At 72.5% G+C, this 113603-nt stretch carries 103 protein-coding genes and 5 pseudogenes (2 of these 108 running past the window's edge); 54 read left to right on the top strand and 54 right to left on the bottom strand.

The features are described 5' to 3' along the window. Positions 1–550 carry the 3' portion of a DUF2064 domain-containing protein gene (locus C593_RS0111185; RefSeq protein ID WP_018847391.1) on the top strand. Its footprint begins 68 nt before the window's first position, so 550 of the gene's 618 nt are visible here — the last part of the coding sequence; its start codon lies beyond the left edge, outside the window; the stop codon is at positions 548–550. After that, complete coding sequence (locus C593_RS0111180) at positions 547–1326, top strand: class I SAM-dependent methyltransferase (protein ID WP_018847390.1); 780 nt, start codon at positions 547–549, stop codon at positions 1324–1326. Before C593_RS0111185 ends, C593_RS0111180 begins: the two co-directional genes overlap by 4 nt. A 340-nt stretch (positions 1327–1666) precedes the next feature. Here C593_RS0111180 and C593_RS29430 read toward each other — a convergent pair whose 3' ends face one another. Continuing rightward, the gene (locus C593_RS29430) at positions 1667–3319 is read right to left on the bottom strand and encodes a molybdopterin-dependent oxidoreductase (RefSeq protein ID WP_018847389.1); all 1653 of its coding nucleotides are present in this window, start codon (positions 3317–3319) and stop codon (positions 1667–1669) included. Between the two features lie 114 nt (positions 3320–3433). On the opposite strand from C593_RS29430, the gene C593_RS0111160 reads away from it, so the two are divergent. Then, positions 3434–4795 (top strand): hypothetical protein, encoded by a 1362-nt coding sequence (locus C593_RS0111160; protein ID WP_018847388.1) that lies wholly within the window; start codon positions 3434–3436, stop codon positions 4793–4795. 167 nt (positions 4796–4962) lie between these two features. Here the strand turns inward: C593_RS0111160 and C593_RS0111155 are convergent, their stop codons facing one another. Continuing rightward, entirely contained in the window at positions 4963–5835 is an 873-nt protein-coding gene (locus C593_RS0111155; protein WP_051093676.1) for a hypothetical protein, read from the bottom strand. Positions 5836–6377: 542 nt separating this feature from the next. Here C593_RS0111155 and C593_RS0111150 point away from each other — a divergent pair. Together C593_RS0111150 and C593_RS0111145 are read left to right on the top strand one after the other, a co-directional pair. Beyond that, complete coding sequence (locus tag C593_RS0111150; protein WP_026277582.1) at positions 6378–6650, top strand: hypothetical protein; 273 nt, start codon at positions 6378–6380, stop codon at positions 6648–6650. Between the two features lie 7 nt (positions 6651–6657). Next, positions 6658–7839: a glutathionylspermidine synthase family protein gene (locus tag C593_RS0111145; RefSeq protein ID WP_018847385.1), complete on the top strand. Its 1182-nt coding sequence runs from the start codon at positions 6658–6660 to the stop codon at positions 7837–7839. Between the two features lie 180 nt (positions 7840–8019). Here C593_RS0111145 and rocD read toward each other — a convergent pair whose 3' ends face one another. Continuing rightward, complete coding sequence (gene rocD, locus C593_RS0111140) at positions 8020–9264, bottom strand: ornithine--oxo-acid transaminase (protein WP_018847384.1); 1245 nt, start codon at positions 9262–9264, stop codon at positions 8020–8022. A gap of 256 nt (positions 9265–9520) precedes the next feature. On the opposite strand from rocD, the gene trpS reads away from it, so the two are divergent. From trpS to C593_RS0111125, 3 genes are all read left to right on the top strand, one after another. Continuing rightward, the gene (trpS, locus tag C593_RS0111135) at positions 9521–10513 is read left to right on the top strand and encodes a tryptophan--tRNA ligase (protein WP_026277581.1); all 993 of its coding nucleotides are present in this window, start codon (positions 9521–9523) and stop codon (positions 10511–10513) included. Between the two features lie 215 nt (positions 10514–10728). Continuing rightward, complete coding sequence (locus C593_RS0111130) at positions 10729–11307, top strand: 2'-5' RNA ligase family protein (protein ID WP_026277580.1); 579 nt, start codon at positions 10729–10731, stop codon at positions 11305–11307. A gap of 203 nt (positions 11308–11510) precedes the next feature. Continuing rightward, a complete protein-coding gene (locus C593_RS0111125) occupies positions 11511–12515 on the top strand; it encodes a YihY/virulence factor BrkB family protein (RefSeq protein WP_018847381.1) in 1005 nt (334 codons plus the stop codon). Here C593_RS0111125 and C593_RS0111120 read toward each other — a convergent pair. Next, a complete protein-coding gene (locus C593_RS0111120; RefSeq protein ID WP_486591114.1) occupies positions 12466–14025 on the bottom strand; it encodes a D-alanyl-D-alanine carboxypeptidase in 1560 nt (519 codons plus the stop codon). The genes C593_RS0111125 and C593_RS0111120 overlap by 50 nt on opposite strands. On the opposite strand from C593_RS0111120, the gene C593_RS33700 reads away from it, so the two are divergent. After that, positions 13964–14218 carry an SCO4848 family membrane protein gene (locus C593_RS33700; RefSeq protein ID WP_018847379.1) on the top strand — a complete coding sequence of 85 codons (255 nt, stop codon included), beginning with the start codon at positions 13964–13966 and terminating at the stop codon, positions 14216–14218. The two genes, C593_RS0111120 and C593_RS33700, sit on opposite strands and share 62 nt — an antisense overlap. Positions 14219–14230: 12 nt before the next feature. Beyond that, positions 14231–15883 (top strand): metallophosphoesterase, encoded by a 1653-nt coding sequence (locus C593_RS0111110; RefSeq protein ID WP_018847378.1) that lies wholly within the window; start codon positions 14231–14233, stop codon positions 15881–15883. Between the two features lie 101 nt (positions 15884–15984). Here C593_RS0111110 and C593_RS0111105 read toward each other — a convergent pair whose 3' ends face one another. From C593_RS0111105 to C593_RS0111095, 3 genes are read right to left on the bottom strand one after another with little or no spacing between them, the layout of a single operon-like run. Continuing rightward, a complete protein-coding gene (locus C593_RS0111105) occupies positions 15985–16743 on the bottom strand; it encodes a TetR family transcriptional regulator (RefSeq protein WP_018847377.1) in 759 nt (252 codons plus the stop codon). Between the two features lie 11 nt (positions 16744–16754). Further along, positions 16755–17168 carry a DCC1-like thiol-disulfide oxidoreductase family protein gene (locus C593_RS0111100; RefSeq protein WP_018847376.1) on the bottom strand — a complete coding sequence of 138 codons (414 nt, stop codon included), beginning with the start codon at positions 17166–17168 and terminating at the stop codon, positions 16755–16757. A 3-nt stretch (positions 17169–17171) separates the two neighbouring features. Beyond that, a complete protein-coding gene (locus C593_RS0111095) occupies positions 17172–17615 on the bottom strand; it encodes a hypothetical protein (protein WP_018847375.1) in 444 nt (147 codons plus the stop codon). Between the two features lie 135 nt (positions 17616–17750). Here C593_RS0111095 and C593_RS0111090 point away from each other — a divergent pair, with 135 nt between their 5' ends. Next, positions 17751–18557 carry an alpha/beta fold hydrolase gene (locus C593_RS0111090; protein ID WP_018847374.1) on the top strand — a complete coding sequence of 269 codons (807 nt, stop codon included), beginning with the start codon at positions 17751–17753 and terminating at the stop codon, positions 18555–18557. Positions 18558–18715: 158 nt separating this feature from the next. Here the strand turns inward: C593_RS0111090 and C593_RS0111085 are convergent, their stop codons facing one another. Continuing rightward, positions 18716–19645: an SMP-30/gluconolactonase/LRE family protein gene (locus C593_RS0111085; RefSeq protein WP_018847373.1), complete on the bottom strand. Its 930-nt coding sequence runs from the start codon at positions 19643–19645 to the stop codon at positions 18716–18718. A 77-nt stretch (positions 19646–19722) separates the two neighbouring features. Here C593_RS0111085 and C593_RS0111080 point away from each other — a divergent pair. Then, a pseudogene (locus tag C593_RS0111080) lies at positions 19723–20154 on the top strand (Lrp/AsnC family transcriptional regulator); the annotation flags it as partial. Positions 20155–20236: 82 nt separating this feature from the next. On the opposite strand, the gene C593_RS0111075 reads toward C593_RS0111080, so the two are convergent. The 6 genes from C593_RS0111075 to C593_RS0111050 all read right to left on the bottom strand — a co-directional run bounded on the left by C593_RS0111075 (position 20237) and on the right by C593_RS0111050 (position 25576). Beyond that, positions 20237–20809: a hypothetical protein gene (locus C593_RS0111075; protein ID WP_018847371.1), complete on the bottom strand. Its 573-nt coding sequence runs from the start codon at positions 20807–20809 to the stop codon at positions 20237–20239. Positions 20810–21098: 289 nt separating this feature from the next. After that, entirely contained in the window at positions 21099–21857 is a 759-nt protein-coding gene (locus tag C593_RS0111070; protein ID WP_018847370.1) for a succinate dehydrogenase iron-sulfur subunit, read from the bottom strand. Further along, positions 21857–23611 (bottom strand): succinate dehydrogenase flavoprotein subunit, encoded by a 1755-nt coding sequence (gene sdhA, locus C593_RS0111065; protein WP_018847369.1) that lies wholly within the window; start codon positions 23609–23611, stop codon positions 21857–21859. Before sdhA ends, C593_RS0111070 begins: the two co-directional genes overlap by 1 nt. Before the next feature lie 23 nt (positions 23612–23634). After that, positions 23635–24111, bottom strand: a complete 477-nt coding sequence (locus C593_RS0111060; RefSeq protein ID WP_018847368.1) for a succinate dehydrogenase hydrophobic membrane anchor subunit — start codon at positions 24109–24111, stop codon at positions 23635–23637. Between the two features lie 8 nt (positions 24112–24119). Next, positions 24120–24500: a succinate dehydrogenase, cytochrome b556 subunit gene (gene sdhC, locus C593_RS0111055; RefSeq protein WP_078521393.1), complete on the bottom strand. Its 381-nt coding sequence runs from the start codon at positions 24498–24500 to the stop codon at positions 24120–24122. A 188-nt stretch (positions 24501–24688) separates the two neighbouring features. Next, entirely contained in the window at positions 24689–25576 is an 888-nt protein-coding gene (locus C593_RS0111050) for a 2-oxo-4-hydroxy-4-carboxy-5-ureidoimidazoline decarboxylase (RefSeq protein ID WP_018847366.1), read from the bottom strand. A 144-nt stretch (positions 25577–25720) separates the two neighbouring features. Between C593_RS0111050 and C593_RS0111045 the strand changes: the two genes are divergently transcribed. The 3 genes from C593_RS0111045 (at position 25721) to C593_RS0111035 (ending at position 29414) form a co-directional block, all read left to right on the top strand. Then, positions 25721–27454 carry a beta-N-acetylhexosaminidase gene (locus C593_RS0111045; protein WP_018847365.1) on the top strand — a complete coding sequence of 578 codons (1734 nt, stop codon included), beginning with the start codon at positions 25721–25723 and terminating at the stop codon, positions 27452–27454. Positions 27455–28039: 585 nt separating this feature from the next. Further along, complete coding sequence (locus C593_RS29425) at positions 28040–28720, top strand: DUF4328 domain-containing protein (protein WP_158686826.1); 681 nt, start codon at positions 28040–28042, stop codon at positions 28718–28720. Between the two features lie 163 nt (positions 28721–28883). After that, the gene (locus C593_RS0111035) at positions 28884–29414 is read left to right on the top strand and encodes a hypothetical protein (RefSeq protein ID WP_018847363.1); all 531 of its coding nucleotides are present in this window, start codon (positions 28884–28886) and stop codon (positions 29412–29414) included. Positions 29415–29722: 308 nt separating this feature from the next. On the opposite strand, the gene C593_RS33695 is transcribed toward C593_RS0111035, so the two are convergent. From C593_RS33695 to C593_RS29420, 4 genes are all read right to left on the bottom strand, one after another. Continuing rightward, complete coding sequence (locus C593_RS33695) at positions 29723–29869, bottom strand: helix-turn-helix domain-containing protein (protein ID WP_486591113.1); 147 nt, start codon at positions 29867–29869, stop codon at positions 29723–29725. Between the two features lie 412 nt (positions 29870–30281). Then, on the bottom strand, positions 30282–30794 hold the full coding sequence (locus C593_RS0111030) for a hypothetical protein (protein WP_018847362.1): 513 nt from the start codon (positions 30792–30794) through the stop codon (positions 30282–30284). A gap of 865 nt (positions 30795–31659) precedes the next feature. Then, the gene (locus C593_RS32990) at positions 31660–31998 is read right to left on the bottom strand and encodes a hypothetical protein (RefSeq protein ID WP_158686825.1); all 339 of its coding nucleotides are present in this window, start codon (positions 31996–31998) and stop codon (positions 31660–31662) included. 47 nt (positions 31999–32045) lie between these two features. Beyond that, complete coding sequence (locus C593_RS29420; protein ID WP_020610287.1) at positions 32046–35936, bottom strand: polymorphic toxin-type HINT domain-containing protein; 3891 nt, start codon at positions 35934–35936, stop codon at positions 32046–32048. A gap of 364 nt (positions 35937–36300) precedes the next feature. Here C593_RS29420 and C593_RS0111020 point away from each other — a divergent pair, with 364 nt between their 5' ends. The 3 genes from C593_RS0111020 to C593_RS0111010 all read left to right on the top strand — a co-directional run bounded on the left by C593_RS0111020 (position 36301) and on the right by C593_RS0111010 (position 39081). Further along, positions 36301–36816, top strand: a complete 516-nt coding sequence (locus tag C593_RS0111020; protein WP_026277576.1) for a hypothetical protein — start codon at positions 36301–36303, stop codon at positions 36814–36816. A gap of 184 nt (positions 36817–37000) precedes the next feature. After that, on the top strand, positions 37001–38575 hold the full coding sequence (locus tag C593_RS30975) for a S1 family peptidase (RefSeq protein WP_158686824.1): 1575 nt from the start codon (positions 37001–37003) through the stop codon (positions 38573–38575). A 197-nt stretch (positions 38576–38772) separates the two neighbouring features. Next, complete coding sequence (locus tag C593_RS0111010) at positions 38773–39081, top strand: DUF7677 family protein (RefSeq protein WP_026277575.1); 309 nt, start codon at positions 38773–38775, stop codon at positions 39079–39081. Positions 39082–39142: 61 nt separating this feature from the next. On the opposite strand, the gene C593_RS0111005 is transcribed toward C593_RS0111010, so the two are convergent. Further along, entirely contained in the window at positions 39143–39421 is a 279-nt protein-coding gene (locus C593_RS0111005; RefSeq protein WP_018847355.1) for a DUF397 domain-containing protein, read from the bottom strand. Then, positions 39408–40253 (bottom strand): Scr1 family TA system antitoxin-like transcriptional regulator, encoded by an 846-nt coding sequence (locus C593_RS0111000; protein ID WP_018847354.1) that lies wholly within the window; start codon positions 40251–40253, stop codon positions 39408–39410. The genes C593_RS0111005 and C593_RS0111000 overlap by 14 nt, the downstream gene beginning before the upstream one ends. 115 nt (positions 40254–40368) lie before the next feature. On the opposite strand from C593_RS0111000, the gene C593_RS0110995 reads away from it, so the two are divergent. The 4 genes and pseudogenes from C593_RS0110995 to C593_RS0110980 all read left to right on the top strand — a co-directional run bounded on the left by C593_RS0110995 (position 40369) and on the right by C593_RS0110980 (position 44165). Further along, on the top strand, positions 40369–40590 hold the full coding sequence (locus C593_RS0110995; RefSeq protein ID WP_018847353.1) for a hypothetical protein: 222 nt from the start codon (positions 40369–40371) through the stop codon (positions 40588–40590). After that, positions 40590–41159 (top strand): ATP-binding protein, encoded by a 570-nt coding sequence (locus C593_RS33315; protein ID WP_018847352.1) that lies wholly within the window; start codon positions 40590–40592, stop codon positions 41157–41159. Before C593_RS0110995 ends, C593_RS33315 begins: the two co-directional genes overlap by 1 nt. Positions 41160–41733: 574 nt before the next feature. After that, positions 41734–42280 (top strand): annotated as a pseudogene (locus tag C593_RS29405) (RNA polymerase sigma factor); the annotation flags it as partial. 769 nt (positions 42281–43049) lie between these two features. Further along, on the top strand, positions 43050–44165 hold the full coding sequence (locus C593_RS0110980) for a hypothetical protein (protein WP_026277574.1): 1116 nt from the start codon (positions 43050–43052) through the stop codon (positions 44163–44165). 162 nt (positions 44166–44327) lie between these two features. On the opposite strand, the gene C593_RS0110975 is transcribed toward C593_RS0110980, so the two are convergent. Next, the gene (locus C593_RS0110975) at positions 44328–45101 is read right to left on the bottom strand and encodes a methyltransferase (protein ID WP_018847350.1); all 774 of its coding nucleotides are present in this window, start codon (positions 45099–45101) and stop codon (positions 44328–44330) included. 180 nt (positions 45102–45281) lie between these two features. Then, positions 45282–46196: a L,D-transpeptidase family protein gene (locus tag C593_RS0110970; protein ID WP_018847349.1), complete on the bottom strand. Its 915-nt coding sequence runs from the start codon at positions 46194–46196 to the stop codon at positions 45282–45284. Positions 46197–46410: 214 nt separating this feature from the next. Between C593_RS0110970 and leuE the strand changes: the two genes are divergently transcribed. From leuE to C593_RS31555, 7 genes and pseudogenes are all read left to right on the top strand, one after another. Then, on the top strand, positions 46411–47076 hold the full coding sequence (gene leuE / locus C593_RS0110965; RefSeq protein ID WP_018847348.1) for a leucine efflux protein LeuE: 666 nt from the start codon (positions 46411–46413) through the stop codon (positions 47074–47076). A gap of 365 nt (positions 47077–47441) precedes the next feature. Continuing rightward, positions 47442–48824, top strand: coding sequence for an SMI1/KNR4 family protein (locus C593_RS0110960; RefSeq protein ID WP_018847347.1), 1383 nt, complete (start codon positions 47442–47444; stop codon positions 48822–48824). Between the two features lie 126 nt (positions 48825–48950). Next, complete coding sequence (locus C593_RS0110955; protein WP_018847346.1) at positions 48951–49511, top strand: SUKH-4 family immunity protein; 561 nt, start codon at positions 48951–48953, stop codon at positions 49509–49511. A 79-nt stretch (positions 49512–49590) separates the two neighbouring features. After that, positions 49591–50209 (top strand): annotated as a pseudogene (locus C593_RS29400) (transposase family protein); the annotation flags it as partial. A 202-nt stretch (positions 50210–50411) separates the two neighbouring features. Beyond that, positions 50412–50657, top strand: a pseudogene (locus tag C593_RS0110945) (transposase); the annotation flags it as partial. A gap of 62 nt (positions 50658–50719) precedes the next feature. After that, positions 50720–51115: a hypothetical protein gene (locus C593_RS32975; protein WP_158686822.1), complete on the top strand. Its 396-nt coding sequence runs from the start codon at positions 50720–50722 to the stop codon at positions 51113–51115. A 69-nt stretch (positions 51116–51184) separates the two neighbouring features. Next, positions 51185–51373: pseudogene (locus tag C593_RS31555) on the top strand (hypothetical protein); the annotation flags it as partial. A gap of 159 nt (positions 51374–51532) precedes the next feature. Here the strand turns inward: C593_RS31555 and C593_RS0110935 are convergent. Beyond that, positions 51533–52867, bottom strand: a complete 1335-nt coding sequence (locus tag C593_RS0110935) for a polysialyltransferase family glycosyltransferase (protein ID WP_018847342.1) — start codon at positions 52865–52867, stop codon at positions 51533–51535. After that, entirely contained in the window at positions 52867–53850 is a 984-nt protein-coding gene (locus C593_RS0110930; protein ID WP_018847341.1) for a glycosyltransferase family 2 protein, read from the bottom strand. Before C593_RS0110930 ends, C593_RS0110935 begins: the two co-directional genes overlap by 1 nt. Before the next feature lie 188 nt (positions 53851–54038). Between C593_RS0110930 and C593_RS0110925 the strand changes: the two genes are divergently transcribed. The 12 genes from C593_RS0110925 to C593_RS29395 all read left to right on the top strand — a co-directional run bounded on the left by C593_RS0110925 (position 54039) and on the right by C593_RS29395 (position 68873). Next, positions 54039–55463, top strand: coding sequence for a DUF6716 putative glycosyltransferase (locus C593_RS0110925; RefSeq protein WP_018847340.1), 1425 nt, complete (start codon positions 54039–54041; stop codon positions 55461–55463). 205 nt (positions 55464–55668) lie between these two features. Then, positions 55669–56895, top strand: a complete 1227-nt coding sequence (locus tag C593_RS0110920; protein ID WP_018847339.1) for an acylneuraminate cytidylyltransferase — start codon at positions 55669–55671, stop codon at positions 56893–56895. A gap of 51 nt (positions 56896–56946) precedes the next feature. Continuing rightward, a complete protein-coding gene (locus C593_RS0110915; RefSeq protein WP_018847338.1) occupies positions 56947–57870 on the top strand; it encodes an N-acetylneuraminate synthase family protein in 924 nt (307 codons plus the stop codon). Positions 57871–58176: 306 nt separating this feature from the next. Next, the gene (locus tag C593_RS0110910; protein ID WP_018847337.1) at positions 58177–59214 is read left to right on the top strand and encodes a hypothetical protein; all 1038 of its coding nucleotides are present in this window, start codon (positions 58177–58179) and stop codon (positions 59212–59214) included. 311 nt (positions 59215–59525) lie between these two features. Further along, complete coding sequence (locus C593_RS0110905) at positions 59526–60800, top strand: amidohydrolase (protein ID WP_018847336.1); 1275 nt, start codon at positions 59526–59528, stop codon at positions 60798–60800. A gap of 302 nt (positions 60801–61102) precedes the next feature. Further along, positions 61103–62155 carry a BMP family ABC transporter substrate-binding protein gene (locus C593_RS0110900; RefSeq protein WP_018847335.1) on the top strand — a complete coding sequence of 351 codons (1053 nt, stop codon included), beginning with the start codon at positions 61103–61105 and terminating at the stop codon, positions 62153–62155. Positions 62156–62407: 252 nt separating this feature from the next. Then, a complete protein-coding gene (locus tag C593_RS0110895) occupies positions 62408–64114 on the top strand; it encodes an ABC transporter ATP-binding protein (protein WP_486591120.1) in 1707 nt (568 codons plus the stop codon). Continuing rightward, on the top strand, positions 64111–65220 hold the full coding sequence (locus C593_RS0110890; RefSeq protein ID WP_018847333.1) for an ABC transporter permease: 1110 nt from the start codon (positions 64111–64113) through the stop codon (positions 65218–65220). Before C593_RS0110895 ends, C593_RS0110890 begins: the two co-directional genes overlap by 4 nt. Beyond that, the gene (locus C593_RS0110885; RefSeq protein WP_018847332.1) at positions 65217–66488 is read left to right on the top strand and encodes an ABC transporter permease; all 1272 of its coding nucleotides are present in this window, start codon (positions 65217–65219) and stop codon (positions 66486–66488) included. Before C593_RS0110890 ends, C593_RS0110885 begins: the two co-directional genes overlap by 4 nt. Continuing rightward, positions 66485–66889 carry a cytidine deaminase gene (locus C593_RS0110880; protein WP_018847331.1) on the top strand — a complete coding sequence of 135 codons (405 nt, stop codon included), beginning with the start codon at positions 66485–66487 and terminating at the stop codon, positions 66887–66889. The genes C593_RS0110885 and C593_RS0110880 overlap by 4 nt, the downstream gene beginning before the upstream one ends. Before the next feature lie 267 nt (positions 66890–67156). Next, positions 67157–68434, top strand: a complete 1278-nt coding sequence (locus tag C593_RS0110875) for a thymidine phosphorylase (protein WP_018847330.1) — start codon at positions 67157–67159, stop codon at positions 68432–68434. A gap of 34 nt (positions 68435–68468) precedes the next feature. After that, positions 68469–68873, top strand: a complete 405-nt coding sequence (locus C593_RS29395) for an STAS domain-containing protein (RefSeq protein ID WP_486591112.1) — start codon at positions 68469–68471, stop codon at positions 68871–68873. Between the two features lie 24 nt (positions 68874–68897). Here C593_RS29395 and C593_RS0110865 read toward each other — a convergent pair whose 3' ends face one another. The 14 genes from C593_RS0110865 to C593_RS0110805 all read right to left on the bottom strand — a co-directional run bounded on the left by C593_RS0110865 (position 68898) and on the right by C593_RS0110805 (position 84851). Next, complete coding sequence (locus C593_RS0110865; protein WP_018847328.1) at positions 68898–70709, bottom strand: ABC transporter ATP-binding protein; 1812 nt, start codon at positions 70707–70709, stop codon at positions 68898–68900. 90 nt (positions 70710–70799) lie between these two features. Beyond that, positions 70800–72374, bottom strand: a complete 1575-nt coding sequence (locus C593_RS0110860) for a hypothetical protein (RefSeq protein ID WP_018847327.1) — start codon at positions 72372–72374, stop codon at positions 70800–70802. After that, positions 72350–73147 carry an ABC transporter ATP-binding protein gene (locus C593_RS0110855; protein WP_037745450.1) on the bottom strand — a complete coding sequence of 266 codons (798 nt, stop codon included), beginning with the start codon at positions 73145–73147 and terminating at the stop codon, positions 72350–72352. Before C593_RS0110855 ends, C593_RS0110860 begins: the two co-directional genes overlap by 25 nt. Positions 73148–73219: 72 nt before the next feature. Then, the gene (locus C593_RS29390; protein WP_158686821.1) at positions 73220–74185 is read right to left on the bottom strand and encodes a T3SS effector HopA1 family protein; all 966 of its coding nucleotides are present in this window, start codon (positions 74183–74185) and stop codon (positions 73220–73222) included. Next, positions 74182–75372, bottom strand: coding sequence for a class V lanthionine synthetase subunit LxmK (gene lxmK, locus C593_RS0110845; RefSeq protein WP_018847324.1), 1191 nt, complete (start codon positions 75370–75372; stop codon positions 74182–74184). Before lxmK ends, C593_RS29390 begins: the two co-directional genes overlap by 4 nt. Then, entirely contained in the window at positions 75369–78029 is a 2661-nt protein-coding gene (locus tag C593_RS32420; protein ID WP_018847323.1) for a M16 family metallopeptidase, read from the bottom strand. Before C593_RS32420 ends, lxmK begins: the two co-directional genes overlap by 4 nt. Continuing rightward, positions 78026–78349 carry a hypothetical protein gene (locus C593_RS32970; protein ID WP_018847322.1) on the bottom strand — a complete coding sequence of 108 codons (324 nt, stop codon included), beginning with the start codon at positions 78347–78349 and terminating at the stop codon, positions 78026–78028. Before C593_RS32970 ends, C593_RS32420 begins: the two co-directional genes overlap by 4 nt. Before the next feature lie 668 nt (positions 78350–79017). Then, positions 79018–79692, bottom strand: coding sequence for a flavoprotein (locus C593_RS29380; protein ID WP_078521385.1), 675 nt, complete (start codon positions 79690–79692; stop codon positions 79018–79020). Positions 79693–79694: 2 nt separating this feature from the next. Further along, the gene (locus C593_RS0110825; RefSeq protein ID WP_018847320.1) at positions 79695–80660 is read right to left on the bottom strand and encodes an LLM class flavin-dependent oxidoreductase; all 966 of its coding nucleotides are present in this window, start codon (positions 80658–80660) and stop codon (positions 79695–79697) included. A 184-nt stretch (positions 80661–80844) separates the two neighbouring features. Further along, a complete protein-coding gene (locus C593_RS29375; protein WP_018847319.1) occupies positions 80845–81030 on the bottom strand; it encodes an LxmA leader domain family RiPP in 186 nt (61 codons plus the stop codon). A 78-nt stretch (positions 81031–81108) separates the two neighbouring features. After that, on the bottom strand, positions 81109–81450 hold the full coding sequence (locus C593_RS31545) for a helix-turn-helix domain-containing protein (RefSeq protein ID WP_486591111.1): 342 nt from the start codon (positions 81448–81450) through the stop codon (positions 81109–81111). 145 nt (positions 81451–81595) lie between these two features. Then, a complete protein-coding gene (locus tag C593_RS0110815; protein ID WP_018847318.1) occupies positions 81596–82597 on the bottom strand; it encodes a sigma-70 family RNA polymerase sigma factor in 1002 nt (333 codons plus the stop codon). A gap of 78 nt (positions 82598–82675) precedes the next feature. Further along, positions 82676–83371 (bottom strand): L,D-transpeptidase family protein, encoded by a 696-nt coding sequence (locus C593_RS0110810; protein ID WP_037745448.1) that lies wholly within the window; start codon positions 83369–83371, stop codon positions 82676–82678. A gap of 166 nt (positions 83372–83537) precedes the next feature. Further along, entirely contained in the window at positions 83538–84851 is a 1314-nt protein-coding gene (locus C593_RS0110805) for an MFS transporter (protein ID WP_018847316.1), read from the bottom strand. Between the two features lie 62 nt (positions 84852–84913). On the opposite strand from C593_RS0110805, the gene C593_RS0110800 reads away from it, so the two are divergent. Continuing rightward, positions 84914–85861, top strand: coding sequence for a LysR family transcriptional regulator (locus C593_RS0110800; RefSeq protein ID WP_026277567.1), 948 nt, complete (start codon positions 84914–84916; stop codon positions 85859–85861). Positions 85862–86124: 263 nt separating this feature from the next. Here C593_RS0110800 and C593_RS0110795 read toward each other — a convergent pair whose 3' ends face one another. Beyond that, positions 86125–86952, bottom strand: coding sequence for an alpha/beta hydrolase (locus C593_RS0110795; RefSeq protein WP_486591110.1), 828 nt, complete (start codon positions 86950–86952; stop codon positions 86125–86127). A gap of 103 nt (positions 86953–87055) precedes the next feature. Here C593_RS0110795 and C593_RS0110790 point away from each other — a divergent pair, with 103 nt between their 5' ends. From C593_RS0110790 to C593_RS32965, 3 genes are all read left to right on the top strand, one after another. Next, positions 87056–88171 carry an adenosine deaminase gene (locus C593_RS0110790; protein WP_018847313.1) on the top strand — a complete coding sequence of 372 codons (1116 nt, stop codon included), beginning with the start codon at positions 87056–87058 and terminating at the stop codon, positions 88169–88171. 155 nt (positions 88172–88326) lie between these two features. Next, positions 88327–88689, top strand: a complete 363-nt coding sequence (locus tag C593_RS0110785) for a hypothetical protein (RefSeq protein ID WP_018847312.1) — start codon at positions 88327–88329, stop codon at positions 88687–88689. Between the two features lie 230 nt (positions 88690–88919). Next, positions 88920–89645, top strand: coding sequence for a hypothetical protein (locus tag C593_RS32965; protein WP_018847311.1), 726 nt, complete (start codon positions 88920–88922; stop codon positions 89643–89645). Positions 89646–89675: 30 nt separating this feature from the next. On the opposite strand, the gene C593_RS0110775 is transcribed toward C593_RS32965, so the two are convergent. The 5 genes from C593_RS0110775 to afsQ1 form a co-directional block, all read right to left on the bottom strand. Then, on the bottom strand, positions 89676–89888 hold the full coding sequence (locus C593_RS0110775; RefSeq protein WP_018847310.1) for a PspC domain-containing protein: 213 nt from the start codon (positions 89886–89888) through the stop codon (positions 89676–89678). Positions 89889–89977: 89 nt separating this feature from the next. Further along, entirely contained in the window at positions 89978–90565 is a 588-nt protein-coding gene (locus C593_RS0110770; RefSeq protein ID WP_018847309.1) for a VanZ family protein, read from the bottom strand. 157 nt (positions 90566–90722) lie between these two features. Further along, positions 90723–91406, bottom strand: a complete 684-nt coding sequence (locus C593_RS0110765; protein WP_020610286.1) for a hypothetical protein — start codon at positions 91404–91406, stop codon at positions 90723–90725. Next, positions 91403–93019: a sensor histidine kinase gene (locus C593_RS29365; RefSeq protein WP_018847307.1), complete on the bottom strand. Its 1617-nt coding sequence runs from the start codon at positions 93017–93019 to the stop codon at positions 91403–91405. Before C593_RS29365 ends, C593_RS0110765 begins: the two co-directional genes overlap by 4 nt. 52 nt (positions 93020–93071) lie before the next feature. Then, a complete protein-coding gene (gene afsQ1, locus C593_RS0110755; protein ID WP_199790018.1) occupies positions 93072–93749 on the bottom strand; it encodes a two-component system response regulator AfsQ1 in 678 nt (225 codons plus the stop codon). Between the two features lie 169 nt (positions 93750–93918). Here afsQ1 and C593_RS0110750 point away from each other — a divergent pair, with 169 nt between their 5' ends. Beyond that, positions 93919–94653: a SigE family RNA polymerase sigma factor gene (locus C593_RS0110750; protein ID WP_018847305.1), complete on the top strand. Its 735-nt coding sequence runs from the start codon at positions 93919–93921 to the stop codon at positions 94651–94653. A 385-nt stretch (positions 94654–95038) separates the two neighbouring features. Here the strand turns inward: C593_RS0110750 and C593_RS29360 are convergent, their stop codons facing one another. Continuing rightward, complete coding sequence (locus C593_RS29360; RefSeq protein WP_486591109.1) at positions 95039–95734, bottom strand: uridine kinase family protein; 696 nt, start codon at positions 95732–95734, stop codon at positions 95039–95041. Between the two features lie 153 nt (positions 95735–95887). Between C593_RS29360 and C593_RS0110740 the strand changes: the two genes are divergently transcribed. Beyond that, positions 95888–96298, top strand: coding sequence for a hypothetical protein (locus C593_RS0110740; RefSeq protein ID WP_018847303.1), 411 nt, complete (start codon positions 95888–95890; stop codon positions 96296–96298). A gap of 124 nt (positions 96299–96422) precedes the next feature. Here the strand turns inward: C593_RS0110740 and C593_RS0110735 are convergent, their stop codons facing one another. Genes C593_RS0110735 through deoC form a run of 3 tightly spaced genes read right to left on the bottom strand, consistent with a single transcriptional unit; the run spans position 96423 to position 99707 of the window. Next, on the bottom strand, positions 96423–97310 hold the full coding sequence (locus C593_RS0110735; RefSeq protein ID WP_018847302.1) for an aldehyde dehydrogenase family protein: 888 nt from the start codon (positions 97308–97310) through the stop codon (positions 96423–96425). After that, a complete protein-coding gene (locus C593_RS0110730) occupies positions 97303–98751 on the bottom strand; it encodes an aldehyde dehydrogenase family protein (RefSeq protein WP_018847301.1) in 1449 nt (482 codons plus the stop codon). Before C593_RS0110730 ends, C593_RS0110735 begins: the two co-directional genes overlap by 8 nt. Positions 98752–98756: 5 nt before the next feature. Then, the gene (gene deoC / locus C593_RS0110725) at positions 98757–99707 is read right to left on the bottom strand and encodes a deoxyribose-phosphate aldolase (RefSeq protein WP_026277565.1); all 951 of its coding nucleotides are present in this window, start codon (positions 99705–99707) and stop codon (positions 98757–98759) included. A 99-nt stretch (positions 99708–99806) separates the two neighbouring features. Here deoC and C593_RS0110720 point away from each other — a divergent pair, with 99 nt between their 5' ends. From C593_RS0110720 to C593_RS0110705, 4 genes are all read left to right on the top strand, one after another. Next, positions 99807–100460, top strand: coding sequence for a PH domain-containing protein (locus C593_RS0110720; RefSeq protein WP_018847299.1), 654 nt, complete (start codon positions 99807–99809; stop codon positions 100458–100460). Between the two features lie 395 nt (positions 100461–100855). Next, positions 100856–102019: a non-hydrolyzing UDP-N-acetylglucosamine 2-epimerase gene (gene wecB, locus C593_RS0110715; protein WP_020610285.1), complete on the top strand. Its 1164-nt coding sequence runs from the start codon at positions 100856–100858 to the stop codon at positions 102017–102019. A gap of 92 nt (positions 102020–102111) precedes the next feature. Next, positions 102112–102285, top strand: coding sequence for a hypothetical protein (locus C593_RS32960; RefSeq protein WP_158686819.1), 174 nt, complete (start codon positions 102112–102114; stop codon positions 102283–102285). Between the two features lie 135 nt (positions 102286–102420). Further along, the gene (locus C593_RS0110705; RefSeq protein WP_018847296.1) at positions 102421–103803 is read left to right on the top strand and encodes an XrtP-associated glycosyltransferase; all 1383 of its coding nucleotides are present in this window, start codon (positions 102421–102423) and stop codon (positions 103801–103803) included. 123 nt (positions 103804–103926) lie between these two features. Here C593_RS0110705 and C593_RS0110700 read toward each other — a convergent pair whose 3' ends face one another. The 3 genes from C593_RS0110700 to C593_RS0110690 all read right to left on the bottom strand — a co-directional run bounded on the left by C593_RS0110700 (position 103927) and on the right by C593_RS0110690 (position 107214). After that, positions 103927–105585, bottom strand: coding sequence for a phospho-sugar mutase (locus tag C593_RS0110700; RefSeq protein ID WP_018847295.1), 1659 nt, complete (start codon positions 105583–105585; stop codon positions 103927–103929). A 134-nt stretch (positions 105586–105719) separates the two neighbouring features. Continuing rightward, positions 105720–106553, bottom strand: a complete 834-nt coding sequence (locus tag C593_RS0110695) for a purine-nucleoside phosphorylase (RefSeq protein ID WP_026277563.1) — start codon at positions 106551–106553, stop codon at positions 105720–105722. 223 nt (positions 106554–106776) lie between these two features. Further along, the gene (locus tag C593_RS0110690) at positions 106777–107214 is read right to left on the bottom strand and encodes a gamma-glutamylcyclotransferase family protein (protein ID WP_018847293.1); all 438 of its coding nucleotides are present in this window, start codon (positions 107212–107214) and stop codon (positions 106777–106779) included. Positions 107215–107426: 212 nt separating this feature from the next. Here C593_RS0110690 and C593_RS0110685 point away from each other — a divergent pair, with 212 nt between their 5' ends. After that, on the top strand, positions 107427–108866 hold the full coding sequence (locus C593_RS0110685) for an NAD(P)H-quinone dehydrogenase (protein ID WP_018847292.1): 1440 nt from the start codon (positions 107427–107429) through the stop codon (positions 108864–108866). A 184-nt stretch (positions 108867–109050) separates the two neighbouring features. Beyond that, positions 109051–109986 carry a DeoR/GlpR family DNA-binding transcription regulator gene (locus C593_RS0110680; RefSeq protein WP_078521379.1) on the top strand — a complete coding sequence of 312 codons (936 nt, stop codon included), beginning with the start codon at positions 109051–109053 and terminating at the stop codon, positions 109984–109986. A 133-nt stretch (positions 109987–110119) separates the two neighbouring features. On the opposite strand, the gene C593_RS0110675 is transcribed toward C593_RS0110680, so the two are convergent. Together C593_RS0110675 and C593_RS0110670 are read right to left on the bottom strand one after the other, a co-directional pair. Continuing rightward, positions 110120–110674 (bottom strand): TetR/AcrR family transcriptional regulator, encoded by a 555-nt coding sequence (locus tag C593_RS0110675; RefSeq protein WP_037745521.1) that lies wholly within the window; start codon positions 110672–110674, stop codon positions 110120–110122. 153 nt (positions 110675–110827) lie between these two features. Further along, entirely contained in the window at positions 110828–112579 is a 1752-nt protein-coding gene (locus C593_RS0110670; RefSeq protein ID WP_018847289.1) for an ATP-binding protein, read from the bottom strand. A 381-nt stretch (positions 112580–112960) separates the two neighbouring features. Here C593_RS0110670 and C593_RS0110665 point away from each other — a divergent pair, with 381 nt between their 5' ends. After that, a complete protein-coding gene (locus C593_RS0110665; RefSeq protein WP_018847288.1) occupies positions 112961–113407 on the top strand; it encodes a hypothetical protein in 447 nt (148 codons plus the stop codon). Positions 113408–113532: 125 nt separating this feature from the next. On the opposite strand, the gene C593_RS0110660 is transcribed toward C593_RS0110665, so the two are convergent. Beyond that, on the bottom strand, positions 113533–113603 hold the end of the coding sequence (locus C593_RS0110660) for a Maf family nucleotide pyrophosphatase (protein WP_018847287.1). It continues 520 nt past the right edge of the window; 71 of the gene's 591 nt are visible here — the last part of the coding sequence; the start codon falls outside the window, past its right edge — the gene reads right to left on this strand; its stop codon occupies positions 113533–113535.

Raw genomic sequence — 113603 nt, 5'->3', positions numbered from 1 at the left:
CTGGACCCCCGCCCAGGCCGCGGACCTCGCGGCCGCCTGCCTCGCGGACACCCTCGGGGCCGTCGCCCGCACACCGGCCGACCGGCGCGTCCTGGTTCTCGACGGCCGCCCCGGCCCCTGGCTCCCCCCGGGGGTCGACGTCGTGCCGCAGTGCGCCGGCGGGCTCGACGAGCGGCTGGCCGCCGCGTTCGGCCTCTGCGCGGGCCCCGCGCTCCTCATCGGCATGGACACCCCGCAGGTCACCCCCGAGCTGCTGACGCTCCGGCTGGCGAGCGGGGAGGCGTGCCTCGGGCTCGCCGAGGACGGCGGCTTCTGGGCCCTGGGCCTCGCCGAGCCCGATCCCGCCCTGCTGCGCGGCGTCCCGATGTCGACCGGCCACACGGGCGCGGCCCAGCGTTCCCGGCTCGTCGAGGCCGGACTGACGGTCCGCAAACTTCCCTGCCTGCGGGACGTGGACACGGCCGAGGACGCGTTCGCGGTGGCGGCACGGGCGCCGCACGGCGCGTTCGCCGCGGCTCTGGCCGCGCTGACCGGGGAGGGCGGACGATGACCTCCGCGACCAGCAGGCCGGCCTGTGCGGCGGCGTCGGCCTCGTGGAACGCCGAGCCGTACGCGGACGCGCTGCGCACCGGACACGGTCCGCTGTTCCTGCGCCGCGGGGACGGCTGGCTGCTGCCCCTGGAGGTCGAACGCTGGTGCTCCGGACCCGACGAGGCCGATCTGACGGTCCTCGCACGCTGCAGGGGCACGGTCCTCGACGTCGGCTGCGGCCCGGGCCGGCTGGTCGGGGAACTGGCGGCCCGTGGACGTACCGTCCTCGGCATCGACGTCAGCCCGGAGGCCGTCGCCCGGACGGCGGCCACGGGCGGCCAGGCGCTGCGGCGTTCGGTCTTCGAGCCCCTGCCGGGCGAGGGCCGCTGGGGCACCGTGCTGCTGCTCGACGGGAACCTCGGCATCGGCGGCGAGCCCCAGGCGCTGCTGCGACGGCTGGCGGCCGTCCTCGCGCCGGACGGAGTCCTGATCGCCGAGACCGCGCCCGTGGACGTGGACGAGAGCGCGCACGTACGCCTCGTCCGTGATGCGCGGCCGGGAGCGCCGGCGGGTACGGCGTTCCCGTGGGCCCGGCTCGGCACACCGGCGCTGCTCCGGCACGCCACGCGTCTCGGCTGGCTGCCGGCCGGTCAGTGGTCGGTGGGCGGCCGGTGCTTCGCCGCCCTGCGCAACCGCAGCGCCAGCAGGGCCGCCGACCCCGCGAACAGCGCGGCCGTCACCAGCAGCCAGCGTTCCGCGAAGCCGTCGCCCGGCAGTCCCGTCGCCGTCTCGTAGCGTTCGGCCACCCGCCCGCTGATCAGCGGGAACCAGAGCAGCAGCAGCAGCGCGGAGAGCGCCGCCGGGACACGGACGTATCCGACCGCCTCCCGGTGCCCGAGGGCCCGCGCCCCGCCCACCAGGGCGCGGTCCGCCAGGGAGTACAGGGGCAGCAGCACGAGGTCGTGGAGCACGACCGCCCCCACGAACCAGAGCACCACCAGACCCGGTTCGTCCCCTGCCACCATGCGCACACCCGCGTACCCGGCGAGGGCGAACGACGCCGCGAACAGGAGCAGGAGCAGGAGCGGGAGCAGCGGACCGCGAAGGGCCGGGCGCGGACGTCCCGGAAGGCGGCTCACGAGCGGCCCCCGTCGCGCAGCGCCGCGTCGCCGAACGAGAGCGCCGTCACCCACTTGGTGTTGAGCACCCCCGGTGCGGCCGGGACGATCACCCGGGCCGGATAGCCGTGGTCGGCGGTGAGCGGGGCCCCGTTGACCTCCAGCGCGAGCAGGGACAGGGGGTCGAGCACCTGGTTGTCGCGCAGGGCCGCCTGCCGGAACGCGCCGCGCCGCTGGAGGGAGGTGACCAGGACCCCCGGCGGGTCGTCCGGATCGTGTCCGGCGAGCGCGGCAAGGTCCCGCAGCCGCACACCGCGCCAGTCCTGGTCGGAGGTCGACCACCCCTCGACGCAGGCGATCGGCAGGGAGGCGCGGTGCAGCGGGAGTTCCAGCAGGTCCGTCCGGCGCAGCCGGACGGTGCCCGCGGGGCCGGTGACCGACAGCCGCCACATTTCGTCCCGGACCTCGGCGGGACGGATTTCGGCATAGGCGGCCGTCTTGTTGATCTGGAACGCTCCCGGTCCCCGACCCGGCTCCGGACCGCCGTGCGGCGCCAGGACGGCCGTGGCGCGCAGGGCGTCGGAGTTCCGGCCCACGGTCGTCACGAACAGCAGCAGGGACGCGCCGCCGACGAACGCGAGCGCCCCGCGCCGTGACACGGTCGGCGCGTCCCGGTCCGGTTTCGGGTCCGGTTCGGGGGGCGGAGCCGCCTCCGCCTCGGCCGGCGGCGGTCCGGCCGGTCCCGGCCCAGCCTTGGGCGGCGGGGCCGTCTCCGCCTGGGCTGCCGGCGGTCCGGCCGGTTCCGGTTCCGGTTCCGGAGGCGCTGCCGGCCCCCGTGGTCCCGGTCCCGGTCCCGGTTCTCGGGGTGTGGCCGGTTCCGGCCCGGCTTCCCCTGGTGCCGCCGGACTCCGCTCGTCCCCCTTACCGGGTCCCGGAACCGGACCCGGCGCCGCCTCCTGCCCCGGCTCGTCCTCCTTCTCGGGGCCCGGAACCTGCCCCGGCGCGTCCTCCTTCCCGGGTCCCGGAACCGGTCCCGGTCCCGGTCCGGCCTCCGGCCCCGCCGCCTCCTCCCGCCACGTCCCCCGGCGCTGCGGCCGTTCCGCGCGCAGCTCCCGCAGTGTCCGCAGCGCGACAGGCGCCCGGAGCACCACATGGGCCGCCAGGCCCGCCAGGAAGACCCACGCACCGTAGAAGTGGAGCCGGTAGAACGAACCCGGGAACACGTAGTCCAGCTGGATGTTGAGCAGCCCGGTGGCGAACTGGAACAGCGCCCCGCCGACCAGGAGGAGCAGCGAGAGCCGCTCCAGGCCGTGCGTGAGGGAGCGCACCGGCGGCAGCGCGAACAGCTTCGGCACCACCGACCACAGTTTGGCGAGCAGCACGGGCACCAGCGTGATCCCCAGCGTGACGTGGACGCCCTGGTTCAGCCGGTACAGCCACGGCGGGTCGGTGGGCCAGGAGAAGAGGTAGAAGCCCAGCAGTCCCTTGTCGGGGGTCTTGTCGTTGACCGCCGCCAGGTCCGGGTTGTAGGCGGCGTACGAGAGGAGCCCGGTGAGGAAGAGGACGGGCATGCCGACGAGCAGGACGGCACCGAGCACGGACGTGAGGACGGGCCCGCGCAGGGGACTGCGCCAGAAGGCCGGAGAGGTGGGGAGCCGGAGGTCGCGCATGCGCCGACCGTAGGCCGCCCACACCCCTTGCGGGCGGGTCCGACTCGTGACGAAACGCTGACGTCGGCTCCGCCGCTGCCTCCTGAGGGCCCGTCCGCGCCTAGCGTTCCCCTCGTGACCCGCCCCGTCCTGCGTGACCTCCTCGCCGCCCTCGCCGCCGGCCTCCTCCTGCTGGTGGCCGTACTCGTCGGCCACCACCTCCAGAACTCCGACGGCACGCTCTTCGTCGACTGGCCTCCGCTGCTCGCCGACTGGGACCCCCATACCGGGCCGGGCACCGTGCCCGCCGTCGCGATCGCGGTCGCCGGCGTGGCGTACGGCCCCGGGCTCGCCGCCCGGCTGCCCTGGCGCATCATGCCGTGGGCCGTGTGGGGGACGGCGACCGCGTGGACCTTCTCCCTGGCCCTCGTCGACGGCTGGCAGCGCGGGGTCGCGGCGAAGCTGACCACCCGCCACGAGTACCTCCAGGTGATCGACCGTTTCGCCGACATCCCGGCGGCCCTGCGCGGCTTCAACGGGCACATCCTGATCGACGCCCCCGACAACTGGCCCGCCCATGTCGCCGGTCATCCCCCCGCCGCACCGCTGACGTTCGTGCTGCTCGACCGGGTCGGTCTGGGCGGGGGCGCATGGGCCGGGGTCTGGTGCATCCTCCTCGGCGCGTCGGCGGCGGCGGCCGTCCTCGTCACCGTGCGCCTCGCGGCCGGTGAGGAACTCGCCCGCCGGGCCGCCCCGTTCCTCGCCCTGGCGCCCGCCGCGGTCTGGGTCGGGACGTCTGCGGACGGCTGGTTCGCCGCGGTCGCCTGCTGGACCGTCGCCCTTTTGATGATCGCCGTCACCCGGCGGGCCGTACTCCCCGCCGCGGCCGCGGGCCTGCTGTTCGGACTGACCTGCTATCTCTCCTACGGGCTCACCCTGTTCGCCCTGATCGCGGGAGCGGTGCTGCTGCTCGGACGGCGGGCGGTGCGCGAACGGCCGGTCCTCCTGGCCTGGTTCGCCGCCGGTGCGGCCGTGGTCCCCGCCGCGTTCACGGCTGCCGGATTCGACTGGTGGGAGGCGTACCGCCTGCTGGTCGAGCGATACCACCAGGGGGCGGGCGGTATCCGGCCGTACGGCTACTGGGTGTGGGCCAACCTCGCCTGCACGGTGGTCATCACCGGCTTCGCGACGGCAGCCGGCCTGCGCCGCACCGCCTGCGTGCTGGCGGCGGAACGCGGCCGGGCGCTCACCCCGCCCGGGACGGGCGGTCCTGCCGCGTCCGCCGCCCGTCTGGCCGTGCTCGTGGCCGCCGCGCTGCTGGCCGTCGTCGTGGCCGACCTTTCCGGGATGAGCAAGGCGGAGACCGAGCGGATCTGGCTGCCGTTCGCCCTGTGGCTGCTGCCCGCCTGCGCCTACCTGCCCGGCGCGCGGGCGTGGCTCGGCGCACAGGTGGTGCTCGCTCTGCTGGTCAACCACCTGCTGCGCACGGGCTGGTGAGGCTCCTTCGCCGGCCGGGCCGGGCGTGAGGACGACCGGGTGCGCCGCCGGTGCGCCGCCGGGCCCGGGCCGGACGCGCCGCCGCGTGCGGGCCGGACACATCGCCGGGAGCGCCACCGGGTGCTGTCCGGGCCCTGCCGGCTCCTGGTCGCGGGCGCGCCGTGTGCTCACCCGGCTGACGGGGCTCCGTCGTTCCGGGCGTCGTCCCTCCCGCCGTCCGGCTGGGCCGGGGGTTCGCCGAAGCGGGCCAGGGCGAGGGCGCCCGCGACCGCGATGGTGAAGCCCGCGACGGCCAGCGGGGCCAGGCCCTCGCGGGTGCGGTCGCCCAGCCAGACGACGCCGATCAGAGCGGGGCCGATCGTCTCGCCGATGACCATGCCCGCCGTTGCGGTGGTCACCGAACCGCGTTGCAGCGCCGAGGTCAGCAGCAGGAACGCCGCCCCGCCGCCGAGCAGCAGCGCGTACAGGGCCGGGTTGGCGAACAGCCCGGGCAGTGCGACCGAGTCGACGAGCCGCACCGACACCTCCACCACACCGAACCCGAAGCCCGACCCCAGGCCCAGCACCAGGGCCCGCGGCTTGGCCGGGAGCCGTCCCGCGAACGCGCCCAGGACGAGGACGCCCACCGCCGCGCCGAGCATCGACCAGCGCAGCGCGTCCGAGCCCGCCCGGTCGCCCTCGTGGCCGGCGGCGAGGCCGAGGAGCGCCAGGCCGACGCAGACCCCGGCGACCGCCGCCCACTCGGCGCGCTTCAGCCGGATGCGCATCAGCCGCGCCGCGACCACGGCCGTGACCGCGAGGCTCGCGGCGAGCGCCGCCCCGACCGCGTAGATCGGCAGCGCGCGCAGGGCGACGACCTGGAGCACGAACCCCGCGCCGTCCAGCGACAGTCCGACGAGGTAGCGCCACTGGCGCAGCGCCCGCAGCAGCAGCGCCGCGTCGACGCCCGAGCCGGTGCCGGGGGCGGCGCTGCGCGCGGCCATGGCCTGGAGGACGGAGGCCGTGCCGTAGCAGACGGCCGAGGCGAGCGCGCAGATCATCCCGAGGAGCACGAGGGGACTCTAGGCAGCGGGGCCGGGCCACCGGGGGACCGCCGCACCTCGGCCCCGGCGTCCCGCACCGGCCCCGGCGTCCCGTACCGGCCTTGGCGTCCCGCACCGGCCCCCGCGCCCCGTACCGGCCCGGCGCACTGCCGGTCGTGAGCAGCGGCCGGGCGGCGAAGACTGCCGGGGCCGGGCACTGGCCGGAGCGGGGGCGTCCGGCAGAATTCGGTACGCCCGGGCCGCGACGGCGCCGTCCCGTACGGACGGCGGGGGAGGGCGCGCACCCGCGCCCCCGTCCCGCCCGGCACGGCATCAGCAAGGCCCGTGAGCACGGCGCTCCACACGCGCCGCGCCACGCACGGGCGGGACGAACGGGACGGGGGAGTTCCGGTATGACCAGCACGAACAGCACGAACAGCACGACCCGCGCACAGGGGCGCGCGGACAGCGGTGTGCCCGCCGGACCCGGCGCGCACGCCGGGCACGACACACGCACCGCACGCCCGCCGCGGCGCCGCAGGCTCCGCTCCGGCACGGTCGTGCTCGGCGGGGTGGGCCTGCTCGCGGCCACCCTCGCCGCCTGCGGCTCCGACCCGGACAAGCGCTGCGTCGACCCGGTGTCGTACGACGTGCTGCCCGACTCCAAGTGCCGCAGCGGCGGCTCGACCGGCACCGGCGGTGCCGGAGGGGGTGGCGGCGGTAAGTACTACTACGGCGGCACCGTCAGCGACGGCAAGGTCAACGGCGGCAGCTTCGACAAGTCGGCCGTCAGCCGCGGCGGCTTCGGCAAGTCCGGCTCGGGCGGGGGCTGATCGCGCCGTGCGACGCCGTACCACCGAGCCCCGCCCCGGCTGGCAGCAGACCGTCGAGGCACAGGGCTGCATCTATCCGCTCACCCGCCACCCGGACGGCTCCCTGCGTCCCTACTGGGACGAGAGCGCCTACTACGAGTTCAGCCTCCCGGAGGTCGAGGCGCTGGAGGAGGTCGTCGAGGAGCTGCACGCCATGTCGCTGGCGGCCGCGGCGCACATCGTCGAGAAGAACCGATTCGCCGAGCTGGGCATCACCGACCCGCGCGTCGTCGCCCACATCACCGAGTCCTGGCGGCGGCGCGACGAACTGCCGTCCCTCTACGGCCGGTTCGACCTGCACTACGACGGCACCGGGCCCGCCCGGATGCTGGAGTACAACGCCGACACCCCGACCTCGCTCGTCGAGGCGGCGAGCCCGCAGTGGTTCTGGATGGAGGAACGGTTCCCTGGTGCCGACCAGTGGAACTCCCTCCATGAACGCCTCGTCGCGGCCTGGCGGCGCCAGGCCCCGCTGCTCCCTCCCGGCCCGGTGCACTTCGCGCACACCGACGGGGACGAGTGCGGCGAGGACCTGATGACCGTCGCGTATCTGCGCGAGACCGCCGAGCAGGCGGGCATCGAGACCGAGGCGCTGTCCGTCGAACGCATCGGCTGGGACCGGATCTCCGGGCGCTTCGTCGACGAGCGGCTGCGGTTCATCCGGAGCTGCTTCAAGCTCTACCCGTGGGAGTGGCTGGTCACCGACGACTTCGGCCCGCACGTCCTGGACACCCTGGACAACGGCGGCGGCACCGGCACCACCTGCTGGATCGAGCCCGCCTGGAAGATGCTGCTGTCCAACAAGGCGCTGCTCGCGATCCTGTGGGACCTGTACCCGGGGCACCCGAACCTTCTCGCCGCCTATCTCGACGGGCCGCGTGAACTGGCCGACGGGCCCGGCTGGGCGGCCAAACCGCTGCTCGGCCGGGAGGGCGCCGGGGTCACGCTGCACCAGCCCGGCGAGGTGCCGGCGCGGCCCGGCGAGCCGTCCTGCTACCAGGAGCTGGCGCCGCTGCCCGACTTCGACGGCAACCGGGTGGTCCTCGGCGCGTGGGTGGTCGAGAACGAGGCGGCCGGCCTCGGCATCCGAGAGTCCGCGGGCCCGGTCACCGACGGCTACGCCCGCTTCCTCCCGCACGTCATCCTCTAGCGCGTCCGGGCCCGGGGTGGTCCCGGGCCTGGCCCGGACGCCACGCCCGGCCCAGGCCCGGGACCACCCCGCGCCCGGGCCCGGACGCCACACCCGGCCCGGGTCCTGGGCCCACCCGACCCCGGGCCCCGCCCGCGCCGGGCTCCCGCCCGCGCGGGGCGCCCCCGGGCCCCGCCCCCCTCACCTCTCCGCCAGCACCGCCCGCAACTGCGCCAGCCCCCAGTCCAGGTCCTCCCGGGAGATCACCAGCGGGGGCGCGAGGCGGATCGTCGCGCCGTGGGTGTCCTTCACCAGCACACCCCGGTCCATCAGCCGCTCCGACACCTCCCGCCCGGTGCCCACCGCCGCCGGGACGTCGATCCCCGCCCACAGCCCGCGGCCGCGCACCGCGTCCACCAGCCCCTCGTCGTGCCAGGTGCGCAGCTCACGGTGCAGATGGCCGCCGAGATCGGCCGCCCGTCGCTGGTACTCGCCGGTGCGCAGCATCGCGATCACCTCCAGGGCCACCGCGCACGCCAGCGGGTTCCCGCCGAAGGTCGACCCGTGCTCGCCCGGCCGGAACACGCCGAGCACCTCCCGCGAGGAGACCACCGCCGAGACCGGTACCACCCCGCCGCCCAGCGCCTTGCCGAGCACGTACACGTCCGGGGCGACGCCCTCGTGCTCGCACGCGAAGGTCCGGCCGGTGCGCCCCAGACCGGACTGGACCTCGTCGGCGACGAAGAGCACCCCGCGCTCGCGCGTGAGCCGCCGCACGGCGGGCAGGTAGCCGGCCGGCGGCACGACCACCCCGGCCTCGCCCTGTACCGGCTCCAGCAGCACGGCCACCGTGTTCGCCGACACGGCCGCCTCCATCGCGGTCAGGTCCCCGTACGGCACGATCTCGAAGCCCGGGGTGTACGGACCGAAGTCCGCGCGGGCCTCGTGGTCGGTGGAGAAGCTGATCAGGGTCGTCGTCCGGCCGTGGAAGTTGTTGCCCGCGACCACGATCTTCGCCTGGCCGTCCGGGACGCCCTTGACCTGGCGGCCCCACTTCCGGGCGGTCTTCACGGCCGTCTCCACCGCCTCCGCGCCGGTGTTCATGGGCAGCACCGTGTCCATGCCGCACAGTTCGGCGAGCTGCTCGCAGAAGTCCCCGAAGCGGTCGTGCTGGAAGGCGCGCGAGGTGAGCGTCAGCCGGTCGAGCTGCGCCCTCGCCGCGTCGATCAGCCGGTGGTTGCCGTGCCCGAAGTTCAGCGCCGAGTACCCGGCCAGCAGGTCCAGGTACCGCCGCCCCTCGACGTCGGTCATCCACGCGCCCTCGGCCGAGGCGACGACGACCGGCAGGGGCTGGTACGTGTGCGCGCAGTGGGCCTCGGCATGCGCGAAGGCGTCCCGGGACGTGCCCCCGGACGCCGCTGACGCGGAAGACGTGGTGGTCGACACAGGCTGCTCCGATCGTCGGTGCGTACCGTCCCTCCGTTCCATCGTCGCTCGCCGCCCGTGGGGGGACACCCCGTACGCGCCCGGCGCCCGCCCGCAGCCCCCGCCCGAAGGGCAACGCCCCCGCCCCGCCCGTCCCGGGGCGCGCGGCGCACCTGAGAGAATGATGTGCATGGCCTCGTCTGACCTTCCGCCCTTCGCCGCCGAGCAGCACCACCCCCAGCGGGGTGGCGGCTCCGCCGCCGCGCGGCGTCCCCGTGTGCTCTCCGGGATCCAGCCCACCGCGGGCTCCTTCCACCTCGGCAACTACCTCGGCGCGGTCCGCCAGTGGGTGGCGCTCCAGGAGACGCACGACGCGTTCTACATGGTCGTGGACCTGCACGCGATCACGGTCCCGCAGGACCCCGCCGAGCTGCGCGCCAACACCCGGCTCGCGGTCGCCCAGCTGCTCGCCGCCGGACTCGACCCCGAGCGCTGCACCCTGTTCGTGCAGAGCCACGTGCCCGAGCACGCGCAGCTCGCCTGGGTGATGAACTGCCTCACCGGCTTCGGCGAGGCGTCCCGGATGACGCAGTTCAAGGACAAGGCGGCCAGGCAGGGCGCGGACCGCGCGTCCGTCGGGCTGTTCACGTACCCGATCCTGCAGATCGCGGACATCCTGCTGTACCAGGCGAACGAGGTGCCGGTCGGTGAGGACCAGCGCCAGCACATCGAGCTCACCCGGGACCTCGCCGAGCGCTTCAACGGCCGTTTCGGCGCCACCTTCACCGTCCCGAGGCCGCACATCCTCAAGGAGGTCGCCAAGATCTACGACCTCCAGGACCCGGCGATCAAGATGAGCAAGTCCGCCTCCACGCCCAAGGGCCTGATCAACCTGCTCGACGAGCCCAAGGCCACGGCGAAGAAGGTCAGGAGCGCGGTCACCGACACCGACACCGTGATCCGCTTCGACCCGGAGGCCAAGCCCGGCGTCAGCAACCTCCTCTCCATCCTGTCCACCCTCACGGGTACACCCGTCCCGGTTCTGGAGCAGAACTACGAGGGCAAGGGCTACGGTGCGCTCAAGACCGACCTCGCCGAGGTGATGGTCGACTTCGTCACACCGTTCAGGACCCGCACCCAGGAATACCTGGACGACACCGAGACGCTGGACTCCATCCTGGCCAAGGGAGCGGAGAAGGCCCGCGCGGTCGCCGCCGAGACCCTGGCCAGCACATACGAGAGGGTGGGATTCCTCCCCGCGAAGCACTGAGCACCCGTGCGGCGGCCGTCCGGGCCGCCGCACCGCCCCCGCCGGCGCAGCGCCCCGTCACCGGGCCGTCACGGAACCGGCACGTCCGTGCGGGGGCCGCCCGGGCCGTGACCAAGGACTCTGGCCACGACGCGGGTGCACCCGCCACACTGGCGCTGCACCACCACAACCGACCCGGTACCGGACCTTCCGGCACGAAGACCAAGGAGAACGACGTGGGGACCGTAACGCTCGGCGTTTCGATCGCGGTCCCGGAGCCACACGGCAGCCTGCTCCAGGAGCGCCGCGCGGGCTTCGGCGACCCCGCTGCCTACGGCATCCCGACACACGTCACCCTGCTGCCGCCGACCGAGGTCGACGCCCTGCTGCTGCCCGCCGTCGAGGCGCATCTCGCGGCCGTGGCCGCGGCCGGCCGTCCGTTCCGGATGCGGCTCTCCGGCACGGGCACCTTCCGCCCGCTGTCGCCCGTCGTCTTCGTCCAGGTCGTCGAGGGCGGCTCCGCCTGCTCCTGGCTCCAGAAGCGGGTCCGGGACGCCTCGGGGCCCCTGGTGCGCGAGCTCCAGTTCCCGTACCACCCGCACGTCACCGTCGCCCACGGCATCTCCGAGGAGGCGATGGACCGGGCGTACGAGGAGCTGTCCGAGTACGCGGCCCAGTGGACGTGCGCCTCCTTCGCCCTCTACGAGCAGGGCCCGGACGCGGTCTGGCGCAAGCTGCGCACCTTCGCCTTCGGCGGCGGGATCGCCGGGGTGCCCGCCCAGGGCTCACCGGTCGACGAGCACGCGACCACCTGAGCCCGCCGCCCCGGGCGCCGGGCCCCCGCGGGCCCTTGTCCCCGGCGGGCCCTTGTCCCGGGGTCCCGGCGGGTCCCGTATCCCGTGTCCCGGGGCTCCGGCGGGTCCTTCGTCCCGGGCCCCGGCGGGTCCCTTTGTTCGAGGGGGCGGCCCCCGGCGGGTCGGGGGCGCTGGAGCGGCCGTCTGCGGGTAGGCGTAGCCGTATGGACTGGCTGATCAAGCTCCCCGTCGTCGGCCCGCTCGTCGAACGGCTGATGCGCACGCACGCGTGGCGCAGCTACGAGACCCTCGACCGGGTCCACTGGACGCGCCTCGCCGCGGCCATCACCTTCCTCAGCTTCCTCGCGCTCTTCCCGCTGATCACCGTCGCCGCGGCGATCGTCGCCGCCGCCCTCGACCAGGACGCGCTGGACACCCTGGACGACAAGCTGTCCGAGCAGGTCCCCGGGATCTCCGACCAGCTCGACATCAACGCGCTGGTGGACAACGCGGGCACCGTCGGGATCGTCGCCGGCGCGCTGCTGCTGCTGACCGGCGTCGGCTGGATCGGCTCCATGCGGGACTGCCTGCGGGCGGTGTGGGAGCGGGACGACGAGGACGAGGGGAACCCGATCGTCCGCAAGGGCAAGGACGTCGGGGTGCTCGCCGGGCTCGGCGGCATCGGCCTCGCCTCCTTCGCCGCGTCCACCCTGGGCTCCTCCGCGGTCGGCTGGGTCGCCGACCGGATCGGCCTGGAGCAGGGCGGCGCCGGCGGGATCCTGCTGAGGATCGCCGCCATCGCCGTCGCGGTGATCGCGAACTTCCTGATCCTGCTCTACGTGCTGACCCTGCTGCCCGGGGTCCATCCGCCGCGCCGCCGTCTGCTGGTCGCGGCGCTGATCGGCGCGGTCGGCTTCGAGCTGCTGAAGCTGCTGCTCAGCGGCTACATCAGCGGGGTGGCGGCGAAGAGCATGTACGGCGCGTTCGGTGTCCCGATCGCGCTGCTGCTGTGGATCAACTTCACCGCCAAGCTGCTGCTGTTCTGCTCGGCGTGGACGGCCACGCCGAGCAAGGACGAACAGCCGGCCGAGGACGAACAGCCGACCGAGGACGACCGGCCGGCCGAGGACGACCGGACGTCCGGAGACGAGGAGCCGGCCGAGGGGAAGGGGGCGGCCGTCAGGGACGCGGACGGGAAGCCCGGTCCGGCAGCGGCCAGCGGCGCCTGACCAGGTAGGCGCCCGCGCCCAGCACCACCAGCGCCCCGCCCCCGACGGCCAGCCCCGTGCCCATCCCGCTCGAACCGCCCTGGGCCGCGGCGACCGGCGTGGCGGGGGAGCCCTTGCCGGCGCCGTCCCGCACGAGTTCGGTGTCGGGCTCCTTCTCCTCGGCCGAGCGCGGCGGGACCAGCTCGCCGACCGGTGTCACCTTGCCGTGCGCGGCGAAGCCCCAGTCGAAGAGCCGGGCGGTCTCCTTGTAGACCGCCTGGCTCTCGTCCGATGACGGGTTCATCACCGTCACCAGCAGGACCCGCCCGTTGCGTTCGGCGACGCCGGTGAAGGTGGCCCCGGCGTGCGTGGTGTTGCCGTTCTTGACGCCCGCCGCGCCCTGGTACGGCGTCACGCCGTTGGCGCCGGTCAGCAGCCGGTTGGTGTTCTGGATGGTGAACTTCTCGCGCTTCTTGCCGGGCTTCTGCTCCCCGGGGAACTCCGCGGTCACCGTGGAGCAGTACTCCCGGAAGTCCTTCTTCTGGAGCCCGCTGCGCGCGATCAGGGTGAGGTCGTACGCGGAGGAGACCTGACCGGGCTCGTCGTAGCCGTCGGGGGAGACGACCTTGGTGTCCAGGGCCTGGAGCTCCTCGGCGTGGGCCTGCATGTCCGCGACGGACTTCTCGATACCGCCGTTCATCGCCGCGAGGGCGTGCACGGCGTCGTTGCCCGACTGGAGGAACACCCCGAGCCACAGGTCGTGGACCGAGTAGGTGTGGTCCTCCTTCACCCCGACCAGGCTGCTGCCCTCGCCGACCCCGGAGAGCTCGGCCGTGGTCACCTTGTGCTCGGTGCTCTTGGGCAGCCTGGGCAGCAGGGTGTCGGCGAACAGCATCTTCATCGTCGACGCGGGAGGCAGCCGCCAGTGGGCGTTGTGCGCGGCGAGCACCTCGCCGCTCTCGGCGTCGGCGACGATCCAGGAGCGGCCGCTGACCTCCTTCGGCAGCACCGGCGCGCCGGGGCGCAGATTGACCTGGGTGCCCGGCTTGCCGAGCTGGACGCCGCCGACCGTGGACATCCCGGCCGGGGGCTGCGGCTGTTTCTTCTCGGTGCCCGGCTTGTCGTCGTGGACCGCGGCGACGGCGGGCGCGGCGGTCAGGGCGGGCAGCAGGGCGACGGCGGCGAGAGCGGGCACGGCGCGGCGCGCGGCGGACCTGAGCGCGGAGCTCCGCGCGGCGGACCTGAAGGCGGCGGGCAGGGCGGCAGACAGTGCAGACACGGACGAGAACGTACCGGGCGTCGCGAAAAATATGGAGATCGCACAGGAGACCCGCCGAGGGGACCGCCGGGACAGCCCATGCCGGGCACCCTCCCGGGGGCTTCGGGCGTCCTCACGGGGAGTTCGGGCCTCGTCCCGGGAGAGGCCACCCCGGGCGTCCGCCGCGCGGGGCGCCCGCGATACTTGACGCATGAAGCTCAGCCGCCCCGTCTCCTGGTTCCTGCTCGCCTTCGGGGTGTGGAGCTGGTTCATCTGGGTCACTTTCGTCAAAAACCTGTGGCAGGACGGGAGCGGCCTCGCCTTCGACGACGCGGGCGACCCGACGGGGTACTTCTGGGTCCATCTGCTGCTCGCCATCACGTCCTTTGTCCTGGGGACGGTCGTGGGGGCCATCGGGTTGCGCGGGGTGCGCGCATTGCGCCGTGAGCGCACGCACAAGGGGTAGGGGAAACCGACCATGGTGGCTGTCGCCGTCCTCGTGATCATTCTGGTCCTCGCGGTACTCGTGGGGGCGCACCGGTACGTGTGGCGGCGGCTGGTGGGTGACACGACCGCGCCCGGGTCGGCCCTGCGGCGGGCGGGCACCATCGCGGTCTTCGCCCTGCCGCTGGTGACCTTCGGCGCGTTCCTCTCCTCGCGGTCGGGGGTGCCGTTCTGGGCGAAGCAGGTCCTGGCGTGGCCGGGGTACCTGTGGCTGCCGGTCCTGCTCTACCTGGTCCTCGCCCTCCTGGTGGGCGAGGCCGTCCGCCCCCTCCTGATGCGCGCCCTCGCCCGCCGCGACGCGAATCGCGCGGGGGCCGCGCGGGGCGCGGCGGGGGCGACGGGCCCGGCGGGGCCCGGGACGGCCGGCGAGCAGGCGACGGCCACCGCCTCCGGCGGGGAGCCGGTCGCGGGTGGCGCCGGGCCGTCGGGCCAGCCCGGCCAGGCCGCCACCTCCGGCGCGGAACCGGCCGCCGTGGGGGCCGTTGCTCCGCCGGCCCCGGAGCGCGGGGGCGAGGGCGCGACGGACGCGGGCGACGCCCCGTCAGCGGCCGTGCCCGGCCGGGTCCGGTCCGACGCGGCCCCGGAGCGCGGGGGCGAGGGCGCGACGGACGCGGGCGACGCCCCGTCAGCCGCCGTGCCCGGCCAGGCCCGGTCCGACGCGGGCCCGGAGACGGCCGCGCCCGGTCCGGCCGGGGACGAGGCCGCCGCGGAGACGGCCCCGCCCGGCCCGGTCCCCTCCGGCACGGAGCCGGTCGCCGAGACGCCCGCCGTCCCCACCACCGCACCCCCGCCTGCGGGCCCCTCCCGCCGTCTCTTCGTCTCGCGGATCGTCGGCGGCGCCGCGGCCGCCGCCGCGCTGGGGACCGTCGGGTACGGCACGTACGGCGTCCTGCGCGGCCCCCGCGTCAAGAACGTCACCGTGCCCCTCGCCAAGCTGCCCCGCGCCGCGCACGGCTACCGGATCGCGGTCGTCAGCGACATCCACATCGGCCCGATCCTCGGACGGGCCCACACCCAGCGGATCGTCGACTCGATCAACGCCGCGCAGCCCGACCTGGTGGCGGTCGTCGGCGACCTCGTCGACGGGACGGTGGCCGACCTCGGCCCGGCGGCCGAGCCCCTCGCGCAGCTCCGCGCCCGGCACGGCTCGTACTTCGTGACCGGCAACCACGAGTACTTCTCCGGCGCGGACGCGTGGGTGGACCACGTCCGCGACCTGGGGCTGCGGCCCCTGCGCAACGAACGCGTCGAGATCGCGGGCGGGTTCGACCTCGCCGGCGTCGACGACGTCGCGGGCGAGGAGACGGGCCAGGGACCGGACTTCGCCCGCGCCCTCGGCGACCGCGACCGGGCCCGCGCCTCGGTGCTCCTCGCCCACCAGCCCGTGGTCATCCACGACGCGGTGGACCACGGCGTCGACCTCCAGCTCTCCGGCCACACCCACGGCGGCCAGCTCTGGCCCGGCAACTACCTCGCCGAACTGGCCAATCCGACCGTCGCCGGTCTGGAGCGCTACGGCGACACCCAGCTCTACGTCTCCCGGGGCGCGGGCGCCTGGGGCCCGCCGGTGCGCGTCGGCGCGGAGTCCGACATCACCATCGTCCGCCTGGCCTCCCTCCGGGCCTGAGCCGGCACCCCGGCCCCGCCCCGGCGCCCCGGCCCCGCCCCGTCACCACCCCCGTGGACGACGGGCCAGGGCCCGGGCGTACCCCCGCTCAGTCCCCCCGCTCAGTCCGCCGCGCCGGCGGCCCCCGTGCTCCCGCCCGCCGACGTCTGGCGCGCCGCGACCCCCTGCGCCATCCCCGGCAGGAAGTCCGTGAACAGCTCGTGCACCTCGCGCACCAGGGGCCGCAGGACCCGGAAGCGAGCCAGGGCGACGCCCCGCCCGGTGAGGCGGGCGCCCCGGACCGCGAGGCGGCGGCTGCGCTCGCTGCCCGGCGAGCGGTCGAACACCCAGTACAGGACCAGGCCCATCTGGGAGAGCCACATCAGCTCCGGGAGGATGTCCCGCAGTTCCTCCGGAACCTTGGACTTCGCCCCGGCGAGCACCTCGCGGTGCACGTCGATGGCCGCCTCCCGCGCGTGCTCCGACTCGGGCGAGAAGGGGCTGAGCGGACTGTCCGGGTCCGCCGCGTTCTTGAAGAACTGCGCGGCGAACTCGTGGTACGGCGCGGCGATGTCCAGCCAGGCGCTCAGCACACCGGCCATCCGCGCCTCGAAATCGGTCTCCTTCGCCAGCACCGGCCGGACCGCCGCGCGGTGCTCCTCGGCGATCCGGTCGTAGAAGCCCTGGACCAGGTGCTCCTTGGAGCCGAAGTAGTAGTACGCGTTCCCGACCGAGACGCCGGCCTCCTTGGCGATGGCCCGCATGGTGGTCTTGTCGTAACCGCGCTCCTGGAACAGTCGGAGCGCGGTCTCCAGGATCAGCGTGCGGGTCTGCTCGCTCTTGGACGCCTTCGCGTCGGTGGGGGCCTTCGCATCTGTCACGGTCGACGAGCCTAACGGGGTGTCGCGCACCGGTCGTCACAGGCCGCCGGGGCGTCCCCGCGCTGCACGAGCGTCTCCCGGTACCTGGCCGCGGCGAGCATCGAGACCCGGACGAAGGGCGCCCCCGCCGGGGTGGCCAGCCAGTGGGCCCGCGGCCGGTGTTCGGTCAGGGCCCAGAGGCAGACCACCCACGCGGCCTGCCCGGTCCACACCTGGCCCCGGTCGCCGATCACGGTGATCTCGCTCAGGGTGCGGGTGTGGTCGAGTTCCGGGTAGCGGGCGCGGGCCGCCTCGGAGCCTGCGGCGACCGCGCGCAGCGGCACCAGCCGCGGCTGCCGGAGCAGCCAGTTTCGGAGGTGCACGCAGAGCGGGCAGCCGGCGTCGTAGAGGACGGTCAGCTCGCGGACCGGGGTGCTGGTCAGCACGGCTCAGCCCTGTGCCGGGCCGGTGGCGGGCGGGGCCCACGGCCCGGTCGCGGCCTGCTTGGTCCACCCGTGCGGGCCGACCGGCGGGGTCTGCTCCCGCTCCATCACCCCGCGCCGGCGGATCTTGTTGAGGACGTAGACGTTCGCCAGGTGCATCACACCGAGGACGAGCAGCACCACGCCGATCTTCACCGACAGGGCCTCGAAGAGGCCGCGGGCGTCGGCGACGGCGTCGGCCGCCTTGAGGTAGAGGGCCACGAACCCCAGGTTGACGAGGTAGAAGCCCACCACCAGCAGGTGGTTGACGGCGTCGGCGAGCTTCTCGTTCCCCTTGAGCACATCGGCGAGGAAGACCTTCCCGTTCCGGCTGAGGGTGCGGGCCACCCAGACGGTGAGCGCCACGCTGATCAGCAGGTAGACGACATACGCCACGACAGTGAGGTCCATGCCCCACCCTCCCTTGAACGTGTTCAAAAGTTGGTGACCCTGACTGTAGACCTCCTTTTGAACATGTTCAAGCGGCTGGGGCGGGTCCGGGGAAGCGCGTGACGCCCGGCCGGGCCCCCGCGTAAGGTCGGCCGGATGACGATCAGTTGTGACATCGCCGGCGAGGGTCCCGCCGTCGTGCTGCTGCACGCGGGTGTGTGCGACCGGCGGATGTGGGACGCGCAGTTCTCCGCGATCGTGGCGGCCGGCCACCGGGTGCTCCGGTGCGACTTCCGCGGCTACGGCGAGACGCCCGTGGCCGAGGCCCCGTACACCGACACCGGGGACGTGCTCGACCTGATGGACGCCCACGGCGTGGAGCGCGCCGCCCTGGTCGGCGCCTCCTGGGGCGGGCGCGTCGCGCTGCTCGCCGCCGCCCGCGCCCCGCACCGGGTGACCGGGCTGGCCCTGCTCGACTCGGTCCTCCCGGGGCTCCCCGGCGAGGACGGGAAGAGCCCGGAACTGGCCGCGTTCGACGAGGCCGAGGACGCGTTCTTCGAGGCCGGCGACCTGGACGGCGCGACGGAACTCAACGTGCGCACCTGGCTGGGCCCCGAGGCCGGGCCGGAGGCGCGCGCGGCCGTGCGCCGGATGCAGCGGCACGCCTTCGCGGTGCAGTCCGCGGCCGAGGAGGCGGTCGAGCGGGACGGCGCCGCCTATGTCCTCGACCAGGACGAGGAGGTCTGGCCGCCCGACCTCGGGGGGCTTCGGGAGGTGCCCGTCCTGGCCGTGACCGGGGCGGACGACCTGCCGGACTTCCGGGGCCCCGCCGCCGCGCTGTCCGCGCTGCTGCCGCGCGCCCGGCATGTGGAACTGCCCGGCACGGGCCACCTCCCCGCGCTGGAGCGCCCGGCGGAGACGACGGCCCTGCTCACCGGATTCCTGGCCGGGCTCCCGGCCTGAGGGCCCCGTCGGGCGCGCGGCCCGAGGGGCCCGCCGAGCTCACGGCCGAGGGACCCGCCGGTGCCAGGCCCGAGAGCCCGCGCCGCCCCCGCCGGGGCCCGGACCGAGGGACTCGCCGGGGCCCGGTGGGCGGGCGCCCCGCCGGGCCCCGCAACGCGTCAGGCGCACCGTCCGATCCGGGGCGCGCCCGTCACCGACACCACCAGCGAGTAGAGGGAACTGCTCGCGGTGAGGAACATGCGGTTGTTCTTCGGCCCGCCGAACGCGACGTTGGACACCGCCTCCGGCACCCGCAGCCGTCCGATCAGGGTGCCGTCCGGGTCGTAGCACTGCACGCCCCCGTGCATGGCGGCGACCCACAGCCGGCCGCCGTCGTCGAAGCGGATGTTGTCGAAGCGGGCCTCGCCCCGGGCCTCGGCGAAGACGGTCCCCTCGTCGAGGGTGCCGTCCTCCCGGACCAGGAACCTCCGGATGTGCCCGGCCACCGTGTCCGAGACGTACAGGTACCGCTCGTCGGGGGAGAAGACCAGCCCGTTCGGGCCGCCGAAGCCGTCGGCGGCCAGCCGTACCGCGCCCGTCGCCGGGTCCACACGGTAGACGTTGCGGCCCTCGATCTCCGGCTCGGCGCGGTGGCCCTCGTAGTCGCTGGTGATGCCGAAGGTCGGGTCCGAGAACCAGACCGAGCCGTCCGAGTGGACCACCGCGTCGTTGGGGCTGTTGAGGCGCCGGCCCTCGAAGCGGTCCGCGAGGACGGTCACCGAGCCGTCCGCCTCGGTGCGTGTGACCCGGCGGTTGCCCTGCTCACAGGTGATCAACCGGCCCTCGCGGTCGAGGGTGTTGCCGTTGCTGTGCCCGGCGGGCGCCCGGAACAGGCCCGTGGCGCCCGTGTGTTCGTCCCAGCGGAGCATCCGGTCGTTGGGTATGTCGCTCCACACCAGCTGCCGCCACGCGGGCAGATAGACCGGCCCCTCGGCCCACCGGCAGTCGTCGTGCAGGACCTCCAGCTTCTCGTCGCCGCTGGTGCAGCGTCCGCTGCGGAAGCGCTCGTCCAGGATCTCGTACAGCGACTGGGTGGCAGTGGTGGACATCGTCAGATTCTCCCGCCGTGGACCTGAACCTCATTCGGTGACACATGAGTACAGCAGGATGAGGTACGGTCGCAACCATGGATGACATCGACCGGGAACTCGTCGCCCTGCTCCAGCAGGACGCGACGCTGGCGTACGCGGCGCTCGGCCGGGCGGTCGGCCTGTCGGCCGGGGCGGCGCACGAGCGCGTGCGGAAACTGCGCGAGCGCGGGGTCATCCGGCGCACCACCGTGGACGTGGACCCGGCGGCCCTCGGCCGGGGCGTGCTCGCCTTCGTGATGGTGGACTCGTCGGCGTGGATGGGCGATTCGGCCGCCGACTTCGCCGCGATCCCGGAGATCCAGGAGGCGCACGTCATCGCCGGCAGCGCCTCCGTCCTGGTGAAGGTGCGCACCGCCACGACGGTCCAGCTGCAGGACGTGCTGCGGCGGCTCTACGCGATCGAGGGCGTCAGCGGCACGAGTGCGACGGTCGCCCTGGAGACCTTCTTCGAACGCCCGGTGTCCGCCGCCGCCGCGCCGGTCCCGGCCGCCGCCCCGCCGGCCTCGGGGGCCGCTCCGCCCGATTCCGCCGCCGCCTCGCCCGGCGGGGTCACAGACTGATCGAACGGGCGTAGTTGATCTGGCCCATGACCTGCTGGAAGGTCTCCGGGCCCCGCGCCGGGATCATCGTCGAGTGGTGCCGGCCGCCGCTGGTGACGGTCACCTGGATGAAGCCGGTGGTCTTGCGCTCCTTGATCAGCAGGAACAGCAGCCCCAGCAGGCAGGCCAGGACGAAGACCACCGCGAGGACGATCGCATAGGCCGGGATCGTCTCCTCGGTGCGCGACATGTCCGTCGCGTTCCACACCGCGCCCTTCAGGGGCAGCGCCCCGGCCGGGGTGACGATCGAGTCCGGCAGGACGGTGATGTCCCCGATGGACACCAGCGGCTGACCGCCCGTCGGCACCGGCGACACGCCCGGGTGGGGCACGGGGACTCCGGCCGGCTGGGTCATCGCGTACGGCGGGGTGTGGCCGGCGGCGCCGTCCGCCAGGGTCGGGTGCTGCGGACAGCCGTAGCCCGGCGCGGAGTTGGGATAGCCGTAACCGGAGGTCCCCTGGGTCTGGTCCGGCCCCCAGGTGTACTCCGGCTCCCCTTCCCGGTACGGATTGGGCTCGGTCATCGCTGCTCCCCGTTGGTGGCCGACGCGTCGGGTGAGACGTCCTCCCCGATCCTGCCAGTTCCCGCCCCACCGGGTGAAGTCCGTCCGCGACACGTCCGCCACACGTCCGCGGCCCGCCCCCCGCGCCTTTCCCGCCCGTCCCCGGTACGGCCCGAGGGCCCCGGCTCCACGAAAGGAGCCGGGGCCCTCGGCACGCACCCGGCGCGCACTCCGGCGCACGCCCGGCGCGTCAGCGCCCGTCGGCAGCGGCGGTCCCGTCTCCGAAGGGGTCCGCGGCCGCCGGAAGCGGTCAGAAGCGGCGCGTGATCAGCGCCCGCTTGACCTCCTGGATCGCCTTGGTGACCTCGATACCGCGAGGGCAGGCGTCCGTGCAGTTGAACGTGGTGCGGCAACGCCACACACCGTCCTTGTCGTTGAGGATCTCCAGGCGCTGCTCGCCCGCCTCGTCCCGCGAGTCGAAGATGAAGCGGTGCGCGTTGACGATCGCCGCCGGGCCGAAGTACTGGCCGTCGTTCCAGAACACCGGGCACGAGGAGGTGCACGCGGCGCACAGGATGCACTTGGTGGTGTCGTCGAAGCGCTCGCGGTCCTCGGCGGACTGCAGACGCTCACGCGTCGGCTCGTTGCCCTTGGTGACCAGGAACGGCATCACGTCGCGGTACGCCTGGAAGAACGGCTCCATGTCCACGACCAGGTCCTTGAGGACCGTCAGGCCCTTTATGGCCTCGACCGTGATGGGCTTCTCCGGGTTGATGTCCTTGATCAGCGTCTTGCAGGCGAGCCTGTTCTTGCCGTTGATCCGCATCGCGTCGGAGCCGCAGATGCCGTGCGCGCACGAGCGGCGGAAGGTGAGCGTGCCGTCCATGTCCCACTTGATCTTGTGGAGACCGTCGAGCACACGCTCCTTCGGGTCGATCTCGACCTGGAAGTCCTCCCAGACCGCCGCGTCCGACAGCTCCGGGTTGAAGCGGCGGATGCGGAAGGTGACCGTGATGTACGGAGAGGCTGCCTGCGTCTCGGCGGTCTTCTCCAGAACGGGGGTAGCCATCAGTACTTACGCTCCATCGGCTGGTAGCGGGTCTGGACGACCGGCTTGTAGTCGAGACGGACGGTCTCGGAGCCGTCGGCGCCCACCTCGCGGTACGCCATGGTGTGGCGCATGAAGTTGACGTCGTCGCGGTTCGGGAAGTCCTCGCGGTAGTGGCCGCCGCGGGACTCCTTGCGGGCCAGCGCGGAGACGGCCATGACCTCGGCCAGGTCGAGCAGGTTGCCCAGCTCGATGGCCTCCAGCAGGTCCGTGTTGAACCGCTTGCCCTTGTCCTGGACGGACACGTTCTTGTAGCGCTCGCGCAGCTCGGCGATCTTCTCGACCGCGGTCTTGATCGTCTGCTCGGTGCGGAACACCATCACGTTGGCGTCCATCGTCTCCTGCAGCTCCAGGCGCAGGGCGGCGACCCGCTCGCTGCCCGTGGAGTTGCGCAGCCGCTCGACCTGCTCCTCGACCAGCGAGGCCGGGTTCTCGGGCAGCTCGACGAAGTCGTGCTTGGCCGCGTACTCGGCGGCGGCGATGCCGGAGCGCTTGCCGAAGACGTTGATGTCCAGGAGCGAGTTGGTGCCCAGGCGGTTGGCGCCGTGCACCGACACGCAGGCGACCTCGCCGGCGGCGTAGAGGCCCGGGACGACGGTGGTGTTGTCCGCGAGCACCTCGCCCTCGACGTTGGTCGGGATGCCGCCCATGGCGTAGTGCGCGGTGGGCTGGATCGGGATCGGGTCCGTGTAGGGCTCGATGCCGAGGTAGGTCCGCGCGAACTCGGTGATGTCCGGGAGCTTGGCGTCCAGCTGCTCCGGCGGCAGGTGCGTGAGGTCGAGGAAGACGTGGTCGCCCTCGGGACCGCAGCCGCGGCCCTCGCGGATCTCCGTGTAGATGGAGCGCGAGACGACGTCACGCGAGGCGAGGTCCTTCATGACGGGCGCGTACTTCTCCATGAAGCGCTCGCCGTCCTTGTTGCGCAGGATGCCGCCCTCACCGCGGGCGCCCTCCGTGAGCAGGATGCCCATGCGCCAGATGCCCGTCGGGTGGAACTGGAAGAACTCCATGTCCTCCAGCGGCAGACCGCGGCGGAAGCAGGCGGCCTGGCCGTCACCGGTCAGGGTGTGCGCGTTGGAGGTCACCTTGAAGAACTTGCCGGTGCCGCCGGACGCGTAGATCACGGCCTTCGCCTGGAAGACGTGGATCTCACCGGTGGCCAGCTCGTAGGCGACCACACCGGCGGAGTGCTTGACGCCGTCCACCTCGGTGATGAGCTGGTCCAGGACGTAGAACTCGTTGAAGAACTCCACGCCCTCCTTGACGCAGTTCTGGTACAGCGTCTGGAGGATCATGTGGCCGGTGCGGTCCGCCGCGTAGCAGGACCGGCGGACCGGGGCCTCGCCGTGGTTGCGGGAGTGGCCGCCGAAGCGGCGCTGGTCGATGGTGCCGTTCGGGGTCCGGTTGAACGGCAGGCCCATCTTCTCCAGGTCGAGGACGGCGTCGATGGCCTCCTTCGCCAGGATCTCGGCGGCGTCCTGGTCGACCAGGTAGTCACCGCCCTTGACCGTGTCGAAGGTGTGCCACTCCCAGTTGTCCTCCTCCACGTTGGCCAGCGCGGCGGCCATGCCGCCCTGCGCGGCGCCCGTGTGGGAGCGGGTGGGGTAGAGCTTGGTCAGCACGGCGGTGCGGCTGCGCTTCGTCGACTCGATGGCGGCGCGCATGCCCGCGCCGCCGGCGCCGACGATGACGGTGTCGTACTTGTGGATCTTCATCAGTGGTTGCCTCAGCCCCGTGCCTAGCGGATGTTCGGGTCGAAGGTGAAGATCACCAGCGTGCCCAGAAGGATGGTGAACACCGTGGCGGTGTACAGCAGGCCCTTGAGCCACAGGCGCGTGTTCGGGCGCTCCGCGTAGTCGTTGATGACCGTACGGAGGCCGTTGGCGCCGTGCAGCATGGCGAGCCACAGCATCAGCAGGTCCCAGGTCTGCCAGAACGGGGACGCCCAGCGGCCCGCCACGAAGGCGAAGCCGATCTTGGAGACGCCGCCGTCGAGCACGAGCTGGATCAGCAGGTGGCCGATGACCAGGACGACGAGCACCACGCCGGAGAGCCGCATGAAGAGCCATGCGGCCATCTCGAAGTTGCCGCGGGTCGACCGCGGGGTCTTCCCGGTGCGCTTGCGCGGCGGCTCGATGTAGGGGGCCGGGTTGTCGACGTCGTAGACGGGCGCGCCCTCGACCTGGCCGATCCCGGAAGTCGTGTCAGTGGACATCTCTCGCCTCAGCTCCCGAAGACTTCACGGACGGCGTGGCCGAGCACGGGGTACAGGGCACCCGCCATCAGCACGATCCAGATGCCCATGACGGTCCAGAGCATCTGCTTCTGGTAGCGCGGGCCCTTGGACCAGAAGTCCACGGCGATGACGCGCAGGCCGTTCAGCGCGTGGAAGAGGATCGCGGCGACGAGGCCGTATTCCAGCAGCGCCACGATCGGCGTCTTGTAGGTGGCGACCACCTGGTCGTACGCCTCTGGCGAGACGCGGACGAGAGCGGTGTCCAGCACATGCACGAACAGGAAGAAGAAGATGAGGACGCCGGTGACTCGGTGAGCCACCCAGCTCCACATTCCTTCCCGGCCGCGGTACAGCGTTCCAGCCGGCACGGAAGAACCCTCCGGGAGCGGGGACTGGGGCCTGCCGGCTTGTGGGTGTCGGTCGGCCCGGCCGGGTACGGTCCACCGGCCCCGGCCATCGTAGCGACGTGTTGTCGGTTCGTTCGCCCGGGGTGTACCGGTGTGATCAAACAGGCAATCAAACAGCCTCGTACGGGCTACTCGCGGGCGGGCCCGTGCTACCGGCGGGCGTGCTCGCGCGGCTGCTCCGGCGCTGGTCCGGCCTGCGTGTGTCCGGTGAGCGCGTGGGCGAGCCGGCAGCGGGCGAGGGCGCGCAGCTCGTCGGCGGAGACCGAGCGCTCCTCGTCCGGCTCATGGGCGAGTCGCCGCCGGATGCCCGCCAGAACCTGGTCCAGGTACTCGTCCGCGCGGTGGCCGTCGAGGCAGATCACGAAGGCGTGCCCGAAGCGGCTCTCGTAGGCGGCGTGCGCGGCGGCGAGGGCGGTCTGCGCGGCCGGCGGGGCGTCCGGGCAGATGCCGGTCGAGGACTCCAGGGCAAGGGCCTCGTGGACATCGGCCGGGGAGAGGTCGTAGGCGGCCTCGTCGCAGGCGGCGAGGAGGGCGTCCAGATCGGGGTAGGGGCGGTGGGCGGCCACCCGCAGGGACCAGCGGTGGCTCCCGTAGCAGTCCAGCAGCAGCGCCTCGGCCGCCGGGGCGGGGAGGCGGTTGAACCAGGTGAGACCGGGCAGGGTGCGCCGCGGGGACGGTATGGCCGCGGGGGCGCGCGAGGGCGCCTCGGCCCGGGCCGGGGGCGCCTCGGCCGCCCGGGACTCCTCGGCCCGGGCCGGGTCCGGTGCGGGCGCTCCGGCCCGGACACGCCCGGGCGCGCCGGTCGGCGGGACCGCCCGGGTCGGCTTTCCGGCCGCCGCGGTCGGCTGCCTGCCCGCCGCGGTCGGCTCCCCGGCCGCCGGGGGCGTCTCGGCCGGGGCCGTTCTGGTCGCCGGGGCGGCCGTGGGAGGGGCCGTCGGCGGTCGTTCCGGCAGGGCGGCGGGCGTGTCGCTGGACAGCGGGGACTCCTCGTGGGGCCCGGCGGGACAGCCGGGAAGAGAGGTGCGGATGAGTTGCAACGCTATCGATCTGTGTCGAAAGCTGTCCGAAGGATGCGCGAATTTCACCCGGACGGGAGAGTTTGAACTCCTGGAATGGACGCGAAGGGTGGACGCTGAAGGGGGCACGACTGGCGGCTTTCGCCGCCTTTGGGAGGTCACGTCATGATCTGGGGCTCACGGAACGACGACCGGGGCGCGGAGCAGGGTGCCGACGGGCCCATACCCGGGCGGCGCGGGCGGGACGGTGTCTGCCGGCGCGGGTGGCTCGGTGTCCGCCGGCGCGGATCGGCCGGTGTCCGCCGCCACCCGTGGGTGCGTACGGGCGGCCCGGCGGTCGCCCTCCTCGCCGCCTTCTCCCTCACCCTCACCGGCTGCTCCGACGCGGACGACTCCGGCGGCCCCGGGAGCGCCGCCGCCCCGGACGAGGCCGCGCCCACCCCGTCCCCGACGCCCAGCCCCACCCGCAGCTACCCCCTCTCCCAGGCACCCGCCACCGTCCCCGCCGTCCGCGAGCACGAGGCGGCGCGCGGGCCCGGCTGGAAGAAGGCGGCGGGCTCCGCCGTCGTCGTCGCCAAGGGCAGCGAGCAGCTCGCCGACGAGGGACGGCTGATCGCCCAGGAGCTGGACCTCGGCTACCGGGGCGTGAACGCGGCCCGCGCCGGTGACGTGGAGCTGGCCCTCGCCGGAAGCGGCCCGGCCGAGTCGTACACCGTCACCACCCGCGACGGCCGGGTCCGGATCACCGGCCCCGACCAGGCCGGCGTCTTCTACGGCACCCGCACCCTGAAGCAGGCGGTCCGCACCGGCGGCGCGATGCCCGAGGGCGTGGTCCGCGACCGGCCCGACCGGCCGCAGCGCGGACTCAACCTGGACATCGCGCGCAAGCACTTCACGGCCGAGTGGATCGAGGACCGGATGCGCGAGATGGCCGACCTGAAGCTCAACCAGCTCGGTCTGCACTTCTCCGACGACCAGGCGTGGCGCATCGAGTCCGACACCCACCCCGAGATCGTCACCGACCCCCATCTGACCAAGGCCGAGATCCGCCGCATCCTGGCCCTCGGGGAGCGGCTGCACATCGACGTCTTCGGCGAGATCGACTCGCCCGGACACCTCGGCGCGGTGCTGCGGGCGTATCCGCAACTCCAGCTGCGCAACGTCCAGGGCGTGCCGCGACAGGGCGCGATCGACATCTCCAAGCCGCAGTCCGCGGAGCTGATCGACGAGCTGCTGCGCGAGTACACGGCCCTGTTCGGCGGGCGGTGGTTCCACGTCGGCGCCGACGAGTACCAGGCGCTGACGGTGAGCGACCCGGCCGCCTCCTACCCGCAGCTCGCCACCGCCGCCCGCGAGAAGTACGGCGCGGGCGCGGACATCCAGGACCTGGCCGAGGGCTGGCTGAACGACCGCGCGGCCGTGGTCCGCGACGCGGGCCAGATCCCCAAGGCGTGGAACGACGGCTTCTTCAGCGGGGGCACCGTCAGCCCGGACAAGAGCATCGAGGTCGAGTACTGGACGGGCAAGGAGTTCGGCGCCCGCCCGCCCGTGGAGTACCTGGCGGAGGGCCGCAAGGTGGTCAACCTCAACGACGAGTACCTGTACTACGTCCTCGGTGAGCCCAACCAGTTCGTCTACCCGACCGGCGAGCGCATCTACGAGGAGTGGACCCCCCTGGTCCTGCGCGGCAGCGACCCGGTCCCGGCCCGCTACTCGGACCAGATCCTCGGCGGCCGCTTCGCCGTCTGGTGCGACCTGGCCAACTCCCAGACCCAGGCCCAGGTCGCGGCCGGCATCCGCCGGCCTCTCCAGGCGACCGCGCAGAAGCTGTGGGACCCGCGGCAGCCGCAGCAGACCTGGGCGCAGTTCACGGCGACGGCGGACCGCGCGACGGGGTGAGGGGCGGTGGGTGGGCCGGGGCCGGCCCTGGACCGGGTCGGTCGGGCCCGGGTCGGTCGGGCCCGGGTCGGTCGGGCCCGGGTCGGTCGGGCCCGGGTCGGTCGGGTCTGACCACGACCCGGGCCCGGCGCCGTAGCGGGGCGGGCTGCGGCCCCTTCGCTGCGGCCCGGCCCCTCCGGGTCGGGGTTTGACCTGGGCCGCAGCCGTCCCTACCGGCCGGTAACGGAGTGGACGGGGACGGCCGCTCGGGCATATGTTCCGCTGGCGGCCGTGCCGGAGTGCGCGGCCGCTTTCCGTGCCGCGCACCGCTTGGGGAGAGCGGGAGTGCAGCGCCTTGCCACGTCCTCAGGGGGTACGCCCATGTCCACACCCACGCCCGCGCCTGATTCCGGCGCGCCGGGGCCCGACTCCGACAGCCTGTCGAAGTCCGTCCCCGAAGCGGCGCCTGTCCCCGCAGCGGCGCCTGTCCCCGCAGCGGCGCCCGTTCCCCGGCAGCCGCCCGTGCCCGCGCCGGGCCTGACTCCCACGCCCGCGTCCTCCGCCCCTTACCGGCCGCTCGCCTCACCCGTGGGCCTCGGCCGGGCGGTGGTGATCCTGCTTGCGCTGGTCGCCGTCACCGACGTGCTCGTGCTCGGAGCCACGTACAACATCCGGCGGCTGATGTCGGCCCTCGTGGACCGGCCGTTCGCCGACGTCACGGATCAGGACGCCGAACGGGCCGACAGCCTGTTCCTGATGGCGACGGTGGCCGAGATCCTGGTGTACATCGCGTCCGTCGTCCTCTTCATCGTGTGGTTCCACCGGGTGCGCAGCAACGGCGACGGGTTCGCCCCGGACCTGTTCACCCGCGGGCGCGGCTGGGCGATCGGCGGCTGGTTCATCCCGATCGCCGCACTCTGGATCCCCAGGGGCGTGGCCGCGCAGACCTGGACCGCCAGCCGCACCCACCCCTACGCGGGCGACGAGCACGAGCCCCGCACCCTGCTCAACCTGTGGTGGGCGTCCTTCGTCATCTCCTGGCTGGCATCCCGCTACGCCAGCCGCACCTGGGACAGGGCGGAGTCCCCCGAGGAGATCGTCTCCGCGTCCAACGCGGTCATGACCGCCTCCGCGATCGACGTCCTCGCCGCGGTCGTGGCGATCCTCTTCGTCCGCCGCCTGACGCGGATGCAGCACACCAAGGCGCTGGCGCTGGCGCTGGCGGGCGCGAGGGCCCCTGCGACGGCGACCGCGCCGGCTCCGGGGGCACCGGGGGCGACCGGCTGAGCCGGTTCCCGGCCAGCTCTCCGTGGTGAGAACGTGACGCGGAGGTATGGCGGAATCCCACCGCACTCCCGTAGGGTCAGGGCGGAGTTTCAGCCAGCGACTGACGAAATTGAGCCAGCGGGCGCGGGGTTGGCTTGCCCCGTCCGTGAGGGGAGGCGTCCGCATGACGTCGAGCAGCCTGTCGGAACTGATCGCCTCGGCGGACGAGCGCGCGCTCGCGGTGAGCGGCCTGGCCTGTCTGGAACGCTGCTTCCCACTGCTCGCGGACGACTCCGAGCCCTTGCGCCCCCTCTGGTCCGGCATCGCGGAAGGCGGCGACGGCTGGGCGGAACGTATCTCCGCCGCCCGTACCGCCCTCCCGGACGCCCCCGAGGGCGACCAACTCGCCACCCTGGTACGCCGCATGCTCGACGAGGCCCCGTCCGACTGGGCGGCCGGCCCCCTCGCCGAATGGGCCGCCCTCTGCGCCGCCCTCGCCACCGACGTCCACCGCGAGGTGGACCCGCTCGGCGCGACCGGCCCCCTGGTCGACGGCGAACTCCGCCGCCAGCTCGGTGTCCTGGACCTCACGGCCCAGGACCCGACCGGCGCGAGCCTGCGCCGCGCCCTCGACCTCTCCACCGAGGGCAACCGCGTCCTCCGCGCGGCGCTCTCGCGCAGGGCGCGGGCGGTGGGGCAGGCGGTGGGGGGCTGAGAGTGCACCCAGGGAGTGCATCCGCGAACTCGCGTGCCTGGCATCCCTTCTTCTCGCCGGTAAGGCCCCGGTACGTCTGCGTCCGGTATATCAGCTTCGTTTTCCCGGTCTGGTCTGACGCAGACGGTCCAGGCCATCAGCACCCGGCCTGACCCCTTGCCCGTCACCCTGACCAGCAGCGTCCTGTCCCCGCCGCGACCGGGTGTGGGTACCCATGTCCTGCCCGACCTCGTCCTCGAAGACGATCCACGCGCCCAGGAGCTAGGCCGACCTGTTACCCCGTGACCACTGCTCAGTCCTCCAACTGGTCACGGCCGTCTCATCGCGCTCGACGGCCGGTGGGCAGGGACTTGGGGCGACAGGCCAAGCCGGTGCAGCAGGTACGACACCCGCGCGGGGTGTACCGGTAGCCCAAACAGGCGGTGGATCAGTTTTGAGCCTCCGGCCAGGTCCACCTCTGGTCCTCGCACTAGCCGTGCGCGACAGGGTCGGCCTCCAAGCTCGGCCTGCACGTGCTCCGCCTGGGCATCGCTGAGCTGACAGGGAAAGCCGTGCCTTTGGAGGCCAGGGCCGCTCTGCCGTCGTCCCGCCAGGCCACGTGCCAGGCGTAGGCCGACCTCCGCGATACCCGTAACCTGCGAGCCCCCTCTGGCGGCCGCACCCCTTGCTCGAACATCCCTGCGGCCGCGAAGCTCGCTGCTTCGCGCTTTGCCCGCCCCACAGCGGTCAAGCAGCTGCCATCCGCGTACCTCATGGCGAGGATGCAACACCGCCAGCGCCCGCTGCCCCACCCTTTCAGCCTCAGCGTTGCCGCCAAGATGGCCCGGTGCCCCACCAAGAACCCTGGTGGGGCACCGACTCAAACGCTCAGAAGAGCTTCCGCCGCCCGCTGCGCCAAGCGCGAAAGGGATCTAGCGAGGGAATCTCCGAAGAAGCAGCTTCCAGGCCGGACAAGAATTCGTAAATCAATTCCGTAAGCATGATTTCCATCCTGGCGGAATCGATGTATTCAACTTCAGGAGATGGTTGCCAGTTGGTCCTCGAGTGACAGCGAAGTGCGTATGCTTCCCCCGCTAGCTCGAAGGTGACGGTCCGTTCTACGCCCTGCGAGTAGAAGTCGATCTCGCCGCGTCCATCCGATGCCAGCCCTTCCAGCAACTCCGGCAGCTGCTCCATCAGGGTTGACATGTCGTACGACACATCGAACCCCCAATCTTCACTGCCAAACCCTGCAATGTGGAACGTGCAGCCAATCTCTGACAAGATTCCACATGCCCGCATCACAAGGTACTCGTACTCATCGCTGTCTTCCAGGGGCTCGGAGGCCAGGGTTGACGTAGTGATTTCAGACGGTCGAGACAAGCTGAATTCGAAAGTCATTCCACTTCGCCTTCAAATTTCGCCAGTTTCACTCGCTTCCAGCTACGACGCTGGACCGAACACTGGATAGGCTGGCTTGTACAGGCCATTCCTGCTTGGAACGAGTAGAGCGGCCCGGGCGATAGCAGTTGTTCCATCCTCGAACACAACCTGACCCAACCCCTCCGGTATTCGCACAGTGCGAGCTCCTGCCCCATCAACCCAAACACTCTGCAGGAACTTAGCCGCTGCTTCATTGTCAGTCCAACGCCCCTGCGGCTCGCCCTTCTTTCGAGCGCGGTCCGCAAGCTGCGCCACGCTCTTTCCGTGATCGCTAAACGTGTGCCCAAAGGTCTTGACACTCTTGAATGACCAGTTGACGTTGCAGGGGAACCCGTCAGAATTGTGAACGAGTGCCGGAGTGGTGCCCGCCATCACATAGTACGTGTGCAGGCCAGGCCGTTCCTACTTGCTTCTTCGCAGGTCAGCGCGTAATTTGCGTTCCGCTGGTGTCCGTGGATGTGTGGGGAAATCCGTGGCTGTTGCCGTCGCTACTGCCATCAGAGCCTACGGGCGGCGGGGCCCGCTACTGCCATGCCCCGGGTTCGGCGCGGAGGGGGGGCGCGGGTGGTGCAGTGGCAAAAGTCGTGGCCCATCTCGGCGCAGTGCTCGGCAACCCGGAGAGCACTGAGCCGGCAAACGGCGACGGTGGCGAACCGCCGCTCCGCGCCGTCTCCGTCCGCTGACGTTGCCGCTGCGTCAACTACTGCCGTCACCCCACACAGAAGCCCCGCCAGGACATGCCTGACGGGGCTTCATATTCGCGCTTGCATGCCGTCACAAGCCCCAAGTGACCCCCGGAACTACATAAAGGCATAGCCCCCGGTTAAGCGCTCCCGGGAGGCTCTCCAGTCCAGTCAGGTGCTTCCCCGATGGCGCTCACCAACCCGCCAGCCAATGCAAGTGCCTGCTCCCGAAAGAAGCCGATCCTTTCATAGAACACCTCCTCAGATGGCATCATGGCTGGAGTAGAAACCAATGCCGCAAACAGTACGTGAATCTCATTTAGCTGGAACTCTGAATTCTGCCCGGCAGCCTTCTTTATTAGCTGTGCAGCGCTTACGCGATCGACACCGATGCGCACAATCGAAGGGCGATCCCCATCGGGGCGATCCGCGTGGAACATGAGCGTCTCGCAGATCAACTGCTTCTGCACTTCCGTCAACCGCAAGAGGACTCCATTGCGAGTCTCCGTGGCTGAAACCTTTACCCTCATGGCGTCACATACCTCCCACTTTCAAAGGCGTCCTGACTGTACCTAAAACCGTGGATGTTACGGCCAGTCGTTACAATCAGCACGCCTCGACTGGAGTCGTATGCCACACGCGATCCAGTCCTAGTATCCGTATGCGTCATCTTGCCTCGCCATGACGCAAAGTAGGAAGCCAACCCATCAGGGTCATGCCCGATACCAGGAAGATCGTGATCCGCGGCAGTAGAGGACCCGTCATGCATCCTCTGCACCTGGTAATCGACACCGTCGGCTACATCCGGGCCGTGCGCACTGTCTATTCGGTTATAGGTTTCGTCATCGAGCCCACCATTGACGGGATCCCTTCCATTGCAGTTATGGACGAGTACCGGCGTCGCCCCCGCCAGCACATAGTACGTGTGGAATCCATTGACGGTGAGGTCGTAGGCGTCCTGTGAGCTCTTCCAGTGGCTGACCTTCTCGATCGGAACGGCCGAACCGTCGGGCTGCCGCAGGGTGTCGTTGGGCTTCAGGTCTGCGGCGTCGACCCACTTCCCCTTGTTCTCCGACCAGAAGGGGTGGTGGTCGGTTGCAGTGATGCTGCCGCGCTCCCCGGCGAGTTCGACGTCTGTGAAGTTCCGGTCGTCCGGGGTGTGTATTGTTGCGTCTACTGGGCGCGGTTGAGTGACTCCAGTCTTGGGATCAGTGGAGATTACTTGATCGCCCAGAGCGATTTTTTCGATCGAGCGGGTTGTGCTGTCCCCCAGGACGACTTGCGTTCCGGCCGGGAAGCTGTGCTTCTTCTTGGTGGGGCAGTTCGACGGCGTTTCGTGTCGCCTCTTTCGTGCTCCCTTGGCTATTTCTTCGATCTTGTCGATTGCTTTGCCCAGCAGCTTAACTTTGCCGAGTGGCAAGAGTTGCCCGAGAGCCATTGCGCATCCAGCAAGCGCTGGGTCCTCTATACACTTCTGGATGTCCTCGGCGCCGATCAGTGCCCATGCTATAGGGAGTCCTACTTCGTAGATCTTCCCTACCTGCTGATTGCGTGCCGACACTTCCGCGCAGTCATCCCATCGGTGCGACCTGGGTATCAGGACGACGCACTTGTCGTCGGCGGCCTTTCGGCCCGGCGCGCGAGCAGCATCCTGCTTCGCCTTCTCGTCGGCGGCCTTCTTCAGTTCTTGCGCGATCTCCTTTTCGAGTTCGCGCTTGACTTCCTCCCAGGCCTTGCCTGCCATTGCTGTGGCGTCTTCGGCGTTCTTGCCGGCATCGAGGGCGGCGAATCTCGCTTCATCGGCGGCGTCGCCCGCATGTTCTGCTGAAGTCCGGGCGTATGCTGCGGAGGCTTCCGCCTGTGCGGCTGCGTTCTCTGCCGCGTCTGCCTCTCGGTTGGCGCGGTCTGCGGCGCTGCGAGCCTTGCTGGCGGATTGCTTGGCCTGCGCGGCGCTGCTTTCTGCGGCGTTGGCGGCCTTGTCGGCGTCGTCGGCGTACTTGTCGGCCTTCTTGGCGGATGCGCTGGCTGCTTCGGAAGCATCCTGTGCGGCAGCGGCTGCGTTGTTGGCGCGTGCTGCGGCAGCCGCAGCGAGCCAGCGGTCCTGGTGGGCCTTCTCGGCGACGAGGGAGGCTTCAGCGATGAGGCGAGAGACCTGGGCCGTGTGCTGCTGGGTGAGTTTGTCCTTGCGGTCCGCCGTGTATTGCCCGACCGTGACGAAGTGGTGGACTTCGTCGGGGGTGCCGGCCAGGGCTATCTGAGCCGCCGCCTTGACCTCCGGACCGCTGTCGGCGTTGCCGTAGAGCTGGGTGGCGGTGACGGACTCGTCTGCGAATCGTGCCGAGTACTGGCCAACCTCAAGGAATCGGGCCAGCGCGATGCCGCTGCCGTCGTCGAGTGCGGCAAGGGCTGCTTCCTTGACCCCTGGACCGCCGGAGTTGTAGAGAGCGGTGGCAGCGACGGCCAGGTCGGTCTTGCCGGCGGTGTACTGGCCGGTGTTCCGGAACGTTCCGATGTCGGTGAGGCTGCCCTTGAGTGCGTCGGTGGCGGCCTTCCGGACGGAGGGATAGGGGCTCAGGTGCTGTAGTTCGACGACCTGTTCACGGACGTCGCGCTGCTGTGCTTCCGGCCAGCCGGTGCTGAGGTAATCGAGGACGTCCTGGTCCCTTCCTGCCAGTGCTCTGGCTGCGGCGTCCTTGCTCACGGGGCCGAGGATCTTGAGGGCCTGGAGTGCGAGCTTGCGACCCTTGTCGGCAAGGGCTGCCTTGTCCGTGTCGGGTTCGTCCGCTTCGGCTGCGAGAGCCCGTGCTGTCGTGTCGAGGGAACGCCGGTCGGCCTCCTGTTCGGCACTGTGGCTGACGGCGCCGTACAGAAGCCCCTGTCGGCTGCGTGCGCGCTCGACGGCCGCCTCGGTCCGTGTGGTGAGGTCGTTGGCCTCGGCCTTGCGGGCGATGTCGAAGGTCTTCTTGGCCGTGGTCACCGCGTTGGCGGCGGTTTCGTATGCCTTCTTGGCAGCACTCGCGTGCTCGTTCGCCTTGCCTGCCTGGTTGGCCGCCTCGCCGGCGTGTTCTGCGGCGAGGTTCGCCGCCGCGGCCGCGTTGCGCGCATGGGTGGCGGCATTCTTCGCGGCTGTGCGGGCCTCAGCCGCGGCTGCGGCCGCGACGTCGGCCAGATCGGCGGCCCTGGCGGCCGCGGCGTTGGCGGCCTTGGCGTGGCGGCGCGCTTCGGCCGCGGCGGCCCTGGCGTCGGCGGAGTGCCCGCCTGCTGCAGCGGCGTGGTCCGCGGCCGTGCTCGCCGCGTCAGCGGCGGCGTTCGCGTTGGCGCCGGCGCTGCCTGCGGCCCGGACTGCGGTCGCCGCGGCGGCTGAAGCCTTGCTCGCCATGTCGGCTGCTGCCGCGGACCCCTCGGCCAGCGTCGCGGCCATGAGGGCGGTCGCGGCGGCGGTCTTCGCCGCCGCAGACTTCGAGGCGTCCTTGCCTGCGGCGATCGCCGCGTTGTACGCCTTGTTGGCGGCGTTGGCCGCCGCGGTAGCGGCCGACGCGGTCTGGGCGGCGGCGAAGGCTGCCGTGCGCGCCGCCCGGTTGGCTGCGTCCGCCGAGCCGATGGCCTGCTGCGCGGCACTTCCTGCAGCGCGGGCGGCGTCGGCGGCCTGCTGCGCCTTGACAGAGGCGGTCCTGGCGTCGTTCTTGGCGCCCTCCGTTTCGCGGGCTGCGGTTTCGGCGGCCTTCTTCGCGAGCGCGGACGCCGCAACCGCGCGCTTCGAGGCCTCTTCCGCAGCCTTCTTCGCGTCCTCGGCCTCCTTGCCGGCCTGCTTGGCCTGCTTGGCCAGCTGGGCGATGGTCGTGTGTTCCTGGTCGCGGTTGCGGGCCACGTGCTGGCCGACCGCGAGGAACTCGGCGATGTCCGCCGGTGTGCCGTCCAGGGCGAGAAGGGCCGCAGCCTTCACGTTGGGCCCACCCGAGGCGTAGAGCTGGGTGGCCTCGACCTGGTCGTCGGCGCGCTGGGCGGTGTACTGGCCTTCGTTGAGGAACTTCTCGCGATCGGCCGCCGTACCGTCGAGCGCGGCAACGCCTGCTTCCCTCGTACCGGCCCCGCCGGTGGCGATGAGGCGCGTGATCTCGACCTGACGGTCCGCGTCGAGCGGCCCCTGCCACCCGGAGACGAGGAACGTCTCCAGTTGCTTCGGAGTTCCACCCAGGGCCTCGATCGCGGCTTCGCGCACACCCGGGCCGCCGACGGCGACCATACGGGTCGCGGCGACGGAGTCGTCAGCGAACCGCACTGCCTCGACTGTCGCGAAGAAGTCGCGGATGTCCTGGTCTGAACCGAGGAGAGCTCTCTCGGCCGCTTCCCTGACGCCGGCTCCGCCGTCTTCCCAGTGGTTGACCACCGCCATCCGGGCCCAGTAGTCGACGACCATCTCCGCTGGATCTTCGGCGGCTGACACCGATGCAGATCCGACCAGGCCGACGGTCAGTGCGGTGGGCAGGAGCAGGGCGACGTTGAGTCGTCGTAGTAGCGATCTTCCGCCTATTTTGGCGAATTTTCGCCCTATCGGGGGGCGTGATCTCATTGGGAACTTGTCTCCGTCATCAGGATTTCGGGCGGGACTCCAGCACCGGTGCAGGGTTCACGTACTGCAGGTGGGCCGGTCAACAGGGCGCTGTCGTGGCGCATATGACGGCCACACACCAGAGCTTTCCATGATCCTTACATATGCTTTACTGCGCAGACATCATCCACTCGCACATCAGTGCGTATTGCGCTGCCTCCAGAAGGAACCAGTGGCCTCAACCCGTGCCCGCAAGGCACTCCTCGCCTGTCTCACCGCAGTTGCCGCCGTCGTAGCGGGCCTGACCGTGCATGCCGCACCTCCACCGGCTGAGCCGGCGCTCGCTACGGCGGCCTCGGCTGCTGACGAGCTGCCCCTGTCCTCCGCGGTGGAGGACGGCGCCTACCCCGACGCGGAACGCATCCACCAGGAGCAAAAGATCCTGCTCAAGAACGGTGACGGGAACATCGTCTTCGTTGCCTGTGACGGATCCAACGACATCATCGTCAAGAACCGCGTGGCGGAGAACGTCGACTTCTGCTTCGACGTCCGGGCAAGGCCCGGCTTCCTCACGCTGGAGCTGCCCAAGGCGTTCGCCCTTCGCACCCACGGCTTCCCCGTGACCGCCACCATCACGGCCGGCGGCAAGGAGACCGTGATCAACGCGGGTGCCAATGACTTCCAGCCTTTCGGCGAAGGTCTCGCCAACCCGAGCGCCACAGTCGTCGAGCTTCGCGTACCGCGCTGACGCCCCAGCTTGCACAGCGCGACACCGCTCGTGGATGCCCTCCTTCCGCACCCGGTGCCGCACCTGCTGAGCGGCCACGCGGCCTCCCTCGAAACCTCCGACAGAATCCGAGAACACCATGTCGACTTTCCGCACACGCACCACGTGGGCGGCTGTCCTGGCCTCCGCTCTGGCTGCGGGCACCATGAGTGCCCCCACGGGACATGCGCTCGCAGGGGCGGCCACGGCCGACCCCGCGCACAGCTTCACCGCCAAGATCAGCGTTGCTGACGGTCCTTCGTGTTCGGGCACGCTCGTCAACAACACCTGGCTCCTGACCGCCGCCAGTTGCTTCGCCGATCCCGCGTCCGGATCCGTGCCCACCGGCGCGCCCAAGCGGAAGTCCACCGCGATCATCGGGCGGTTCGACCTCAGGAGCACGCAGGGGGAGGAGCGTCAGATCATTCACCTCGTCCCGCGACAGGACCGTGACCTTGTCCTCGCCCGGCTGTCGGCGCCGGTCTACGGCATCGGCCGGCTGCGCCCCGCGACTGCTGCGCCGAGCGCCGGTGAGTCCCTGCGGATCACCGGCTTCGGACGCACCAGGACCACCTGGGTGCCCAACGCGCCGCGCACCGGTACGTCGACCGTCACCCAGGTTCAGCCGACCTCCGTCCAGGTCAGCGGTGCGACGGTGTGCAAGGGAGACGCGGGCGCCCCCGCCGTCCGGTCCACCGACGGCCGCCTGGAGCTTGCCGGGATCGTCACCCGCTCCACCCACGCGGGGTGCCTCGGCTCGGAGGAGACGCGCACCGGCGCCGAGGCCGTCCGAGTGGACGACCTCGGGCAGTGGATCAAGGAGTCCACCGCGGCCACGCTCACCAAGTGGAAGACCCAGATGGTCACCAAGACCGACACCGGGCTCTTCCACACGATGCGCGACAGCAACGGCGACTGGTCGAACTTCGGGGACGTCCAGAAGGTCGCCGGCGGTATCGAGGACCTCGCCTACACGGCCAACGCCGCGAACTACGGCAAGAACTACGTCTTCGCGGTCGGCGGCAACGGACGCCTCTACGAGGCCAACCGACGCCCGACCGGAGGCTGGGCACCCTTCCGGGACATCACCGACGAACTCGGCAACAAGCCCGGCCTCACCACCGTCGCCGTCACCTCCATGGGACGCAGCCTCGGCCTGATCGGCCTCGCCAACGGCAGGGTCTACCACGCCATCCAGGACCCCGACGAGAAGTGGTCCAAGTGGGGTGACGTGACCGCCAAGCTCGGCATGCTCGGCAACGCCAAGCAGCTCACCATCGCCCGCACCTCCGACGGCCGCACCCACGTCGGCGTCGTCGCCGACAAGAAGGCGTACCACGCCATCCGCGAGGCGGACGGATCCTGGACGAAGTGGGGCGGCATCGCCTCCCTGCCCACCGGCCTGACCGAGTTCTCCGCGATGACCTACGCAGGTATCGGCAACGAGCTGCAGGTCGTCGTCGCCGGCCCGGCGGGAGAGCTGCGGCACGCCACGCGCAGGGAGAACGGAAGCTGGACCAGCTTCGGCAACCTCGGATCGAAGGTGGGCGTCACCAAGCCGCTCGCCAGCCTGGACGCAACCGGCGTCGCGGGTGAGTTCCAGGTCGCCTTCGCCACCGTGGAGGGGCGCATCCTGCACACCACCCGGCACGAAGACGGCTCCTGGGACGACGTCGAGGACCTGCACAACCTCCCCGGCAAGCCGGAGGTCGTCGCACTGACCGGAAGCGTCGACGACTGACGACCACTGCCGTGCAGCGGTTCGCCCGAGGGCCGCTGCGCGCAACGCCGTCGAGTGCCGCCCCGCAGGCAGCCTGCGGGGCGGCACTCGACGGAGCGTGGGAACCTTTCTCCGCCCGCCGCACCCTCCGTACCCCTCCTTGCCGCACGGCCAGAGCTACGGGTCCGGCGTACCGTGGCTGCGGCTAGATTCCTCGCATGCCGTCACATATGAGCCATGGTGCGTCGGGAGCCCTCCGTCGGTTCGCTGGGCGGGTCGCTCAGGGAACGGTGGGCTATCCGATGCTGGAAGGGATCGACTACTGGGAGGAACTGCGCGAGTCTCCCTCCCAGATGGAGATCTGCTTTGCGATCTTCGCCAACGTCCTGGAGCTGGACGGGCATGGCGAGCCGGTCAACGAAAGGTACGCGGAGCGCCGCGCGGCGACGTGGCTCCACCGCTACTGCACCGGTCGCCTTCCCCAGGGACAACCGGCCATCGAATCGTGGGAGCAGCAGCTCTACTGACCCCGGCGCGCGATACCCGGACAGCGTCGGGGTGGTGGGGGGAGAGTGCCGGCTGAAGCGTTCAGCCGCGAGACACCAGGTGCCCGACGAACGCGGTCCAGGCCGGGGCCGTGACGGTGAGGACGGGGCCGTCGGGGACCTTGGAGTCGCGGACCGGGACGATGCCGGGGTGGGCATCGCAGACCTCGACGCAGTTGCCGCCGTCGCCGTTGCTGTACGACGACTTGCGCCACCGCGCGGAACCGGCGAAGCTTTCGCCGACTTCGAGGCAGTCGCCGCCGTCGCCGTTGCTGTAGGTGGACTTGCGCCACGTGGCGGCGCTCAAGTCAATGCGCGGCATTTCGGTAGTCCTCGGCTGTGGTCTCGATCAGGGCCAGGGACGCCTCCGGAGACAGCGCGGCGGCCCTCAGCCGATCGTATGCCTTGTGGTACTGACGCACAGCGGTCGGATCGTCGAAGGTCTGGCCGTGGTAGGGGCCTTCGGTGTACATCAGCGGCGGTTGATCCAGGAACTTCAGAAACATCAAAGAGAGTTGCATGAACGGCTGGGTGGCCGCGTTCCACGGGAGGATCTGTGGAACGATGCGCCGGTGCGCGGCCAGCTCGGTGATGCGATCCAACTGCTCGGCCATGAGAGCCGGGGGTAGCAAGGAGCCCCGGAGCAGGGACTCGTGCATGATCACCCAGTATTCCGGCTTCTTGGGGTCGTCGAACAGTTCCGCTCGTTCCACCCGGCTGCGGATCTTGAAATCGACCTGGTGGGGTAGGTCCAGCGGGTGGGTCGAGTGGATGACTGCCCGAGCGTAGTCCTCGGTCTGCAACAGGCCGGGGATCAGGGCGTTGGCCCACTCCTCGATGGTCTCCGCACGCTTCTCCGACTCCGCGATGGGCGCGAAGTACTCCGCGTGCGCGTCCTGTTTGGCGTTGCGCACATCCTCGCAACGCCGCTCGAAGAAGCCGTCCGTGTTCAGGCGGCGGTCCATGTGCTGGGCCAGGTCCGCCGGCATGCGGCGGGTCGCGCGTTCGATCTCGCTCAGGTAGCTCGCGCCGTAGAAGCTGCCGTCGACCGCCTGTTGGAGCGTCAGGCCCGCCTGTTCGCGGCGGTAGCGCAGCTCCTTGCCGTAGAAGGCCGGGACGCTCGCCGAGCCGTCGATCTCCTTGCGTGCGGCCATGAGTGCCCGCCCTCCACACTTCGCGCCGTGTTGCCGAAACCCCTTTCACGGTAGCCAGGCCGACGCCACTGTGTGAGTAGTTCGTCACGGAAAGCACAGGAAGGCTGACCCCCACATGCACGACGCCACCGCCACCGCCCCTGATCCCGACCCCGACGTCTGCGCGGGCGAGTTGCGGGACGCGCTCGCCGCACACGGCATCACGCTGCCGTCGCTCCGCGTCGACCTGCCGAGTTACGCGGGCCCGTACCCCGTCCGCCCGCTGCTCGCGCTCGGCAACTGCAACCTCGCGACCGCCCGCGCGCTGACCGCCGCCCTGCGCAGGGGAGTCGCGTGATGCGCAAACCGCTGACGATGGCGCTGCTCGCGACCCCTGAAGCCGTCGCCCAGGTGCGGCGGACCGTGCGGGCGTACGCGGGCGGGCCCTGCGACGACCTCCAGTTGTGCGTGAGCGAGCTGGTGACGAACGTGCTGCGGCACGTCGGCGAGGGCGTGCCCGTCGCGGTCCGGGTGGTCCCCGGCGAGAGGCGGACACGGCTGGAGGTGACGGACCCCGACCCTCGCGTGCTCCCCGTCCTCCGCGCGGGCCCGGCCGTGGACGAGGAGGGCGGCCGGGGGCTTGCGCTGCTCGACGCGGTCGCCCTGCGCTGGGGCGTGGACCAGGGGCCCGCCGACAAGACCGTCTGGTGCGAGCTGGCCGAGGGGCTGCCGGACGGGTGTGCCCCGTCCGCGCCGACGCACGCGCTCGTGCTCGGCGGCACGGCCTACCGGGTCCGGCGCGAGGCTGAGGAGGAATCGGAGGAGGCGCCGCTGGAGGTGCAGGCGCAGGCTCAGTACAGCCACTCCCCGTCCAGCGCCTCGCGGACCCGGTCCAGCGCCGCCGTGTCGCGGGACCTGGCCCAGTAGCCGACGCCCGACTCGTCGCGGATCAGCACCTCGTCGTAGAGGAACCAGCGGGCGTCGGGGTCGGATGTCATGGCGCGAACGCAGCCCCCGCCTCGCGCACCCGGCTGCCGGTCGCGGAGCCGTGCCCCGGCACCGGGTGTCCGGGGGCGCCTGCCACCGGACACCCGCCTCGGGACGCCCCGCGCCCGGCGCGGCGGGCGCCGCGTGCGACCATGGTCCGACTGATCCGTCGGTCAGCAACGAACTGCGGATCCCGGTATCGAATGCATTACGGATTCGGGCCCGGCGGGACACCGCGGGGCGGTGGCGAGAACACTCACCCTGTCGATCATGAAGGACGACCGGGGCCGCCACCCCCCACAGGAGAGGCCCCGGTCGTCGCTCGCAACGGGGTCGCAGTGGCACCCCGTACTCCCTTCAGCGCCGAGCATGCGTTTTCTGTCACACAGGACCGCGTTGTTAGGTTGTTGCGGGTTGTACTAGGCATGGACGGGCACCCGGAAAAGGACGTAGCGTGCTGGTTCGCGCAGGGTGGCGCGGCGGTGACCAGCCGCGATTGAGACAGGTTGAGGTAGTGCTGGGGGACGACGCGGAGCTGACCGCCGCGGTGCTCGCGGCTCAGGGCGGGGACGAGGACGCGTTCCGCACCGTGTACCGCGCCGTGCATCCGCGGCTCATCGGCTATGTGCGCACGCTCGTCGGCGAGACCGACGCGGAGGACGTGGCCTCCGAGGCGTGGCTCCAGATCGCGCGCGACCTCGACCGCTTCAGCGGCGACGCGGACCGCTTCCGCGGCTGGGCCGCCCGGATCGCCCGCAACCGGGCCCTCGACCACATCCGGATGCGCGGGCGCAGGCCCGCCGTCGGCGGCGACGAGACCGAGCTGACCGGCCGCCCCGCCGACTCGGACACCGCCGTCGAGGCGATGGAGTCCCTCAGCACCGGTTCGACCATGGCCCTGATAGCCCAGCTCCCGCAGGACCAGGCCGAGGCCGTCGTCCTGCGGGTGGTCGTGGGGCTCGACGCGAAGAGCGCCGCGCAGACCCTCGGCAAGCGGCCCGGCGCGGTGCGCACCGCCGCGCACCGGGGGCTCAAGCGGCTCGCGGAACTGCTGGACGAGACCGGGACGGGGACGGCCGGGGCGCAGACGGACGTGGTCCCGGCGTCCCTCGCCGCCCGTGCCCGGGACCGCGACGGCGACGACCGCCACGGCCCCGACCAGGACCGGGGCGACGGCCACGGCCCGTCCGGCGGCCAGGGCCCCGCCACCGACCCCGGCCCCGGCCCCCGCCCCGGCGGCACCGGCGCCGACGCGCCCGGCGTCCCCCGCCAGACCCGCGGCCCGGCCGGGCCCGCGAGCCCCAGCGGTCCCGCTACGGCGACGCGTCCCGCCGCGACCGGTCCCGCGCCCGAAGCCCCCGCGCCCGCCGCACCGGCACCCCCTGCCCCCGGGCCCACCACCCCCGTGCCCGGCGCCACCCCCGTGCCCGACGCCTCCGTCGGCGCGCACACCCCCGCCCGCCCGCGTGACGCCGCGCCACTGGACCCCGCACCCCCGGGCGACCCCGCGCTCCCGAGTGACGCCACACTCTCGAGCTCCGTTCGCCCGCGTGACGCCGCGTCCCCGCCCCCGGAGCGGACACCCGGTCCGGCTCAGCGGACACCCGGTCCGGCTCAGCGGACACCCGGTCCGGCTCAGCGGACACCCGGCGGGCCCGCCTTCCCCGTCGGGATGAAACACCAGGTCAGCGGCTACCTCGGGAGCGGAACCCGGGGCGATCCGTCGGGCCGGGACCTGGACGGACTGCCTGCGCAACGCGCCCGGAGCGGCGGAGCCGCCGCTTCCGCCGGTGTGACGCATTCGCGTGCGCGTACGCAGAAGGACATGTGATGGCGGACGAGCGCTACGAGTGGCTTGACGGGGACGCGGCGGAGCACCTGCTGCGCGGCGAACCGGTCGAGGCCGCCGACGAGCACGCCCGTCTGGAGGCCGCCCGTCTGCTCGCCGCCCTGGACAGTGCTGCTCGGGAGAGCGCCGCTGAGCCGGCGTACCGGCTCGACGACGGTGAACTCCCCGGCGAGGCCGCCGCCCTGGCCGCGTTCCGCAAGACCCGGGCGGATGCCGCCGCTCCCGCGGGCGACTCCCTCGGCACGGTGACCGTCACCCGCCCCGCGCCCGGCGTGCGCCGGGTGCGTTTCGGCAGACCTCTGCGCTTCGGGCTCGCCGCCGCCCTCGCGGGCTGCGCCCTCGGCGGGGTCGCCGTCGCGGCGGGCACCGGCGTGCTGCCGTCCCCGTTCCGGGGCGACGACCACCCCCTCCCGGCCTCCTCGATCTCCGCCGCCACGCCCGAACCGCTCAGCTCGCGGTCCGCCGACGGCGAGGCCGGGAGCGGTGTCACCGCACCCCCCGAGGCCGTGACCACGTCGCCCGCGCCGCCGCCGGACACCCGTCGCCCCGACGAGGAGACGCCGCGGCCGGGCGCCACGACGCCGCCCGAGCGCGAGGACGAGCGCGGTCGCGCCACCCCCTCCTCGCCCGGGACCGATCAGGGCGCGGCCCGGTGGCGCAAGGCGGTCGAGGCGTGCCAGGACTACCGCAGCGGACGCCTGGCCCCCGAGCACAAGCAGCGCCTGGAGGACTGGGCCAAGGGCCCGGAGCGGATCAAACGGTTCTGCGACCGCCTGCTCGCGGGCGGTTCCGACGCCTCCGGCGGCGGATTCGGCACCGGTGGCAACAGCGGCGGCGACGGCGGCTCGGGCGACCGTGACGGCGACGACGGCCGTGACGACGACGAGGGCCGCGACGACAAGGGCCGCGACCAGGACGGACGCGGCGACGTGGGCGACTCCGGCGACGCGAGCCGGCCGGGCGGGATCCTCGGCCTGCCGCGTCTCTCCCTGCCGCAGGCGGCCCCGGCGCAGGCGGCCCTGCCGCGGACGGCCCTGGCGCCGCTGCCGCAGACAGCCCTGACGCAAGCCTCTGACCTGCGACTTCTTCCGGTGTGACGCGGCTGCTCCGCCGGGTGTGACGTTTTTCGGGGCTACGGCGCAGTAAGAAGTGAGCCGACTGGTCATCGGCCGCGCGATAGAGCCGGGGTTCCCCCCGTACCTACGGCTCAGCGCACACGGCGCGGGCGGGACACGTTCCCCCGGTCCCGCCCGCGCCTCTCACCCTCTCCTCGTTTCCCGAGCCGCCCGCCCGGCCGGTCGGTCCGCGCGCCGCAGCACCAGGAAGACGAAGCCGAACGCGTCCCGGTACCCGCGCAGCCACTGAGTGCGCCGGGTGGCGGCCGTCTCCAGCACCTCCGCGCTCTCCGGGTCCCCGGGGTGGTCCAGAGCCCACGCGGCCAGCGACCCCCAGCAGGCCCACTCGTAGGCGTCCAGCTCGGCGCGGGTGCTGATGTGCCCCTGGACGGGGACCCAGCCGGCCCCGGCCACCTGCTCCACCGTGCCCGCCAGGTCGCTCAGCGGGCCGAGCATCTCCACCGCCTCCGGGGTGGGTTCGCGTTCCCAGTAGCCCTCGCCGACCAGGACGCGGCCGCCGGGGGCCAGATGCGCGCGAGCGGCCTCCAGGGTCGGGAGCAGCCCGCCGAAGGCGTGCGAGGCCGCGACGCTGACGACCGTGTCGAAGGGCTCGGGGGAGGAGAAGTCACCGGCGGCGCGGTGGTGGAGGGTGAGCCGGTCGGCGAGGCCCCGCTCGGCGGCCGCCCGCCGCGCCCCGTCGAGGGCGTCGGCGGAGAGGTCGACGCCCTCGGCCCGGAGGTCCGGATACGCGGCCAGGGCGCGGAGCAGCCATTCGGCACCGCCGCAGCCCAGGTCGAGGACCCGTTCACCGCCGGACGGCAGCGCGTGGCCGAGCAGACGGGCGACGGCCGGATCGTCGACGGGCGCCTTGACGGGGTGGCCGGTGTGGGCGATACGGGAGAGGCGTTCACGGTTCATCCGGCGCAGCCTGGCAGCCGGGGCCCGCCGCCCGCACCCGGATTACCGGCGCCGCCCCGGCCGCACCCCCGGCGCTCCGGCAGCACCCCCGGCGGCCCCCTGGCGCGCCGCCGCCCCGCCCGCGCCCCCTGCTCACCGGCCGCGCGGGCCGGGGCCGGGGCCCGGGCCCCGGCCCCGGGATCACCAGTAGACGACGACCTTGTCGCCCGTGCTCACCTGGTCGAACAGGGCCGCGATCCCGGCCTTGTCCCGGACGTTCACACAGCCGTGCGAGGCGCCGTTGTAGCCGCGGGCGGCGAAGTCGGAGGAGTAGTGGACGGCCTGGCCGCCGCTGAAGAACATCGCGTACGGCATCGGGGTGTCGTACAGCGTCGACACATGGTCCCGGGACTTCCAGCCGACCTTGAACTCCCCCTCGCGGGTGGGGGTGTACTGCGAGCCGAAGCGGACGTCCATCGTCGACAGCACCTTGCCGTCGATCATCCAGGACAGGGTGCGGGTGGTCTTGCTGATGCACATCACCCGGCCCTTCATGCAGCGCGGGTCCAGCTTCGGCTCGGGCTTCTCGACGTCCTTGCCGTCCAGTTCCGCGCGGGTCGGCTTCGTCGTCATACCGAGCAGCTTCTGCCAGGTGACCTCGTCCGTGCTGCCGGTGGCGGGCAGGCCGCGCTTGCCCTGGAAGCCCTTGACGGCGGCGGCGGTGACCGGGCCGTACGAGCCCGTCGGCTTGTCGTCGAACCAGCCGATCTGGGCCAGCCGGGCCTGGAGTTCGCGCACCTGCTCGCCCTCCGCGCCCGGCGCCATGACGATCTTCGGCGGGGGTGTGGAGGCGGTCGCGGACGGGGTCGGGGAGGCCGAGGCGCTCGGGGAACCGGAGGGCTCGCCGGCGGCCGAGGGGGAGGAGGACGCGGAAGGAGACGCGGTCGCCTCCGACGCGGACGCCTCCGGCGCGGTGGCCGACGCGCTGGGCTTGCCGTCGTCCGCGGAGGCCGTGTTCTGCGCCGTGCCGCCCGCGCAGCCGGCCGTCACCGCGGCCACGGTCAGCGCGGCCGCCGCGGCCAGCGTCCGGACCGCGAGGTTCCCTCTGAGCATCATGCCCCCCTGTCGTACCTGTACCCGTAGAGACAGACAGCCGCCCGGCCGGGTTGCACGGCCCCCGGCATCATGGGGGTAACGGTTGGGGGACGAGCACGACACGGCCCTGCCCGCACCCGGGCGCGACGGCCGGGTGCGGGGGCGGTCCGGGGGTGACCGCCCACCCTCCGAAACATCCGGGCGACGGGTCGCACCCCTGTGCGACACTCCGCCCATGCTGGGTGTCACCGATCTGCCGACCTACCTCGTGGGCCTCGTCCTCATCATCCTTCTGCCGGGGCCGAACTCCCTCTACGTGCTGTCCGTCGCCGCCCGCAAGGGCGCCCGCACGGGCTACCGGGCCGCCGCCGGGGTCTTCACCGGCGACGCGATCCTGATGACCCTGGCCGCCCTCGGCGCCGCGTCCCTGCTCCAGACCACGCCGCTGCTCTTCACGATCGTCAAGTACGCGGGCGCCGGCTATCTGACCTGGATGGCCGTCGGGATGCTCCGCTCGGCGGTCGCGATGTGGCGCACCCGCGGCGAGACGCCCATCGAGCCGGACGCGCAGGAGGCCCCGGGCGCCGTGGCCGGGCCGCGGGAGAACCCGTACCGCCGGGCGCTGGTGATCAGCCTGTTCAACCCGAAGGCGATCCTCTTCCTGATCTCCTTCTTCGTGCAGTTCGTCGACCCGTCGTATGCGTACCCGGCGCTGTCGTTCGTGGTCCTCGGCGGGCTGCTCCAGCTCGGCAGCTTCCTCTACCTGACCATGCTGATCTTCAGCGGCAGCCGCCTCGCCGCCGCGTTCCGCCGCCGCCGTCGCCTCTCGGCGGGGGCGACGTCGGCCGCGGGCGCGCTGTTCCTCGGCTTCGCGGTGAAGCTCTCCCTCAGCAGCGCCTAAGGGCTGTCCCGCAAGTGCGGCCGTGCCTTTGTGACTGAGTGCTTCAGTTGGCGAGTGAGCGCGACACCTGGCGAGCTGAGCGTTCGGTGTTGATCTTTGCTGCAAGGCGGTCGGCGCCCTCGACTTCTGCGGGGTCAGCGCAGAAGTCGGCGGTGTGAGCGTCGACGTCGAGGAGAGTCGCGCTCCGATGGGGCCCCGGCACTTTCCTTGCCTCACCAGGAGCGCCGCCCCGATAGCCGGACAGATCCAACTGATCGCCAGCTGCATTTCTCGCTGCCGGACAACACCGGACGGCTGACGGGATTGTCGGCGGCGGACGACATAATCTCCACCGTCATGATCACCGAACCGGCCGGAGGCCGCTGTTGTCCTCGCTGCATGATTTCGCCACCTGGGAGCCCCTGCTGCGGCTCCTGCGGACAGCCCACACGGAGACCCTCGCTGCGCCGGGCGGCAACGTGGCGGGGAGTATCGGCCAGGGCTCGTGGAGCGTGCCCGTGCAGCAGCGGCGCTCGCTGGCCGGACGCGCCCTGCTGATGTCGGACATGCAGGAGGAGTTCGACGCGATCGAGCGGGTGCGGAACGCGCTCATAGCGGCAGAAGTTGCCCACATCGCGTTCACCGTAGAGATCCCGCCGAGCGGGAAGGCCGTGCTTCATCTGTTCGATCCCAGTTCCGCTGCGGATCCCGGCCTCGGGAACGCTCACCCGGGGGCGCTGCTCCTGGTCGAGGGGGCGGTGCCCGAGCCCTGGCGCCGCCTGCCCGAGGCCGTGCCTGGAGCGCGGCCAGCTCCGTCCGTGGATCTGGCGCTGCTGGAACGGACGCTGCGCGAGCGGATACCCGCGGCGATCGGCGCCACCGAGGCGGAGATCGCCGCCGCGGAGGCCCGCCTGGGAGTGGCACTGCCCGAGGAGATCAAGGTGCTCTACCGGGTGACTCGTGCGCAGTGGGCGGACTGGGGTGAGGACCACGAGGCTGCGCAGCGCGTCTTCGACGCGGTTGGCTTCGAGCTGGGCTCCCTGGACGACGTCTCCATCGCCGACAGATCGTGCCGTCCGTTCCGTTGGGAGCATGCGGCGATGGAGGCGGCTGTCACCGGGCCGGACGCCGCCGTGCAAGACCTGGTCGGCTCGCCCGGATGGATCGTCATCGGCGACACCGGCGGCGGGGATCAGGTCGCCGTCGACCTGACGCCAGGCCCGTGCGGCCACGTCGGGCAGATCATCGTGCTGGACCATGAGCAGAGCGTCGGTGCCGAGTTGTTCGCCGAGTCCCTCACCGCCCTGGTCCAGGATCCGGAACGGGACTGGTACTCCGGGCGCCGCCGGGGCGACCTTCCCCACGTGGCGTGGGTCAACCACCGGAGCGTCAGGAGCATTGAGGCCGCGGCCCACCCCGACCTGGAGGCGCTGAGCCTCGGCGTCTGGGATGGCGAACCGTTCAGCCTGGCACCCGTCGTCGGGCTGCCACGCCTGCGCACCCTCTCCTGCTACCCCGGGACGCTCGCCGCCCCACTGGAGATCGCCGGGCTGACAGGGCTGGAGTTCCTGGAACTCGCACCGGAGGACTGGCGTGTCCTGGTCGACGCCGGTGCTGTCCCGCGCAGTCTGTCGGCCGCCGCTGTCAAGGCGTACGGCGACCGGGATCCGCGCGCGATCGTCGCCCTGGCGAACGAGATCCTTGCTCTCTGGGACCGCCCCCCGATCCCCGAGACCATTGTCGACGGCGACCTCGGGCCCCTGCCGTAGCGACTGTGACAGTAGTGCTGAGCGCTTCAGCCGACGAAACTCGCCAACTGAAGTGCTCCGTCACAGCCTTGACCTGAGACTGGCTCGATAGGGTCAGCGCCACAGCCAACGAAAGAGGATCGTTCGATGGCGACGTACGACCAACTGACCGAGTGGGCGGGTCTGGGGCACGTCACGCGAGCTGGACGGGACGTTGTGGCCGGCTGGCGGATCCCCGGCTTCATGAAGGCACAGCTCGTCGAGGTGGGCATCCCGGTAGCTCCACGCCTCATCGAACGAGTCGCGACCCAGAGCGAGGCTGAGCCGGCCCTGCTCACGTCCCGCGGCTCGCTCTACCGCCTCACCGAGCAGGCGGACCCCGTTGACCAGGCCGAGTGGTCATCATTCGGCGTCGAGCCGGAGACCGGGACGGTCCACTTCGTCATGCCGGACGGGGAGGCATGGTTCGCCAACTCGGGTGTCGGCGTGTGGCTCGACGCCCTTCACCACTACGGCAGCCGCGTCACCTCCTCAGAGCTTCTCCGCGAGCCGGAGGGCTCCGAGAAGTACCTCTCCGAAGGGGAGGAAGAGCGGGCATTCGCCGAGCTGAACCGGCTGGCCGAGGAGCTGAAGGAGATCGACCCGGCGGCCTTCGACGGCTACGAGGGGTTTCTCTGGCCAGGGCTCCTGGACCGTTGGCTCTACTGACCTCGGCCCGCAGAGCCGGGGCCGTATGTCTCCGGGCCTGCGGGGAAGCCAAGCCGCCCACGGCTGAGATGGTCTTCATGTGGAGGCTGTGATCACGGCGTCGGAGCCGTCATGGATAGCGCCGTACTCCGGGGCTCAGTCCGAAACAGTTCGGGAAGCTGATCACCGTGCTGCGGCGCGGAGGCCCGCCCCTCAAGCGCAGGGGCCGTCCGTGGAGCCTGCCGCTCGAAGACCGGGTTCTGCTGGTTGCCGCGTACTGGCGGACCAACCTGACCCTGCGGCAGCTGGCTCCCCTCTTCGGGATCTCGAAGTCTGCCGCGGGCCGGATCGTGAGCCAGCTCGGGCCCCTCCTCGCTCTGCGGCCACGGAGCCGCTTCCGCAAAGACACAGTGCTGATCGTGGACGGCACCCTCGTGCCGACACGGGACCACAGCGTGGCGGAGCAGTCCAAGAACTACCGCTACTCGACCAACCACCAGGTCGTCATCGACGCCGACTCACGCCTTGTCGTCTCCGTCGGCCGGCCCCTGCCCGGCAACCGCAACGACTGCAAGGAATGGGAACTGTCCGGAGCCAAGAGCTCGGTCGGCAACACCACCGTCATCGCCGATGGCGGCTACCGCGGCACCGGTCTGATCATCCCGCACCGCCGAGAACCCGGCCAGACCGAACTACCGGCCTGGAAGGAAGCCCACAACCTCGCCCTGACCGGATAGCGGATCTATGCCGACGACCGATGAGGAGTACGTCCGAGATCACTTGCGGGACAGCCCTTAGCAGCGCTGGTCAGGTGCCGTTCGCGGGGGCATGTCTCCTTGATCGGTCGTGTCGTTGACGCGGTTGTGGAAATTGGGGACTTGGCTTTTGGTCCGGTGTGATCTGGAGGACTTTGCGGCGGAGATGTTCGAGCCGTTCGCACGAGCGGATCAGCGACGGTGGGGCGGGGTCATTCTGCGAGCCTTGCTGCTGGACGGCGGGCGCAAGTCGGTGGAGCCGATGGCCGCTCGCCTGGGTGAGGACGGAGACCGGCAGGCCCTGGCCCACTTCGTCACCCCCAGCCCATGGGATGCGGCGCATGTACGGACCCGGCTGGCCTGGCGCATGCAGCCGGTCATCAAACCCACTGCGCTTGTCATCGATGACACGCACCAGAGCACTCTGTCTAGAGGGCCTTGACTTTTCGATCTATACCGGGTTAACGTATCTGCATGGCAGATGAATGTGTGAACAGAAAGATTCATCGTGTCCGTGTGAAACGCCAGCGAGACGGATGGATCCTGCAGATCGTCGGCGCAGATCAGGTGTGGGTTCGCCGACTCACAGAGGCAGCTGCGGCCGCTCGGAGTCGAATCTCCGAGGTCGAAGGCATCGCGGCGTGTGAGGTCAATGTCCAGGTTGATATCGAACTGGATGAGCCTCTGCAGAGCAGGAAGAGAGAAGCCGTGCAGGCCATTTTGGATGCCCGCAGTGCTCAGGAGAAAGCGGCTCGAGTCTATCGGGATGTGGCCAAGAGCCTTCAGCGATCCGGAGTGTCTGGGGCTGAAATTGCCTTGATCCTGGACGTATCCCGGCAGCGCGTGTCCCAACTGCTGGCCGACAAGTAGGGTTCGCTGGACTCCTGGACCGGTGTATCGCTACCGCATTTCCACCTGCACGCGCTCGATGTTGTACGTACGGGCGCGGACCTGATCGCCTTCGGCCGCCCCTTCCTGGCCAACCCGGACCTGGTGGAGCGCCTGCGCCTCGGCGCCCCCGTCAACCAGGTGCGGGACCACTATCTGATGTACGTGAGCGGTGAGACGGGAGACGCGGACTACCCGGCGCTGGCGGACGCCACCTCGACCGCCGCAGCCGCCCGCTGACCGGCCCGGGCCCGGCGACTGCCCCCTACCCCGGCGCTCCGGTTCCGCCCCCGGCCCCGCCCACCCGCGAGCCCCCGCCCCGCCCCGTCGACGGCCGGGCCCGGGACGCCGACCCGGCGCCGGACCCCGCCCCGGTCCCGCGCGCCTCGGGCCCCCGCGTCACCCCCGCGTCCCCCGCAGCTTCCGCGCCCGCCGCACCACACCCCGCACCGCCGCGTTCCGGGGCAGCGGCACGCCGCCCGGGAGGCCGAGGACGGTGAGACGGCGGCGGGTGGTGTGCCCCGCGAGGTCAGCCGGGCGCGCGGTGCGCAGGAACCGCTGCGCCGACGGGCGCAGATCCCGTCGCACCTGCGGCTGCATCATGAACGCCACCGCGTCGAGCAGCCCGGTCAGCCGATCGTCCGCCGCCGCGACGGTCCCGGGCCCGTCCGCCGTCAGGTCCGGGACCAGCGCCCCGGTCAGCAGCAGGGGCACCCGGTTGCTGTTCCGGTACGGGGTCAGCCGCGCGAGCACCTGCTCCGTGCCGACCCGCGCCACCGGGACGCCGTGGAAGGCGGCGGCCGTGAACAGCCCGGTGGAGAAGCAGCTCACCACCAGCGACGGCCGCAGCCTGCGCAGCAGCACCTCCGCGAGCACCGGCTCACCGGCGACGGTCAGCTCGACGTCCAGGGCGCGGGCCTCCGCCTCCAGGGCCCGGTGCCAGGCGGGCGGGGCCGTCGGATGCGGCTTGAGCACCACCCGCCGATGGCCCAGGGCGGCCACTCCGCGCAGCATCCGCAGATGCAGCTCCTCTTCCTCCGCGGGCGTCAGAATGCCGAGTGCGGCCAGGTACTGGCCCAGCAGGAGTGCCGGTCCCGGTTCCCCGTCCCCGGACGCGTCCGCCACGGTGCCTGCGGCGGCCGGCGCGTCCGACAGCTCGGCGACCGCCTTCAGGAACGCCCCACCCGGCACGACCTCCGGGACCACACCGAACTCGCCCAGCAGCAGCGGCCGCAGCCCCGGTACCAGGTCGAGGTGGAGCAGCCGCCGGACCCGTTCGCCGACCAGCGGGTCGATCTTGTTCCGGGTGGGGCCGTAGCTCATCAGCCCGTCCGCGTAGACGTCGATCGACGCGTCCGGGAAGAGCTGTCCCACCGTCAGCGCCGGGGCGACCTGGAGGGATTCCAGGACCAGATGGATCCGGTCGTCCCCCAGGTCCCACAGCCGGCGCAGATGGCGCTCCCACAGCGGGACGTCGTCGGCGCGCGGGGCCCAGGCGGCGGGGTGGAAGGGGGAGACGGCCTCGTTCCAGGAGACCACCCCGTCGAACCGCTCCCGCAGCGGCCCGAAGCCGGGGGCCGTGTCGAGGGAGGGCACGGTCTCGGGGACGGCCGCGTTGTTGGTGACCAGCAGCAGCCGCCGGTCCGCGTCCTCGAAGCAGCCGCTGTCGATCGCGGCGGCGACCGTGGCCGCGCCGAAGAGGGAGGACGCGAGGAAGATCTGGGTCGTGGGCATCAGGCCGCGGCCTCCGTGGTGCGGGCGGACGGGCGGCGGCGCACCCGCCGCAACCGGGCGGCGCGGTCCGCGTCCATCGAGGCCAGGGCCTCGCGCAGGGCGGGCTGCGGCATCGAGCGCAGCGCGGCGGCGCTGAGGGTGCGGAGCTTTCGGGCGACCGCCGGTTCGAACCGCCCGATACCGCCGAGATGATGGGCGATGACGGCGCAATAGGTGCGCACCGCTTTCGGCAACAGCCTTTCCGCTTCCGGGTCCTGCGCTGTTTCCGCCAGAACCTGATCGAATGCGCGGAGGAAATCGAGCTGGCGGACGTCACCGATCTGAGTGAGTGAGGACGCGACCCCGCGCCGGTAGAAAATACCCAGCCGGCCGACGACCGCGAAGGATTCCGCGTCCCGGTGCAACCGCCAGATCCACGGCCGGTCCTCCGCCGTGCGCAGCCCGTCCGTGAAATGCAGCAACCCCCGGTCCACCAGCCGCCGGTGGTACATCCCGGCCCAGGCGTACGGGTAGTCCACACCGGTCGAGCGGTCCGCCGGGAGGATCCAGTCGCGCGGGCGCAGCACCTCGCCGCGCGGGCCGACCGGCACGCGGTGCACCGTGCGGGCCCGCGCCGTGCACTGCACATGGTCGGTGCGCACGAAGTCGCAGCCCAGGTCCTCCATGGCGGCCAGCAGACCGGCGAAGTGCCCCGGGGCCAGCCAGTCGTCGCCGTCCAGGAAGGCCAGGTACTCGCCGCGGGCCGCGTCCAGACCGGTGTTGCGCGCGGTGGCCAGGCCGCCGTTCCGTTCGTGTCTGATCAGGACCGCGCCCGGGACCTCCCGTTCCGCCTGGCGCAGGATCTCCGGGGTCCCGTCCGTCGAGCAGTCGTCGACCAGCAGGAACTCGAAGTCGTCCCGGGCGTTGGCCCGCAGGCTTCGCAGGGTGTCGGGCGCGTATGTCTGCACGTTGTAGAACGGCACGATGACGGAGAGCTTGACCACCCGGCCGACGCTAGGACGCCCGCCCGTCATGCGCGCTGAATCCCGGCGGGACGGAATGTGAACGGACGGCATCGAACCTGTTAACCCGCCGGGCAATTGCCCTGGTGCTCCTTCCGTAGGCGCTCTGTTAACCCTTTGTTGCGGTCGAGTTGGGCCGTGAAACGGAATGCCTTCCTAGCGTCCTGGACGTGCCAACACGCAATCGCGAGGCCGTACGGATCGCCGTACTCGCCGACTCCGACACCCGGTGGAAATGGGGGGCCCTCACCGCCCGCCGGATCGCCCCCAGCACCTCCGTGGAGCTGAGCGGCTTCCTGCTGCGCGGCCGGGCCACCCCGACCGCCCGCCAGCTCGCCGAGGTCGGTGTCCGAGCGGACGAGCTGCGCGAGGTCACCGGAGCGGAGTTCCTGCGCGCCGTACGGGACGGCGGGTACGACGTGGTCGTCCTCGCCCTCGTCGGCGGCGGGGTGCAGGCGATGCTGCACGGCCTCGCGGCCCTCGGCCCGACCGGTGACGCCCCCGCGGCCCGCGCCGCCGCTCGCGGTGACGGTCCCGCGGCCCCGGGCACGCCCGGGAACGGCCCCGCGGCCCCCGGCACTTCCGGAAACGGTGCCGCCCGGCGGCCCGTGGTCGTCACCGGCTACGTCGGCGTCGTCTACGAGAAGCTCGCCGACGGCCTGCTGCTGCGGCACGGCGCGGACGTGGTCCTCGCCAACTCCCGCCACGACGCGGAGCGTTTCCGCGCCGTGTACGAGGGGGTCGGCGCCGACGCGGGCGCGGTCACCGAGGCCGCGCTGCCCTTCCTCGGCGGCGCGCCCTACGCCTCCGAGGAGGGCCGGGACACCGTCGTCTTCGCCGCCCAGCCCTCCGTGCCCGAGACCCGTGCCGACCGCGGCTATCTGCTGCGCCGCCTGGTCGAGCACGCCCGGCTGCACCCGCACCGCGAGGTGCTGCTCAAGCTGCGCTCCCGGCCCGGCGAGCACACCACCCACCTGGAGGAGCTGCCCTACCAGCGCCTCGCCGAACGCCTCCCCGGCGGCACCCCGCCCAACTTCCGCCTGGTGTACGGGAACATGGGCGAGGTCCTGGACCGGACCGACCTGCTCGTCACCGTCTCGTCCACGGCCGCCCTCGAAGCCCTGCACCGGCGCATCCCGACCGCCGTCCTCACCGACCTCGGGGTCCGCGAGGTCCTCGGCAACCACCACTTCCTCGGCTCGGGCCTGCTCGCCTCCTGGGACCAGCTCGACGGCGGGCACCGCCCGGAGCCCGACCCCGCCTGGCTCGCCCGGCAGGGCGTCGCGGCCGACGGCGGGTACGAGCACGCCTTCGACGCGGCCCGGACCCGGGTCGCCGAACTGCTGCTCGCGCCCCGGCTGCCGGCCCTCGCGCCCTGGTACACCCCGGCCACCGCCCCCGGCTACCTCCCCGCCCTGCTCGCCCGCCACCACCTGGCCCCCGACGGCACCCCGCTGTCCGGCGCCGCGCCGAAGACGGAGCCGACGGGCGTCCGCCGGGTGGTGCGGGACGCGGTCCGCGAGGCGGCCCGGGGCGCCTACCGGCACGGCGTCCAGCGGGTGGCCCCGGTGATCCGCCGTATGGGGGAGCTGTGACCCGCCGCCATCCGGCCCCCGGCGGCCACGCGACCCACCCCGCCGCCGTGACCGCCCGCCCCGTGACCGCCCGTCCCGCGACCGCCCGTCCCGGCGACCGCGCCGCGCGGCACGCCCCCGGACCCCGACCCGTCCCCGCGCCTCCGCACCCGCGCCCCCGCACCCTCTCCGCCGCCCGGACCCACCCCGCCCCTACGGAGCCCCGATGAACGTCCTCGCCGTGATCCCCGCCCGGGGCGGCTCCAAGGGGGTGCCCGCCAAGAACCTCGCCCCCGTCGCCGGACGCCCCCTCGTCGCCCGCGCCGTACGCGCCTGCCTGGACGCCCCCCTGGTCACCCATGTCGCCGTCTCCACCGACGACCCCGGCATCGCCGCCGCCGCCCGCGCGGCCGGTGCCGAAGTGGTCACGCGGCCCCCGGCCATCGCCGGGGACACCGCCACCAGCGAGTCCGCCGTGCTGCACGCCCTGGACGCCCACGAGGCCGCGCACGGCGATCCCGTCGACGTGGTCCTCCTCGTCCAGTGCACCAGCCCCTTCCTCACCCCCGAGGACGTGCAGGGCGTGGCCGCCGCCGTCGCCCGGGACGGCGCGGACAGCGCGGTGACCGTCGCCCCCTTCCACGGCTTCGTCTGGCGCGAGGACACGGATTCCGCGTCGGGCGCCGGGGTCAACCACGACTCCGCGCACCGCCCCCGCCGCCAGGACCGCCCCCAGGACTTCCTGGAGACCGGCGCCGCCTACGCCATGGCCGCGGCCGGCTTCCGCGCCGCCGGGCACCGCTTCTTCGGCCGCACCGCCCTGGTGCGCACCGACCCGGCCCGGGTCCTGGAGGTCGACGACCCGCACGACCTCGCCCGGGCCCGCGCCCTCGCCCCGCTGCTGGACGCGGCCCCGCTGCCGACCCGGGCCGACGTGGACGCCGTCGTCCTCGACTTCGACGGCACCCAGACCGACGACCGGGTCCTGATCGACGCCGAGGGACGCGAGTTCGTCGGCGTCCACCGCGGCGACGGCCTCGGCGTGGCCCGGCTGCGCGCCGCCGGGCTGAAGCTGCTGATCCTCTCCACCGAGGAGAACCCCGTCGTCGCCGCCCGCGCCCGCAAGCTGCGCATCCCCGTCCTGCACGGCATCGACCGCAAGGACGCCGCGCTCAAGCAGTGGTGCGACGAACAGGGCCTCGCCCCCGAGCGGGTCCTCTACGCCGGCAACGACGTCAACGACCTCCCGTGCTTCCACCTCGTCGGCTGGCCCGTGGCCGTCGCGAGCGCGCACGGGTCCGTCCGGGCCGCCGCACGCGCGGTCACGGCCACCCCCGGCGGCGAGGGAGCGGTCCGCGAGATCGCCGGCTGGCTCCTCGGCCCGCACCTCGACACCGCCCCCGACACGACCCCCGGCACCGCCTCCCCGGACGCCCTCCCGGCCGTCCCCTGATCCACCCCCCGGTCCCTCCGGACGTCCCCTCACAGGTAAGGAACCATCCCCATGAGCACGACCCGCCTGCGCACCCTCGGCACCCGCACCGCCGGCCCGGGCAACCCCGTCTACGTGACCGGCGAGATCGGCATCAACCACAACGGCGACCTGGACAACGCCATCAAGCTGATCGACGCCGCCGCCGACGCCGGCTGCGACGCGGTCAAGTTCCAGAAGCGCACCCCGGAGATCTGCACCCCGCGCGACCAGTGGGACATCGAGCGCGACACCCCCTGGGGCCGGATGACCTACATCGACTACCGCCACCGGGTGGAGTTCGGCGAGGACGAGTACCGCGCGATCGACGCCCACTGCCGCGAGCGGGGCATCGACTGGTTCGCCTCCCCGTGGGACACCGAGGCCGTCGCCTTCCTGGAGAAGTTCGACGTCCCCGCCCACAAGGTCGCCTCCGCCTCCCTCACCGACGACGAGCTGCTGCGCGCCCTGCGCGCGACCGGCCGCACGATCATCCTCTCCACCGGCATGTCGACGCCGAAGCAGATCCGGCACGCGGTCGAGGTCCTGGGCAGCGACAACATCCTGCTCTGCCACGCCACCTCCACCTACCCGGCGAAGGCGCAGGAGCTGAACCTGCGGGTCATCCACACCCTCCAGGCCGAGTACCCGAACGTGCCCATCGGCTACTCCGGCCACGAGACCGGCCTCCAGACCACCCTGGCCGCCGTCGCCCTCGGCGCCGCCTTCGTGGAGCGCCACATCACCCTGGACCGCGCCATGTGGGGTTCCGACCAGGCCGCGTCCGTCGAGCCGCAGGGCCTCGCCCGCCTCGTCCGCGACATCCGCGTGGTGGAGGAGTCCCTCGGCGACGGGGTCAAGAAGGTCTACGAGAGCGAGCTGGGCCCGATGAAGAAGCTCCGCCGGGTCGCGGGCGTCGTCGCCGAGGCGGGCGACCGTGAGCCGGCCGCGGTCTGACGGCCTGCGCCGCGCGGGCGGACCCGCCGGGTCCGCACCCGGGTGCGGACCCGCCCCCTGCTGGTCCGCACCCGGGAGCGGTCCGCGGCCGGCTGGTCCGCACCCCGGGGTCGGCACACCGCGGGTCGGCACACCGCGTGTCCGCGCGCGGCGGGTCCGCGCCCGGCACCCCGTCCCGGACGGTCCCGGCCCGGCTCCGACCCCCGGGGCCTGCCCGGACTCCGTCCCGCTCAGCCCGCCCAGCCTCCGCCCCCGCCCCCTCCCGGGCCCTCCGGGACCCGGCACGCACCAGCCAGGAACCACGAGGTGACTGACGTGAATCTCGCCTTCGTCGAGAGCCCGGTCCAGCTCCTGAACACCCTGGAGTGGGCCCATGCCGAAGGGGCGTCCCCCGACGCCCTGACCGTGGTCGTGCTGTCGCCCACCGACCCCATGTCGCGCGGCCAGCTCCGCCGGACCGCCGAACTGGCCCGCGACGAGGGGTTCACCGTGCGCTGGCAGGAGGCCCGCGGCGGCGCGTCCGCCCCGCTGCGGACGGTCCGCGACCTCGGCCCGCTGCTGCGCCGCGCCGACCGGATCGTCATAGGGGACCCGTTCTCCCGCTACGTCCAGCTGCTGCTCTCCCTCACCGGCGGCCGGGAGCTGACGGTCGTGGACGACGGCACGGCCACCATGGAGTTCGTCGAGCAGGCCGTCCGCGGCGAGCGGCTGGTGCGCTGGCACCGGCGCGGCGGGCGGCGCGGGCCGCGCGAGCTGGCGCTCGCGCCCGTCACCCGGGCGGCCCGCCGCCGCCTCGGCCCCTCCACCGACCGCCCGGTGGAGGTGTTCACCTCCATGCCGGTCGACCCGGCGCCCGGGATCACCGTCCGGGCCAACGACTACGCCTGGACCCGCTCCCGGTTCGGGCCGCCCCGGATCACCCGGGGAGCCGACCTGGTCGGCACCTCCCTCGTGGAGACGGGCGTGGTGGAGCCCGAGCGGTACCTCGACGCGGTCGTGTCACTCACCCGGGCGCACGGGGCGGCCCGGTATTTCGCGCACCGCCGGGAGAGCCCCGACAAGCTGCGCCGGCTGGCCGTCGCGACCGGCCTCGAGGTGGTCCGCCCGGACCTGCCGCTGGAGCTGATCGCCCGCCGGGGGCCGATCGGGGAGGCCGTGCTGAGCTTCCCCTCGACGGTTCTGCACACCCTGCCCCTGGCCCTCGCGGGCACCGGCGTCACGGTCTCCGTCTGCGACATCGCCCCCGAGTGGCTGCGCGCCTCCGCCTCGCCCCGCGCCGAGGGCTTCCTCTCCGTCGTCACCGGATCGGCCCGGGGGGTGCACCGGCTCGCCGCGCCCGCTTGAAGAGCGGACCGGCCGCACTGAGCGGGGCGTCGCCAGCCGCCACCCCGCGACGCTGCCGTCCGTACACGCGCCGCGCTGCCGTCCGTACACGCGCCGCGCTGCCGTCCGTACCCTGAGACGGTGAGACGCCGTCCGATCCCCTGCCTGGCCGAAAAGTGTCCACCTGGTGAGACGAACCGGTGAGTTTACCCACCGGGTGTCGCGAGTATGCCGTTCTGACCGGCCTTTCTTCCCCTATGAGGCTGATCTTTTGTTGATCGCACGGCAGTTGGCGCCCAAGGGGGCATAACCTTCACTGGGTGAACCAGTTGATGTCCCGCGAGTCCGAAGAAGCCGAACGACCCGGCCCCGGCGCCCCGGCCCTCCCGGGCGCGGCACCGGGTGACGCCGTCCTGCCCGGCCGGCTGTCCGAGCCGCTGCGCGCGGAGCTCATCGCGTTCCGCCGCGATCTCCATATGCACCCCGAGCTGGGCAACCAGGAGTTCCGCACCACCGCGGCGATCAAGGCCCGCCTGGAGCAGGCCGGGCTGAGGCCACGGGTGCTCGCGATGGGCACCGGACTCGTCTGTGACATCGGCACCGACTCGCCCGAGGGGCGGGACCGCCCCCTGTTCGCGCTGCGCGCCGACATCGACGCCCTGCCGATTCCGGACACCAAGACGGGGGTGCCCTACCGCTCCACCGTCCCCGACCGGGCGCACGCATGCGGCCACGACGTCCACACCACCACCGTGCTCGGCGCCGGTCTGGTCCTCGCCGACCTGGACCGGCAGGGGCTGCTGACCCAGCCGGTGCGGCTGATCTTCCAGCCCGCCGAGGAAGTGCTGCCGGGCGGCGCCGCCGACGCGGTCGACTGCGGTGTGCTCGACGGCGTCGGCAAGATCGTCGCCGTGCACTGCGACCCCAAGGTCGACGCGGGCTCCATCGGACTGCGGCCCGGCCCGATCACCTCCGCCTGCGACCGTCTGGAAGTCACCCTCGACGGCCCCGGCGGCCACACCGCCCGCCCGCATCTGACCACCGACCTGGTCACCGCCGCTGCGAAGGTCGCCACCGAGGTCCCGGCCCTGCTGGCCCGCCGCGTCGACGCCCGCTCCGGGCTCGCCGTCACCTGGGGCCGGATCTCCTCCGGCCACGCGCCCAACGTCATCCCCCAGCACGCGGAGCTGTCCGGCACCGTGCGCTGCCTGGACCTGGCGGCCTGGCGCGAGGCCCCGGACCTGGTGCACGCGGCGATCGACGAGATCGCCACCCTGCACCGGGCCAAGTCCCAGATCGACTACATCCGCGGTGTCCCGCCGGTCGTCAACGACCCCGGCGTCACCGAACTGCTGCGCGACGCGCACGCCGCCCGGCGCGGACCGTATGCGATCGAGGACACCGAGCAGAGCCTCGGCGGCGAGGACTTCTCCTGGTACCTGGAGCACGTCCCGGGCGCCATGGCCCGGCTCGGCGTCCGCGTCCCGGGCGACACCGTCCGCCGCGATCTGCACCGGGGGGACTTCGACGTGGACGAGGAGTCCATCACCGCGGGCGTCGAACTCTTCACCGCCGCCGCCCTGCTGGACGGCATGGCGGGCGACTGAACACCCCCGGCGGGGCCCGGCCCCGGGCCCCGCGCGGGTACGGCCCGGGGCGCCCGCCGGACACAGGACGCCCGCCACCGTCCCACCCGCCGCCCGCTCTCTCCGCGTAGCGCCCCGGCGACACACCGGAGCCGTACGGGAAGCGGCGCGGGCCCGGCACGCCGTGCCGGGCCCGTGGCCTGTTCGCGACGATCCGATAACGACTGATGAACGGGTCTTTAACTGACATCTACGCGCGTTACGATCGCCGCGAACCCAGCGCCGGAAGTGGCGCTTTCGGTCAGGTTTAAAGGAGCCTCCCAGTGCGCCGGATCACCAGGATCGCCACCGTGGGCATCGCCTCCACGGCTCTCGCACTGTCTGTCACCGCGTGTGGCAGCGACTCGTCCTCCGGCTCGTCGAGCTCGGACGACAACGGCGGCAAGGCCGCCATCGCCTACGACATCGGCGGACGCGGCGACCAGTCGTTCAACGACGCCGCCTACGCCGGTCTCGAGAAGGCCGAGAAGGAACTCGACGTCGACGGCACCGAGGCGGAGCCCAGCGAAGGCGAGGGCGACCCGGACAAGGTCCAGCGCCTGACCTCGCTCGCCCGAGCCGGCAACAACCCGGTGATCGGTGTCGGCTTCGCCTACGCCCCGGCCATCGCCGAGGTCGCCCCGAAGTTCAAGGACACCACCTTCGGCCTCATCGACGACACGTCGAAGACCGGCCCGAACATCGCCAACCTGGTGTTCAACGAGGAGCAGGGCTCCTACCTCGCCGGCGTCGCCGCCGCCAAGGTGACCAAGACCGACACGGTCGGCTTCATCGGCGGTGTCGAGACCCCGCTGATCAAGAAGTTCGAGGCGGGCTTCGTCCAGGGCGTCAAGGACACCAACAAGAACGTCAACGTCAAGGTCCAGTACCTGACGCAGCCGCCGGACTTCGGTGGCTTCTCCAAGCCCGACCTCGGCAAGGCCGCCGCGCAGGGCCAGCTCGACGCCGGCGCCGACGTGATCTACGCCGCCGCCGGTCTCGCGGGCGCGGGTGCCATCGAGGCGACCTCCAAGGCCGGCAAGTGGGCCATCGGCGTCGACTCCGACCAGTACAACCAGAAGGGTCTGGCCGCCTACAAGGACCAGATCCTGACCTCGGTGACCAAGAACATCTCGGGCGCCGTGTTCAACCTGATCAAGTCGGTCCAGGACGGCAAGCCGCAGACCGGTGAGATCCGCTACGGGCTGGAGGACGACGGTGTCGCCCTGTCCCGCTCGAACCCGGCCTTCACCGAGATGACCGACGTCATCGCCGCCGTCGACAAGGCCAAGGCCGACATCATCGCCGGCACGATCACGGTCAAGACGGCTCCGTAACCGCCGAGGCCCGCTCGTCGGATCCGTCCGGCCCCTCCCGGGCCGGACGGTCCGGTACCCGGGGCCCGCGGGGCGGCCGGCCGCCCCGCGGGCCCCGGACCAGAGCCATGGCCATCGGTTTTTGCTATTCGGCATCGCTACGCGCGTAGAACCCTCTCCGGCGCGATAACTTCGCCCCGCCCCCTGCCCGCCCAGCCCGCTTTGCCGTCCCCCCACCGCCCGCAGGCGCCCGCCCTGCCCTCCCGCCCGGCCCTGTCCCGCCAAGGAGAGTGCGTCATCAACGCGTCCAGTCCGTCAACGTCGCCGGCTGCTGCCGCCGTCGAACTGCACGGCATCACCAAGCGATTCCCCGGCGTCGTCGCCAACCACGACATCGACATCACCATCCACAAGGGCACCGTGCACGCCCTGGTGGGGGAGAACGGTGCCGGCAAGTCGACCCTGATGAAGATCCTCTACGGCATGCAGAAGCCGGACGAGGGCACCATCACCGTCGACGGTGAGCAGGTCACCTTCTCCAGCCCGTCCGACGCCATCGCGCGCGGGATCGGCATGGTCCACCAGCACTTCATGCTGGCCGACAACCTCACCGTGCTGGAGAACGTCGTCCTCGGCGGCGAGAAGCTGTACGGCATCGGCGCCGGAGCCCGTAAGAAGATCAAGGAGATCTCCGACGCCTACGGGCTGGGCGTCCGCCCCGACGCCATGGTGGAGAGCCTCGGCGTCGCCGACCGCCAGCGCGTGGAGATCCTCAAGGTCCTCTACCGCGGCGCCCGCACCCTGATCCTCGACGAGCCCACCGCGGTCCTCGTCCCGCAGGAGGTCGACGCCCTCTTCGCCAACCTGCGCGAGCTCAAGGCCGAGGGCCTGACCGTCATCTTCATCTCGCACAAGCTGGGCGAGGTCCTGTCGGTCGCCGACGAGATCACCGTCATCCGGCGCGGCACCACCGTGGGCACCGCGGACCCGGCGACCACCACCACCAAGCAGCTCGCCGAGCTGATGGTCGGCAGCGAACTCCCCTCGCCCGAGACCCGCGAGTCCACGGTCACCGACGTCGCGATGCTCGGCGTCAGGGGCCTCACCCTCACCGAGACCGACCCCGACGGCATCGTCCGCGACGTCCTCGCCGGGATCGACTTCACCATCCACAAGGGCGAGGTCATGGGCATCGCCGGTGTCGAGGGCAACGGCCAGACCGAGCTGATCGAGGCCCTGATCGGCCTGCGCGACCCCGACGGCGGCACCATCACCCTCGACGGCGCCGACATCTCGCACGCGCCCACCCGCAAGCGGCGCGAGAGCGGCATCGGCTACATCCCCGAGGACCGCCACCGCCACGGACTCCTGCTGGAGTCCCCGCTGTGGGAGAACCGCATCCTCGGCCATGTCACCGAAGCCCCCAACAGCCGCAGGGGCGTCCTCGATCCCAAGGCCGCCCGCAAGGACACCGAGCGCATCGTCCGCGAGTACGACGTGCGCACGCCCGGCATCGAGGTCACCGCGGCCTCCCTCTCCGGCGGCAACCAGCAGAAGCTGATCGTCGGCCGCGAGATGAGCCACGCGCCCAAGCTCCTCATCGCCGCCCACCCCACCCGCGGTGTGGACGTCGGCGCGCAGGCGCAGATCTGGGACCAGATCCGCGAGGCCCGCCACGAGGGCCTGGCCGTGCTGCTGATCTCCGCCGACCTGGACGAGCTCATCGGGCTCTCCGACACCCTGCGGGTGATGTACCGCGGCCGCCTGGTCGCCGACGCCGACCCCGCCACCATCACCCCCGAGGAGCTGGGCTCCGCCATGACCGGCGCCGCCACCGGACACCTCGAAGCACCCGAGACGCCGCAGGACGGCACCACGCCGGAGGGCGGCACAGCGCCGCAGGACGGCAGCACGCCGCGGAAGAACGGCACGACGACGCCGCAGGACGGCACGACGCCCAGGAACGGTGAGGGCCGATGAAGAAGTTCGACAAGGACCGGCTGATTCTGGGCCTCGCCGGCCCGGTGCTCGCCCTGGTCGTGGCCTTCCTGCTCACCTCGGTGGTGCTGGTCCTCTCCGACCTCAGCGCCTTCGAGCCGTACCGGCTCATGATCGAGCAGGTCGAGTTCACCGACGTGCAGGTCCTCATCCTGAACCAGACCGGCATCTACTACCTCGCCGCTCTCGCCGTCGCCATCGGCTTCCGGATGAACCTCTTCAACATCGGCGTCGACGGGCAGTACCGCCTCGCGGTCATGCTCGCCGCCGTCGTGGGCGCCTCCGTGGACCTGCCGGGTCCGCTGCACATCCTGCTGATCGTGCTCACCGCCATGTTCGTCGGCGCCATGTGGGCCGGCATCGCGGGCATCCTCAAGACCACCCGCGGGGTGAGCGAGGTCGTCTCCACGATCATGCTGAACGCCATCGCGACCAGCCTGATCGCCTGGATGATCCTCCCCGCCAACCTCGGCGAGCAGGTCGCCGGCTCCAACGAGCTGACCACCGGCGAGATCCCCGAGTCCGGCTGGTTCCCCGGCCTCGAACTCGACGGCGGCACGATCTACGGCTTCACCTTCGTCGCCTTCGGGCTCGGCCTCGTCTACTGGTTCGTCCTCAACCGCACCCGCTTCGGCTTCGACCTGCGTGCCACCGGCGCCAGCCAGTCCGCCGCCCAGGCGAGCGGCGTCGACGCCAAGAAGATGGTGCTCACCGCCATGCTGATCTCGGGCGCCGTCGCGGGCCTGGCCGGCATGCCGATGCTGCTCGGCCAGACCCACACCTACAGCCTGAGCTTCCCGACCGGTGTCGGCTTCACCGCCATCACCATCGCGCTGCTCGGCCGCAACAACCCGGTCGGCATCTTCTTCGCCGCCCTCCTCATCGCCTTCCTGGACAAGACGGCGGAGGGCCTCGGCATCGCCGGCTACCCCCGGGAGATCGCCCTCATCATGCAGGGCCTCATCGTGATCTCGGTCGTCGTGTCCTACGAACTCGTACGCCAGTACGGGCTCCGCCGCCAGCAGCAGAAGGTCGGCGAGGAGCTCGCCGCGCAGGCCCGCAAGAACAAGGAGGTGGCAGCGGCATGACGGAGAGCACGAGCACGGTCTCGACGGCGAGCACCGCGCCCAAGAAGGGCGGCCGCCGCCGCAAGCTGTCCCTGCCCGTCATCCTGCTGATCATCGCCGCGGGGCTGCTGCTGTTCTCGCTGGTCCGCATGATCAGCGGCGCCGAGGACCTCACGTCGACCGGCCAGGTCTCCGGCGCCCTCCAGCTCGCGGTCCCGATCGGCCTCGCCGGTCTCGGCGGCCTCTGGGCCGAGCGCGCGGGCGTCATCAACATCGGCCTCGAAGGCATGATGATCCTCGGCACCTGGTTCGGTGCCTGGGCGGGCTACCAGTGGGGCCCCTGGACCGGTGTCCTCGTCGGCATCGCCGGCGGCGCGCTCGGCGGTCTGCTGCACGCGGTGATGACGGTGACCTTCAACGTCAACCACATCGTCTCGGGTGTGGCCGTCACCATCCTGGCCACCGGCCTGACCCGGTACATGTCCAACTTCACCTTCGCCGAGGCGGCCGGCGGCTCCTCCAAGCAGTCCCCGCGCATCGATCCGATCGACCGGATCACGATTCCGGGTCTCTCCGAATGGCTGGCCGACCTCCAGAGCAAGCACTGGTTCTTCGTCTCCGACCTGGCCGGTGTGCTCGGCGGTCTGGTGACCAACCTGTCCCTGCTGACCGTGGTGGCCCTGCTGCTGATCCCCGGCACCTGGTGGGTGCTGTGGCGGACCTCCTTCGGTCTGCGCCTGCGCTCCTGCGGCGAGAACCCGATCGCCGCCGAGTCCCTGGGCGTCAACGTCTACAAGTACAAGTACATCGCCGTGATCGTCTCCGGCGCCCTGGCCGGCCTCGGCGGCGCGTTCCTCGCGATCGTCTCCACCGGCATCTACCAGGAGGGCCAGACCGGCGGCCGCGGATACATCGGTCTCGCCGCGATGATCTTCGGTAACTGGATGCCTGGCGGCATGGCGCTGGGTGCGGGCCTCTTCGGCTTCACCGACAGTCTCAAGCTGCGCGGCGGCGCGGAGAACGTCCACGCGATGCTGCTGCTCCTCGCGATCCTGCTGGTGATCGCGGTCGTCTGGCAGCTCTACAAGAAGAAGTACCTCTCCGCCGTGATCGCGGGCGTCTTCTCGGCCCTGCTGTTCACCTGGTACGCGCTCACCGACGTGCTGCCCAGCCAGTTCGTGGACGCCGCGCCGTACGTCACCACGCTGCTGGTCCTCGCGCTCTCCGCGCAACGGCTGCGCATGCCCAAGGCGAACGGCATGCCGTACCGCAAGGGCCAGGGCAAATGACGGCTCGGGCCGTCGAGGCCGCCGACTGGGAGGCCCTGCGGGAGCGGGCGCGCGAGGCCATGTCCCGCGCGTACGCGCCGTACTCGGGCTACCCGGTCGGGGTCGCCGCCCTCGTCGACGACGGCCGGGTGGTCACCGGCTGCAACGTCGAGAACGCGTCGTACGGGCTGAGCCTGTGCGCCGAGTGCGGGCTGGTCTCGCAGCTCCAGGCGACGGGCGGCGGGCGGCTGACGCACTTTGTCTGCGTGGACGGCCGGGGCGAGGCCCTGGTGCCGTGCGGACGGTGCCGGCAGCTGCTGCACGAGTTCGGCGGGCCGGACCTGCTCCTGGACACCCCGGCGGGGATCCTGCCGCTGTCCGCGATGCTGCCGCAGGCCTTCGGCCCGGGGCACCTGGGCTGAGGCCACATGGGCCTGGCCCTATGTGCCCGGGCCACACGGCTTCGGGCCCTATGTGCCCGGGCCACACGGCTTCGGGCCACATAGCTTCCGGCCACACGGCTCCCGGCCATATGTGCCCGGAGCCGAGGGGCTCCGCCCCGGACGCGGCCCGGACCTTCCGGGCCACCCCGCGGCCCTTCCGCTCCGGCGGGAGGGCCGCTCCCATACCCTTGCTCTATGCGCGTAGAGCCTCCCTCTGCGCGGTGAGCCACCACTGGAGGACATGCCATGGACGTCATCTCCGTCATCCGCACCAAGCGGGACCGCGGCGAACTGAGCGGCGAGCAGATCGACTGGGTCATCGACGCCTACACCCGCGGTGCGGTCGCCGACGAGCAGATGTCCGCCCTCGCGATGGCGATCCTGCTCAACGGCATGAACCGCACGGAGATCGCCCGCTGGACCGCCGCCATGATCGCCTCCGGCGAGCGCATGGACTTCTCCTCGCTCTCCCGCCCGACCGCCGACAAGCACTCCACCGGCGGCGTCGGCGACAAGATCACCCTGCCGCTCGCCCCGCTGGTCGCCGCCTGCGGCGCCGCCGTCCCGCAGCTCTCCGGCCGCGGCCTCGGCCACACCGGCGGCACCCTCGACAAGCTGGAGTCCATCCCCGGCTGGCGCGCCCTTCTCTCCAACGAGGAGATGCTGAACGTCCTCGACACCACCGGCGCCGTCATCTGCGCCGCCGGTGACGGCCTGGCCCCCGCCGACAAGAAGCTCTACGCCCTGCGCGACGTCACCGGCACCGTCGAGGCCATCCCGCTGATCGCCTCCTCGATCATGTCCAAGAAGATCGCCGAGGGCACCGGCTCCCTCGTCCTCGACGTCAAGGTCGGCACCGGCGCCTTCATGAAGAACATCGAGGACGCCCGCGAACTGGCCGCCACCATGGTCGGCCTCGGCACCGACAGCGGAGTGCGCACCGTCGCCCTGCTCACCGACATGTCCACCCCGCTCGGCCTCACCGCGGGCAACGCCCTGGAGGTCCGCGAGTCGGTCGAGGTCCTGGCCGGCGGCGGCCCCGCCGACGTCGTCGAGCTGACCCTCGCCCTCGCCCGCGAGATGCTCGACGCGGCCGGCATCAAGGACGCCGACCCCGCCAAGGCGCTCGCCGACGGCTCCGCCATGGACGTCTGGCGCCGGATGATCGCGGCCCAGGGCGGCGACCCGGACGCGGCCCTGCCCGTCGCCCGCGAGCAGCACGTCGTCACCGCGCCGTCCTCCGGTGTGCTGACCCGCCTCGACGCCTACGGCGTCGGCATCGCCGCCTGGCGCCTCGGTGCGGGCCGCGCCCGCAAGGAGGACCCGGTGCAGGCCGGCGCGGGCGTCGAGATCCACGCCAAGCCGGGCGACACCGTCACCGAGGGCCAGCCCCTGCTGACCCTGCACACGGACACCCCGGAGAAGTTCGGCTACGCCCTCGACGCCCTGGGCTCCGCGTACGACATCGCCCCGGCGGGCACGGCGCACGAGGCGGGCCCGGTCGTGCTGGAGCGCATCGCCTGACCGCGGGGACGCCCCCTCGGGTGACCGGTCGCCGATGACTTCTCGTCCGGCGGCCGGTCACCCCCATGTGGACGCCGAGCAGCCGATCGTCATGCGCATCACCGGGGGACCGGCCCCGGGCGATGCGCCACGCCTGTGCGAGGAACTGAGCGAGAGGATCCGCGCACGCCTGCGGGACGCCGGGCCCGCCGGTCCTCCGGGCGCGGCGGGGAAGCCGGCGCCCGGGCCCGCGCCGGTCCTGGTCGACGTCGCCGGGCTGACCGGCGCCGACCTCGCGGTCGTCGAGGTGCTCACCCGGCTCCAGCTCACCGCCCGCCGCCACGGCACCCGCGTCCACCTCACCGGCGCCGGGGCCGAACTCCGCCTTCTGCTGGGCCTCATGGGCCTCTCCGGCCCGGCGGGCCTCGGTGGCTCAGCCCACGCGGGGCCCTCGGAGTGATGCCGGCCGGGCCGGGCGTGTTCCTCAGCCCCCGCCCCGACCCGCCAGCCCCTGCGTCGTCGCCAAGCGCCTGTACAACTCGTCGTTCCGTAGGAGTTCGTCATGTGAACCTGCCGCGCGGACACGGCCGTTCTCCATCACGAGTATGCGGCGGGCGTCGACGACCGTGGAGAGCCGGTGCGCGACCACCAGGACGGTCACTGTCCGGGCGATTCGTGCCACGACGTCCCGCAACTCGCCCTCGCTCAGGGCGTCCAGCTGGGACGTCGCCTCGTCGAGCAGCAGCAGCCGCGGACGGCGCAGCAGCGCGCGGGCGATGGCAACCCGCTGGCGCTGTCCACCCGAGAGGGCCGTCCCCCGGTGCCCGACCTGAGTGTCCAGGCCCTCCGGCAGACTGTCGACCAGGTACGTCAGCCGGACCTGTTCGAGCACACGGGCGAGATCCTCCTCGGTGCGGTGATCCGCCCCGAACAGGAGGTTGTCGCGCAGCGTGCCCGCCAGCGCTGGCGCGTCCTGCTCGACGTATCCGATGGTTCGCCGCAGCGAGTCGAGGTCCCAACGGCGCAGCTCGCGCCCGTCGATCCGGATGTGGCCACTCTCCGGGTCGTGGAAACGTTCCAGCAGCGCGAAGAGAGTGCTCTTGCCGGCGCCGGACGGCCCTACCACCGCCGTCAGGCCGCCGGGCGGCACATCGAAACAGGCCCCGTCCAACACGGTGGGACCGCCCTCGCGGTAGCGGAAGACGACATCGCGGAAGGAGACCGCCGCGCCCGCCGGGTGGGCGTTTTCCGCAATCACCGCGTCGCTCCCCCCGCTCGGCCGCCCTGCCGCCGACCCGCCGCCGGACCCGAGCGGGCCCCCACGCGCATGTGCCTCGTTCTCCGTCTCCAGGTCGAGCACCTCGTGGATGCGTCGTACGGCCGCGAGGCCTACCTGAAGGCCGCCGATTCCGCTCGCGAGCTGCGCCACCGGCCCGATCAGATAGAAGAGATACAGCAGAAATCCGATCAGAGCCGCGACGCTCATCGCGCCGCTCGCCACCCGTGCACCGCCGAGCCCCAGCACGGCGAGGAAGGCGAGCTGTACCACCAGCCCGCTGGAGGTGCCCGCCACCGCTGTCCACCGCGCCGCCCCGACACCCGCGCTCCACGCCTGGTCCGCGGACCTGTGGAGTGCGGCGACCTCGCGGTCCTCGGCACCGTTCGCCTTCACCGTGCGAATCGCGCCGAGGAGGCGTTCCAAACCGGAGCCCAGCTCCCCGAGGGCCGCCTGGACCTGCTGGCTGGCGCGGCCGATACGGGGCATGACCAGCGCCGCGCAGCCGCCGACGGTGAGCACGACGCACAGCACTGCCAGGAAGAGCACCGTGTCGAGCCACGCCATCAGGCACACCATGCCGACCAGGGTGACCGCCCCGACGACCGTGTCGACCAGATTGTTCGTCGCAGCCTCCCGCAGCAGGGTGGAGTCTGCCGTCACCCGGGATATCAGATCGCCGGGGGGCCGCCGGTCCAACTGCGCGACAGGCAGCCGCGGCAGCCGCCCGATCATCCGTCGCCGAGCACTCAGCACCACGCTTTCCGCCGACCGTTCGACGACGAACATGCCGAAGGCGGACGCCACCGTCCCGCCGAGCACCAGCAGGCCGAGCAGCAGTACCTGCCGGGCCACCGGGGCCTCGGCGGCAAGCGATTCGACGAACGACTTGGCCACCAGCGGCTGGGCCAGCCCGGCGACCGCCCCGGCCGAACCGAGCAACGCCCCGACGACCAATCCCTGGCGGTGCGGGCGGGCATGGCGCAGGAGGGTGCGGAAGGCGGAGTCGGTGCGGGTCATGCAGATCCTCAACGATGTGATGGATGGGGCCGGCCTGCTCCCCGAGTGGCAGGCCGAGGGGGCGGAACCGAGGCAGCAGGGGGCTCTCGGTCAGGACGCGCGGAGCGCGGTGAGCACCTCGGGCGCTCGGTCGTGCAGCCGACGGGCCATGACCCGCAGCGTGAGGGCCACCGCGAGCACGCCGTACACCGTGCCCAGCGGCAGCAGCAGCCACAGCCGAGGGGAGCCCTCCAGCACGAACGCGCCGATGACGAGCGGGGAGACCGCCAGCAGACCGATCAGCGTGCCCACCAAATTGGCCGAGTGATAGCCGCCGTTCTGCCCCGGGGCGCTCACCTCGAAGGGATTCTCCGGGTACGGGTACGGCCAGTGCACGCTGATGACCATGCCGATCGCGAACGTCACCCCCAGCAGCGCGAACGTCAGCCCGACAGCGGCCGCCAACTGGTCGGTGCGGCCCGTGATCAGGGCAGTGACCAGCGCGACCGCCGTCATCCAGGGCACGATCAGCGCCATCTGCGGCAGCATCCGGCCCAGCAGTTCGGCGCGGGCGTGCGCGCGGGTGCGCAGGGTCGCCACGTTGGTCCAGATCGCTGACCCGTCCAACGCGAACAGCACACCGGGCGCGGTCAGCCCGAACACCCATGCGCCGCCGATGGCCACGTACGGACTCTTCGCTCCGACCGGCACGATGACCACGGGGAACAGCAAGGCGTACGCCAGCGCGGCGATCAGCGTCATCCGGTGCCGGGGCGCCCGCAGAAATGCAGTGAGCTGGTGGTGCGCGACCAGCAGCGTCCGACTCGCCGAGAGCAGTCGTGCCGTGGTGCCCGAGCCCCCGCCGCGTTCGGTCACTGCCTGCGCGGTCGAGGCGTCCGCTGTCGTCATCAGCCGGGTCAGGGACCGGTGCCACCAGAGCATCAGCAGTACCGTCAGCGTCGTGGCCGCAGCGAGCTCGGCGGCCACGACGGCGCCTCGGCCGTCCGCGGCCGCTCGGACCGTGTCCGCCGCCCACCCGGGTGGCGCCCAGCGCAGCCCCCGCACGACCGACGGCGGCAGCTCGGGGCCCGAACCGGCGGTGCCGAGCAGCAGATACGCCCCGTATCCGCCGACCGCGGTCAGCACACCGCCGAGCGCCGCCGCATCCTTGCCGCGCCGCCCGGTCAGGGCCCGCGCGAAGGCCGCCGTCACCGCACGCGAGCCGACCACGCACAGCAGGACCGTGACAACGGCCGCCGCTGCGGCGCCCGCCACCGCCGTCCCTCCTCCACCGGCACCGCGCGCCGCGCCTGTTGCCGCACCTGCGACGAGGATCAGGGTGCACAACGGGGCGGGACCTATCAGCGCGGCGGCCGTGGCCCCGGTGATGAGAGCGCGCGGGCGGACCGGGAGTACCACGAGGCGGGTCGGATCGGCGCTTTCGTCGGCGCCCGCCCCCAACGAGAGCGGGAGTGCCAGCCAGGCGATGGCCAGACCCGTGAACGTGAGCACCGCGAGGTCGGCCGCCTCGGCCGCGGGCCGGGCCGCGGCCAGGTTGACGGCCGCCCAGAAGGAGCCGGCGACACCCACCGACGTGCCGACGACGAAACCGGCCGCCCGCACGCGGCTGCGCCGCAGACTGCCGCGCAGCAGTGCGAGTTTCAAGCCGACGAAGACCCCAACCATGCGAGGCTGCCTCCCTTCGCCTTCGCGGCGGGGGCGCCCACCAGCTCCATGAACCGCTCGCCCAGCGTCCGCCCGTCGCGCACCTCGTCCAGCGTCCCGGCTGCGACGACCCGTCCGGCGGCCATCACGGCAACATGGCTGCAGAGCGCCTCGACGAGCTCCATCACATGGCTGGAGAACACCACCGTCGAACCGGAGCCCGTGTACTGGCGCAGCACCCCCCGGATTGTTTCGGCGGAGACCGGGTCCACGCTCTCGAACGGCTCGTCGAGAAAGAGCACGGGCGGATTGTGCAGCAGGGCCGCTGCCAGGCCGATCTTCTTGCGCATACCCGTCGAATAGTCCACGACCAGCTTGTCCGCGGCGTCGGCCAGCCCGAGGACGTCGAGCAGTTCCTCTGCCCGTGCCTCGGTGTCCGCGGGCGGCAGCTCGCGCAGCCGCCCCGTGTAACGCAGCAGCTCACGCCCCGACAGCCGCTCGAAGAGTCGCAGCCCGTCGGGCAGGATGCCGATGCGGTGCTTCGCCTCGTACGGGTCCCGCCACACGTCGTGTCCCGCGACGGTCACCGACCCCGCGTCCGGACGCAGCAGACCGGTGATCATCGACAGGCTCGTCGTCTTCCCGGCTCCGTTGGGCCCGACGATTCCGTAGAAGCTCCCCACAGGGACGGCCAGGTCGACTCCGTCGACAGCCGCCTTGCCGTCGAACTTCTTTCTCAACTGCCGCACGTCCACGGCAGTCAGGGCGGTCGCTTCCGCCGTAGGTTGGTGCATGGTGTGCCTTCCGCTGTGGTGCGTGGGGTGTGGTGCCTGATGCGCCGGGAGGCCCGTAGCGGCCGGGGGGACTCAGAGCCCTGGGAGCCCCGGCGAATGGGTGTTCCGGTACGGAGCCAGCGGGTCGGCGCCCGCTTCCGTGAACGCGGCCGCCGCGGCCGCCTCGCCGTCCGGCAGCCTGGTCACCGCCTCTGCGAGCGCCGCCGCTCGGTGCTGGCCGAAGCTGAGCCCGCCCGCCCCGGGCCGGGGGTCGTCCGGTTCCCATGCGACGGCGGTGGCGGGGCCGAGCCGGTGGGCGAAGGCCGACACGTCCGGACCTGTACCGGGCAGAGCCCGCACTGCGTCCGCGACCGCGTGGCAGAACCCCAGGGACTCGCCGCCCAGATAGACCACCAGGGCGTCCCGCCGCGGGTACTCCTCACGGCTCGACAGCACCTTGGCGTGGTATCCGGCTCCGCCGTTCTCCAGCGCACCGAGCACCGCTCTCCAGATGGCGGGGGCGTGCCCTGGGTCGGTGATGTGGACGTAGACCCGCAGCAGTGCGCTGTCCAGTCGCACCTCGCGGCTCCCCGTCACATAGAGGAAGCCGGGCGAAAGCGCGGGCCGGACGGGGGAGACGCGGTGGCGGACCGTGGCCCCCGGGACGAGCGGGCCCTGGCCGCGTAGCGACCACGCCGGGACGCGTACACGGACCCCGTCCCACGAGACCAGGGCCTCCTCCGTGCGGGCCGCGGGGGCACGGAGCAAGAGACCGCTGCGTACGACTTCTCGGTGCGGTACCGCGTCGCTGAGCAGGCGCTCGAAGCCAGGGTCTCGCAGGACCAGTCGACGCGGACGCGCGTCCGGTTCGGCACGTCCTGTGTGGAACACCTCGTACAACGCCGCACCCAGCCGCTGTTGCAACTCGCGCGGCGAGTCGCCGCTCAGCGAGCGGGGACCGACGGTCGCCGAGCAGCCGTCGCCCGACAGCCGGATAGCGGCGAGGGCGCTGGACAGCGGGGGAGCGAGCACCGGGGCGGGCGGGGATGTAACAGTCATGAGTGGTCTCCCAGGCCGATGACAGAGGCGAATCGGGCGGGGTGCAGAAGTGCGGTGCGGCCGATACCGGCTGCCGCGCGCTCGATACCGAGCAGCCGGTTGCCTCGCGCAGCACCGGCGAGCAGTCGGTCCAGCAGATGCCAGCCCGCAAAGGCGGTGGCGCGCTCCGCGAGCCTCGGGTCGGCGGATACGGGACGCGCCTCCCGGTAACCGCGCCAGAACTCCTGGACGATGGGGCGGAGCCGGGCGATCCGCTCTGCGCCGCGCGTGACGACGGACTCGCGTGTCATCGCCAGGTCCGCGAACGCGGCGCGGTCTTCGTCGCCCCGTGAGGTGACGATGTCGTGTACGGCGCGGTGCAGCCACTCGCCCGCGAAGCTGCCGATGTCGCGGGCGGGGTCGGCGAGCCGGAACTCCTCCCAGTCGGCGACACGGACGTCCGGTCCGGCGTCCAAATCCGCCCCGGCACCGGATCCGACCAGGATCTGATCCAGACGCAGATCACAGTGCGCCGGTACCCGGGGTGCCGAGCGTTCTGCGCCCAGCAGCCGGGCAACGCCGGCGACCAACTCGTCGTCCCCCTGCAGCAGACGCCAGGTCTCCAGTTCCGCACCGCTCAGCTCCTCGAACACCGCGGCCGGAAGTGCCTCCAGCAACGCGGCGGACGGCAGGGCCGGCACGCCCGTCTCCAGCGGCCTGCCGTCACCACTGGCAGTCGCACCACTGGCGTGCAGCACACCGGTGGCCCTGCCAGTCAGGTATCCGAGCCTGGGTGAGAACTGCTGGTCCGCCATCAACTCGGCTCCGCTACGGGTGCCATGGAGATAACGGAAGGCCAGCAGCCGGGCCTCCTCGTCGCTGCCGAGGAGTTCGGGCCCGCGCAGTGCACCAGCTGGGGCACCGGCCGCGACCTGCTCGAAGGCGAGGGCTCGCCCGAACCGGGCGCCGGTGTCCGCGCGGTCTCCGGTCAGCCGCTTGACGAAGACCTGCTCGCCCGAGGCGGTGGGCCCGGCCCAGGTGTCGTTCCGCCCCGGCAACGCGGTCACCCCGGCACGGTAGAACGGCCCGGCGCCGATACGGTTCAGCAGGGCGTCGACCTCGGGAACGGTGGCCAGGTCGACCGCGCCGAAGCGCAGTTCGGTCGGGGTGGCCTCCGAAGTCGCGGGGCTGGTGGTGGTTGGTGTCACGGTGAGTCCTCGGCCGGGTCGGCCGCCGCACCGGCGAGTGCACCGGTGTAGGCGGGCTGGGCGAACAGTGCTGCGCATGCGCGGGCGACCTCGGTGGTCGCGACATCGTGCAGCGCGTCGGGGAATCCTTCGAGCTCGGTAGCCGGGTGGCCGACTGCCGTCCAGGCCGCGAGCTGGTCCGCGAGGCCGCTCTGGGTGGCCCGTACAAGGATGAGCTGACCGGAGCAGTAGCGGCGTGCGGCGTCCACCTCGGTGCCCCCGGGTGGTTCCTCCCCGGCTCGACGTATCGCGTCTCGCACCAGCGAGGCGCCCATGACAGCGTCGTCCGGCAGTAGTTGGGCACCGACTTGGACGAGCGGGCCGGACGGTCCGGGGAACCGGCCCGCGTACGCGGTGAAGCCGAAGGGCGCTCCGGGAGTGCGAAGACCGGCCAGCCGGGCGCCCGGCTGGCCACCGCCGAGCACGGCGACGGCCAGCCAGCGCGCGGCCCGTGGCCCGGCGTCCCGCGGCTCGGGCGTGGCCCACACGACATGGGCGGCGGGCGCTGGACGTCCGGCCGGCAGCCTAATGTGCGCCAGACGTTCGGCGGCGGAGGCCACCGCCACGCCCTGGGACGAGGGTCTGGACAGAGCAGCACGCAGGGCAGCTTCCGCCGAGGCTGCCCAGGACTCGGGGTCGAGGTCGCCGACGGCGGTGAGGAGTGCGTCCGCCAAGGCGGGGGCGGTCCCGATGCTCGTCCTGGGCGCAGGCGCCAGCCATCGCCTTACGGCCTGATCCGCCAGCCACCAGGTATCGGCCGAGTGCGCAGTCAGCCGGGCGCGTACGCGGGGACCGACGCGCGCCCACTCCGCAGCGGTGGGAGGGGCGGCCAGCAACTCGGTGAAGAGAACGGGGTCGGCGGCTGCGGCGGGCAGCCATGCGTCCAGGAGGACGGCACCTGTCTCAACCCGGACCGCACGCTCCCCGGGGGGGCCACTCTCACCCCACAGCAGGTCCCAGCGGTCGGAGACGATCCGGCACAGGCCCTCCTGGTCCGCCGGAGCGGAACCGGCGGGTGTGACCAGGCGCAGGCGCAGCTCGACCACGGGCGCGCGCCCGTCCCGCACTGCGACCACCCTCGGGCCCTCGGGCCCGCCGGCTTCGACAAGTCCGGCCAGCCGCAACGAACCGGGCGACCGCAGGGAGCGGTTGCCCTGGGTGCGGCCAGGGACGCGCACGGAGCCGGGAGCCGTGTCTGCGACGGAGGTTCGCGTCGGGTCCGTGGCCGGAAGCAGTGAGTGTTCCGCGTCCTGTGCGGGGTGCACGGCGGTGATGGGCCGGGCTGAGGCGCCGTGCCGGTCGGGCCCGGGGCCCGATCGCAAAAACGCCCGGAAGCGGACGGCTTCGGGGTGGGCACAGCGCGTCGTGGCGGGTATTACTGCCAGCACCGCACGGTGGGACGACAGGAGGCCCTCAGCAGCCGCGCGCGCCGCCTGCCCGCGCACCTCCCGGATACGGGCGGGAAGGTCGTTCACGAGGCCTGCGGCACCGAAGAGCAACTCCCACCTGCCCAGCGCCGACGCGCGGGTGGCCGGGCCGTGGTGGGCACGCAGATGCTCGGTGGCGAGCCCTGCGGCCGTGGTCCGCACGAGGCCCTGACCGGCCTGCCCCCGTGCCCCCTCGGCGATCCGAAGCAGTGCGGTGTCCACCCCTGTGAGGGCGTCCTCCAGAGTGTCCCGGCCCTGCGCCGACGGCGTGTCGACGGGCACCGTGACGAGCAGGGTGTCCGGATCGACGGCGTCGAGTGGCCGGAAGAAGCCGCAACCTGCCCGGCGTCGCGCTGTGGTGAGCAGCCGGGCGAGGATCATGTGCGCGAGATAGCCGTCGAGATCGGTCGACGGATCGGGGAGCCGGTAGCCGAGCGTCAGCGCGCCGCTGCCCCGCGTGGGCCGTACGACCACACGGTCCGCAGAGAGCGGGGGCTCGGCGAGCGGGGGGCGGGCCGGCACTGCGCGTGCCGGGATTGTGCCGAAGTAGCGGGAGACGAGGCCGGCAACCCGTTCCGGCTCACCCCCGCCGGAAACGGTGACCACGGCATTGCCCGGTGCGTAGTGGTCGTGGAAGAAGGCGGCGCAGTCAGAGGGCGTGACGTCTGCCAGTGCGGGGAATGTCCCGTAACCGTCATGCGCGTTGGCCCATCGGGTGTACATCACTGCAGGCAGCAGCTGCCAGGGCAACGCGCCCAGCGGCGTGTCGTTTACGGCCTCGGCGATCTCGGACGCGACGCCGGTGAGCTGCGCGTCGAGCCCGTCCGCCGTGAACAGCGGGGCCCGCATACGGTCCGCCTCGGCCGCCAGGGCGTCCTCCAGCAGGTCGGCGGGCACCATGTGCACATAGTCCGTGTAGTCCTGATGCGTGCTACCCGTGGCGGAGCCGCCCGCGGCCAGCAACTCGGCGAAGTACGAGCGGCGGGGATGGTGCTCACTGCCTTCGAACATCATGTGCTCAACAAGGTGGGCCAGCCCGGACCGCCCCTCGGGCTCGGAACGGAAGCCGACGCGGTAGTGCACGGCAACGGCTGTCAGGGGTTCCGCCGGTACCGTGTCGATGACAACCCGGAGCCCATTGGCCAGGACCTGTGTCCATGGTGCGGCCCGGTGGGCCGGTTGCCGCTTCATGCTCCCGCCTCCTCGGCCAATCGGGCGGCGAGCACGCCGTATAGCGCCGCAGGGCCGCTGCCTCCGGCCACGTACGCAGCGGAGTCGTGCGCGTGCAGGGCCACCCGTAGTGCAATGCCGCGCGCCAGGCAGGCACGGGAGACCGATGCACCGGTGGCATTCTCCATATAGCCGTCGAGGACTGCGTCGACCAGCCGCTGCCAGGCCTCCGGAACAGCAGCCCGGCCCAGCAGCCAGCGCAGTTCGACGAGTTCGCCCACCAGGTGGCCGAGATCCATATGGCGCGGCGCGGCGCACACGTCCTCTCCCGTCAGCAGCACCGCGTCCTCGCCGGGGAGGGACGACGGGACCAGAGACCCGAGCCCCGGCGCACCGTGGGACAGGACCCCGGCGCAGGGAGCGACAGTTTCCGCCGCCCATGCGGCCAGAGGTGCGGTGGCGGCTGCCCCCAGCAGGGCAGCTGGGTCGGCTCCGCCGGCTGTGGTTGCCCCTGAGAGCCAGGCATGCAGACGTAAGGCTCCACGTGCCGGCCGTGCCGCCTCTGCCGGTACGGCCAGACCGTGCAGGCGAGCAAGCAGAGCGCCGGCCCCACGCAGGGCCTCCGCCACTGCGCCCGTTCCTCCGGGCACGGCCGTGTTCGGGCCGCCGCCGACCATGAGGAGGTGGGCCAGGGAGTGCCGGCCAGGCACGGGGTACGAGCGTCCGCCGTCGGCCGTCGCCTCCCCGACGACGGCCCGGGCACCGCACGACGGGTCGCCGGTCTGTGACCGCAGTGCATCGGTGAGTGAGTTCGTCAGAGGGTGGAACGGGGCTGGGCACATGCGCCCTGGTCTGCGGTGCCAGCGATGACCGCCGGGCACAGCCGTGACCTTCGTAAGAAGCAGCCCGCTGCCGTACTCGTCGACGACGTCGGAGGCGGCGTGGTGCGATGTCGTGTCGGCGGCCTCTTCGCCTGTCGAACCGCCGACGAGCTGGGTGACGTTCATCCCTACCCGCCTGTTCCCTGGCCGGTGGTCGTTCCGACGTCCCCGGGGCGGGCGAGGGTGCGGTGCAGGTCGGCGACGCTGTGGAGCAGGCCGGTGAGGTCTGCGGGCGCCCAGCTGTCCATCCGCCCGGTTGTCAGGCTGAGTGCAGGCTCCGGGGGAGCGACGACGTAGTTGGGCCGTACCGCCAGCGCCGCGGTGTGTGTGCGGTAGGCGTGGCTTTCGACACCACCCGGCGGCAGCGCGGGGGCGACGCCCACGGGCGCCGCGGTGCACTGAGCCGTCAGCAGGGAGGGGCTGTCCGCGAGCCCGAGTGCCAGCCGGGCCGTGTAGGAGAAGGTCGCCGGAAATACGACGACCGCTTCCGCCCATGAGGTCAGATCCACATGGGGCGCCCGCAGAACGGGCTCGTCGGGCCAGGCGTCGACCATGGTTCGGCGTCCGGTCAGGAGGTTGAGGGCCTCCCGGGTGACGAAGCGCAGGGCGCTGCGGGTCACGACTATCTGGATATCCAGCGCTGGGTACGTCGCGCGCAGCCGGGCGATCTGCTCCGGCAGTGATGTAACACAAACTGCGCCCGTCCCTACGAGAAGCAACCGGGTGAACCCAAAGACATCCCAGCCCGCCGTGTTGTGATCACTCCCGAGGGTTGCGCCTTCCGTGAAGGTGTGCGCGTCCACCTCTACTGTCCCGCCCCGTCGAAGAGCGCTTCCAGGTCGTTCAGTACTGCGCGCGGCCCCTCCACCATGGCAACACCGGCGCCGTTGACGACGACCTCGTCGGCCCCGGCCTCGTGATATGCCGCGATCCCCGCGCGCAGGTCGTCTGCGTCACCCGTCAGCACCCCGCCGGCGGCGATCAGCGACCGGGCCGTTTCGACCGGGCTGTCCGCCATCACGCGGACGCCCGCGCGGGCCAGCATGTCCGCGTAGTGCGGCAGGGCGAAATGACCGGCGCTCCCGGTGCCCACGGCTTCCTCTACCACCCGGGACTTGGCTGTCGCGGCCATGGGGACGACCGAGACAATCCGGGGCACGGGGCGGCCCGTCTCACGAGCGCCCTCGGTCAGCGCGGGCACGACGACGTCGCGCACGTACGAGGGCGGGGTCAGCCAGGTGACCGCCACGTCGGCGACTTCGCCGGCGAGCCGGGCCATCCGTGGGCGCAGTACCCCGAGCCCGACCTCCACCCGCGGAGCGGGTGCGGGTGGCAGAGAACCGCTGTAGGAGAAATAGTCGCCGCGAAGGGCGATTTCCGAACCATCGAGAAGAGAGCGGACGATGGTGAGGTATTCACGGCAGGCAGTGATCGGGCTCGCATAGGGAAGGCCGAGCGCCATGCGCTGGAACACACTCGCACCGGGCCCGAATCCGGCCGTCACGGGGTGCCCCGAGGCAGCCGCGAGTGTACGCGCCTCGATGGCTGCTTGCGCGGGATGGCGCAGGGGCATCAGTGACACACCAATACCGAACGGAACTCGCAGTCCCATCCCGCTCAATTGCGCCATGATCTGGTGCTGTTCGTTCAGCAGTACCTGGCCTTGCCAGAGGGCTCGGGCGCCGCGCCATTGCACAAACGCGGCGAAGGGAGCCGCCTGTTCGGCGCGGGTCGGGACGATGGGCAGAAGGACAGAGACACTCCGGCTCATCGCCGTACCTCCTAATGCGCGGGATAGGATGCAGTTGCTTGCTGCGCAGGCCTGCACGGGGCGGACTGAGGTCCGCCCCGTGCAGGGATTTCCCTGTGGTCGTCGGCAATGGTGGTCCTGGGCGCCTTGCCCGCGCCCAGGACCGTCCGCGATCAGCCGTTGTGACGATCAGTCAGGAAATAGGTCAGCAGCCCACCTTGATCGACGCCGAGACGCTGGCGACGCTCACCTTGGTGTAGGCGATGGTGGTGAGGGTCGGCGTGATGGCAGGGGCATCGGCAGAGGCCTCGAAGTTGAGCTCGGCGGCTTCGGCGTAGGCCTCGAAGCCACCGACGAGCTCCATGATGTCGACGGTGTCGTTCTTCTGCACTGTGTTCTCCGCTCTCGGATGTGCCCGTCGGCTCTCCGGCGGGCACATCCGAGTCAACAACCAGCAGTAGTGCGCCAGCTATTGGCCCTTGGGGAGGTGCCCGTCAGGACAAGGCTTTTCCGGACACAGTAGGTCGTGGTGCAGATGGGCCATCAATGCAGCCTCCAGTCTTGAACTGACGCCCAGTTTGTCGACGATGCTCGCCACATGGGCCTTCGCTGTACGTTCGACGATGCCGAGCCGCCGGGCAATCAGCCGATTGGGAAGCCCTTGGCCGAGCAGGGTCAGTACTTGCCTTTCGCGATCGGTCAGTTTCGCAATCCCCCGTGCGTCGTGCACGGCGCCCCGGAACAGGGCGCACCCGCAGCTTTCGGCCGCGTGCGACATCATGTCCATCCGCGTGGAGCGCTGGTCAGGCACTCTGGTAGCGGTGGATCCGTGCTGCGCGTTATTGCGCATTGGCTGTCACCCCCGAATCAACAGTCCTGGAATTGATCCTAAGTGATCGGCCCGTGCTCCCGGTGGGCACGGGAGCACGGGCCGTCGAGCAGCGGAGGACAGAGAGCTACACGGGGGCCGGCGACCCGTCCCCGTCCAGCGCGGCCGGGAGGTCGAAGAGGGGGAACCAGCGCTTGGTGTCGAGGAAGAAGTCCATCCCTCCGACCTTGCCGTCCCGCAGCTCCAGGACGATCAGGGCCCACGGCTCGTACCCCTCGCCGTCCTGGCGGGGGTGGTACTGGGCGAAGGCCGGGACGCCGTTGGCGACGGTGGTGACCAGGCGGGAGCCGCGGCAGACCTCGCCGACGCCCAGCATCCAGCCGGTGATGTCGTCGTGGCCGCGCAGCCAGAGGTCGTACGGCGGCATGGACATGGTGGCGTCCTCGTGGAGGAGCGCGGTGAGGGCCTTCATGTCGTAGCCCTCGAACGCGGCCACATAGCGGTTGAGCAGCTCCTGCTGCTCCTCGTCGAGCGGATCGGCCGCGTCCGCCGTGCCCGGCCGGTGGTCGGCGAGGGTGGCCCGGGCCCGCTGGAGGGCGCTGTTGACCGAGGCGACCGTGGTGTCCAGCAGTTCGGCGACCTCGCTCGCCTTCCAGGCCAGCACCTCCCGCAGGATCAGCACCGCCCGCTGCTTCGGCGGCAGGTGCTGGAGGGCGGCCATGAAGGCCAGCCGGATCGACTCCCGCTCCACGGCCGTCTCCGCCGGGTCCGCCACCGACGGCAGCACCCGCCCGTCCGGCACCGGCTCCAGCCAGGTGATCTCCGGACGGGCGTTGAGCTGGGCCTGCGCGACCGGGGTGGGGCCGGACAGGTCCATCGGGCGGGCCCGCCGGCCCGCCGCGTTCAGCATATCGAGGCAGACGTTGGTCGCGATGCGGTAGAGCCAGGAGCGCAGCGAGGACCGGCCCTCGAAGGTGTCGATACGGCGCCAGGCGCGGACCATGGTGTCCTGCACGGCGTCCTCGGCCTCGAAGGACGAACCCAGCATCCGGTAGCAGTAGCCGGTCAGCTCCCGGCGGTGCTGCTCCAGCCTGGAATCCAGGTCCTGCGTCGTCGCGAGGTCACTCATCGGTCCACCCCTGTCACCCGTCTGTCACCGATCGGCACCGGTCCCGGGGAACCTACCGGAGGGCACTGACAGAGCGGGTCAGGTTCCGGGCTTGCGCCCGTACACGTACACGTCGTCGCCGTTCTTCAACAGGTTCCAGTATGCCTTCGCGTCGGCGGGCCGCATATTGACGCAGCCTCCGGAGCCCGGCGGGTTCCACATGGACTTGGTGGTGGAGTGGAACGCCTGTCCGCCGTCGAAGAACTGGGAGTAGGGCATCCGCACGTTGTAGAGCGTCGACCAGTGGTTGATGTTGCGCCAGTAGATCTTCTTGGCGCCGGTACGGGTCTCCGTGCCGTCCTTGCCGGTGCGCACCGGGACCGGGCCGTACTTCAGCGTCTTGCCGTCCTGGATCCAGCTCAGCTGCCGCGTGAGGTCGACGCAGGCGATCCGGCCCTTGTTCGTCGGGCACTTGCCGGCCCTGTTCGGGTTCTTCCCGGCCGCCTTCTGCTCGTTCATCGTGTTCATCGTGCGCCAGGTCAGCGGGCCCGCGTAGCCGATGGTCGGCGTGATGCCGTGCTTGGCCTGGAAGGCGCGGACGGCCTTGCAGTCGGCAGACGACTGCTTGCCGTCGACCGGACGGCCGAGGAACTTCTCCACCTGCTTCTGGTGCGGTCCCGTCGACGTCGTACAGGACGCCGCCTGGGCCGTCCCGCTGCCGAGGACGGCGGTCAGCGGTACCAGCAGCCCCGTGAGCCCCAGCGCCACACCCGTACGTCCCGATATGCCCCTCATGCTCCCCAACTCCCCTTTGACTGACTTCCGGTTGGGAGGTCCTGCCGGTTGAGACACCTTAGAGGCGGTATCAGTTGCACGGACAGAAGACGAATCGGGCACGTGCCGAACCGTTACGCGCGGGGGGAGGCGCGGGGGCGGGCCCGGAGGAGCCCCGCGACGGGGTTCACGCCGTCGCGAGCCGGCGGTCCCGGGCGCGGGCGGCGTGCGTCCCGTAGAGGGTGACCGAGACGACGCCCAGCACCGCGAGCAGCCCCAGCGCCACCGTCCCGGCCCAGCCGCCCGCGTGGAAGGCCACCGCGCCGAGCGTGCCGCCCGCGCTGCTGCCCAGGTAGTACGCGGACTGGTACAGCGCCGACGCCTGCGCCCGGCCCGTCTTCGCCGTCCGGCTCACCGAGGAGGAGGCGACCGCGTGGCCCGCGAAGAAGCCCGCCGTGATCAGCACCAGACCGGCGAGGACCGAGGGGAGGGAGTCCGCCAGGGAGAGCAGCAGCCCGGCGGCCGTCGTCGTCACCGCGAGGTAGAGCGCGCCACGCCGCCCGAGCCGGCCGACCAGCCGGCCGGCCGCCGCCGAGGAGACCGTGCCCACCAGGTACACCAGGAACACAGAGCCGATCACACCCTGCGGCAGGCTGAACGGCGCCTCCGCCAGCCGGTAGCCGATCACCGTGTAGACCGCCCCGAACACCGTCATGAACAGCGCGCCGATCGCGTACAGCCGCAGCAGCAGGGGGTCGGCGAGGTGGCCGCGGACCGTGCGGGCCAGCGCCCGCGGGTTCAGCGTGCCGGGAGTGAAGTGCCGTGCCTTCGGCAGCAGGACGCGGAAGAGGATCGCGCAGACCAGGGCCAGCACGCCGACCGCCGCCAGCGCCCAGCGCCAGCCGCCGAGCTGCGCGACCCAGCCGGTCACGATGCGGCCGCTCATCCCGCCGATGCTGTTGCCCGCCACGAACAGGCCGATCGCCGCGACCAGCGCCTTCGGGCGCACCTCCTCCGCGAGGTACGCCATCGCGGAGGCGGGCAGCCCGGCGAGGGCCGCGCCCTGCACGGCGCGCAGCGCCACCAGCGACTCCAGGTTCGGCGCGAAGGGCACCAGCAGGCCGACCGCCACGGCCACGGCGAGGGAGACGTGCATCATCCGCGTCCGGCCGACGCGCTCGGAGAGGGCGCTCATCGGGAGGACGAAGAGGGCAAGGGCGCCGGTCGCCGCCGAGACCGTCCAGCTCGCCGCGGACGCGGTCACGCCGAAACCGGCGGAGACGGCGGGCAGCAGGGCCTGCGTGGAGTAGAGGAGGGCGAAGGTCGCCAGGCCGGCGGCGAACAGCGCCAGGTTGAGGCGCCGGTAGGCCGGGGTGCCGGGGGCGAGGCGCGTGTCGGCGGGGCCGGCGGGGTCCGCGGGGTCGGCGGGGAGCTGAGGTGCGGAAGGGGACGGCGGGGCGGCGTCCACGGTGGTGGACGCCTTGGTACTGGCGGAAGGCATACCCCGAAGGTAGGCACGGTCTTTTCATGCGTCCAATGCATGGAATGGCCATAATCGTTCCCATGGTGCATGAGCGCAGTTCAGGGCCACGGCTGTCACCGGGCAGTTACGAAGAAGACATCGCGATGCAGCTCGCGCCGAGGCTCGCGTACTTCGTGGGCGTCGCCCGGCAGGAGCACGTGACCCGCGCCGCACAGGAGATGGGCGTCCCGCAGTCGACGCTCTCGCGCGCGATGGTCCGGCTGGAGGAGGACCTCGGGGTGACGCTCTTCGCGCGCCGGGGGCGCACGGTCTCGCTGACCCCTGCGGGGCGGGCCTTCCTCTCCTCGGCGGAGCGGGCCCTCGCGGAGGTGGAACGCGCGGCGGAGTCCGTCCGGGCGGACGCGGACCCGGCGGCGGGGAAGGTCGCGTTCGGGTTCCTGCACACGATGGGGTCGGAGACGGTGCCGTCGCTGATCCGGGCGTTCCGGGCCGACCATCCGCGGATCCGGTTCACGCTGGTGCAGAACTACGGTGAGGCGATGATCGAGCGGCTGCGGGCGGGGGACCTGGACCTGTGCCTCACCTCGCCGGTGCCGGACGCGCCGGACCTGATGGCGCGGCGCCTGGACGAGCAGCGCCTGCGGCTGGTGGTACCCGACGACCACCGGCTGGCCTCGCGCAAGCGGGTGCGGCTGGCGGAGGCGGCGGAGGAGACCTTCGTGACCCTGGAGCCGGGGTACGGGCTGCGGCGGATCACGGACGACCTGTGCGCGCAGGCGGGGTTCGTGCCGCGCGTCGCCTTCGAGGGGGAGGAGGCGGAGACGCTGCGGGGGCTGGTGGCGGCGGGGCTGGGGGTGGCGCTGCTGCCGCCGCCGGCGGTGGCGCGGCCGGGGGTGGTGGAGCTGACGGTCACGGCGCCGAGGGCGGTTCGGGAGATCGGGGTGGCGTGGCTGGACGGGCACCCGGACACGCCGCCGGTGGCGGCGTTCAAGCGGTTTCTGCTCTCGCGGCGGGGGGCGTTGCTGTAGCCCGTGCGGGCTTTGCTCCCGGTGGGGCGTAGTCCGTGCGGATCGTTCGTGGTCGCGGTGGGGGCGTAGTCCGTTCGGATCGTTGGTGGTCGCGGTGGGGGCGTAGTCCGTTCGGATCGTTGGTGGTCGCGGTGGGGGCGTTGCCCGTGCGGGGCGTTGGTGGTCGCGGTGGGGACGATCCCCCGTCCGGAGTCCACACCCCCCCTCACCCGTCACCGGCCCCGGGCTCGCCCGGCCCTTGGCCCGCCCCCGCCCCCGGCGGGCTAGCGGCGGCGGCCGAAGCCCGCCGAGAGCGGCATGCGCAGCCCCAGTGGCGGCGGGGCGGCCAGCGCGTCGGCTACCGGGCGGGCGTAGCGGCGGGTGAAGAGGGAGCCGATGACGAAGTCGGCGGAGAGAGCCAGGACTTCGTCCTGGTACTGCCGCAACCCGTGGCCGTCCGCGTGGACTTCGAAGCGGCACACGTCCCGGCTGGTCTTCTTGGCGCGTGCGGCGAGGCGGTAGGAGAGTTCCGGGTCGGTCGTGCGGTCGTTGGTGCCGTGGACGATCAGGACCAGGCGGCCCACGAGTTGGGCCACCGGTTCCGGTGCGGTCGAGGGGCCCTCGGCCGGCAGCCAGGGAGCCAGGGCCAGGACGGAGGCCACCGCCGGGTGCCCTGCCGCGCGCAGTGCCGCCCGGCCGCCCATGCCGTGCCCCGCCAGGCAGACCGGCACATCGCCGTAGCGGCGGCCCACCTCCTCCGCCGCCCAGCTCGCGTCCGCGGCGAGCCGGGCCTCGGTTCCGTTCCAGCCCCGGCTGCGGTAGCGCACGCGGTGCACCAGCAGCCCCTCCGCCCGCCCCGCACGGGCGAGGGTGCGGCCGAGCGGGAGGACCGACGCGGAGGAGAAGGCCGAGGGGCGCCGCTCGGACTCGGCCTCGCCGTCGGGGAGGAGGAGGACGACACCGCCCACCGGGGTCTGCTCCGGGAGGCCGGCGGCCACGTCACCGAGGCGGGCCTGCGCCGGGACGCGGCCGCTGCCCGGGGATTCGTCGACTGCTCTGTCACTGCGGGGTGTTGCCTGTCCCCACCACCGGGGCAGTGCGCGGTGTGCCATGGGCCAACAGTCTCAGAAGGCCAGGTGTACGCCACCCGTACGCGCGGTCACTGTTACGTATCGACCCTGCGTGATCTACGCGCGTAGGCGTTAGAGTGCGGAGATGACGAGCCAGAGCCCCGAATCACCCACCGGAGACCAGATCCGCCGCGCGCCGAAGGTGCTCCTCCACGACCATCTGGACGGCGGTCTGCGCCCGGGCACGATCGTCGACCTCGCCCGGGAGACCGGCTACGAGGCACTGCCCGAGACCGAGCCCGACAAACTGGGCATCTGGTTCCGCGAGGCGGCCGACTCCGGTTCCCTGGAACGCTATCTGGAGACCTTCGCCCACACCTGCGCCGTCATGCAGACCCGCGACGCACTGTTCCGGGTGGCCGCCGAGTGCGCGCAGGACCTGGCCGAGGACGGCGTCGTCTACGCCGAGGTCCGCTACGCCCCCGAGCAGCACCTGGAGGCCGGGCTGACCCTGGAGGAGGTCGTCGAGGCGGTCAACGAGGGCTTCCGGGAGGGCGAGCGGCGCGCGAAGGAGAGCGGCCACCGCATCCGCGTCGGCGCGCTGCTCACCGCGATGCGGCACGCGGCCCGGGCGCTCGAGATCGCCGAACTGGCGAACCGCTACCGGGACTCGGGCGTCGTCGGCTTCGACATCGCGGGCGCGGAGGCGGGCTTCCCGCCCACCCGCCACCTGGACGCCTTCGAATACCTCAAGCGCGAGAACAACCACTTCACCATCCACGCGGGCGAGGCCTTCGGCCTGCCGTCCATCTGGCAGGCCCTCCAGTGGTGCGGCGCCGACCGCCTGGGCCACGGGGTGCGGATCATCGACGACATCGAGGTCGCCGAGGACGGCTCCGTCACCCTCGGCCGGCTCGCCTCCTACGTCCGCGACAAGCGCATCCCGCTGGAGATGTGCCCGACGTCCAACCTCCAGACCGGGGCGGCCGACTCGTACGCGGACCATCCCATCGGCCTGCTGCGCAGGCTGCACTTCCGGACCACGGTGAACACCGACAACCGGCTGATGAGCGGCACCAGCATGAGCCGCGAATTCGAGTTGCTGTGTGAGACGTTCGGATACACGCTCGACGACATGCAGTGGTTCACCGTCAATGCGATGAAGTCCGCGTTCATTCCTTTCGATGAACGACTGGCGATGATCAATGACGTGATCAAGCCCGGTTACGCCGAATTGAAGGCGGCGTGGCTGTTCCGATAGGCCCTGGTCAGGGGGTTGGCGACGTCCCTGAGCGATGGTGGCGAAACGGCCGCGGAGTTCGATCCGCGGCCGTTTCGCGGTGTTTGCGGGTCCTGTGGGACGCTGACTAGCTTGCGGAGCCGCTCATATTTCCGTCCCCAAGGGATACGTCTGTGATGAAGCAGTCCGCAAAGACCCTCGGCGCCGCCGCTCTCGGTGCCGCGTTCGCCGCTGCCGCCGCCGGAACCGCCTCGGCCGCCCCCGCCCTCCCCGACGCCACGGGCCTGCTGGGCACCGTGGGCCAGGTCGCACCGGTCCAGGAGGCCGCGTCCAAGCTGCCCGCCGGCGCTCCCCAGGCCCTGGCCGGCGGCCAGAACGCGCTCACCGGTGCCGTCACCACGCTGCCCGGCACCCTCCAGGAGACGGCCGGTGAGACGCTGTCCAGCGAGGACGCCGCGGCTCCCGTGCACGGCCTGATCGGCGGGCTGAAGACCGGCGAGCTGGGCAGCGGCGTGGTCCCCGGCGGTCTGGCCAACTGACCCGAGCCGCCGTGCGGTACACCCGTGGGGCGCGCACCCGGTCCGGGTGCGCGCCCCACGGCAGCGCGAACGCCCTCGTGTCCGGGCCGCGTCCGGAACGTGTGTCCGGGCCGCGTCCGGAACGTTTCCGCGGACAGCCGGACAGCCGGACAGCCGGACAGCCGGACAGCCGGACAGCCGGACAGCCGGACAGCCGGACAGCCGGACAGCCGCTGTGTCAGGATCCCGGCATGCGTGCCCCGACCGCCGCCGCGCCGCCGCTGCTCGCCGCCTGCCTGCTGCTGACCCTCCCGGGCTGCACGAGCGGGGCGAACGGGCCCGCGGCGGCACGGGAGAGCGCGGACGCCGAGCCCCCGGCCCGGGGCGTCGCGGCGCCGCTCGGCGCGGTGCACCTGGAGAAGGCGGCCCTGGCCGCCGACGACCTCCCCGGCTTCCAGGTCTCCGCCGACACCGCCCTCACCCCGGACGACCGGCGGCCCCGGGCGGACCGCGCGGCCTGCCGCCCGCTGGCGGAGGCGATGGGGGGCCGGCCCGGCGACCGGGCCCGGCACACCGTCCACCGCGGCCTCGGCTCCCTGGACCACCTCGGCCTCGCCGTCTCGGTGTCCCTCAGTTCGTACGGGCCGTCCGACGCGGCCGGGCTCACCCGCGGCATCCGGAGCGCCCTGGACGCCTGTGCCGGCGGTTTCGAGGTGTCGTCGGACGGCCGGACGGCCGCGTACGGCCCGGTGCGGCGCACCGCGTACACCGTGCCCGGCGCCGACGAGACGGTCTCCTGGACCGCGCTCGCCCGGACCGGCGGCACCGAGACCGCGCTCCATCTTGTGGTGGTGCGGGAGGGGGCGGCCGTCGCCCGGTTCATGGCGCTCGACCTCGCGGGCCGGACCCCGCCGCGCGTCCCGCAGGAGGTCGCCGACGCGCAGCTGGCGAAGCTCCTGCGGACCGTTCCCTCCTGAGCCCGCGCCGGCCGGGCGGGCCGGTGCGGGTCACCAGGCGGTGGCGGTGGAGCGGTCGGCCTTCCGCTCCGAGGGCAGCAGGATCCACAGCGCCGCGTAGAGCAGGAACTGCGGGCCGGGCAGCAGGCAGGACGCCAGGAAGATCACGCGCATCGTGGTCGCGGAGGTGCCGAAGCGCCGGGCGAGCCCCGCACACACCCCGCCGATGACGCGTCCCTGATCGGGGCGGACTATCGCGGCCATGGTGAACTCCTTCGAGTCGTGGTGCCGGAAGCCTCCGTGTGCTCCCGGTATCTCCATGGTGGCCGCGCGAACGGGGAGCAAACGTCGCTCTACGGGGCGATCCCGACCCTGGGAATCGTCGGGGTCGGACTCAGGGGCCGCTCGTCCCTGAGCAGGGCCCCGCGCTCCGCCCCGCGACCCTCCCCGCGGGGGGCGGGCGCGAGGGAGCGGCCGGTGGTCCTGCGGCGCAGCCGGGCCCGGCCCGCGGGGACCACGGCCAGATGCGCCAGGGCGACGCCGGTGGTGTTCAGCAGCAGCGAGTCGATGTCCACGACCTGCCCGGGCACCCCGGTCTGCAGCAGCTCGATGCCCAGCGACAGCAGTGCGCCCGCCGCCACCGTCCGGGTCAGGGACCCCCAGGGGGAGACGCTGATCCGGCCGCCGGCGAGGGGCAGCAGCACCCCGAGCGGAGCGAGGAGGAGCAGCCCGCCGCCGATGTGCCGGGCGCCCGCCACGAGCCCCAGCTCCAGGGAGGCCCGGATTCCGGCGAGCGGCTCCAGGTTCGCCGCGGTCACCCACAGCACGTCGCGCGGACGCAGAGTCAGCCAGGCGACGAGCAGCAGATGGGAGAGGAGGAGCACGAGCCCCGCCGTGCGGAAGCGGATGGCGGCACTGCCGCCGGGACCTTGACGCTGCACGCCCCCCAAGACGCGCACTCCTCGTGAAACGGTTCCGCACATTCCGCGGTGACCGTGCCCACACCGCTCGGGGGGCGTGCGCACGGGGGCGGCCGGTCCGGGGAGGGGCCGGGAGCGGGTGGGGCGGCACGGGGGCGGGTGCCCCGGGGCGCGCGGGTCAGGAGGCGCCCGGGGCCGGGGAGGGGAGCGGGCTGCGGGTCGGGACCACGTCCTCCGGACGCTCCTTGACCGAGGGCGGGCAGAGGTACGCGCGCGGCGCCCAGTCGCCCGGCCCGCCCAGGAGCAGTGCGCCGTCCCGGCCCGACCGGGTCTCCACCAGGGTGCACACGAGCTGCGCCAGCCCCTCGGCCGGCAGGTCCTCGGGCGGGCGGCTGAGCCGCAGGGTGCCCTCCGGGTCCCCGTCCCGGCCGCCGCTGAGCACCAGCGGGCCGCGCAGATAGGTCATCAGGCCCGCCTCGTGCTCGGCCGTCGACGGGTCCTGCTGGAGCGCGTCCAGCAGGGTCTGCGCCGCGTGCAGCCGACTGGAGGCCGCCTTGTCGTCCGGTGTCGCCGCCGTGCGCTCCACCGGCACCAGCTGGGTGGCGCACACCAGATAGACGCGCAGCGGGACGCCGGTCCGCCCCGACCGCGGGGTCATGTCGTCGGCCGACACCTCGCAGGGCACCCGGGAGGGGGCCGGGCCCGCCTCCACGGGCACCTGGGTCGGCCGGATGCCGCAGCCCGCGAGGGCCAGCGCCCCGGCCAGGCCGAGCAGCGCCGCGGCGCGGGTGCGCCGCGCCCGGCCCGCCGGTCCGGTCCGTCCCCGGGGCACCGGGCGGTCGCGACTGACAGGGGGCGTCACCGTGCGTCGTCCTCTCCGTGTCCGCCGCCGCGGCCGCCGTGGCCGTCGCCGCCGCGGGGGTCGTGGGCGTGGGCGTGGTCGTGGTCCGGGCCGGCGGGCGGGGTGGTGTCCCCGTCGCCGTTCGCCTCCGGGTCGTCGAGGGCGTCGGTGCCGTGCGGGAGGCGCAGCACGAAGACGGCGCCGTCGCCGTCGGGCGAGTTGGCGGCGGTGATGTCGCCGCCGTGGATGTGGGCGTTCTCCATGGCGATCGACAGGCCCAGGCCGCTGCCCTCGGACCGGGGACGGGAGGCGCTCGCCTTGTAGAAGCGGTCGAAGACGTGCGGCAGCACCTCCTCGGGGATGCCGGGGCCGTGGTCGCGCACCTCGATCACCAGCTCGTCCTCCTCCGGGCGGACCGAGACCCGCACCGGGGAGCCGCCGTGCTTCAGGGCGTTGCCGATCAGGTTGGCCAGGATCACGTCGAGCCGCCGCGGGTCCAGGCGCGCCATGATCCCGCGCTCGGCGTCCAGTTCGACGGCGTCCAGCCAGGCCCGGGCGTCGATGCAGGCGGTGACCTGGTCGGCCACGTCGACCGTGTCGAGGACCAGCCGGGCGGTGCCCGCGTCGAAGCGGGTGACCTCCATCAGGTTCTCCACCAGGTCGTAGAGCCGGCGGGTCTCGCTCACCACCAGGTTCACCGCCGGGGCGATCATCGGGTCGAGCGCGTCCGCCTCGTCCTCCAGCACCTCGGTGACGGCGGTCAGCGCGGTCAGCGGAGTGCGCAGCTCATGGGACATGTCGGCCACGAAACGCCGGCTCGACTCCTCCCGGGCGCTCATGTCGGCGACCTTCTTCTCCAGCGAGGCCGCCGTCTTGTTGAACGTCCGCGACAGCTCGGCCAGTTCGTCCGTGCCGGAGACCCGCAGCCGGGTGTCGAGCTTCCCCTCGCCGAGCCGCCGGGCCGCCTCGCCGAGCCGGTGGACGGGCTTGAGGACGGTGGTGGCGGCGGCCTGCGCGAGGAGGGCGGAACCTATCAGCGCGAGCAGCGTCGCGATCGCCAGCGACCAGGCGAGCGAGGCGAGGTCCTCGCGCTCCTGGTCCAGGGACTTCAGCAGGTAGCCGGTCGGCCCGCCGCCCACGATCCGGGTCCCGCCGACCAGATAGGGCGCGCCGTCCCGCTCGATCCGCTGCCAGTACAGGTGGTACGGGGCCGCGTTGCCCGACCCCGCCTCCTGCCGGTCGTCCACCGCGTCCTTCAGGGACTGCGGGACGTCGTCCACGGTGAACGCGTCCGGTTCGGACACCCCGGTGATGGGCTTGCCCGCCGCCCGCTCGCCGATCAGGACCACGCTGTAGTCGCCGCCGGACGCCATCTGCTCGGCGGTGCGCTGCAGTTCGTCCTGCGTGGGCACGGGCGGCAGGGTCGCGGCCCGGTTCTGCATCTCGCGCCGGAAGTCGTCGAGCGCCGCCTCCTGCGTACGGGTCAGCACCGCCTCGCGGTTCAGCCAGTACGCGATACCGGACGCGGAGACGGCGGCGGTCAGCGCGACCAGGGCGAAGACGACGACCAGCCGCAGCCGCAGACTGGTCAGCCGGAGCCGGGCGAGTATGCCGCGCCGGGCGCCCGCGCTCACCGCGGACCCCCGGCCGTCGCGCGCAGCGCCCGGCCGGACGGGTACGTGTGGGTCACTGCGGGACGTCCAGCCGGTAGCCGACCCCGCGCACCGTGCGGATCAGCGTCGGCGAGGACGGCACGTCCTCCACCTTCGCCCGCAGCCGCTGCACACAGGCGTCCACCAGCCGGGAGTCGCCGAGGTAGTCGTGCTCCCAGACCAGGCGCAGCAACTGCTGCCGGGACAGCGCCTGCCCGGGCCGCCGGCTCAGCTCCAGCAGCAGTCGCAGCTCGGTCGGGGTGAGCTGCAGGTCGTCGCCGTTCTTGGTGACCGTCATCGCGGAGCGGTCGATGACCAGGGAGCCGAAGGTCGCCGAGTCGGTCGACTCGCGCTCGCCGCGGCGCAGCACGGCGCGGATGCGCGCGTCCAGCACCCGGCCCTGGACCGGCTTGACGACGTAGTCGTCGGCACCGGACTCCAGGCCGACGACGACGTCGATGTCGTCGCTGCGCGCGGTCAGCAGGATGATCGGCAGCTGATCGGTGCGCCTGATGCGGCGGCACACCTCGAAGCCGTCGATCCCGGGCAGCATCACATCCAGCACGATCAGGTCCGGTCGCTGCTCGCGCAGCAGTTGGAGGCCGTCCTCGCCCGTCGCCGCGGTGGCCACACGGTGGCCCTGGCGGGTCAGGGAGAGTTCGAGGGCCGTGCGGATGGCGTCGTCGTCCTCGATCAGCAACAGGAAAGGCACGGGCCCATTCTGGCCCATGGGCAGCGAGGGTTCGACTCCCGTGGAGCATCACCGGTTGCGGGGGCCTCTGTGACGTGCCTGTGACAGTCGGCGGACACCGCGATGAAAGTGGCCGGGCAAGCTTCTTGTCACACCGAACGAACGGACTCCACTCGACGGGGGGCGCGAGATGAACGCACTGCACAGCACCACCTCCAGCGCGGTTGTCACGCGTCTCCACGACGTCGCGCGGAGCACCGAGAAGTCCGGCGCCGTGACCGGACGGGGGTGCGTTCGCGGCGCCGGGCGCCAGCACACGCCGCCGTTCATGGCGGTCGTGGACGCCGCCGCGGGGGGCGGCAGGGGTGCGTACGGAGAGGCCACGGGGGAGCGGACGCCTTCGCCGGAGGTGGAGTTCACCACCTACGTGCGGGAACGCCGCGCCTCTCTGTACGCGACCGCCTACCACCTGACCGGTGACCGCCACGAGGCCGAGGACCTGCTCCAGAGCGCGCTGTTCTCGACCTACCGGGCGTGGGACCGGATCAGCGACAAGGCGGCGGTCGGCGGATACGTCCGCCGCACGATGACCAACCTGCACATCAGCGCCTGGCGCCGGCGCAAGCTCAACGAGTACCCCACGGAGGAGCTGCCGGAGACGGCGGGCGACACCGACGCGATGCGGGGCACCGAGCTGCGCGCGGTCCTGTGGCAGGCGCTGGCCAGGCTCCCCGAACTCCAGCGGACGATGCTGGTCCTGCGCTACTACGAGGGCCGCACCGATCCGGAGATCGCGGACATCCTGGACATCAGCGTCGGCACGGTGAAGTCCAGCATCTGGCGCTCGCTCCGCCGGCTGCGCGAGGACGAGGTCCTCAGCTTCGGCCGTGACGAGGAGGAGTCCTTCGGCGAGCTGGTGGCCTGAGGGACGGGAAGAGACGTCCGCCGTCCCGGGGGGGAGACGGCGGCAGCGGGGTCCCACGGGGGACACGGGGACACCGCGCCACGGGGGGAACGGGGGATCACGGGGGAAGCACGGCCCGCTGCTTCGGGGGAAGCGGCGGGAGGGATCCACGGGGGAACCGCGGATCCACGGGGGAGAAGCGGGGTCGGACGGACCAGGGGGTTCCGTCCGACCCCGCTTCCTTGTGCGCGGCCCACATATGCGCGGCCCACATGTGGGCTGCACATATGGGGGTGTGGGGCCACGGGTCGAAGGCACACATCTGCGCCCCGCCTCTGTACGGGCCGGATGTGTAGATCCCGCACGTGTGCAGGGCGTCTATGTGCGGGTCTCTGGGTGCGGGCACCTATGTGCGCGGCACCCGTCGCGTCGGGCGTATGGGTGCGCCCGCACCGTCAGGCCGTGAGCTCCGGCTTCGGCGGGGCGGGGTGCGGCAGCGGCCGGCCGCCGCGTCCGCGAGGCGGCCCAGCGCCTCGTCCCGTCCGCAGGGGTGCGCGCCCAGACCCGTCTGGCGCGCGACGATGCCCCGCTCCGCGCGCATCAGCCGCCAGCCGCGCCGCAGCAGGAACGGGACCGACTTGCGGCCCTCCCGCAGATCCCGGGCGAGCCGACGGCGGAAGGTCGTCGACGGGCGGCCGCGCAGGCACAGCGCGTCGGCGAGGAAGCCGAGTTCCTGGCAGCGGCGGACGATCTCCGCGGCGAAGATGCCCTCCGCGACGAACAGCGGGGTGCGCGCGATGTCGAAGGTCTCCCGGCCCGTGCGGGAACTGGAAGCGAGGTCGTACACGGGGATCTCGGTACGGCCCGTGGCGCACAGTTCGGTGATCGCGGCGACGGCCGCGTCCGCGTCCCAGGACGCGGGCGAGTCCCAGTCGATGTCGGCGCTGCCCGTCACCAGGGGCAGCGTCGGGTCGTTGCCCTCTTTGTAGAAGTCGTCCAGGCGCAGCACCGGCAGTCCGGTCCGGGCGGCGAGGGACGACTTTCCGGAGCCGGAGGGGCCCGCGAGCAGCACGACGCGGGTCGGTATGGGTTGGGAACTCACGGGAGACAAGTCTGACGCATCCCACCGGGCGGGCAACCCCCCGAGCACGTGATCGGTAACCAGTCTCACACCGCGATCCCGCCGCGACTACGGTCCGCAGACCGCCCGTCACCCGGCACCACCACCCGCGTACCCCCTAGACAAGGAACGACCATGGCTCGTCACGCAGCTCCCTCCCACCGCCGCGGCGCCCTGCTGCGCGCCGGACTGACCGTCGCCGCGGCGGGTGCCGCCCTCGGCGCGGGCGCGGCGGGCGCGCAGGCCGCCCCCGCCCCGGCGGCCTCCGCCGCGCCCGTCGGCCTGGACACCGCCTCGGCCGCGGCCCCCCTCCAGACCCTGACGGGCGTGGCGACCCGCTCCGTGGAGGGTGTGAGCGAGCTCAAGAGCCTCCAGCTCCACCCGTTGGCGAACACCGGCGTCGACCCGCTGGACAACGCGGTGGGCACCCAGGTCGCCGACTTCCAGCCGGTGAGCACCGCCCTGGTGACCGACAACGTCACCCGAGGCCAGGCCCTGGAGGACCTGCCCGCCGTCGGCCCGGTCGTCGGCGGCCTCCTCCCGTAACGCGCCCCGTCCCCGCCCCCGCCCCGTCCCCGCGCCGGGACCCGGGCACGGAGAAGCCCCCGGCGCGGACGGACGCCGGGGGCTTCGGACCGGTCGGGCCCTCAGGGGCCCGAGAGGGAGCGGCTCAGTACGCCGAGCCGGACGCGCCCAGCGAACCCGTGGGGTGCCAGACCGTCTTGGTCTCCAGGAACGCGGTCAGCCGGGACGTGCCCGGGTCCGCGGAGAAATCCACAGCCTGTGGGCGCAGCACGCGCTTCAGGTTGTCCGCCGCCGCGACCTCCAGCTCCTTCGCCAGCTCCTCGCCGGCGCCGGTCAGGTCGATCCCGTTGACGTCCTGGTGGGCGGCGAGCGGGGCCGCGATCTCCGCCGTGCGGCCGGAGAGGATGTTGACCACCCCGCCCGGCACGTCGGAGGTGGCCAGCACCTCGGCCAGCGAGAGGGCGGGCAGCGGTGCGTCCTCGGAGGCGACCACGACCACCGTGTTGCCGGTGGCGATCACCGGGGCGATCACCGACACCAGGCCCAGGAACGAGGACTTCTGCGGCGCGAGGACCGTCACCACACCCGTGGGCTCCGGCGTCGACAGGTTGAAGAACGGGCCCGCGACCGGGTTGGCCCCGCCCACGACCTGGGCGATCTTGTCCGTCCAGCCCGCGTACCAGACCCAGCGGTCGATCGCCGCGTCCACGACCGCGGCCGCCTTCGACTTGGACAGGCCCTCCGCGTCCGCCACCTCGCGCACGAACTGGTCCCGGCGGCCCTCCAGCATCTCGGCGACGCGGTAGAGGACCTGGCCGCGGTTGTACGCCGTCGCGCCGGACCAGCCGCCGAACGCCTTGCGGGCCGCGACCACCGCGTCCCGGGCGTCCTTGCGGGAGGAGAGCGGGGCGTTCGCCAGCCACTTGCCCTTCGAGTCCGTCACCTCGTACACCCGGCCGCTCTCGGAGCGGGGGAACTTGCCCCCGACGTACAGCTTGTAGGTCTTGAAGACGTTCAGTCGCCCGTCAGACATCGAGGTAGGCCTCCAGACCGTGGCGGCCGCCCTCGCGGCCGAAGCCCGACTCCTTGTAGCCGCCGAAGGGCGAGGTCGGGTCGAACTTGTTGAACGTGTTGGCCCACACCACACCCGCGCGGAGCTTGTTCGCGACCGCCAGGATGCGCGAGCCCTTCTCCGTCCAGATGCCCGCCGACAGGCCGTACTGGCTGTTGTTCGCCTTGGCCACGGCCTCGTCCGGGGTGCGGAAGGTGAGCACCGACAGGACCGGGCCGAAGATCTCGTCCCGGGCGATGGTGTGCGCCTGGGTGACGTTCGTGAACAGGGTGGGCGCGAACCAGTAGCCCGAGGCCGGCAGCTCGCAGGCGGGCGACCAGCGCTCGGCGCCCTCGGCCTCGCCGGCCTCCACCAGGGAGGTGATCCGGGAGAGCTGCTCCTCGGAGTTGATCGCGCCGATGTCGGTGTTCTTGTCCAGCGGGTCGCCGAGGCGCAGCGTGGAGAGCCGGCGCTTCAGCGAGTCCAGCAGTTCCTCCTGGACCGACTCCTGCACCAGGAGGCGGCTGCCCGCGCAGCAGACCTGGCCCTGGTTGAAGAAGATCCCGCCGACGATGCCCTCGACGGCCTGGTCGATCGGGGCGTCGTCGAAGACGATGTTGGCGCCCTTGCCGCCCAGCTCCAGGGTGACCTTCTTCTCCGTGCCGGCGACCTGGCGCGCGATGGCCTTGCCGACCGCGGTCGAGCCGGTGAAGGCGACCTTGTTCACGTCCGGGTGCTCGACCAGCGCGGCACCGGCGTCCCCGTAGCCGGGGAGGATGTTGACGACGCCCCTGGGCAGGCCCGCCCGGCGGCAGATGTCCGCGAAGAACAGCGCGGAGAGGGGGGTGGTCTCGGCGGGCTTGAGCACCACCGTGTTGCCCGTGGCGAGGGCCGGGGCGATCTTCCACGCGAGCATCAGCAGCGGGAAGTTCCACGGGATGACCTGGCCGGCCACGCCCAGCGGCCGCGGGTCCGCGCCGAGACCGGCGTGGCCGAGCTTGTCGGCCCAGCCCGCGTAGTAGAAGAAGTGCGCCGCGACCAGGGGGAGGTCCGCGTCGCGCGTCTCCCTGATCGGCTTGCCGTTGTCCAGGGTCTCCAGGACGGCCAGCTCACGGCTGCGCTCCTGGATGATCCGGGCGATCCGGAACAGGTACTTGGCGCGCTCGGAGCCCGGCAGCGCGGACCACTTCTCGAACGCCTTGCGCGCGGCCCGCACGGCCCGGTCGACGTCCTCGGCGCCCGCACGGGCGACCTCGGAGAGGACCTCCTCGGTGGACGGGGAGACGGTCTTGAAGACCTTGCCGTCGGCGGCGTCGGTGAACTCGCCGTCGATGAACAGCCCGTAGGAGGGGGCGATGTCGACGACCGAGCGTGACTCGGGGGCCGGCGCGTACTCGAAGGGGGAGGGGGAAGCGGAAGCCATGGTGATCAGTCCACCGTCACGTAGTCGGGGCCGGAGTAGCGGCCGGTGGCGAGCTTCTGCCGCTGCATCAGCAGATCGTTCAGCAGGCTCGAAGCGCCGAAGCGGAACCAGTGGTTGTGCAGCCAGTCCGTGCCCGCGGTCTCGTTGACCAGCACCAGGAACTTGATCGCGTCCTTGGACGTGCGGATTCCGCCGGCGGGCTTCACACCCACCTGCACCCCAGTCTGCTCCCGGAAGTCGCGGACGGCCTCCAGCATCAGCAGGGTGTTCGCCGGGGTCGCGTTCACCGCGACCTTGCCGGTCGAGGTCTTGATGAAGTCCGCGCCCGCGAGCATGCCGAGCCAGGAGGCGCGCCGGATGTTGTCGTACGTGGACAGCTCGCCGGTCTCGAAGATGACCTTCAGGCGGGCGGCACCGGACGCCTCCTTCACCGCCAGGATCTCCTCGTAGACCTGGAGGTACTTCCCGGCGAGGAAGGCGCCGCGGTCGATCACCATGTCGATCTCGTCTGCCCCGGCCGCGACGGCGTCCCGCGTGTCGGCGAGCTTGACGTCGAGGGCCGCGCGGCCGGCCGGGAACGCGGTGGCGACGGAGGCGACCTTGACGTCCGCGCCGTTCAGCGCGGCCTTGGCGGTCGCCACCATGTCCGGATACACGCAGACCGCGGCGGTGGTCGGGGTGGACCGGTCGGTCGGATCGGGATGCACGGCCTTGGCGGCGAGCGCCCGGACCTTGCCCGGGGTGTCCGCGCCTTCGAGCGTCGTGAGGTCGATCATCGAGATGGCCAGGTCGATGGCGTACGCCTTCGAGGTGGTCTTGATCGACCGGGTGCCGAGGGACGCGGCGCGCGCTTCCAGGCCGACGGCGTCGACGCCGGGCAGCCCGTGCAGGAAACGGCGCAGCGCACTGTCGGACGCGGTCACGTCGGGGAGTGCTGCTGGGGCATTGGTGGGCATGGTCACCAGAGGAGCATATCTACGCGCGTAGCGACCTGTACAGGGGGGTGCGGGCGGCGGATTGAGGGCGGGCGTCCGCGGTGCGGCAGAATCGGGGGCATGACGAGCCCCGAGCCTTCCGCACAGCACAGCCCGGACCCCGGTTCCGACGCCGCCGGTGAGCGGGTGTACCGGTCCACCGGCGCGATGGTGGGCGGCGCGCTGATGCTCGCGCTCGTCGCCTGGATCACGGTCGACGCGCTGGTCCGGGGCGAGGGGCGCACGCCGTGGCTGGTGCTGGCGGGGGCGCTGTTCGCGGTCCCGCTCATCGTCGCGTTCACCTTCCGCCCGGCGGTGCGTGCGGACGAGCGCCGGCTCCTCGTGCGCAACCCGTTCCGCACGATCGCGCTGCCGTGGGGGAGCGTGGCGGACGTGCGCGCCGGATACTCCAGCGAGGTCTTCACCCAGGGCGGCGTGAAGTACCAGCTCTGGGCGGTCCCGGTGTCGCTGCGGCAGCGGAAGCGGGCCGCGCGGCGGCAGATGCAGAAGGCGACGGACGACCCGCACGGCCACACCTCGGTGACGGCCTCCGTCTCCGACACGGAGGCGCGCATGGCCCCGGCCGACCGGAAGATCGCGGACCTGCGCGCCCAGGCGGAACGCCTCGCGTCCGCCCCGGCCGCCCAGGGCGAGCCCCAGGTGCGCTGGGCCTTCGAGATCATGGGTCCGGCGGTGGCGGGGGCGGTGCTGCTCGGGGTGCTGCTGTCGGTCTGACCGGAGCGTCGCGCGTGCGGGGCCCGCGGGCCCGGCGCCGCGAGGGCGCCGAACGTGCTCCGGAGGCGCCGAGCCCTCGTGGGCCCCGGGCGGGCTCCGGGCGGTGTCGCGCGGTGGCGGCACCGACGCGAACCGCGCCACGCCCCAGCGCCCCCGTCTGCCCCGGTCTGCCCTGTCCGTACCTGTCCGTACCTGTCCGTCCCTGGACGGTCGTGGCGCAGGCGGGCACTCCGCCTTCTCGACTCGAACACATTTTGATCACAAGTCCCCAGAGGGTGAATTCCGGTCATCCGTGGCTCATAAGCTGCGCTTGGCCGTGATCTCAGTCGACGCGGCTCCGGGTACCAGGCCGCGCGCACGTGCACCGGACATCCGGGGTGCGCGGCAGGACCGACATGAGCGAGATACCGACCGGCAGACGCGATGTGGCTGTGGTGCTCGGCACTCGGCCGGAGATCATCAAGCTGGCGCCACTGATCCGGCTGCTGGGAGAGCGCGCCCGGGTCGTGCACACGGGCCAGCACTACGACAGCGCCCTGTCGGGAACGTTCTTCGCCAACTTCGGTCTGCCGGCACCGCATCTGCTGCTGGACGGCGCGATGGGGCCGTGGGGGCGCGGAGCGCAGATCGGCGAGCTGACGGCCGCACTCGCCAGGTCCTTCGTGGCGGACCCGCCGCGCGTGGTCGTCGTCCAGGGGGACACCAACAGCACGTCCGCCGGAGCCCAGGCCGCGCACTACTGCGGCATACCCGTCGTCCACGTCGAAGCGGGACTGCGGTCGGGAGACCGGGCCATGCCGGAGGAGATCAACCGGCTCGTCGTCGGGGTGCTCGCCGACGTCCACTGCGCCGCCACCGAGGAGGCCGCCGCCAACCTCCTCGCCACCGGTACGGCGCGGGAGCGGATACGCGTCACGGGCAACACGGTCGTGGAAGCCACCCTGATGTCCCTGCCGGACGCCGCCGGACGCGACCGCACAGCCCGCGAGCTCGGCATAGATGGGCCCTTCGTCCTCGCCACCGTTCACCGGAGCGAGAACACCGACAGCCCCGAACGCCTCCGAGCCCTGCTCACCGCCCTCGCCGGGCTCGGTGAACGGGTCGTGATGCCCCTGCACCCCAGGACCGGCGACAGGGTCAAGCAGTTCGGACTGGAGCACCTGCTGGCCCCGATCGACGTGACGGACCCCGTCGACCACCCCACCTTCCTCGCGCTCGCCGACCGTGCCCGCCTGCTCGTCTCCGACTCGGGGGGTGTGCAGGAGGAGGTCACCGTCCTCAAGAAGCCGCTGCTCGTCGTCCGCACCAGCACCGAGCGCCCCGAGGCGGTCGCCGCCGGATTCAGCCGGCTCGTCGAACCCGGAGCCCCGCTCCTGGACGCGGCACGGGCCGCACTCGACGCCCCCGGCACGCACGAGCGGCTGCTGGCCACCCCGTCACCGTACGGCGACGGCTCCGCGTCCGCGCGGATCCACGCACTCGCGACAGCCCTGGCCGACGGCACCCCCCTGCCGTGCGCCGACGGCATCCCCCTGCCGCGCACCGCGCCCGGCCACTGACCCCCGCAGAAGCCGGCGCGCCGACCGCGCGGCGGCGATCACCGGAGCTCCGCCGGAACGGCCGGCGCGGCTTCCCGACGAAAGGAGGACCCGTGTACGGGTCGGCAGGAAAGGGCGCCGTGGGCGCCGGAGTGGTCATCGGCGGAGGCCAGCTCGCCGTGACGGGCGGGACACCGGGGATCGTGACGACCCTCCTGGCCGTCGCACTGGTACTCGGAGGCGTACTGATGGTGCGCTCCGCCCGCATCAGGGCCGCGAAGGGCTGAGCCGGACCGGCCGGTCCGTCCGACCTCCGCGCGGCCGGACCGGCCGGTACCCCCGGCACCGTCGGGACCGTCCGCGCGCCGGCCGGACCGGCCTCCGCCCCCAACTCCGACCCTCTCCTCGAACCTGGAACGCCCGTGACGTCGTCCTCCGAGCCCTCCGGCCTGCTGGGCCTGCTCGCCGACTTCAGCCTCATCCTGAGCCTGTTCTTCCCGCTCTACCTCGTCGGGCTGATCCTGCCGCTGCTCATGCGCCGCAAGCGGCGCCGCGGGAAGGCGGGGGACTACCAGTGGCACCTGTTCGTGCCGTGCCGCGACGAGGAAGCCGTCATCGGCGACACCATCGCCTACCTGCGCGCATCCTGTCCGGAGGCCCACATCTGGGTCATCGACGACGACTCGGAGGACCGCACCGGCGCGATCGTGCGACGCGCCGCCGCCACGGACGCGGGCGTGCACCTGGTCCAGCGGCGGCGGCCCAACGCCCGTCTCGGCAAGGGGGAGGCCCTCAACGCGGCCTACGACACGCTCAGTTCACTGCTTCCGCCCGGCACCGACCGCCACCGCGTCATCGTCGGCGTCTTCGACGCCGACGGCCGCCCCGCACCGGGATGCCTCGACCACGTCGCCGCCCGCCGGTTCTTCGGCCGCTCCGAGATCGGCGGCGTCCAGATCGAGGTGCGGATGATGAACCGCGACGACCCGCGGCCTTCCCCCGACGGGGGCGCCGTGCGCAATCTCTACAGCCGACTCCTGATACGCATGCAGGACCTGGAGTTCCGTGCCCCCGTCGCCGCCCTCCAGCACGCCCGCAAGACCTCCCGCACCGTCTGCCTCGGCGGCAACGGCCAGTTCGTCCGCATGTCCGCGCTCGACGACCTCGACACCGAACGCGGACGCCCCTGGACCGGCCGGCTCCTGGAGGACTTCGAACTCGGCATCCACCTGATGCTGGCGGGCTGGATCAACTCCTTCTGCGCCGACACCTACGTCGAGCAGGAGGCGCTCTTCGACACCAAGCGCTTCCTCACCCAGCGCACCCGCTGGGCCCAGGGCGTGATGCAGTGCTTCGGCTACATCCCCGCGATCTGGCGCAGCAACAGGATCCCCAACGCCGGCTTCCTCGAACTGACCTTCTTCCTCAGCCAGCCCTGGCTCCAGCTCGTCGGCGCCCTGCTCTACCCCATTCCGATGATCGCCCTGGGGATCTCGTACTACCGCCATCCCGAAGCGGCGGCGGCGTACCTCGCCGACGGCGGCTGGCGCGGTATCGCGCTCTACGCGGCCATGGCCCTCGGTCAGTTCGTCATCTGGGGGCCTGTCTACCGGCGCAAGTGCGAACCGGGGGCCGGCTTCTGGCGCTCCCTCGGCTGGGGGCTGACCTACCCCTTCTACTTGTTCTTCCTCTACGTCGTCGCCTGGCGTGCCGTCGGCCGGATGATCAGCGGCCGCAACGGCTGGGCGAAGACCCGCCGCAACGCCGAGGCACCGACCGGCGGGCCGGTCGCCAAGGAAGCCTGACCCGGCCCGGCCACCTGATACCGGCCCGGGCAGGCCGCCGGCCCCGGGACGCCGCCGGCACCGGGTGGGCGGCCGGGCCGGGGCTCCGTACGGGCACCCCCCGAAGCCCGGCCCCCGCGAGGGCTACGCCCCCGGGAGGCCGGCCGCCGAGGCGAGGTCGGTCTTGAGGGCGGTCAGGACCGCGGCCGCGCGCTCGCGGGCGGCCGGGAGGGCGGTGGCGTCCGAAACCGGGACGACGACCTCCAGGTAGCACTTGAGCTTGGGCTCGGTGCCGCTGGGGCGGACGATCACGCGGGCCGCGTACTCGCCGTCCAGGTGGTAGCGCAGGCCGTCCGTCGGCGGCAGGGCCGCCGAGCCCACCGTGAGGTCCTCCGCCGAGGCGACCCGCAGGCCGCCGAGGGAGACCGGCGGCTTCTCACGCAGGGTGCGCATCGCGTCGGCGATGACCGAGAGGTCCGAGACGCGGACCGAGAGCTGGTCCGTCGCGTGCAGCCCGTGCTCGACGGCCAGGTCGTCGAGGAGGTCCGGCAGCGTGCGCCCCTCCTCCTTGAGGACGGAGACCAGCTCCGCCACGAGCAGCGCCGCCGTGATGCCGTCCTTGTCGCGGACGCCGTCCGGGTCGACGCAGTAGCCGAGGGCCTCCTCGTAGCCGTAGCGCAGGCCCTCGACGCGGGCGATCCACTTGAAACCGGTCAGGGTCTCCTCGTGGGCGAGGCCCGCCGACGCGGCGATCCGGCCGAGGAGGGAGGAGGAGACGATGGACTCCGCGAAGACGCCCGTCGCGCCCGTGCGCACCAGGTGCGCGGCGAGCAGCGCGCCGACCTCGTCGCCCCGGAGCATGCGCCAGCCGCCCTCGACGGCGGCGTCCGGCACGGCCACCGCGCAGCGGTCCGCGTCGGGGTCGTTGGCGATGACGACGTCCGGGACGACCGCGCGGGCCGCCTCGAAGGCCAGGTCCATCGCGCCCGGCTCCTCCGGGTTCGGGAAGGCGACCGTCGGGAACGCCGGGTCCGGGTCGGCCTGCTCGGCGACGAGCGCGGGCGGCGGGAAGCCGGCCCGGGCGAACGCGGCGGTCAGCACGTCCTTGCCGACGCCGTGCATCGCCGTGTAGACGACCCGCGCGGTGCGCGGGGACCCCGCGGAGAGGACCGCGTCGGTGCGCTCCAGGTACGCCTGGAGGACCTCGTCGCCCAGGACGTCCCAGCCCGACTCCGCGAGCGGCACGTCCGCGAGCCGGGCGACGGCCGCGATCTCGGCGGCGATCTCCGTGTCGGCGGGCGGCACGATCTGGGAGCCGTCGCCGAGGTAGACCTTGTAGCCGTTGTCCCGGGGCGGGTTGTGGCTGGCGGTCACCTCGACACCCGCGACCGCGCCCAACTGCCTTATGGCGAAGGCGAGTACGGGCGTCGGCAGCGGACGCGGCAGGACCGCGGCCCGCAGCCCGGCGCCGACCATCACGGCGGCGGTGTCCCGGGCGAAGTCGGCGGACTTGTAGCGGGCGTCGTAGCCGACGACGACGAGCCCGTCGCCCTGCCCCCTGGCCCGCAGGTACGCGGCGAGACCGGCGGCGGCCCGGATGACGACGGACCGGTTCATGCGCATGGGGCCCGCGCCCAGCTCGCCGCGCAGGCCCGCGGTGCCGAACTGGAGGGTGCCGGCGAAGCGGTCGCCGAGCGCGTCGAGGTCGCGTGCCTCGATCAGCGCGGCGAGCTCCGCGCGCGTCTCGGGGTCGGGGTCCTCCGCGAGCCATGCCTCGGCCCGTGCGATGAGGTCCTGCTGCACGGTTGGTCCGCCTCTCGTGCTCTGGTGCTCTCGTGAAGTGGTCTGCGCGCCCCGGCGCGGGCATGCGAGGGTGCGCGGGACGGGCGCGGCGGCCGGGATGCCGCCGCCCCCGTGGGGCCGGGCGGTCCCGGCCGTCAGATGCGGTCCAGCACCCGGGTCAGCAGCTCGCCCATCCGCGCGGCGGAGTCGCGGCCGGCCTGGAGGACCTCCTCGTGGTTGAGGGGCTCCCCGGAGAGGCCGGCGGCGAGGTTGGTGACGAGGGAGATGCCGAGCACCTCGGCACCCGCCTCACGGGCCGCGATGGCCTCCAGGACGGTGGACATGCCGACCAGGTCGCCACCCATCACACGGACCATGTTGATCTCGGCCGGGGTCTCGTAGTGCGGGCCGGGGAACTGGACGTAGACGCCCTCCTCCAGGGTCTCGTCCACCTCCTTGCAGAGCGCGCGCAGCCGCGGCGAGTAGAGGTCGGTGAGGTCGACGAAGTTGGCGCCGACGATCGGGGAGGCGGCGGTGAGGTTGATGTGGTCGCTGATCAGGACCGGCTGGCCGGGGCGCATGCCGTCGCGGAGGCCGCCGCAGCCGTTGGTCAGGACGACGGTCTTGCAGCCGGCGGCGACGGCGGTGCGGACGCCGTGGGCGACGGGGGCCACGCCGCGGCCCTCGTAGAAGTGGGTGCGGCCCAGGAAGACGAGTGCGCGCTTGCCGCCGATGCGGTACGAGCGGACCTTGCCGCCGTGGCCCTCGACCGCCGGGGGCGGGAAGCCGGGCAGCTCGGTGACGGGGAACTCCGCCTCGGGTGCGCCGAGCGCGTCCACCGCGGGGGCCCAGCCGGAGCCCATGACCAGCGCGACGTCGTGGGTCTCGGTGCCGGTCAGCTCACGCAGGCGCGAGGCGGCGGCGTCGGCCGCGGCATGGGGGTCGGCGAGGGTGTCGCCCGGGAGGTCCGGATTCACAGATGCGTTCACGCCGATGAGGGTAACCCGTGTTGCCCTACGCGCGTAGATGACGCTGCGCACGGTCTTCGGATCGTTGTCTTGTCGTTTCCGACGAAGGGCCGGCGAAGGGCCGGCGAAGGGCCGATGAATGGCCTGCGAGGGGCGTGCCGAAGCGCGGCCGGGGGCCGGTGAGGGGCCGGCGGCGAGGACTCCCGGGGCGCCCGGCACGGCGGGCGGCACCGGCCCCGGGGGCTCAGCAGGGCCGCTTGCGCAGCTCCATCACGTAGTCGTGCGGCGCCCCCGCCGACTCCGCCGCGTCCGCGATCTCGCCCAGGTAGCGGGCGGACGGCAGACCGCCCTCGTACGCGTTGAGGACGTAGACCCAGGCCGGCTCCTCGCCGTCCAGGGTGTCCACCCGGACCCGCATCCGGCGGTAGATGTCCAGGCCGACGCCCTCCCAGCGGTCCATGGAGTCCTCGTCCATCGGCGCGATGTCGTACAGCGCCACGAAGACCTGGGAGCGGGGTGCCTCCACGATGGTGGCCAGGGCGCCCTCCCAGCCCATCTGCTCGCCGCCGAAGGTCAGCCGCCAGCCGTTCAGCCAGCCGGTGCTGCGCAGCGGGGAGTGCGGTGCGCGGCGGGACATCAGCCGCGCGTCGAGGTTGCCGGCGTACGCGGCGTAGAGCGACATGGGATCGAGGGTACGGGAGCGCGCGCAGGGGTGTAGGACACGCCGGTGCCGCCCGGCCCCGGCCGCTCGCGCGGGGTTTCGAGCCCCGGGGGCGAGGGACCGCCCGTGGTGCGGGACAATGAAGTACGTACTGCATTCCTCCCGGGGCTTCCCCGGATCCCCGGCAGAGCGGGCAGGCGGGCCGGGAACGACAATGCGAGGCGGACTTTTTCGTGACCCGGATCGTGATCATCGGTGGCGGACCCGGCGGCTACGAGGCGGCGCTCGTGGCCGCCCAGCTCGGCGCGGAGGTGACCGTCGTCGACTGCGACGGTCTGGGCGGGGCGTCGGTGCTCACCGACTGCGTGCCGTCGAAGACCCTGATCGCCACCGCCGAGGTGATGACGACCTTCGACTCCTCCTACGAGGAGCTGGGCATCATCGTGGCCGACGACACCCCCCACATCGAGCAGGCCGCCCGGGTCGTCGGCGTGGACCTCGGCAAGGTCAACCGGCGGGTGAAGCGCCTCGCGCTCGCCCAGTCCCACGACATCACGGCCGCCGTGACCCGGGCCGGCGCGCGGGTGATGCGCGGCCGGGGCCGGCTGGAGGGGCAGCAGGACACGGACGGCTCCCGCACGGTCGTGGTGCGGGCCGCCGACGGCAGCGAGGAGCGGCTGACGGCGGACGCGGTGCTGGTCGCGACCGGCGGCCACCCCCGTGAGATCCCGGACGCGCTGCCGGACGGCGAGCGCATCCTCAACTGGACCCAGGTCTACGACCTGACCGAGCTCCCCGAGGAGCTCATCGTGGTCGGCTCCGGTGTCACGGGCGCCGAGTTCGCGGGCGCGTACCAGGCGCTGGGTTCCCGGGTCACCCTGGTCTCCTCGCGCGAGCGGGTGCTGCCGGGCGAGGACCCGGACGCGGCCGCCGTGCTGGAGGACGTGTTCCGCCGGCGCGGGATGAACGTGATGGCCCGCTCCCGCGCCCAGTCCGCCAAGCGGGCCGGCGACCGGGTCGAGGTCACGCTGGCCGACGGCCGGGTCATCTCCGGCACGCACTGCCTGATGGCGGTCGGCGCCGTCCCGAACACGGCGGGCATGGGTCTGGAGGAGGCCGGGGTCCGCCTGCGGGACTCGGGGCACATCTGGACGGACAAGGTCTCCCGCACCACCGCCCCCGGTGTGTACGCGGCCGGTGACGTCACCGGCGTCTTCGCGCTCGCCTCGGTCGCGGCCATGCAGGGCCGGATCGCGATGTACCACTTCCTCGGCGACGCGGTGACCCCGCTGAACCTGAAGACCGTCTCCGCGAACGTGTTCACCGACCCGGAGATCGCGACGGTCGGCTACACCCAGGCGGACGTGGACGCGGGCAAGATCGACGCCCGGGCCGTCAAGCTGCCGCTGCTGCGCAACCCGCGCGCCAAGATGCAGGGCATCCGGGACGGCTTCGTCAAGATCTTCTGCCGCCCCGGCACCGGGATCGTGGTCGGTGGTGTGGTCGTCTCGCCGCGCGCCTCGGAGCTGATCCACCCCATTTCGATCGCGGTCGACAACAACCTGACGGTGGAGCAGATCGCGAACGCGTTCACCGTGTACCCGTCTCTGTCGGGCTCGATCGCCGAGGTGGCCCGGCAGTTGCACACCCGCAAGGGCCTGGGCGAGGGCTGACCGGCCCGGCGGGGCGCGAACCGGGCGGAGCGGGGGAGAAACCCGGCGAACCCCGGGCACTCCGCGCCCGAATCGATCAACTGAGGGGCCGTCTATATCACTTGGCGGCCCCTCAAGCGTGCAATTTCCGTTATCCGGCGCATAGAGCTGAAAACGACGCGGCGGTGGGGTTACTGTCAGTTTCGTGTTCGCTGCAGAACGTCGTCAGTTGATCCTCGAAATGGTGCGCGCCAACGGAGCCGTGTCGCTCCGTGAGCTCGCCCGCGTCGTCCAGACCTCCGAAGTGACCGTACGGCGGGACGTGCGGGCACTGGAGGCAGAAGGACTCCTCGACCGCCGGCACGGCGGTGCGGTACTGCCGGGCGGGTTCACCCGCGAATCCGGCTTCCCGCAGAAATCCCTGTCCGCCACCGCGGAGAAGACGGCCATCGCCGACCTCGCCGCGGGCCTCGTCGAAGAGGGCGAGGCCATCGTGGTCGGCGCCGGGACGACCACGCAGGAGCTGGCCCGCCGGCTCGCGCGCGTCCCGGGGCTGACCGTGGTCACCAACTCCCTGCTGGTCGCGCAGGCCCTCGCCCACGCCAACCGGGTCGAGGTCGTGATGACCGGCGGCACCCTGCGCGGGTCCAACTACGCGCTGGTGGGCAGCGGGGCGGAGCAGTCCCTCCAGGGGCTGCGCGTCTCGCGGGCGTTCCTCTCCGGGAGCGGGCTCACGGCCGAGCGGGGCCTGTCCACGTCCAACATGCTCTCGGCGAGCGTGGACCGGGCGCTGGTCCAGGCCGCGGCGGAGGTCGTGGTCCTCGCCGATCACACCAAGCTCGGTACGGACACCATGTTCCAGACCGTGCCGACGGACGTGATCACGCGCCTGGTGACGGACGAGCCGCCGCCGCACGACGAGCGGGCCGCGACGGAGTTGCAGGCGCTGGCCGACCAGGGCGTGCAGATCGCGGTCGCCGGGGCACAGACCCAGGCGCCGGGGGGCGCGGCCCGGCACGACGTACCCCTCCCGGGGCAGCGCCGCACCCGGGGCGGGCTGCGCAGCACCACGGGGGCGCTGGCCCCGGAGGGGCTGCCGGAGCGCACGGCGGCCCGCGTCGCGGACCTGCGCCGCCGGTAGCGCCCCGCCGGGCCGGGCCGGCGTGCCCGTTGCGCGCGGGGCCGGGGCGGGCGGGCGCGTCGCGCGCGGGGCCGGGGCGAGCACTTCGCACGCGAGACCCGGCCGGGCACTCCGCACGCGCGGGGCCGTGCCCTCAGGAGCCCTTGAGGCCCCGCAGGGTCAGTCTCAGCAGGCGGTCGGCCAACTCCGTGTCGGACGGGGTCTGTTCGGCCGCCAGGGCGATCGCGTTGGTGAGCTGCATCAGATCGCCGATCCCGACGTCCGCCCGCACCGCGCCGCTCTCCTGCGCGCGGCGCAGCAGCCGCTCGCCCGCCGCACGCAGCGGCACACTGCACGAGGTCATCGCCGAACCGGTGCCCTCCGTGCCGGCGGCGGACATCAGCGCCCAGGTCAGGCCCCGGTACTCGCCCGCGTGCCGGATCAGCGCGCGCAGCCACTCCACGAGGGCCGCGCACGGCTCCTCCGCGTCGGCGAGTTCAGTCGAGCGTTCCAGCAGCGCGGCCAGCGCCTCCTGGAAGACGGCGCTCAGCATCGCCTGGCGGTTGGGGAAGTGCCGGTACAGCGTCCCGATGCCCACGCCCGAGCGGCGGGCGATCTCCTCCAGGGACGCGTCGGTGCCCTGCGCGGCGAACACGGCGCGCGCCTCGGTGAGCAGCCGCTCGTAGTTGCGGCGCGCGTCGGCTCGCATCGGCCGGGGCAGGGGGCTGGTCTCGGTCACGCCGTCCAGGATGCCGGATACCGCCGGGTCCGAGGGGCGTACCGCTGCCGGGGCAACGCCCGAGGGCCCCGGCCGGTCGGTCGGCCGGGGCCCTCGGGACGCGTGAACGCCGGGCGGGACGGGTCAGTCCTTGATCTCGCAGATCGTCGCACCGGCCGTGAGCGAGGCGCCGACCTCGGCGGAGAGGCCCTTGACCGTGCCGGAGCGGTGCGCGTTGAGCGGCTGCTCCATCTTCATGGCCTCCAGGACGACGACCAGGTCGCCCTCCTTGACCTCCTGGCCCTCCTCGACGGCGACCTTGACGATCGTGCCCTGCATCGGGGACGCCAGGGTGTCGCCGGAGGCGCCCGACGCGGACTTCTTCGCGGCCCGGCGCTTCGGCTTGGCGCCGGCGGCCAGCCCGGTGCGGGCGAGGGTCATCCCGAGGGAGGACGGCAGCGAGACCTCCAGGCGCTTGCCGCCGACCTCGACGACGATCGTCTCGCGGCCCGCCTCGTCCTCGTCCGCCTCACCCGGGACGGTGAACGGCTTGACCTCGTTGACGAACTCCGTCTCGATCCAGCGGGTGTGCACGCGGAACGGGTCGGCGGTGAAGGCCGGGTCCACCACCACGGCGCGGTGGAAGGGGATGGCCGTGGCCATGCCCTCGACCTCGAACTCGGCCAGCGCGCGGGACGCCCGCTGGAGGGCCTGCTCACGGGTGGCGCCGGTGACGATCAGCTTGGCCAGCAGGGAGTCCCACGCCGGGCCGATCACCGAGCCGGACTCGACACCGGCGTCCAGGCGGACACCCGGGCCGGTCGGCGGGCGGAAGGAGGTGACGGTGCCGGGGGCGGGCAGGAAGTTGCGGCCCGGGTCCTCGCCGTTGATACGGAACTCGAAGGAGTGACCGCGCACCGCCGGGTCGCCGTAACCCAGCTCCTCGCCGTCGGCGATGCGGAACATCTCGCGCACCAGGTCGATGCCGGTGACCTCCTCGGTCACCGGGTGCTCGACCTGGAGACGGGTGTTGACCTCCAGGAAGGAGATCGTGCCGTCGAGGCCGACCAGGAACTCCACCGTGCCGGCGCCGACGTAGCCGGCCTCCTTCAGGATGGCCTTCGACGCCCGGTACAGCTCGGCGTTCTGCTCGTCCGTCAGGAACGGCGCCGGGGCCTCCTCGACGAGCTTCTGGTGACGGCGCTGGAGGGAGCAGTCACGCGTGGAGACGACGACCACGTTGCCGTGCGTGTCGGCCAGGCACTGGGTCTCCACGTGGCGCGGCTTGTCGAGGTAGCGCTCGACGAAGCACTCGCCGCGGCCGAAGGCGGCGACCGCCTCGCGGACGGCGGAGTCGTACAGCTCGGGGACCTCGTCGAGGGTGCGGGCGACCTTCAGACCGCGCCCGCCGCCGCCGAAGGCGGCCTTGATCGCGATGGGGAGGCCGTGCTCCTCGGCGAAGGCGACGACCTCGTCCGCGCCGGAGACCGGATCGGGGGTGCCCGCGACCAGGGGGGCGCCCGCGCGCTGGGCGATGTGCCGGGCGGCGACCTTGTCACCGAGGTCCCGGATGGCCTGCGGCGGCGGGCCGATCCAGGTCAGGCCGGCGTCGAGGACGGCCTGCGCGAACTCCGCGTTCTCGGACAGGAAGCCGTAGCCGGGGTGGATCGCGTCCGCTCCGGAGTCGGCCGCGGCCTGGAGCACCTTGGCCATGTCCAGGTAACTGGCGGCCGGGGTGTCACCGCCCAGGGCGAACGCCTCGTCCGCCGCGCGGACATGCAGAGCGTCACGGTCCGGATCCGCGTAGACGGCGACACTGGCGATGCCGGCGTCCCGGCAGGCCCGGGCGACACGGACAGCGATTTCGCCACGGTTGGCGATGAGCACCTTGCGCACGATGGCTCCCTCCTTGAAACAAGCTGAGTTTAGGGACTGCCGACACGGCCTATCGACCCGTCCCCAATGGTGAGCTTGCCCACACGGAGCGTGATTCGAGGCTCGCTCGATCGTGAAATCCCTTGTCGCACCAAGGTACGACGGCATCTCCCCTCGCACAGTAACCCTCCGGTGTGGTCAAGGTCTCTGTTCGCCGGGCCACCTCGCTCCCGCGTTTCTTTGTGGAGTCCCTACGAACGGACCCCTGATTCTTTGCCCCGACTCCGGGAGTGCCGCACCTCTTGTCCCTGCGTTTACCGGTCAGTAGCGTGCGGGCTGTCGTACGTACGTCCGGTGGCAGGGCCCGAAAACTGGGGGTGGGGTGCCGTGGTGCGCAGAACGGTGGCCGTGGTGGCGGCGCTCGTCCTGCTGGCGGAGGCCGTCGGGATCGTGGTGCTCAACGGCATCATGGCGAGGTTCGTGACGGGCCAGAACATGTCCCTCGACGGACTGGACCCGGCGCTCATGGCCGACGCGACCTGGGGTCTGGGCATCGGCTCCGGGCTGTTCCTCGGGGCGTGCGCGGCGGTGCTGCTCCTGATGGGCGTACGCGACCGGGCGCCCGGGCGCCCCGGCCGGATCCTCCTCGTCGTCTGCGCGGTGGTGCACGGGGTGCTCGGCGCGCTGACGGTGGGTCTGGTCGGCTGGTCGGCGTTCGCCGCGATGATGGCGGTGCTGGCGCTGGTGGTGCTGCCGCTGGTGGCCTACGGGCCCCGGGTGGCGGCGGAGCCCGCCGAACCGGCCGACCCCGTGGAGACCGGCCCGGCGGCGGGCCCGGCCACCGCCTGAGCCACGGCCCGGGCCACCGGACCGGGCGGGACCACCGGACCGGACCGAGACCGAGCCACCGGACCAGACCGAGCCACCGGACCGGGCGGGACCACCGGGCCGGGCCTCGCGGGCCGGCGGGCCGGTCAGGTCCAGAAGTCGGTGATCGAGTGGCCGGTCTCGGCGAGCAGCCTGCGCAGCAGGGGCAGCGAGAGGC

The organism is Streptomyces sp. CNT372 (assembly GCF_000377145.1).
This window is presented reverse-complemented; position numbering and strand designations above follow the sequence as displayed.

Bases quoted from the DNA above. Each gene is read 5' to 3' on its own strand.
- C593_RS32975 (WP_158686822.1), top strand. From the start codon at position 50,720: ATGGCAGATGAATGTGTGAACAGAAAGATTCATCGTGTCCGTGTGAAA.
- C593_RS29390 (WP_158686821.1), bottom strand. From the start codon at position 74,185: ATGACTGTTACATCCCCGCCCGCCCCGGTGCTCGCTCCCCCGCTGTCC.
- C593_RS0110815 (WP_018847318.1), bottom strand. From the start codon at position 82,597: ATGAGTGACCTCGCGACGACGCAGGACCTGGATTCCAGGCTGGAGCAG.
- C593_RS0111000 (WP_018847354.1), bottom strand. From the start codon at position 40,253: ATGGCCGCACGCAAGGAGATCGACGGCTCGGCGAGCGTCCCGGCCTTC.
- C593_RS0111005 (WP_018847355.1), bottom strand. From the start codon at position 39,421: ATGCCGCGCATTGACTTGAGCGCCGCCACGTGGCGCAAGTCCACCTAC.
- C593_RS0110790 (WP_018847313.1), top strand. From the start codon at position 87,056: ATGACGAGCCAGAGCCCCGAATCACCCACCGGAGACCAGATCCGCCGC.
- C593_RS0111155 (WP_051093676.1), bottom strand. From the start codon at position 5,835: ATGATCTGCGCGCTCGCCTCGGCCGTCTGCTACGGCACGGCCTCCGTC.
- C593_RS0110740 (WP_018847303.1), top strand. From the start codon at position 95,888: ATGGCTCGTCACGCAGCTCCCTCCCACCGCCGCGGCGCCCTGCTGCGC.
- C593_RS0111085 (WP_018847373.1), bottom strand. From the start codon at position 19,645: ATGTCCACCACTGCCACCCAGTCGCTGTACGAGATCCTGGACGAGCGC.
- C593_RS0111035 (WP_018847363.1), top strand. From the start codon at position 28,884: ATGACGTCGAGCAGCCTGTCGGAACTGATCGCCTCGGCGGACGAGCGC.
- C593_RS0110880 (WP_018847331.1), top strand. From the start codon at position 66,485: ATGACGGCTCGGGCCGTCGAGGCCGCCGACTGGGAGGCCCTGCGGGAG.
- C593_RS0110795 (WP_486591110.1), bottom strand. From the start codon at position 86,952: ATGGCACACCGCGCACTGCCCCGGTGGTGGGGACAGGCAACACCCCGC.
- C593_RS0110975 (WP_018847350.1), bottom strand. From the start codon at position 45,101: ATGAACCGTGAACGCCTCTCCCGTATCGCCCACACCGGCCACCCCGTC.
- C593_RS0110955 (WP_018847346.1), top strand. From the start codon at position 48,951: ATGGCGACGTACGACCAACTGACCGAGTGGGCGGGTCTGGGGCACGTC.
- C593_RS0110875 (WP_018847330.1), top strand. From the start codon at position 67,157: ATGGACGTCATCTCCGTCATCCGCACCAAGCGGGACCGCGGCGAACTG.
- C593_RS0110810 (WP_037745448.1), bottom strand. From the start codon at position 83,371: ATGAGGGGCATATCGGGACGTACGGGTGTGGCGCTGGGGCTCACGGGG.
- C593_RS0111095 (WP_018847375.1), bottom strand. From the start codon at position 17,615: ATGGACCTCACTGTCGTGGCGTATGTCGTCTACCTGCTGATCAGCGTG.
- C593_RS0110690 (WP_018847293.1), bottom strand. From the start codon at position 107,214: ATGTCGCTCTACGCCGCGTACGCCGGCAACCTCGACGCGCGGCTGATG.
- C593_RS32965 (WP_018847311.1), top strand. From the start codon at position 88,920: ATGCGTGCCCCGACCGCCGCCGCGCCGCCGCTGCTCGCCGCCTGCCTG.
- deoC (WP_026277565.1), bottom strand. From the start codon at position 99,707: ATGCCCACCAATGCCCCAGCAGCACTCCCCGACGTGACCGCGTCCGAC.
- C593_RS0110915 (WP_018847338.1), top strand. From the start codon at position 56,947: ATGAGCACGACCCGCCTGCGCACCCTCGGCACCCGCACCGCCGGCCCG.
- C593_RS0111110 (WP_018847378.1), top strand. From the start codon at position 14,231: ATGGTGGCTGTCGCCGTCCTCGTGATCATTCTGGTCCTCGCGGTACTC.
- C593_RS0111180 (WP_018847390.1), top strand. From the start codon at position 547: ATGACCTCCGCGACCAGCAGGCCGGCCTGTGCGGCGGCGTCGGCCTCG.
- C593_RS0110805 (WP_018847316.1), bottom strand. From the start codon at position 84,851: ATGCCTTCCGCCAGTACCAAGGCGTCCACCACCGTGGACGCCGCCCCG.
- C593_RS0111090 (WP_018847374.1), top strand. From the start codon at position 17,751: ATGACGATCAGTTGTGACATCGCCGGCGAGGGTCCCGCCGTCGTGCTG.
- leuE (WP_018847348.1), top strand. From the start codon at position 46,411: ATGCTGGGTGTCACCGATCTGCCGACCTACCTCGTGGGCCTCGTCCTC.
- wecB (WP_020610285.1), top strand. From the start codon at position 100,856: ATGAGCGAGATACCGACCGGCAGACGCGATGTGGCTGTGGTGCTCGGC.
- C593_RS0111045 (WP_018847365.1), top strand. From the start codon at position 25,721: ATGATCTGGGGCTCACGGAACGACGACCGGGGCGCGGAGCAGGGTGCC.
- C593_RS0110800 (WP_026277567.1), top strand. From the start codon at position 84,914: ATGGTGCATGAGCGCAGTTCAGGGCCACGGCTGTCACCGGGCAGTTAC.
- C593_RS29395 (WP_486591112.1), top strand. From the start codon at position 68,469: ATGACTTCTCGTCCGGCGGCCGGTCACCCCCATGTGGACGCCGAGCAG.
- C593_RS0110890 (WP_018847333.1), top strand. From the start codon at position 64,111: ATGAAGAAGTTCGACAAGGACCGGCTGATTCTGGGCCTCGCCGGCCCG.
- C593_RS0110860 (WP_018847327.1), bottom strand. From the start codon at position 72,374: ATGGTTGGGGTCTTCGTCGGCTTGAAACTCGCACTGCTGCGCGGCAGT.
- C593_RS0110720 (WP_018847299.1), top strand. From the start codon at position 99,807: ATGACGAGCCCCGAGCCTTCCGCACAGCACAGCCCGGACCCCGGTTCC.
- C593_RS0110935 (WP_018847342.1), bottom strand. From the start codon at position 52,867: ATGCCCACGACCCAGATCTTCCTCGCGTCCTCCCTCTTCGGCGCGGCC.
- C593_RS0111030 (WP_018847362.1), bottom strand. From the start codon at position 30,794: ATGACTTTCGAATTCAGCTTGTCTCGACCGTCTGAAATCACTACGTCA.
- sdhA (WP_018847369.1), bottom strand. From the start codon at position 23,611: ATGAAGATCCACAAGTACGACACCGTCATCGTCGGCGCCGGCGGCGCG.
- C593_RS33700 (WP_018847379.1), top strand. From the start codon at position 13,964: ATGAAGCTCAGCCGCCCCGTCTCCTGGTTCCTGCTCGCCTTCGGGGTG.
- C593_RS0110905 (WP_018847336.1), top strand. From the start codon at position 59,526: ATGTCCCGCGAGTCCGAAGAAGCCGAACGACCCGGCCCCGGCGCCCCG.
- C593_RS0111070 (WP_018847370.1), bottom strand. From the start codon at position 21,857: ATGGCTACCCCCGTTCTGGAGAAGACCGCCGAGACGCAGGCAGCCTCT.
- C593_RS0111075 (WP_018847371.1), bottom strand. From the start codon at position 20,809: ATGACCGAGCCCAATCCGTACCGGGAAGGGGAGCCGGAGTACACCTGG.
- C593_RS29420 (WP_020610287.1), bottom strand. From the start codon at position 35,936: ATGGTCGTCGACTACTGGGCCCGGATGGCGGTGGTCAACCACTGGGAA.
- C593_RS0110980 (WP_026277574.1), top strand. From the start codon at position 43,050: ATGGCGGACGAGCGCTACGAGTGGCTTGACGGGGACGCGGCGGAGCAC.
- C593_RS0110920 (WP_018847339.1), top strand. From the start codon at position 55,669: ATGAACGTCCTCGCCGTGATCCCCGCCCGGGGCGGCTCCAAGGGGGTG.
- C593_RS0111010 (WP_026277575.1), top strand. From the start codon at position 38,773: ATGCCGTCACATATGAGCCATGGTGCGTCGGGAGCCCTCCGTCGGTTC.
- C593_RS0111125 (WP_018847381.1), top strand. From the start codon at position 11,511: ATGGACTGGCTGATCAAGCTCCCCGTCGTCGGCCCGCTCGTCGAACGG.
- C593_RS0110825 (WP_018847320.1), bottom strand. From the start codon at position 80,660: ATGAGCCGGAGTGTCTCTGTCCTTCTGCCCATCGTCCCGACCCGCGCC.
- C593_RS29430 (WP_018847389.1), bottom strand. From the start codon at position 3,319: ATGCGCGACCTCCGGCTCCCCACCTCTCCGGCCTTCTGGCGCAGTCCC.
- C593_RS0110885 (WP_018847332.1), top strand. From the start codon at position 65,217: ATGACGGAGAGCACGAGCACGGTCTCGACGGCGAGCACCGCGCCCAAG.
- C593_RS30975 (WP_158686824.1), top strand. From the start codon at position 37,001: ATGAGTGCCCCCACGGGACATGCGCTCGCAGGGGCGGCCACGGCCGAC.
- C593_RS0110785 (WP_018847312.1), top strand. From the start codon at position 88,327: ATGAAGCAGTCCGCAAAGACCCTCGGCGCCGCCGCTCTCGGTGCCGCG.
- C593_RS0110865 (WP_018847328.1), bottom strand. From the start codon at position 70,709: ATGACCCGCACCGACTCCGCCTTCCGCACCCTCCTGCGCCATGCCCGC.
- C593_RS0110750 (WP_018847305.1), top strand. From the start codon at position 93,919: ATGAACGCACTGCACAGCACCACCTCCAGCGCGGTTGTCACGCGTCTC.
- C593_RS32420 (WP_018847323.1), bottom strand. From the start codon at position 78,029: ATGAAGCGGCAACCGGCCCACCGGGCCGCACCATGGACACAGGTCCTG.
- C593_RS0110775 (WP_018847310.1), bottom strand. From the start codon at position 89,888: ATGGCCGCGATAGTCCGCCCCGATCAGGGACGCGTCATCGGCGGGGTG.
- C593_RS0110995 (WP_018847353.1), top strand. From the start codon at position 40,369: ATGCACGACGCCACCGCCACCGCCCCTGATCCCGACCCCGACGTCTGC.
- C593_RS0110735 (WP_018847302.1), bottom strand. From the start codon at position 97,310: ATGTCTGACGGGCGACTGAACGTCTTCAAGACCTACAAGCTGTACGTC.
- C593_RS0110675 (WP_037745521.1), bottom strand. From the start codon at position 110,674: ATGCGAGCCGACGCGCGCCGCAACTACGAGCGGCTGCTCACCGAGGCG.
- C593_RS33315 (WP_018847352.1), top strand. From the start codon at position 40,590: ATGCGCAAACCGCTGACGATGGCGCTGCTCGCGACCCCTGAAGCCGTC.
- C593_RS0110730 (WP_018847301.1), bottom strand. From the start codon at position 98,751: ATGGCTTCCGCTTCCCCCTCCCCCTTCGAGTACGCGCCGGCCCCCGAG.
- C593_RS0111120 (WP_486591114.1), bottom strand. From the start codon at position 14,025: ATGAACCAGCTCCACACCCCGAAGGCGAGCAGGAACCAGGAGACGGGG.
- C593_RS0111060 (WP_018847368.1), bottom strand. From the start codon at position 24,111: ATGTCCACTGACACGACTTCCGGGATCGGCCAGGTCGAGGGCGCGCCC.
- C593_RS0110970 (WP_018847349.1), bottom strand. From the start codon at position 46,196: ATGATGCTCAGAGGGAACCTCGCGGTCCGGACGCTGGCCGCGGCGGCC.
- C593_RS0110855 (WP_037745450.1), bottom strand. From the start codon at position 73,147: ATGCACCAACCTACGGCGGAAGCGACCGCCCTGACTGCCGTGGACGTG.